Here is a 112,941-nt window from a genome sequence, read left to right on the forward strand (position 1 = left end):
CTCAATCCAATTGAACGTCTTTGGGCGGTCTTGCACCATTATGTCACCCACAATCGCTACTACCGAAGTCAGAAGCAATTCGCCGACGCCATCCTTGCATTCATGCGTGAGACCATCCCGCAGGAATAGAAGAAATTCCGCGACAAGGTGTCAGATAACTTCCGCGTCATAACACACGAGAACTTTCGGGTTTTGGAGTAGAAGAAGTATAAACTGAAATTAATCTTTCGGCGCGACACTGGGGTTGGCAGAAATCGGGGGCAGCGTGAATATCGCAAAAGCAAAAACGGACTGGGCACTGTCAGCCCACCCGCCGGGCAGCAAGCAGGCCAGACCGCTGGCCCCACTGGCTGCGCTCGGCCTTGGGCTTTTTGCGCTCGGCTTTCTGGTCGGGGACGAGCATCCGTCGCTTCTGGCGCTTGCCGCGGTCGGGGCGTCTATGCTGGTTTCAGCGGCTGTTATCTGGGGCACCCGCCGCATTGCAAGGCGCCGACTCGACCGCGACATCTGTATTTTCCGTGATCTCTATGCCAGTTCAGCCACCGGTACGGCACTCGTGCATGACCGAAGCGGCCGTATCCTTTGGATAAACGCTGCGGCGCAGTCACTGTTCGACCCCTCCTTGCACAGCTATACAACCGACATCTTGGCCGGGATCAGCGCCGACCCTGCGACCTTGGCAACGCGGCTGCACGAGCGGGCCAGCGCCGATGGCACCGCGTCCCATACCGTGCCAATGGACCATGGCGACTGGAAGCTCGTTGTCCGCCCGGTGGGGCAAGGGCATATGCTATGGCGGATCAGCGACACACCGCATTCCGACCCGCGCGACGAATTGCCCGTCGATATGATCGACTGCGCGCAAGATGGGCGCCTTCGCTACCTCTCGCCCCGGCTGCGGCCCAAGACGGGCATCGCTCCGCGCCATGTGGCAGACCTACTTGAACTGCCGATGCCAGAATCGGGTACGCTGGCGCATTTTACAAAGCGCGGCAGCGGAACCCATCATATAGGGCTGCGCATGCCCGCAACGCCCGATGGCGAAACCATCATCCTGCTACCGACAAAAACCGCGCCACCGGATACCGGCGACAGTTTCAGCGCATTGCAGGTCTTGCCTGTCGCGCTCGGTTTGATTGACCGCGACGGCAGACTTATCCGTATCAACGACGAAACGCGTCGCCTGTTACGCCTGCGCAAGGATGACACGCCGCGCTTTGCCGACGTGCTGGAAGGGTTGGGCCGTCCCGTGGGCGAATGGCTGGCCGATATTCGCGCCGGCCGCGTCACCAACCCGACCGAAGTCCTGCGCGCGGTCAACCCGGCAGACGATCTGTTTTTGCAAGTCTCGCTCCGGCCTTATGGCGGGGATGGCGAACTGCTGGCGATCATGAATGATGCGACCGAGTTCAAGGCGCTGGAAGCCAAATTCACCCAAAGCCAGAAAATGCAGGCCATCGGGCAATTGGCGGGCGGCGTAGCGCATGATTTCAACAACCTGCTGACCGCAATATCGGGGCATTGCGACCTGATCCTGCTACGCCATGACCGTAGCGACACTGACTACCCAGACCTGATGCAGATCCAGCAAAACACAAACCGGGCCGCCGCACTGGTGCGCCAGCTTCTGGCGTTTTCCCGCAAGCAGACGCTTCAATTCGAAACCCTCGACCTGCATGACCTGCTGGCCGACACTATCCATTTGCTCAACCGTCTGGTCGGCGAACGCGTAACGCTCAGCCTGCGCCATGGCGAGGACATGCCGCTGATCCGGTCTGACAAACGGCAATTCGAACAGGTTTTGATGAATCTTGTCGTCAATGCGCGCGATGCCATGCCGCTGGGCGGCGAAATCGTCATCGAAACCGAACATTGTTCCTTGCCCGGCGGGCTGCGGCGCGACAAGGCGACCTTGCCGCCCGGTGACTATGCTGTGATCCGCGTGCGCGACGAAGGCGTCGGTATGCCACCCGCAACGATGGCCAAAGTCTTCGACCCGTTCTTCAGCACCAAACGGCAAGGGGAAGGAACCGGACTGGGCTTGTCCACGGTCTATGGCATCATCAAACAATCGGGCGGGTTCATCTTTGTCGATAGCGAGGAAGGGCAAGGCACGACCTTTTCGATCTACTTCGCGGCCCAAGCCGCGCCGCTGGTTGCCACGCAAAAGCCCGCCCGGCCCAACGCAACGCCCGCCACCGCAGAACGCAGCACGATCCTGCTGGTAGAGGACGAAGCGCCGGTGCGGTCCTTCGCGGCGCGCGCCCTTCAGCTTCAAGGCCACCGGGTGCTAGAGGCCGATTCCGGTGAGGCCGCGCTGGAGCTTCTGGGCGACCCCACACTGCGCCCCGATGTGTTCGTGACCGATGTGATCATGCCGGGGCTGGACGGGCCGGGCTGGGTCGCAGAAATCCGCGACCGTTTCCCCGATACGCCGATCGTCTTCATGTCGGGCTATGCAGAGGACAGTCGCATCGCCGCGCAAGCCCGCTTTGGCAAAGCGGTGTTCATCGGCAAACCCTTTTCGCTGGCGCAATTTACCGCCATCGTGCACGAGCAGTTGCGCAAAGTGTCGGAAGCCGCGTGAGCCTTGCCGTCAAAAGGCATTGCAACACTGGCATCAGGGGCTACACCTGACGCATCAGTTCCCAAACAGGTGCTTTCATGACCAGCCAGCCCCACCGCCTGTCCGATGCCGAGATCCAGAGCTTCATCGACGCCAAAACCAAGCCGCTCGGAGCCTTGGGGCGCATTGAGACGCTTGCGGCACAAATCGCCCGGTTTCGAAACACCCTGACCCCGCGCGTGGATACCTGCGAACTGGTCATTTTCGCGGCCGATCACGGGATCGCAGCCGAGGGGGTCTCGGCCTTTCCGCAAGCTGTTACGCAGCAGATGGTGCTGAATTTTCTGGCCGGCGGTGCTGCGGCGAATGCGTTTGCCCGCAGTTTGGGCATACCTGTACATGTGGTCGATGCTGGCGTCGCGGGCGAACCACTCGACGCGCCTGCGCTTTGGTCCTACCGGATCGCACCGGGCACAGAAAGCAGCTTGCGCGGCCCTGCCATGAGCAGCGCAGAACTGGCGCAAGCCTGGCAGACCGGCGCCGAAATCGTCGGGCGCACCCAAGCGCAGGCACTGGCTTTTGGCGAGATGGGTATCGGCAACACCGCAAGCGCCAGTCTGCTAGCCCACAAGCTGACCGGTCTGCCGCTGGATACATTGGTCGGTCGCGGCACCGGGGTGGACCCGGCGGGTCTGGCACATAAACGCGCAGTGCTGGGCGATGCCGCCGCGCGCACCGACACGACCCTGTCCGTAGATACGGCACTTGCTGAATACGCCGGGTTTGAAATGGCCATGATGGCCGGCGCCATGCAAGCCGCCGCAGAGGATGGCCGAATGGTTCTGGTTGACGGTTTCATCGCAACCGCATCCGCTGCGGCGGCATTGGCCCGCGCGCCCCATATCCGCCCTGCGATGGTGTTTTGTCACCGCAGCCAAGAGGCCGGCCACCGCGTGCTTTTGGACTGGCTGAATGCCGATCCGCTGTTGGACATGGATATGCGGTTGGGCGAAGGCACCGGTGCCTTGCTCGCCTGGCCTTTGGTCAAAGCGGCCAGCGCCATGCTGTGCGATATGGCCAGCTTTGACAGCGCGGGCGTGTCGCAGGGCTAGACCATGCGCGACACCCTTGCCTCTGCCTTGCTGGCCGCCCAATTCCTGACGCGCCTGCCATTGCCCGCGCGCGGCTATTCACCCGAGCGATGGGCCCGCACGCCGCAGTATTTTGCGGCTGTCGGGCTGGTGCTTGGGCTGGTATTGGCGCTGCTCTTCTGGGCGGCATCGCAGCTCTGGCCGCAGGGTTTGGCCGCCGTTCTGATCTTGGGCGCTGGCCTTGTGATCACAGGGGCCTTGCATGAGGACGGCCTGGCCGATTGTCTGGACGGGTTGGGCGGCGGACGCGACCGCGCACACGCGCTGGAGATCATGCGCGATAGTCAGATCGGCAGCTACGGCGCGCTGGGGCTCGGTGCGGTGCTGGGCGTTCAGGCGACCGCATTGGCAACCGGCCCGCTCGCCACGGGCATGGGCGCGCTTTTGGTCGGACACGCGGTTAGTCGCGCGATGATGGCATGGGCACTTGGCCAAGGGCGCTATCTGCGCGCAAGGGGCGCAGGCACCGGCCTGACGCGTCCGCTGGGCCGCGCCGGTTGGGTAAGGATCTTTGTCACACTGGTGCTGGCATCCTTGATATCATTGCTGTTTCTGGGGATCGAGGGCGTCATGTCCGCCCTTGTAAGCGGTGTTCTGGCGGGCGCCGTCTGGCGCCGCTGGACGCTTCGGAAACTTGGCGGCGACACGGGCGATACCTTGGGCGCCTTGCAAATAATCAGCCTGACCGGGGCATTGCTGGGAGCAATGGCATGGCCGTGATCTTGCTGCGCCACACCAAACCCGATGCGCCAGAAGGGCTGTGCTACGGGCGGCTGGATCTGGCACCGGCAGACGGGTTCGCCCAACAAGCGACCGCGCTGGCGCAAGACCTGCCGAAGATCACGCGCGTCGTGACCTCACCCCTGCAACGCTGCGCACGCCTGGCGAGCACGATCGCAACCGCCCGCAATCTGCCGCTTGCCACCGATCCACGCCTGCGCGAGATGGATTTCGGACGCTGGGAAGGACAGCTTTGGGCCGATCTGCCGCGTACCGAGTTGGACGCATGGGCCGCTGATCTGCTTCACGCCCGCCCCCATGGCGGCGAATCGGTGGCGCAACTCAAAGCCCGCACGTTGGATGCCCTGCGCGACCACGCTGGCCCGAATGTATTGGTGGTCACGCATCACGGCGTCATCAAATCGGCACGCCATGTGACAGAAGGCGACAGCGCTTGGCAGTCGACGCTCGCATTCGGCGGCTGGCTGCGTTTCCCACCAGAGGTGTTTCATGACGCATGACCTGACGCTTATCTTGGGCGGTGCGCGCTCTGGCAAAAGCGCATTCGCAGAGGCCGAGGTCACATCCCACCCCGGCCCATGGCATTACATGGCGACCGCGCAGGCCTTTGACGACGAAATGCGCGAACGGATCGCCCAACACCGTCGGGACCGCGCCGACGGATGGGTTACACATGAAGTGCCGCTTGGCCTGACCGGTGCGCTTCATGACGTGCCCGCGGCGGTGCCGGTTCTGGTCGATTGCCTGACACTTTGGCTGACCAATCAGATCTTGGCGGAGACCGATCTGCACACCGAGATTGCTGCGTTGGAGCGCGCCTTGCGCGCGCGGCGCGGCCCGGTCTGGCTGGTCGCAAACGAGGTTGGTCTGGGCATCGTGCCAGAAAACACGCTCGCCCGTCGCTTTCGCGACGAAGCGGGGCGGCTGAACCAACGGATTGGCCAGATCGCCACGCGGGTCCGGTTCATTGCCGCAGGGTTGCCGTTGGCCTTGAAAGGCTAAGGCTTGCGCGCAAGACCGGCGCGTGCAACTTATTACACATGATAAATACCGCCTCTGACTCGCGCCCTTTGAAGGGCATGTTCTGGATGTTCGTAACAGGGCTGTGCTTTGTGGCGGTGACGGCGCTGGTCAAATACTTGGGCGATGAATTGCCCGCCGCGCAACAAGCGTTCTTGCGCTATCTGCTGGGACTCGTCTTTCTGATACCGATGTGGCCCGCCTTGCGCGCCACCCCGATCACGCGATCGGCCCTTACTCTGTTCGGCGCACGGGGGTTCATTCACGCACTGGGCGTAATGCTCTGGTTCTACGCCATGACGCAGATTCCCTTGGCCGAAGTCACCGCCATGAACTACCTCTCGCCGATCTACGTCACATTAGGCGCGGCGCTGTTCTTGGGTGAAAAGCTGGCCATGCGGCGCATTCTGGCGGTGTTGGTCGCGTTCCTTGGCGCGCTCATCATTCTGCGACCGGGCCTGCGCGAGGTGTCCAGCGGCCATCTTGCGATGATTGGCACGGCGATTTTCTTTGCCGGGTCGTACCTTATGGCCAAACGGATGAGCGGGCAGGTATCCGCCAGCGTGGTCGTCGCCATGCTGTCGTTGATTGTCACAATCTGCCTTGCGCCCTTTGCCTATGCGGTTTGGGTGCCGCCCACGGGCGCGCAATTATTGGGGTTACTGGCGGTCGCAGCTTTTGCCACAGCAGGGCATTTTACCATGACACTTGCCTTCGCTGCCGCACCCGTGACCGTGACCCAGCCAGTCACGTTCCTGCAACTGGTCTGGGCGGTAGCGTTGGGCGCGCTGGTGTTTGGCGAAGGGGTCGACCTGTTCGTGGTGCTGGGCGGCATGGTCATCATGGCATCCGTCCTGTTCATTACATGGCGCGAGGCCGTGCTGCGCAAACAGGAAAAACGCGCCGTGCCAGCGCCCTAGGCCTAAAGCTCGGCCATAACCTCGTCCGAGATTTCGAAATTTGCGGTCACGTTCTGCACGTCGTCATCATCTTCCAACGCGTCGATCAGTTTCATGAGCGAGCGCGCACCGTCCAGATCAAGCTCCGTCGTGGTCTGTGGCTTCCAGAGCAGCTTGGTGCTGTCCGCTTCGCCCAAAGCCGCCTCCAACTCACTGGACACCGCGTTCAGGTCCGTATCGGTGCACCAGATGACATGTTCCTCGTCAGTGCTTTCGACATCCTCGGCACCGGCATCAATCGCAGCCAGCATGACGGTATCGGCATCGCCCACGCTGGCCGGATAGACGATCTGGCCCATACGGTCGAACATGAAGGCCACCGATCCGGTTTCACCCAGATTTCCGCCATTCTTGGAAAAGGTCGACCGCACGTTAGAGGCCGTGCGGTTGCGGTTATCCGTCATCGCCTCGACAAGCACTGCAACCCCGCCAGGGCCGTAGCCCTCGTAGCGGATTTCGTCGTAGCTTTCAGCATCGCCGCCTTGCGACTTCTTGATCGCGCGCTCGATATTGTCCTTGGGCATAGAGACCGCCTTGGCCTCTTTCACCGCAAGACGCAGCCGGGGGTTCTTGTCCGGGTCCGGGTCGCCCATCTTGGCGGCAACGGTGATTTCCTTGGAAAGTTTGGAAAACAGCTTTGCGCGCACCGCGTCCTGACGGCCCTTGCGGTGCTGGATATTGGCCCATTTGGAATGGCCTGCCATTGCGATCTCCGAGAGTTTGACTGTGCTCCGGCGTGTTTAGTCCAGTCGGGCGGGCCAAGACAAGCCCGCGCGACCAAGCAAAACGCCCGCACAGTCGTGTGCGGGCGTCTGAAACGGTATTCCGGCAAGATTAAGCGGCGCGCGACACCAGCACGTCATTGACCTGCTTTTGCGCGATCACCTCGTCGCCACCGGCCACGGCGGCCACTTCGCGAGTCAGACGCTCCAGCGCCGCTTCATACAACTGACGCTCGGAATAGGACTGCTCGCGCTGGTCGTCGCTGCGGTGCAGGTCGCGCACCACTTCTGCGATGGCCAGAAGGTCACCAGAATTGATCTTTTGTTCATACTCCTGCGCGCGACGCGACCACATGGCGCGCTTCACACGGGCTTTGCCCTTCAACGTCGCCATGGCCTTGTCCACAATTTCCGGCGAGGACAGCGAACGCATGCCAACGGTTACGGCCTTGTTGGTCGGAACGCGAAGCGTCATTTTCTCTTTCTCGAAAGAGATCACGAAAAGTTCGAGTTTCAGTCCGGCGATTTCCTGCTCTTCGATCGACACGATCTGACCGACCCCATGGGCCGGATACACCACGTACTCATTCGCACGAAACTCGGATTTTTTCGTTTTGGTCATACTTGTTTTCCCCACTAGGCCCCGGACGCATCGCGCATGGATTTTGCAACAGAAACCGTAGTCCCTGAAGCAATAGAGCGTTGGCGACAAAAAAACGGCAGTTGGCAAGACCACCGCGTACAGAGCGAGTTCATATTACGACGATTCTATATCACAAAATTGCCTGAAAACCAAGCAACTTGGCGACAGAACGGTGACAAACCCAGTCGAAGGACGGGTTAACCGCCCTCGCCCGGCTCCTCGGAGAAGTATTTTTCACGTTTTCCAGCCTCACCGTCACGCGACTCGGCATCCGGCAGCGGGTCTTTCTTGGTGATGATGACCGGCCATTTTTCGGAATATTTTCGGTTGAATTCCACCCAGTCATCCATGTCCGGCTCTGTGTCCGGGCGAATTGCGTCGGCGGGACATTCGGGTTCGCAGACGCCGCAATCAATGCATTCGTCGGGATGGATGACCAGCATGTTCTCGCCCTCGTAGAAACAATCCACCGGGCACACCTCGACGCAATCTGTGTATTTGCAGGCGATGCAATTGTCGATCACCACATAGGTCATGGGGGCGTTACCTCGTGCTTGTCATCCGGGCGAACCTGTCGCGCGAGGTTGACATAAACCCGTGACCCCGATCAATCAAGCCGATCCGGTGCAGGTGCGGCAAAACGGCGGCGGTCGCGTTTATCGGGCCTTGGTCCGGCAGATTTCGGGGCCGACAGATCGGGCGGGGGCGGCGGGGGCGACATGTCGTCATAAAGCGCCTGCGCCTCTGGCGCGGGGCCGCGCCTTGTGCCCAAGCCCAGCACCTTGACCACCCGCACGCGCGCGCCGATGGCAAAGGTCAGAACATCACCGGGGCCAACCTGCGCGGCGGGCTTGGCTATGCGCGTGCCGTTCACGCGCACGCCGTCCTTGACCAGACCGGCAGCGACCGAACGTGTTTTGGCGAATCGGGCATGCCAAAGCCATTTATCCACGCGCATGGTGTCTGGCGCGAGGTCAGACACGGGTCAGTCCTTGGCCTTGAACCCCGCAAGAGCGGCGGCGAACGGGTTGTCGGGATCAATGCGCTGGGGCTTGGCAGCAGGCTTTTTGTGGTCCGCATTGGGCTTGCGGCCATCGCCTTTGCGCCCGTCGTTTTTGCGGCCATCACCCTTCGGCTTGCCACCCTTCGCGCCTTTGCGGGGACCGCGGTTTTCGCCCTCGGGCTTGCGGGCCTGACGGTTGGCGTCGCGACGGGGGCGCGGCGCCCATGTGAAGGTGAAAAACACTTCGAGCGAATCGGCTTCGGCGGGCGCAGCCTCCGTATCCGGAACCTCTGGGCCCTTGGCCTCGTTCTGCATTTCCGCCTCTGGGGCATCCGTCTCGGCGCTTTCCGTTTCCGGGGCCTCTGGCGCAGTGGTGTCCGGTTCCGCCGCTGGATTGGTCGTATCAGATGCCGCATCGGTCGCAGGGCTTGCAGCGGCGTCCTGCACCGGCTTGGCCTTCTCGCGCTCGCCCTTTTCGGCGGCATAGCCCAGACCCTGCATCAGGTCGGCGAATTGCTCCAGCGTGGTGCCGGTTATGGACAACATATCCGGCGTCGCCTCGAAGCCCGCGCGACTGTCGCAAGCACGCAGCAGGTCGGCGAGCCGTTCCAGCATGTCGATCCGAATCGCACGCGCACCGGCGGGATGATACCCGGCCATGGTGTAATGCGCGTCCGGAACCTCGGAAATATGCGGTATCGTGACCAAACCGGGCGGCGGGCTTTCGGGAAACTCGTCCAGTCCTTCGTGCAAGGACCGCAGCACCAGCCGCAATCGGGTGGGCGCGGGCTTCAGAAGCAGCGGCAGGAAGATGGTGAACTGACCGAACCGCACACCATGCTTGCGCAACATGCCGCGGGCATCCTGATCCAGCGCCTTGATGTCGTTTGCAATCTGCGCGCGGGGAATGACGCCCATCGCCTCGACAAGTTGAAACGCCACGCCGCGCGCCAGGCCCGACAGGGTTTCGTCACGCGACATGTTCAGCAAAGGCTCGAACAGGGACGCGATCTTGCGGTCGATGAAATGCTGCAAGCGGCGGCGCACCTTGTCGGCCACATCCGGTCCGGCCTCGTCATCGACGAATGCCTCGACCTGCGGACGCATGGCGTCGTCAGAGCGCACCAACTTGCCAATGGCAGAGGTGCCCCACATCAGCCCGCCTTGTTCGGTGAATTCGAACTCGGTATCGGGCGCGTTATAAACGGTGTCCGCACGCAGATGGAACAACGGCACCAGCGCCGCAATAGAGGCTTGACGCAATGTCTTGGCCTCGTCCGGGCTGGCGGTTTTGTCCTGCCGGAACCGGAACCCTTCAAGACGGCCGATCAGCTCGCCCTCTACCGTTACTTCGCCCTTGTCGTTCACATCGGCCACAAGGCTCTCCTTCTGCTTCAACCGGCGCAGCAAAACGGATGTGCGCCGGTCAACAAATCTTTGCGTCAGACGCGTGTGTAGCGCATCGGACAGGCGGTCTTCTACAGCGCGCGTGGCTTCGCGCCAATGTTTTTCATCATCGACCCACGCCTTGCGCTGGGCGATATAGGTCCATGTGCGGATATACGCCAGCCGTTTCGACAATGCGTCGATGTCGCCTTCGGTGCGGTCAATCCGTTTGATGTTGCGGGCCAGCCAATCCGGGTCGATGCGGCCATCCCCATGCAGAAATTCGAAGACACGCCCCAACAGCCCCGCATGTTCGGTCGGAGAGATGCCGCGAAAATCGGGGATGCGGCAAACATCCCAGAGCAGGCGCAAATCTCGCGGGTCGCGCAGGCGGTCCTGGACCTCGGGTAAAACCAGCAGGTTTTTCAAGGCAACCACATCATCGGCATCACGCGCGCGGGTTAGCCAGTCATCGCTTGTATGATGCTCCAGCGATTCGAGCAGCCGTTTAGGCGACCCGAATTCCAGCTTGGCGTTGCGCCATTGCAGTTTGCGCACCGGCAGGAACTGGTGGTTTTCAATCGCTTCGACCACCTCGTCATCCAGTGGCCGCGCCTCTCCCGTCACGCCAAACGATCCGTCGTTCTGGTAGCGCCCCGCACGGCCGGCGATCTGCGCCAATTCGTCGGGGTTCAGCATCCGCATCCGTCGCCCGTCGAACTTGCGCGTGGCCGAAAACGCCACATGCTTGATATCCAGATTCAGACCCATCCCGATGGCATCTGTCGCCACCAGATAATCGACATCGCCGTTTTGATACAGATCCACCTGCGCATTGCGCGTGCGCGGAGACAGCGCGCCCATGACCACCGCGCAGCCACCTTTCTGGCGGCGGATCAGTTCGGCAATGGCGTAGACGTTTTCAACACTGAACCCAACGATTGCGCTACGCGCGGGCATGCGGCTTAGCTTTTTCGAGCCCGAATAGGTCAGCTTGGACATCCGTTCGCGCCGGTTGAACTGGACGCCGGGCACCAAGGCCGCAATCGCGCTGCGCATCGTATCGGAGCCCATGAACAGGGTTTCGTGCAACCCGCGCGCGTGAAGTAGTCGTTCGGTAAACACATGGCCGCGATCAGGATCGGCGCAAAGCTGGATTTCATCAATCGCTACAAAGTCCGCGCCAATTTCAAGCGGCATCGCTTCCACCGTGCACACCCAGTATTGAGTGCGGTCGGGCACGATCCGTTCTTCGCCCGTGACCAACGCAACGCAATCAGGGCCGCGCAGATCGCGAATCCGGTCGTATACCTCGCGCGCCAACAGCCGCAGCGGTAGACCGATAACGCCGGTGCGATGCGCCAGCATCCGTTCGATGGCGTAGTGGGTTTTGCCGGTGTTGGTCGGCCCCAGAACCGCCACCACCCGCGCATTCGCGCGCATATTCATGGGCCTTGCCCCTTCGCGCTGTCAGAGCGTGACGCCCTGCACAGCCTTGTCCAACCGTTCCAGAGCGGCTTTTACGTCGTCACGATGCGGATGTATAGCGCGGACCCGCAACATCACGTCGCGGGCTTTCTCGGGCTGGCCCAGATCCTCTAGGATACGGCCAAGACCCATCATGGCCAGAAAGTGCTGCGGGTTCAGGGCAAGCGCATATTCAAGATCGGCCATAGCCAGCCCCAAACGCCCTTCCATGAACCATGCAGTTGCGCGTGCGTGCCAGCCTTCTGCGAAATCAGGGGCGTGGTCGATCACCGCAGAGAAATGGTCGATTGCGGCGTCGGCACGCCCCTCTTGCATGGCATCGCGCCCGCGTTGCAACAACAGGTCCACACTGGCGGACCCGGACCGCGACCAGATGCGCGTGATCTGCCGCTCTATCCGTTGCCAGCGGTCTTGGTCAGGTTGTGCCAAACGCTCCAGCAGGATTTGCGGGTCGTCGGTTGGCGTATCTTGCGACGCCGCAGGGGCTGCCGCAAAAAGCGCTGCCGCCACGACAAGATTGAGTATGGATATACGACGCGTCATAGTGAAAGTGTAACGCAATGGCGCTGCGAATCCAGCGCGCATAGATCACAAATCCGGAGCATAGATATGAGCGAGATTCTGACCCACGCCATCAAGGCGCTGAATGAAAAGCTGACCGACGGGTTCGACGGCACAGCCAAGTTCCAGATCGAAGGCGAAGGGTCCATAATGCTGGACACTGACGGCGTGCGCGAAGGGGACGACGATGCCGAAGTGACTATGATCGCGAGCACCGACACGTTTCGCGGCATTCTGGACGGCAGCGTCAACCCGACAATGGCCTTCATGTCTGGTGACCTGAAGATCGAGGGCAGCATGGGCGCCGCAATGAAACTGGGCAGCGCGCTGAGTTGATCGCACCGTTTTACGCAGATGTAGCTGACGCGCCGGCGCCGGCGTGCGTCGATTGGCTGACCGCCAGCGACGGCATCCGCCTGCGCGCTGCACGCTGGGGCAAGGGGACCAACCCGCTTGTCGCGGTTTTCCCCGGCCGGACAGAAATGGTCGAAAAATACGGGCCAACCGTGGGCGATCTGGTGGCCAGCGGGTATGACGTGGCGGTGATAGACTGGCGGGGGCAAGGGCTGTCAGACAGGCTGTGTGACCCGCCCATACGCGGGGACGTGCCGGATTTTGCAGACTACCAAATGGACGTGGCGGCGTTTTGGGCGTGGCTGGATGACTACAGCACCGCTCCGCGCCACATCCTCGCCCACTCGATGGGCGGCTGCATCGCCCTACGCGCGCTTGTGAACCGACTGCCCGCGCGATCGGTGGCGTTCAGTGCGCCCATGTGGGGGCTGACGCTTCCACCCGCAACGCTGGCAGCGGTCGCACCCATCACGTCGCTTTTGCGCTTTGTCCGGAAGGACACAAGCGAAGTGCCCGGCGCGGGCGAGGAGTTCGAACTTTGGAATTTCCCGTTCGAACGCAACGAACTCACCCGCGATCCAGACCGATACGCATGGGCGCAGGCACAGCTTCGCGCGCATCCAGAATTGCGCCTTGGCGCGCCAAGCATGCGCTGGCTGGCAGCGGCATTGCGCGAAATGCAGGCGCTGGATGAACTGCCTGCCCCCGGCGTTCCGGCTCTCTGCGGGGTCGGGACAGGGGACAAGATCATCAGTCAGGACGCGTGCCGCAGCCGCGTCGGCGCGTGGCCGACGGCCACGCTGACCGAATATGACGGCGCGCTGCACGAACTGCTCATCGAGCGGCCCGAAGTGCGCGACGACTTTCTGGCGCGCGTCACAGCACTGTTTCAGTCCGCGTCCTGATCTTCTGCCAGTTGGGTACGAATCACAGCTTGTGCCTGAAGCGTGTGATGCACCGGACATTTATCTGCGATTTCCAGCAGCCGCGCGCGCTGGTCATCGTCCAGAGCGCCGGATAGGTGGATGGTCCGTCTGAATTCGTCTACCTTGCCGCCCTCGCCACAATCGGTGCCGTGGCATTTACCATGGCTTACATCGCAGGCCACATGGTCCAGCGCCAACCCCTTGCGCTTGGCATACATGCGCAGGGTCATTGTGGTGCACGCGCCAAGCGCCGCGGCGAGCAATTGATAGGGCGTTGGCCCCTGGTCACTTCCCCCAAGGCGCGCGGGTTCATCGGCGACCAACACATGCCGCCCCTCGACCGAAATTGTCTGGCGCAGACCGGCGGGGTCATCTTCGGACACGCGGGTAATACCTTCGGGCAAGGACGGGTCCGGCGCGGCGTCTTCAAATGCCAGATACCGGCTTGCCCACGACGCGATCACATCAGCGGCATAGCCAGCGTCGCGTGCATCCGACAGCAGGTGATCGGAATGATCCAGCGACACGAAACTTTTGGGGTGTTTCGCCGCGGTGAAAATCGCCTGCGCGTTTTCGACCCCGACAGTCATGTCGCGCGGCGCATGAAGCACCAGCAAAGCGGCGCCCATCCGGCCCAGCGCCGCATCAAGCGACGCGGCGCTGACATCCTCGACAAAGGCGCGGCGGATGGTGAATTCGCGCCCGGCCAAACTGACCAGTGCGGATCCCTCGGCGCGAATCGTCTCCAGTTCGGTCCCCAGATTGTGCAGCACATGCCCCGGTTCATGCGGCGCGCCGATGGTCGCGATCGCACGCACACCGGGCAGGCGCGGGGCCGCGGAAATGGCAGCGGCGCCGCCCAGCGAATGCCCGATCAACAACTGCACAGGCATCCCCTGCGCGGTCATCCAGCCGGCCGCCAAGGTCAGATCCTCGACGTTCGACGAAAAATCGGTGTTGGCGAATTCGCCGCCGGAATGGCCCAGCCCGGTAAAATCGAACCGCAACACAGCGATGCCATGCGCGGTCAGCCCCTCGGCAATCCGACATGCGGCGGCGATATCCTTGGAGCAGGTAAAGCAATGCGCGAACAGGGCCGCTGCGCGGACCTTGCCGTTCGGCAGGTCCAGCCGTGCTGCAAGCTCTGACCCGTCATGGCCCGGAAAAACGATCTTTCGTGTCGGCATATGGCCCCCCTTGGTAACTCTATTACGTGGCAGACTGCCGTATGTTACGCTTCACACAACGGAAATACTGCGCCAGCCCACCCGAAAAATACATTCTATTATTGCAATATATTCTTCACTTCCTATATCCTGAGCAGACAGCAAATGGAGACGACAGCATGAAACCCGAAGTCACCTCTTTCTTCGACGATGCAACCAATACCATCACATATGTCGTGCGTGACCCTCAGGGCGTGTCCTGCGCGATCGTCGATTCGGTGCTGGATTTCGACTATGCCTCTGGCCGGACCGATACTGCCTCTGCCGATGCGGTGATCGCGTTCGTGCAGGACAAGGGCTACCGTGTGGACTGGTTGCTCGAAACCCATGTCCATGCCGACCACCTGTCCGCCGCGCCCTATCTGCAAGAGCGTCTGGGCGGCAAGATCGGCATAGGCCGCAACATCACCATCGTGCAGGATACCTTCGGCAAGGTCTTTAACGAAGGCACCGAATTCCAGCGCGACGGCAGCCAGTTCGACCAGTTGTTCCAAGAGGGCGACAGCGTCCATATCGGGCAATTGCGGGTAGATGTGCTGCACACGCCCGGCCACACGCCCGCCTGCCTGACCTATGTCATCGGCGACGCGGCTTTCGTGGGCGACACGCTGTTCATGCCAGATTTCGGCACCGCGCGCTGCGATTTCCCTGGCGGATCTGCTGACACCATGTGGGATAGCGTTCAGAAAATTCTGGCCTTGCCAGAAGAGACCCGCATCTTCGTGGGGCATGACTACAAGGCCGAAGGGCGGGACCATTTCGCGTGGGAAACCACGGTCGGAGCGCAAAAGGCGGCCAATATTCACGTTGGTGCCGGAAAATCGCGCGAAGACTTCGTCGGGATGCGCACCACGCGCGATGCCAAGCTTGGCATGCCGAAACTGATCGTGCCGTCGCTGCAAGTTAACATGCGCGCGGGGCAGATGCCCGAGGCAGAGGATAACGGCACAGTTTATCTGAAAGTGCCCGTGAACAAGCTCTGATCCGAAAGGATCACCACCTGGTGTGCGGGCCTTGCCCCGCATGCCCCTGAAGTCGCGAACAGGAACATGAAATGATCGAAACGGATTGGATATGGGGCCTTGTCGGGGGCCTTATGATCGGCACATCTGCCGCCATTTTCCTGCTGGGGAATGGGCGCATCATGGGGGCCAGCGGCATTATCGGCGGGCTGGTCGACCGGAGCGGCCTGTCGAACTGGCAGGAACGCGCGGCCTTTCTGGCGGCGCTGGTGGTGGTGCCCGCGCTGATGCTGCCTTTGTACAATGTCGAGGTGAAGACCAACATCACCGACAACATGGGACTGGTCATTGCTGCGGGCTTGCTTGTGGGCATCGGCACGCGGCTGGCGAATGGCTGCACGTCCGGCCACGGGGTCTGCGGGATCTCGCGCTTCTCGTTGCGCGGCATGGTCGCGACGGTCTTCTACCTGTTGGCGGGCGGCATCGCGATGGTGCTGTTCCGGCATGTTCTGGGGGTTATCTGATGTTGCGCACAATAATTGCCGCAGTTTCTGGCGGGCTATTCGGGGCCGGTTTGCTGGTGTCGGGCATGACCGACACGACCAAGGTGCAAGGCTGGCTGGACGTGTTCGGCGCTTGGGATCCGACGCTGGCTTTCGTGCTGGGCGGGGCCATCCTGCCAATGGCGCTGGCGTGGAACATAACCACCCGGCGCGCGCGTTCGGTCGTCGGCACGCCATTTCCGGCACGACCAGACCCTAAACTTGGCCACAACCTTGTGATCGGGTCGGTGTTGTTCGGGGCCGGGTGGGGGCTCGTGGGGCTTTGCCCCGGACCGGCGATTGCCTCGCTCAGTTGGGGCGGGACCGGCGGGATCGTCTTTATCCTTGCTATGGTTGCGGGTATGCTGGCCGCCAACCCAATCCGAACGCGGATCGACCAAGTCGCCGCCACCTGACCTGTAGGAGAGTATTATGGACATCCGTCCGTTGACTGACGGCTACGCCGTGTCCCCCCAGATCGCAGCCGAGGATGCAGCCGCGATTGCCGCAGAGGGGTTCAAAACCGTCATCTGCAACCGCCCGGATGGCGAGGTGCCGACCGAGTTTCAGGCCGACGCGATCCGCGCGGCGGTCGAAGCCGCCGGGATGAGCTTTGTAGAGAACCCCGTTGTGGGCGGCGCAATCACGCCCGAGAATGTCAGCGGGCAGGCTGCGGTAATTTCAGGCCAGTCCGGTCCGGTGCTTGCCTATTGCGCATCGGGCAACCGGTCTTCGATTGTTTGGGCGATGGCACAGGCGGGCGTGCGCCCGTTGGAAGAGCTGATCGCAACACCCGCGCGCTACGGCTACAATCTGGAACCGTTCCGTCCGGTGCTGGAGCAACTGAGCAAGGGCTGATCTGGCAGCTTGCGGATCCCATCGCAATCGCCAAAGAGGTCGCCCAAGCACACTCTGCAAGGCGTGTCGTAACAAACCCCTAGCCTTCAGCACCTCCATTCTGTGACCAAGAGTCAGGGATATGTGACGGTGTTGCAGTAGCCGGCGCCGGCCGCGACGGGACCGACGGAGCCTTGGCAAAGCGGAGTGTCGGCGGCGCCGGCAAGGCAGCGTTGTGCCCTTTGGTGCCTGGATCGAATGTCAGCCGAACGGCACGAAACCCACGCGCCTGCCCCAAACGCCCACTGCCGATTTGCGCACCGCCCATGGCACTGAGACCCAGCGTTTCCAGTGCCGAATCTGGCACCTGCAACACATCGCCCGGTGCCAGTGCCAACGCTTCGTTCAGGGTCAGCCGGACCCGGCACAAAACCGCGTTCAGGCTGACGGCGCTGTTTTCGACCGCCCCTGCCATCCGGCTTTGCCAGTCCCCGTCATCAGCCGGGGCCGTTTCGGCGGGAGCGGCGGGGTGCGGCAAAACAAGGGTCCATGTTCCCGTGATGTGGCCTTGGGACAGCGCAACCCGCAATGTCACAAGCTCATAGTCAAGATCATCCAGAACGACCCCGATAGGCCGCCGATCATCCAGAAAAGACCCGTAAACATAGCCGCAGACAACTGCGCTCTCGGGCAGTTCGGCGCAGCGTTTGGAAATCTGGTTCAGAAACGAATCCACCATTGGCGCCAGCAATGCGGCGTCGGTCCGGGTCGGCAGTCGCGGCGGGCTGGGGTTGACGGCGCCGGGCAAGACCTGACCCGTGGTCTGCACTTCCACCATCGCCGCCACTGTGACCGGGCAAAGCCAAACCATGCCCATTCCGTCGCCCGGCCCTTCCAACAGCGCCAGAAACATGCCCGGCTCAGTAAGATCGACCAGTTCGGCCATCGAGACGGTCCGCCGCGATACATGCGTGACCGTGCCGTCCAGCCCCGAATACCCCGTACACATCCGGCCAAAAGCCTGCGACAGCGCGGCGTGGAAAATGGAACCTTGCTGCGCCGCTTTCGCACGGTTGCGCTGCGCCATCCGCGTCAGCGGGTCGACCGCGTCCTCGCTCTCTGGTGCCTGTGCCTGTTCCATATCGCCAAGTTCTGCCCTGTTATCTGGCAGCATGGCAAAAAAGAGTTAGCAATCCGTGAACGGATCAGGTCTGGCAGGCAGGCAGACTGCGCGTGAACCCGGCGATGTCGCGGCGTTTGGCTGCGTCGCGCAGGGGTGGCCAATCTGCGGCGACACCGCCCCAATTGCCCGAAGCGCCTGCAACAACCTTGTCACGCTCTACGGCCTGCGCCGCGATTCGGGCAGCACAGCGCAGATTTGTTGCACCATCATAAAGCCCCTTGGGATGCGACAGGTCGCAGCCATAATAGCGCGCCGAGGTGGGCCAGATTTGTAACAAGCCGCGATAGCGCCCGCCCGCGCCCGCAGCTTCGGGCCTCCATGTGCTTTCATAGAATGCCAGCCCGGAAAACAACCCGATCCAGAATGCCTTGCGTCCTCTGTCATCGGCCTGCGCATAGCCCGGACAAAACGCGTCGATATCCGCCGGAACTGTGTCTATCAACGCGCGGCCTTCCTTCCCGAGAGCGGTATATTGCGCAGCGGTCCAGCGCGCAGCCTCTGGCCGGTGGTCCCAGCGCGCGGCGATCTCCGGTGCGGTTTGGGTTGTTGCGGTGGTGCAACCAGCCATAAGGGCAAACGCCACGCATGTGGCAAGAACAGGAAAACGCATGTCAGGGGTCCGAGTGGCGAGGCCGATCATGGGGCCACACTGGCCTATTCGCAGGCCCGCGCTGATTCGACAATCTGCTCGCCGACATGGCGGCGGCGTTCCGCCGATAGCTCGGCAACACGAAAAGCACTTTCCCATTGCCCTGCATTTGCTCTAGAACGCTGCAAACTAGGCCTTACAGGAGCGCAGCCCATGCTTGACCTGACATACGAATCGCCGGCACCCAAGATTATTTCCGGCGCGACGGGCGACTGGGAACTGGTCATCGGGATGGAGATTCATGCGCAGGTCGCAAGTCAGGCCAAGCTGTTTTCCGGCGCGTCGACCCGCTTTGGCGCGGAACCCAATTCCAATGTGGCGTTTGTCGATGCCGCCATGCCGGGCATGCTGCCGGTGGTCAACGAATTCTGCATCGAACAGGCGGTGCGCACCGGGCTGGGGTTGAAAGCGCAGATCAACCTGTGGTCGGCCTTTGACCGCAAGAACTATTTCTACCCCGACCTGCCGCAGGGCTACCAGATCAGCCAGCTTTACCACCCGCTTGTGGGCGAGGGCGAGGTGCTGGTCGACATGGGCGCGGGCGTGGCACGGCTGGTGCGGATAGAACGCATCCATGTCGAGCAGGACGCGGGCAAATCCATCCATGACATGGACCCGAACATGTCTTTCGTGGACCTGAACCGCACGGGTGTGGCGCTGATGGAGATTGTCAGCCGCCCCGACATTCGCGGGCCAGAAGAAGCCGCCGCCTATGTCGGCAAACTTCGCCAGATATTGCGGTATCTGGGCACCTGTGACGGCAATATGCAAAACGGCAACCTGCGCGCGGATGTGAACGTGTCGGTCTGCCGCCCCGGTCAGTATGAGAAATATCAAGAAACGCAGGATTTCGGGCATCTGGGCACACGGTGCGAAATCAAGAACATGAACTCCATGCGGTTCATTCAAGCGGCCATCGACTACGAGGCCCGCCGCCAGATCGCCATTCTGGAGGATGGCGGCAGCATAGTTCAGGAAACGCGCCTGTATGATCCCGACAAGGGGGAAACGCGGTCCATGCGCTCCAAGGAGGAGGCGCATGATTACCGTTATTTCCCATGCCCCGACCTTCTGCCGCTGGAGATTGAACAGGCATGGGTCGATGGCATTGCCGCGACACTGCCCGAACTGCCCGACGCCAAGAAAGCCCGCTTCATGGCCGATTTCGGGCTGACGGATTACGACGCCTCTGTCCTGACCGCCGATCTGGCCGATGCGGCGTATTTCGAGACGGTGGTGGCAGATGCGGGCGATGGCAAACTGGCCGCAAATTGGGTCATCAACGAATTGTTCGGGCGCCTAAAAAAGGACGCGCGCGAGATTGGCGAAAGCCCCGTGTCTGCCAGCCAGTTGGCGGGTGTGATAAAGCTGATAAAATCGGGCGATATTTCCGGCAAGATCGCAAAAGACCTGTTCGAGATTGTCTATACCGAAGGCGGCGACCCCGCAGCGATTGTCGAGGAACGCGGCATGAAGCAGGTGACGGATACCGGCGCGATCGAACAGGCGGTGAATGAGATTATTGCCGCCAACCCCGCGCAGGTGGAAAAGGCCAAGCAGAACCCCAAACTGGCCGGTTGGTTTGTAGGGCAGGTCATGAAGGCCACGGGCGGCAAGGCCAACCCGGCCGCCGTGAACAAAATTGTCACACAAAAGCTATCAAGCTAACGTGAAGCAGGTGCCCGAGGGCGAAATGCTACACGGCGCGCTAGAATTTCACGCCGTCAATTGCGGAGAAGACTCATGCGATACCTGATTTCTGTTTTGTTTGTGTCCCTTTTGTCAGTATCAACCCCGGCGCTTGCCGATGACGCAAGGATCATTGTCGGGGCCGGAAGCCAGCTTGGTGTTGGCAGCGGCGAAGCCTCGTTTCGCTACATCGCGCCCGAACCGGTAGTGTGGGACCTGCATCCTGCCGTCGGCGTCTCTGTCGCGGGCAATGGGTCCGGCTGGGTGGGCGTCGGTGCTGCCCTGACACTCGGGCCCAACGCAGAGGGTCTGTTCCTGCGGATAACGTCGATGGCCGGGGCGTATCGGCAAGGAAATGGCCGCGACCTTGGTGGCGCGATACAGTTTCGCAACGCACTGGATATCGGGTATCGCTGGGATAATGGCGTCGAAGCCGGGATCGGCGCGGACCATCGTTCCAACGCGGGATTGAACACACCCAATAACGGCCTGAACACCGTATATGCGTTCGCATCTATACCGTTGAAGTAAACATCTCTACGAACTTGCCAGACAACCGGCGACGCAGCCCAAGGACACGAAGATGGACAATTATGAGTATCTTGTTGTGCCCGCCCCTCGCAAAGGGGCAAAGGTCAAGGGGCTGAAAACCCCAACTGACCGTTATGCGCATCAGATGACCTTGCTACTGAACGACCTTGCGGCTGAGGGTTGGGAATATTGGCGCGCCGACACCTTGGCCAGCGACGAACGCAAGGGGCTCACCGGGACAACACAGGTCAACCATGACCTGTTGATCTTTCGCCGCCTGTCTGCCGCAGCACTGGCCACACAAATGCCCGCGCAGCACCAGCAAGAGCAGAGCTATGAAGACGGGCATGATCCTCAGCAGGACTATAGCGCGCAGACACGGGCAGAACCTCAACTGGGCAGCCCCGACCGCTATTTTGAGGACCGTAGCCCGCGTCTGACCGAAACACGGCGCGATTAACTGTCAGCGCGACAGGCCCGCAGCCAGTGAGGGCTGGTCCAGCGCGGCAAACCCGTAATGGCGCAACCACCGCAAATCGGATTCGAAGAACGCCCGCAAATCTGGGATGCCATATTTCAGCATGGCGATCCGGTCGATCCCCATGCCGAACGCAAAGCCCTGCCATTGGTCAGGGTCTATGCCACCTGCGCGCAGCACATGCGGATGCACCATACCCGACCCAAGGATTTCCAGCCAGTCATTGCCTTCGCCCAGCTTTAGCTGACCATTGTCCCAAGAACAGCGGATATCCACCTCTGCCGACGGCTCGGTGAACGGAAAATGACTGGCCCGGAAGCGTAGCTCTACCTCGTCCAGCTCGAAAAAGGCGCGGCAGAATTCCTCCAGCGTCCATTTTAGCTGTGCCATCGAAATATCGCGGTCAATCGCCAACCCTTCGACCTGATGGAACATGGGCGTGTGGGTCTGGTCCATGTCCATACGGTAAACGCGCCCCGGCGCGATCACACGGATCGGTGCGCCCTGCGCCTGCATGGCGCGGATCTGGACGGGGCTGGTATGGGTGCGCAACACATGCGGCGGGCGGTCATCGCCCTCGGCGCGATGCATGAAGAAAGTATCATGCTCTTGCCGCGCAGGGTGTTCGGGCGCAATGTTCAGCGCGTCGAAGTTGAACCAATCCGATTCCACCTGCGGGCCTTCGGCGACGGCAAAGCCCATATCGGCGAAAATGGCGGTCAGTTCCTCCATCACCTGGCTGATCGGGTGGATGCTGCCCGTGGGTCGCGGGCGGCCCGGCAGGGTCACATCCAGCCATTCGGTTTTCAGACGGGCATCCAAAGCGGCATCTTCCAAAGCGGATTTGCGCGCTTTCAGCGCCGCATCGATCTCGGACTTCAGGCCGTTCAGCGCAGGGCCTGCCGCTTGGCGCTCTTCCGCGCTCATCTGGCCCAACTCCCGCATTTTAAGCGCGATCTCGCCCTTCTTGCCCAACGCAGCAAGGCGCACGCCCTCCAGCGCGGCGGCATCGGGTGCGGCCCCGATCTGCTCCAGATACTTCGCGCGCAGGTCTGAAATTCCGTCCATGGTCCACCCTTGGATTGGTGTTCTAGCCCCGTGGCAATAGGCAAAGCCGCCACGGGATGCAAGCGCGCTACAGGTCCAGAAGCGCGCGCGCGATGGTGAAATAGGTCAGCACGCCCAGGACATCTGCCAGCGACGCCACCAAGGGGCCCGCCGCCGCGGCCGGATCGCGACCCAACTTGTTAAAGACAAATGGCAGGCACATACCCAAAATCGCGCCCGCCAGAACGATCACGATCATGGCCGTGGCCACCACCAACGCAATTTCCGGCCCGCCGCGCCATATGCCGATGGCAGACACTGCTGCCGCCATCGTCAGGCCCAGGGCCAGTGCGATGATGAATTCGCGCCCCAGCAGGCGCCCGAAATCGGCGGGCCGGACATCGCCCGTGGCAAGGGCGCGCACCATCAGCGTGGCCGATTGCGTCCCCGCATTGCCCCCGGATGCGATCAAGAGCGGCAAAAAGAACAGAAGCGACAGATGCGCGGCAATGGTCGCTTCGAAATACGCTATGCCCGCGCCGGAAAAGATATTGCCGAAGACCAGCAACACCAGCCAGACGATCCGCGCTTTATAGAGCATCATGATCGTCGATTCCGCGACCGAGGTTTCAAGCGGACCGACGGTAGAGCCTTTGTGGAAATCCTCGGTGACTTCTTCTTCCGACACGTCCATCGCGTCATCGGCGGTCACGATGCCGACAAGCCGGTCATTGTTGTCCAGCACCGGCAATGCCAGCAGGTCGTAGCGGCTGACAAGGCGCGCGGCGTCTTCTTGTTCGTCGTCGGCACGAACCCAGACAGGTTCGGTATCCATCAGGTCGGCGACGCGCTGGCGCGGCCGCGCCGTCACGATGTCTTTCAGGCTGACCACGCCCAGCAGATTGCGCGCTTCGTCGACGATGTAGGCCGTGTAGATGGTTTCGGCGTCCAGCGCCTGCGTGCGCAGCGCCTCGATCGCTTGCGCGGCGGTCAATTCGGGGGCAAGCGTGGCATAGTCAGATGTCATGACCGATCCGACCGTCCACTCCTCATAAGACGCAAGCCGTCGCAAGTCCTCGCGCTCTGCCTTGGTCAAGGCGGGCAGAATCGCGTCCTGCGCTTCCTCGTCCAGTTGCTTGAACAGGTCGGCGCGCTCGTCATGGCTCATCGCGGTCATCAGCTTGGCCAGATCGCGCCGCGCGATACGGGTAGCCAGATCAACCTGCGCCCGCGGCCGCAAATAGCCGATGATTTCGGCCTGGTCATGCAGCGGCAACATGCGCATCACATCCAGATCGTCGCCCTCTGCCAGTTCTTCGAGCAGCGCGGCCGCGTCGGCAAGTTCCAGCGAGTCGACGAATTCGCCGACCACCGTCATCTGCCCTTCGCGCAACAGGCGCGTGACCTCAATGGCGATGAACGCCGCGTCAAACCCGCTCTCTGGGTCGGGGTCGAAGCGAAATTCTACAAGTGGTGTTTGGGCTGTCATCCGTGATCCCCTGCCCTGCGGCGAGCGGGGCGGCGTGCCGGGTTCAACCCGGTCAGCAGCCCGCGGCGCGCGCGGTGCGGTCGTGGCCCTGCGGGCCGTCTGCAATGTCGCGGGACAAAGGCTGCACCCGCCTAGAGCTACCGTCCATAATTGCCTTTGATGGTTGCGTCAGCCTGCAAGCATGACAAGGGTTCTGTAGGGTCATGCGGTGTCAGAGTCAAACTGTGTTGAGGTCTGACAACATCTCTCAGGTCAAGGATTTTCAGCTGTATTTGCGCGTATGCGGGGGCGGTCTACGCGCCGTCGTCATCCACCAGAGCAGCACTCGTCATTGTCCGGTTGCGACCGGACTGTTTAGCTTTGTAAAGCGCCCTGTCGCTCACTTTCATCAGCAGATCGAGCGTTCGTCCGTCTTGGGCAAAGCTGGCCACCCCGCAAGAGATGGTGACGGTGGGCAACGGCGCCCCCCCGGCCGAAAGTTGCAAGCCAGCAACCCGTTTGCGCAGGGTTTCAGCAATCTCCACCGCGGGGGCTACCGGTGTCTGGGTGCATAGCAGCGTGAATTCCTCGCCCCCCAAACGGCAGGGAAAGACCTGTTCGTTGCCAAGGGTTTGCATAAGCCCCGCCACCTCACGCAGGACCAGATCCCCCGCATCATGGCCAAACTGATCGTTGAACTGTTTGAAATGGTCGACATCAATCGCGATAAGCGACATATCGGTGCCTTCACGCTCTGCAATGGTCAATTCGCGCGTCGCCTGCTCGCCGAACCAGCGGCGGTTCCACAAACCCGTCAGCGGATCGCGCACCGAGCGTTCCTGCAATTCGTGTCGCAAACGCACATTCGCCACGGCAAGGCTGATTTGTTCAGCACAGATCAGCGAAATATCCCAGCGGTTGCTAAGAACCTCTGCACGCATATGGCGCATCATCCCGTCCTCTTCGAACCCGTCGAAAATGATGTGCATTAACCCTATGGTTTCGCCATGTGCGATGATCGGCAGGCAGAAATACGGCGTGTCCTTCTTGTGGACATGGTCACACGGAAACTGGATGGGTTTCAGCCCGAACGCATAGGCCCGCCCCCGACGCAGCGCCCAGCAATCATCGGGCAGGATATGTTCGGGAAATTCGGGGATTGTGCCCCAACTCGCCACCAGATCCAGCGTGGCACGTTGGGGTCCGTAAATATACAAGGCACCATCCGCTTCAGGGATCAGCGTGTGCATGGCGCGGCGGACCACCATCAGCAGTTCTTCAAAGGATTTTGCGGAATATAACCATTCGCTAGTCAGCGCCAGAAGCTGGCGTTCGGACTGGCGCATCGCCTCTGAGTGGCGCATCTCTTCATTCTGATCTTCCAGCGCCTTGCGCTCTGATATGTCGCGCATGGTCGAGATGAAATGCGTGTGCAGCCCCGCCGCGTCATAAACCGGCGTCACTTTCAGATCGACCCAGAACGGCGTCCCGTCGCGCATGTAGTTCAGGATATCCAGACGCACCTCGCGCCGCTGACTACAGGCAAGCGCAATAGCGCGCGCGGCGTCCGGGTCGGTATCCGGCCCCTGCAGCAGGCTGCCCGGTTCCTTGCCCTGAATATCGGCCAGCGCATACCCTGTTTGCGCCGAAAAGGCGGTATTGACCCAAAGTGCGGTCCGATCCGGCCCGCTGATGACAACCCCATCGGACGAATGCCGCGCCACCAGGGCCGCATAGAACCCCTCATCAAGGTCGTCACCACCCAAGCAATCTTTGGCACACATTCCCAACCTCATATCACGCGGGGGACAGCATCGCGCAGGCGGGTTAAGAATTCGTGAGCGCCGCGACAGGGCCACAAGCCGTGACATTATCGCCGCGGGGCGTTAGCTTGGACAAAAATCTGGGCACTGCCCGATTTGCCCCCGATACCCCGATGATTGGAGAGACTATGCGCGATTCCGTGACCGATTTGAAATCCCTGTTGAACGACCCCGGCCTGCTGGAAACCCGCGCCTTTGTCGCGGGCGACTGGATCGATGCGGATGATGCAGCAACTTTCGAGGTGACGAACCCTGCGCGCGGGGATGTGATTGCACAAGTCGCGGACCTGTCGCGTGTGGAAGTCGCGCGCGCCATCGACGCGGCAGAATCCGCACGCCACGCATGGTCTGCACGCACGGGCAAGGACCGCGCGGGCGTGTTGCGCAAAATGCATGATCTGATGATGCAACATGCCGATGATCTTGGCACGATCCTGACCGCTGAAATGGGCAAACCCTTTGCCGAAGCGCGCGGCGAGATCGGATACGGGGCCAGCTATTTCGAATGGTTCGCCGAAGAGGCCAAGCGCATTTACGGCGAAACCATCCCCGGCCACCAGCCCGACAAGCGGCTGACCGTGTTGAAGCAGCCTATCGGGGTGGCCGCTGCCATCACACCTTGGAACTTTCCCAACGCCATGATCGCGCGCAAGATCGCGCCCGCGCTTGCGGCGGGTTGCGGCTTTGTGGGGCGGCCGGCCTCGGAAACGCCGCTGTCGGCCCTGGCCATTGGCGTCATTGCAGAGCGCGCGGGCCTGCCCAAGGGGTTGATGTCAATCCTGCCTTCGTCACGCGCATCGGACATTGGCAAAGAGTTTTGCGAGAACCCCAAAGTGCGCAAGCTAAGCTTTACTGGCTCCACAGAGGTTGGGCGCATCCTGATGCGTCAAGCCGCCGATCAGGTCATGAAATGTTCGATGGAACTGGGCGGCAATGCCCCCTTCATCGTGTTCGATGATGCCGATCTGGAGGCCGCCGTCGCGGGTGCGGTGGCCTGCAAATTCCGCAATAACGGCCAGACCTGCGTTTGCGCGAACCGGTTCTATGTGCAGGATGGAATTTACGACGCTTTTGCAGAGAAGCTGGCAAACGCCGTGGCCGAATTGCGCGTTGGCGACGGGTTGGCCGATGATGTTCAACTTGGCCCGCTGATCCATGATGACGCGGTGGCCAAGGTCGAAACCCATGTCGATGATGTGCTGGCCAAGGGCGGCGCGGTGCTGACCGGCGGCGCGCGTCACAACATGGGCAGCAACTTCTACCAGCCCACGGTGTTGGCAGGCGTCACACAAGAGATGCGGATTGCAAAAGAGGAAACCTTCGGACCCGTCGCGCCATTGTTCCGCTTCAAGACCGAAGAAGAGGCGATTACCATGGCCAATGATACCATTTTCGGGCTGGCCAGCTATTTCTACAGCCGCGACATCGGTCGTGTGACGCGCGTGCAGGAGGCGCTGGAATATGGCGTGGTGGGTGTGAACACGGGCATTTTCTCGACCGAGGTGGCCCCGTTCGGCGGCGTCAAGCAATCGGGCATCGGGCGCGAAGGATCGCGCCACGGGATCGAGGATTACATGGAAATGAAATATGTGTGTCTGAGCGTCTAGTATCGCTTCCGGATACCAAAAAAGCCCCCGCAAATGCGGGGGCTTTCTTTTCGTCGAACCGCTTAGCAGCTGTAATACATCGTGTATTCAACCGGGTGCGGGGTGTGTTCGTAGGCGTAGACCTCTTCCCATTTCAGGTCCATGTAGGCCATGATCTGGTCCTTGGTGAATACGTCACCGGCCAGAAGGAAGTCGTGATCGGCAGCCAGGCTGTCCAGCGCCTCACGCAAGGATGCGCAAACCGTGGGAATGCCTTCCAGCTCTTCAGGCGGCAGATCATACAGGTCTTTGTCCGACGCGGGGCCCGGGTCGATCTTGTTCTTGATACCGTCAAGACCGGCCATCAACAGTGCCGCAAAGCACAGATACGGGTTCGACGACGGGTCGGGGAAGCGGGCCTCGACACGCTTTGCCTTGGGGCTTTCCGTCCACGGAATACGCACACAGCCCGACCGGTTACGGGCGGAATAGGCGCGCAACACCGGAGCTTCAAAACCCGGAATCAGGCGCTTGTAGCTGTTGGTCGACGGGTTGGTGAAGGCATTGAGCGTTTTGGCGTGCTTCAGGATACCACCGATGAAATACAGCGCTTCCTGGCTCAGGTCGGCGTATTTGTCGCCTGCGAACAGCGGCTTGCCATCTTTCCAGATCGACATGTTCACATGCATGCCGGTGCCGTTGTCGCCTTTGACGGGCTTGGGCATAAAGGTCGCGGTCTTGCCATAGGCATCGGCCACGTTCTTGATGACATACTTGTATTTCATCAATTCGTCGGCCTGCTTGGTCAGCGAACCAAAAATCAAGCCAAGCTCATGCTGCGCTGACGCCACCTCTGTGTGGTGCTTGTCGACCTTCATTCCCATGTCTTTCATGGTGGTCAGCATCTCAGACCGCATGTCCTGATTGGCATCGGTGGGGTTCATCGCAAAGTAATGACCCTTCACGCCCGGACGGTGGCCGCTATTGCCGTGCTCGTAGTCGGTGTCGGTGTTCCAGGCGGCTTCCTCGGCATCCACCTCATAGCCGACCTTGCTGATCGAATCCGAGAATTTGACACTGTCGAAAACAAAGAACTCGGCTTCCGGCCCGAAATAGGACGCATCGCCAATACCAGAGGCTTTCAGATATGCTTCAGCTTTCTGCGCCGTACCACGCGGGTCGCGCTCATAGGGCTCATTGGTGTCGGGCTCTACGATAGAGGCGTGAATTGCCAGCGTTTTCTCAGCGTAGAATGGATCAATATAGATGCTGTCGGTATCCAGAACCAGTTTCATGTCCGATGCCTCGATCCCCTTCCAGCCGGGAACCGAAGAGCCGTCAAACATGAAGCCCTCTTCCAGAAAATCCTCGTCAACCATATCGTTGATGATGGTGACATGCAGCATACGACCACGGGGGTCTACAAAACGGATGTCCAGATAGGCGACATCTTCGTCTTTCATCATCTTGAGAACGTCAGCAGCACTCATGTGTTTTCCCTTTGCTCTTGAACCGTGTGTTGGGGCTGTTGCAGGGGCGCCTTACAGCGCGTCGTCCCCGCTTTCGCCGGTGCGGATGCGGATCGCTTGCTCCACCGGCGAGACGAATATTTTGCCGTCACCGATCTTGTCAGTGCGCGCAGCGGCGATGATCGCCTCTACCGCGCTTTCGACCTGATCGTCGGGCAACACGACCTCTACTTTCACCTTTGGCAGAAAATCGACGACATACTCGGCACCCCGATATAACTCGGTGTGCCCTTTCTGACGGCCAAATCCCTTGACCTCCAGCACGGAAAGCCCCTGCACGCCAATGTCTTGCAGCGCCTCCTTTACCTCATCCAGCTTGAACGGCTTGATGACGGCTTCGATCTTTTTCATGCGGTTGGCCTCCTCAAGTGTCGCAGTTGCCCGCGATGGCTTGCCCCTGACAGATCATGTTCAGATATGGGCCACAATCTGATAAGGGTTTGAACGCGGTCAGGGCAATGCCAAAACAAGCGCCTGCGCACTTTTAATGTGCAGGCCGCTTATTATTTAGGCGTATTGATAATTCACGGTGCAGAAAAGTGACTGAAATTCTGACATCTGCCCAAATGCGCGCCGTTGAGATGGCGGCAATTGATTCTGGCACCGTTACAGGGCTGGCATTGATGGAACGGGCAGGCGCGGGTGTCGTCGCATCATTCCATACGAACTGGCCCGCGCTGAGAAGCGGAAGCGCCCGTATTTTATGCGGGCCGGGAAATAATGGCGGCGATGGCTTTGTCATTGCCCGCCTGCTGCACGCAAATGGCTGGCAGGTTCAGGTCGTGACCTTCGGGCACCCTGACCAGCTACCGCAGGATGCCCGTCACAATTTCAACCGGCTGGCGATGCCGGTGGCCGACGGTGCGACGACACCCCCGACACAGTTTGACGGTGACCTTTCAGTCGACGCCATGTTCGGCACGGGGCTGACACGCCCGATTTCTGACCCGGCCATGGCAAGCTGGCTGCACTGTCACGACCGCTTCTGCGCAGCGGGCGGCGCGGCGATTGCGGTCGATATTCCGTCGGGACTGGACGCAGATAGCGGGCGGGTGCTGCAAGGCTCCGCCTGCGCACGCTCGGGCCTGACGGTGACGTTTCACCGGGCCAAACCGGGGCACTATCTGGCAGATGGGCCGGAATTCTGCGGCACGCTTCATATTGTGGGGATCGGGCTTTGACCGCGCGGCTGATTGACCCGGATTGGCTGCCCGACCTGCGCAAACCACGGATTGCGCATAAGTATTCGCATGGTCACGCCCTGATACTTTCGGGCGGGCCGGGCAAGGGCGGAGCGGCGCGACTGGCCGCGCGTGCCGCGCTGCGCATCGGCGCGGGCGCGGTGACGCTGCTATGCCCACCCGCGGCCTTGGCCGAAAACGCGGCGCGGCTGGATGCGATCATGTTGGACACCTGCGCGCATGCCGCGGCGTTGCGCGAGCAACTGGCGGACAAGCGAGTTCGCGTGGTGCTGTTGGGGCCCGCGCTTGGGTTGGCCCAAGATCAGGCCGATCTGGTCGGCGCGGCGCTGGCTGGCGCATCGGAATGCGGCGTCGTGCTGGATGCCGATGCGATCACCCATCTGGCCCGCGACCCAATCCTGAAAGCCGCTTTGCACACGGGCTGCGTGCTGACCCCCCATGCGGGTGAATTCGCACGGCTCTGCCCCGACATCGCTGCGCGCTTGGACGCTCCGGCCCAAGCCGGCCCGGCGTATTCAAAGCTGGATGCCACGCGCGACGCGGCACGCGCGCTGGGTTGCACAATTGTCTTCAAGGGCCCCGATACCGTCATTGCCACCCCCGACGGACAGGTTGCGCTGCACGCCGCCTGCTACGACCGCGCGGCGCCCTGGCTGGCCACAGCAGGGTCTGGCGATGTGCTGGCGGGGATGATTTGCGGATTGCTCGCGCGCGGGTACACACCGTTCGATGCGGCCTGCTGGGGGGCGTGGCTCCATGCGGACTGTGCCCTGGCCTTCGGGCCGGGACTGACCGCTGACGATTTGCCGGACATGCTGCCGCGCGTTCTGGCGCAGCTTATTGCGCGGCTGGAATGATGGCCGTCGCGCCATCGACATCCAGACAGACGGTTGTGTCGAACTGCAAATGATACAACATCGCGCCGCGTGGCTGGCCGCGCCGGATTGCGGTACCATCGACCATGCGCGCGGCGGGGCATGCGGCGGCTTGTCCAAAGATGACCTGTGCGCGCCAGTCATCGCTGCCCAAAACCTGAGCGGCGCCGACCACCAGTGGCGCGCGACCCTTGCGGCGTATCCGAATGACGAATGCCCCATCAACCCGGCTTTGGCGCACGCCCCGCAATTCATGCAGGTTGCCTGCTTTGTCCAACACCAGATCGCCCGCCATCAGGCGTTCGACCGGCTGCCAGCCCATCAGCGTTCGCACGCGCACCGCGCGGCCAAACCCTGTCGGTTCCAGTGCGCCCGGTCGAGGGGCGGATGTGCGAAGGGCGCGCAACGGGGGCGCAAGCGAAATGGTTGTCATGTCTCAATCCTCTGATCGTAGCCTAGCGCCAAAATATGACGGAAGGGTAAACACCTACGAAACGCTTCACTGTTTCACTATCAGCGACAATCATCAGGAATTAAGGCAGAAATCGGGCGGGGGCATGTCGGTTCTTTGGCGAAACGCAATTTTCCACTCGCACCCGCCGCGCGGCTTTGCTAAATCGCGCTTAATGCGGGTGTGGCGAAATTGGTAGACGCACCAGATTTAGGTTCTGGCGCCGCAAGGCGTGGGGGTTCAAGTCCCTCCACCCGCACCAAACTTATACGGCTTGGAACATCGGAAAGCTGACGCCAAGCGACCACGCCAGCACCAGCCCCAAGCCTATTCCCGCAGCGGCAGGCAGCCTGGTACGGCGACCGACCCAGCCGCCCATCGTGCCGAATAGCAAAAAGAACAGCACGATAACCGGCATGATGATGACGAGGAAAAACAGCCCCTCGAAGTCGAGCGCGACCGCCAGTGCGAGCGAGGCCAGAAACGCGATACGCGCCGCCAAAACACGCCAGAGCGCAGCGCGCCCGCCCTCGCATAGCAGTGCATCACCCAGCATGAACGGCACCGCGCCCAGCGCAAGCCCCGCGATCACAGGCACCCGCCCGGCATGCGGCACGAAGGACGCGACATAGCGGTCAAGAACCCCACCGAACAAAGCAATCCCGAACAGCGCAACCGCGCCCGCAATCCAGAAGGCGCGCGCGGGGAACTGGCCGCGCACCAGTCCGGAACGCCAGCAAAACCCCAAGGTCAGCAGCCCGTACACACCAAGATGCACGGCAAGATAATCGGCCACCAATACGGGCAGGAAGCTCAACTCGAACGGGGCCAGCACAAGCGGCGTCGCCAAGGCCGGAAGTATCACGGCCGCCCAAAAGGCGCGCCTGCCCATGACAGCTTTCGGCGGCGTGGACTGTGGCAGACTGCGCGCCAACGGCCAGCCAAGTGCGACCGTTGCCACCAGCAAAAATGCGATCCACCCACCACGTTGCGGCACAGGACTGTCCGTCGCGCGCATGAAAGCGGCGTCGAGCCAGTCGCGCGCCTCTCTTTGCGCGGTTGCGGAATACAGCACGCCGACATGTTCGACATGCGGCGCGACGACTGCCCTGCGCCCGGTGCCTGCGGCGGGGTCGCCCGTGGTCTGGCCCAGCGCCGCATCGGGGTCTGTCAGACGCAGGGTGCGCAAGGCTTCTTGCGCCAGCCGTGTTTCCCACGCACCCGCAATGGCCAACAGGTTGCGCGGCTCGGTCGGGCTGACCGCTTGGCTGAACATGGACACGGCGACGACAGCGTCAGCCGGCGGGCTTTCCAGCGCCTGCCGGATCACGACATCTGACGCCATGGAATGCCCAAGATAGGCCAGCCGTCCATCGGCGCGCGGATGGTCCAGCGCGGCGCGGGCCACGCGCGCGGTCTCTTCCATCAGCAGCCGTGTGGTCCCGTCAATGGAGTTTACATCGCCCGACATCGGCACGGGGTTGCGGCCATGACCTTTGAAATCAAAGCTGGCGACGACATATCCCGCCTGCGCAAGGGTCAGGGCGTAGGATTCCATCAACTGCCGCGACCCGGCAAAGCCATGCGCGACCACGACCACAGGCGCAGCCCCGCCCCCGTCACGCAGGTATAACGTGGCGGGTGTAGACCCTGTGCCGTCCAACGGGGCAATCGTCAGCCCGGCGCGGTCTTGCTCTAGCTGCAAGACGCAAGTTGCGATGACAAACACGGCAAGACCGGCAAACAGAAGACGCATGTGACGCTGACCCATGGCTTGGCTTTGGCTGAAACTGAGCGCTTCGCTGGAAAAAGGAAAGGGCTGATCGGTTCACGGCGGCTTGCAGGCCGGCCGGGATAGAAACAGGCTTGATCCTGCGCCATGCGACCCTTAGTAAGACGCAAATTTCCTCAGGCCGCCCATCCGGCGGCCTGTCACCCATACGAGGATGCCCATGCAAGTCACCGAAACGCTTAACGAAGGCCTGAAGCGCGGCTACACCATCACCGTCACGGCGGATGAACTGGCCGCGAAGGTCGATGAAAAGCTGGTCGAAGCCCAGCCTGAAATCGAGATGAAGGGTTTTCGCAAGGGCAAGGTGCCCATGGCCCTGCTGAAAAAGCAGTTCGGACAGCGTCTGTTGGGCGAATCCATGCAAGATGCCGTGGACGGCGCGATGGAGCAGCATTTCAAGGACAGCGGCGACCGTCCTGCCATGCAGCCAGAGGTCAAGATGACCAATGACGAGTGGAAAGAGGGCGACGATGTCGTCGTCTCACTCAACTACGAAGCGCTGCCCGTGATCGAACTGCCCGCGCTGGATGGCGTGACGCTGGAGAAATTGGTTGTGAAGGCCGAAGATTCCGCCGTGCAGGAAGCGCTGGAGAACCTTGCGAAGTCCGCGCAGAACTTTGACGACAAGGACGGGGCCGCCGAAGATGGCGATCAGGTCACGATGGATTTCGTTGGCACGATCGACGGAGAAGCGTTCGAGGGCGGCGCGGCAGAGGATTTCCCTTTGGTGCTGGGGTCCGGCCAGTTCATCCCCGGTTTCGAAGAGCAGCTTGTCGGCGTCAAGGCGGGCGACAGCAAAGACGCGACCGTCAGCTTCCCCGACGATTACGGTGCAGAGCATCTGGCTGGCAAGGAAGCCGTATTCGCCTGCACCATCAAAGCTGTGAAAGCACCTGCTGAAGCTGCGATCGACGACGACTTGGCCAAGCAATTCGGCGCAGAGGATCTGGACGCTCTGAAAGCGCAGATCGCAGAGCGGCTTGAGGCGGAATATGGTCAGGCATCGCGCGCGGTGCTGAAGCGCGGATTGCTGGATGCGCTGGACGAAGCAGTCAGTTTTGATCTGCCGCCGTCGTTGGTGGATGCCGAGAGCAAGCAGATTGCCCACCAACTGTGGCATGACGCAAACAAGGAAGACACCGCAGAAACCGACCACTCACACGGCGAGATTGAACGCAGCGAGGAAAGCGACAAGCTGGCAGTGCGGCGCGTGAAGCTGGGTCTGCTGCTGGCCGAGGTCGGGCAGAAAGCGGAAATCGAAGTCAGCGACCAGGAGATGACCCAAGCGGTCATCGCACAGGCGCGCCAGTATCCGGGACAAGAGCGCGAGTTCTTTGAGTTTATTCAGAAGAACCAACAGATGCAGCAGCAACTGCGCGCACCGCTTTTCGAGGATAAGGTGGTTGACCACATCCTTGAGCAAGTCACGGTGACCGAGAAAGAAGTCAGCAAGGACGAGCTGCAAAAGGCCGTCGAAACGCTGGAAGACGACGCAAGTTAAGCGCCGCGCGGCTCAAGATAAATGCACGCGCTCGAAAGCCTCCGCCATTGGCGGGGGCTTTTTCATAGGCTGTGGGGCTGCGGCGTGATTGTAGCACCCCGGCTATAGATAGGCAGCGGGTGCAAGCTTCGAGAACGCTACGAGGTCGGGCCGGTCTGCGCGACCAGAGCAATATCGCTCGGGCTAAGGGTTCCGGCATTTGCAACAGTCGCCATAACATTCCCGTCTATGCGGATTTCGGCAAGTCCGGGCGTGTCGGCGGCGAAGGTGATAGACAATTCTGGCAGCCCTTGTGCTGGATCGTAGCTGAGTTGGATCTGATCCTCATCCGCTGCGTAGTCGAGGATATGCGCGGGACCGTCCGCCCCAGGCATCGCGCCAGGCAGCAGGAAAATATCGTCGCCCGCGCCACCGTGAAGCTGGTTTCCGGCGCCCGCTTGCAACAGGTCACTGCCATTGCCACCGTTCAAAAAGCTGCTTCCGGCCTGCCCAAGCAAAGTATCATCCCCGTCGCCCGCCATAACAGTGTTGTCGCCCGATCCGGCGATCATCAGATCATGGCCAAGGCCACCAATCAGGGTGTCATTGCCCGCGCCCCCCAATAGGGTGTCGTCGCCGTCGCCGCCGATCAGGCTGTCATCCCCCGCGCCGCCGTCAAGCCAGTCATTGCCGCCATGGCCGGCCAAACTGTCATGGCCCCCATTGCCGGCGATCACATCATCCAGTGCAGCGCCACGCAGCGTGTTGTCGTTTTCGTCACCAGCCAGCGTTTGGAATGTGTCCGGTTCCGGGTCGGGAAACACGTCAGAGCTGTGCACGCGCAGGCCAAGCCCGTCGAACAATCCCATTGCCGGATCATCCGAGGGCGGGTCGGCGGCGCCCACATCACTGCTCGGGGGTGTCGCGCCCTGGCCACCATCTGCCACCTCGCCTGGGTCATCATCCGGGAACCCTGTTGCGATGCCGGAAAACCCGTTCGGCGCGCCGCTGTCATCATCTTCGTCTTGCGGGTCATCATCCGTGTCATCCGCATTTCCGGCACCGAATCCCTGTGCCGTAAACAGGTCACTGGCCGACAGCGCCGTCATGCTTCCCAGCAATCCCAAGAGTAACCACATAGAGGCACGCCTTTCTTTTCTACCCCCATACTCTCATATTCCGGTTATGTTCCGAAGGCTTATTGCAAGATTACCCTATGCTATCTGTATATTTGGTTAACGGTCGCGGCCGTCTATTTCCCCTTTCCTTCGCGACCGTGATCAGCTATTGCCTCGCCCTGCGGTGCCCTGTGTGCCGCGCCTAGCTGGCCTTGCTGGACGACATCCCGGCATGCGCCGTATCCGACCACTTTTTGAAGGAGTTCCCGATGTCGATCACAGCCGAAGACAAAGACGCAACCATCAAGCAATTCGCCCGCGCCGAGGGTGACACCGGTTCGCCCGAAGTGCAGGTTGCCGTGCTGACCAAGCGCATCACCAACCTGACCGAGCATTTCAAGACGCACAAGAAAGACAACCATTCCCGCCGCGGCCTGCTGAAGCTGGTCGCCACGCGCCGGAAGCTGTTGGACTACCTGCGCGGCAAGGATGAAGCGCGCTACCGTGTTCTGATCGCAAAGCTTGGCATTCGCCGCTAAGCAATCGAAACACACTGCTTGCAGCGCCCGCCCTTTGGCGGGCGTTTTGCGTGCGGGGTTATTGCAGGCGCTCGAACCCTCCAAGGAAAATATCCGTGGCAATGTCGGCATAATCGGTGCGGGTGACAGGCCCACCGTCGCGGAACCACATATAGGCCCAGTTCATCATCCCGAACAGCGACATGGTCACCGCAGTCAGGATGGGGCGTTCATGGTCGATCTGGGGATGGATGGCACGAATTACCGTCGAGAATCTTCGCACGATGCCGCGTTCCAACATGACGATCACCTGACGCTGGTCAGCCGCCAAAGCGCGTGTGCCGTTCAACTGAACCATATGGTAATCATCGGCGTCGCGATACTGTTCCAGCACCGCATGGACCAGCGCGCGCAACCTGTCGCGCGGTGGCAGCTTGGTATCTTCGGCAGCCGCGATAGCGGCGTCGAGTTCGGTCAGATGCGTGCGGATGATGTCAAAGATCAGTGCATCCTTGCCCGGATAATAGTGGTAGAGCAGCGCCTTGGACATATCGGCACGGGTTGCGATCTGCGCCATGGACGCCTTGTCCATCCCCGCCTCGGCAAACACCGCCGCCGCCGCGCGCAGGATGGCACGTTGCTTTGCTTCGAAATCGCGGGCGCGCGAGCGGGCCATGTCAATTCGCCTTGGGGCGGTTGTCGAGCACGCGCTTCGCCTTACCCTCGGACCGGGGCGCGCCGCCGGGGGCATGGACAACCACCCTTGCGGTGACGCCAAGGGTTGATTTGACATGATGCGCCAATTCGCGTGTGCTGGCAGACAGCGCATCCTCGGTTGCTGCGTTGGGCCCGGCCTCTGCATGGATGATCATCTCGTCCATCCGGCCCGCGCGGGTCAGCTCGATCTGGAAATGGGGCGCAAGGCCGGCGCATTTCAGGATCTGCTCTTCCACCTGCGTCGGGAAAATGTTCACCCCACGCAAGATAATCATGTCGTCGCTGCGCCCGGTGATCTTCTCTATCCGCCGCATGGACCGCGCGGTGCCGGGCAGCAGCCGTGTCAGGTCGCGTGTGCGGTAGCGGATGATCGGCAGCCCTTCCTTGGTCAGGGTGGTAAACACCAACTCGCCCATTTCACCATCGGGCAAGACTTCGCCCGTCGCGGGGTCAATGATCTCTGGGTAGAAATGATCCTCCCACAGGTGCAGCCCGTCCTTGGTTTCCACGCATTCCTGCGCTACGCCCGGACCCATCACTTCGGACAGGCCGTAGATGTCCACCGCATGCATGTCGAACGCCTGTTCGATTTCGGCGCGCATGGCATTGGTCCACGGCTCTGCGCCAAAAATGCCCACCGCTAGCGAACTGTCTCGCGGGTCAAGCCCCGCCTTGTGGAAGGCATCGAGGATGGACAGCATGTAGCTGGGCGTCACCATGATGACGCGCGGTTTGAAATCCGTAATCAGCGTGACCTGCCGTTCGGTCATACCGCCCGACACCGGCACCACCGTGCAGCCCAGCCGCTCCGCCCCGTAATGCGCGCCAAGCCCGCCGGTGAACAGCCCGTATCCATAGGCCACATGCACGATGTCGCCTTTGCGGCCACCGGCCGCGCGGATGGAGCGCGCGACCAGGTCGGCCCAACGGTCGATATCGCCTTGGGTATATCCAACCACCGTGGGCTTACCCGTCGTGCCAGAGGAGGCGTGCAACCGGACAAGCTGCTCGCGCGGGGTGGCAAACATGCCGAACGGATAGGTGTCGCGCAGGTCGGTTTTCACCGTGAAGGGGAATTTCGCAAGGTCCGCCAAGCTGTGCAGATCATCGGGGTGGACACCTGCCGCATCAAACTTGGCGCGGTAGAAGGCCGACCCGTTATAGGCGTGGTTCAGCGACCATTTGAGCCGTTCCAGTTGCAGCGCGGCGATCTCATCGCGCGAGGCGGTTTCAATCGGGTCCAGATCGCCCGGTTTGGGGGACAGGTCTTCCATGGCTAAGCCTCCTCGCCCAGATGAGTGCCTTTGATGCTGCGGCTATGGCCGCGAAACTCTGCAACGATGGTGCCGTCCGCATCGGTCACGCGCACATCGTAAATGCCGGATCGGCCACGACGGCTAATCTCTTGCGCCGTGGCGGTCAGCTTTGTGCCGCGCGAAACGGGGTTCAGGAAACTGACCGCGCAATGCTGCGCCACAACGCGCTGATTGTAGCTGTTGCAGGCAAAGGCAAAAGCGCTATCGGCCAGCGTGAAGATATAGCCGCCATGGCACATGCCGTGGCCATTGGTCATGTCGCCAGTGATGGTCATCGACAGGGTCGCGGTGCCCGGGCCAACGGCGTCCAGCACCATGCCCAACCGCTGGCTGGCGCTGTCATCATTCCACATGGCGCGCGCGCAGGCCTCGGCCATCTCTTGCGGGGTCATACTCATTGGCCCATGAACCTTGCTTCGCGTTTTTCAAGAAAAGCGGTGACGCCTTCGGCATAGTCATCCGACGCGCCCGCGCGGCGCTGGTAGTCCTGTTCAAGGTCAAGCTGCGCATCAAGACTGTTTGTAGCGGCGGCCTGCATGGCCTGCTTGGTCAGGCCAAAGCCATAGGTCGGCCCCTCGGCCAGTTTCAACGCCAGCGCGCGGGCTTCTGCCATCAGGTCAGCATCCGGCACCGCGCGCCAGATCATCCCCCACTCGGCGGCCTGTGTGGCGGAAAGCGGTTCCCCCGTCAGCGCCAACGCCTTCGCGCGCGCCTCGCCCAGCAAGCGTGGCAAGGACCAAGAGCCGCCCGCATCGGGCACCAACCCCAGCTTTGCAAAGGACTGGACAAAGCGCGCTTTGTCCGACGCCAGAACAATGTCGCAGGCCAGCGCGATATTCGCCCCTGCCCCAGCCGCAACGCCGTTGACAGCCGCAACGACCGGCTTGGGCAGTGCGCGGAGCGCACGGATCAGCGGGTTGTAATAGGTGCCGATGGTCGCGCCCAGATCAGGCCTTGGCCCGCCCTTGCGCGGGTCGCGGTCGCCCAGGTCCTGCCCTGCGCAAAACGCGCGCCCGGCCCCGGTTAGCAGCACGGCGCGGACAGCAGAATCCTGCGACGCGCGATCGATCTGCGCACGCAACGCCATATGCATATAGGGTGTGAAGGCGTTCAGCTTGTCGGGCCGGTTCAGAACCAGCTCCAACACACCGGCATCCAACCGGTGCAGCACCAACTCGTCAGTCATGGGCCACTCTCCTCCCAGAGATATGTGAGATTTGCATAGGCTGACCGATCGGTCAATTCTGTTTATGGAGGAGCACATCGACCACGCACCAGCCTGTTGACGGCACGCTCTGGACATTTGGGGCGACGCCAAGGCACAACATTCCAGCACGCCGCGAAAGGGATGCAGGATGGAGATTTCAACACTGGCGAAGGCTGTCTTGCGCGGCGAACGACGCGCGCTGGCGCGAGCGATCACGCTGGCCGAAAGCGGGCGGGCGGATCATCGCGCGCAGGCCACCGAACTGCTGGAGGCGTTGGGCCAGAGCGGGCGGCAGGCCATCCGCATCGGGTTGTCGGGCACACCGGGCGTCGGCAAATCCACTTTCATCGAGTCGTTCGGGCTGATGCTGATAGATCAGGGCTTGCGCGTGGCGGTGTTGGCGGTGGACCCGTCCAGCAAACGCACCGGCGGGTCGATCCTTGGTGACAAAACCCGCATGGACCACCTGTCGCGCGCACCCGAGGCGTTCATCCGCCCCAGCCCCAGCCAGTCGCATCTGGGCGGCGTGGCGCGCCGCACGCGCGACGCAGTGGCGCTGTGCGAAGCGGCAGGCTTTGACGTGGTGCTGGTGGAAACCGTGGGAGTTGGCCAGTCGGAAACCGTGGTTGCGGACCTGTCGGACGTGTTTTTGCTGCTGCTGGCCCCGGCAGGCGGCGATGAATTGCAGGGCGTGAAACGCGGGATCATGGAAGCTGCCGACATGATCGTGGTCAACAAGGCCGATGGCGATCTGAAAGCGACGGCCACCCGCACCTGTGCCGATTATTCGGGCGCCTTGCGCCTGCTGCGCAAAAGGCCCGAAGACCCGGAAGGCTTTCCAAAGGCGATGACGGTTTCCGCGCTGGAAAACAACGGGCTGCCGGGCGTGTGGGACGAAATTATGGCGCTGGTGGACTGGCGGCGCGCGCATGGGCACTGGGACCGCCGCCGCGCCGAACAGGCCCGCCGCTGGTTCGAGGAAGAGCTGCGCGAAACCGTGCTGGCCCGCCTGCAAACGCCCGAAGCGCGCCAGATGGGTGCCAATCTGGGCGCACAGGTTGAAGCGGGACAGATCGCACCTGCGCGCGCGGCGCAAACCATGCTGGCCGCAATCTGGCCAGAGATCGCAGACACACCGGAATCGCTTGACGCGCCACAGGATAGCGCCTAAGAGCAGCCATCGAGTTTCAGGCCCTCGCTTCGCGGGGCCGGTTTTATTTGTGCAGGCCCGCTGGCCAGCCCGAGACAACGAGGAAAAACCCATGTCGCGCCGTTGCGAACTGACCGGAAAAGGCCCGATCACGGGCAACAATGTAAGCCACGCCAACAACAAGACGAAGCGACGCTTCTTGCCGAACCTGCAAGACGTGTCTTTGCAGTCCGAGGCTCTGGGCCGTAGTTTCAAGCTGCGCGTGTCCTCTGCCGCGCTGCGCTCGGTCGATCACCGTGGCGGTCTGGATGCCTATCTGGCCCGCGCAAAGGACGAAGAACTGTCGTCCAGCGCGCTGAAAATCAAGCGCGATCTGGTAAAAGCAGCAACCGCTGCCTAAGCGCCAAGGCGTGACACGACCGATTGCCCCCGGCCCGACCGGGGCTTTTGCGTTGCAAAGGGTTGCTTGCCCCGTTGCAATCTGACGCGATCCGCCGTTAAAGGGCGTCGCGGGTCCCGTAGCTCAACTGGATAGAGCAGCCGACTTCTAATCGGCAGGTTGAGGGTTCAAGTCCTTCCGGGATCGCCACCTGCCCCATTTGCCCCCAAGGAACAGCCCGACCATGTTAACCCCGATCTCCGAGGCGCTTGCAGAGCGTGGCTATGATACGCTTACCCCTGTGCAACAGGAGGTCAGCGCGCCCGAGCTGGCGGGGCAAGATCTGCTTGTGTCGGCGCAGACCGGGTCGGGCAAAACCGTGGGATTCGGGCTCGCCATTGCCCCCACGCTGCTGGACGATACGGGCCAATTCGGCCCCGCCGCGGCCCCTCTGGCCCTGATCATTGCCCCGACGCGTGAATTGGCTAGCCAGGTCATGCGCGAATTGACATGGCTTTATTCCCGCACGGGCGCGGTTGTCACATCCTGCGTCGGCGGCATGGACATGCGCACCGAGCGCCGCGCGCTGGAGCGGGGCGCGCATATTGTCGTCGGCACTCCGGGCCGGTTGCGCGATCATATTGAGCGCAACGCACTGGACCTCGGCGAATTGCGTGCCGTGGTGCTGGACGAGGCCGACGAGATGCTGGACATGGGCTTCCGCGAGGATCTGGAATTCATGCTGGGTGAAGCGCCGGAAACGCGCCGCACGCTGCTATTCTCGGCCACGGTCCCGCCGACCATTGCGAAACTTGCGCAGCAATACCAGCGCGACGCGCAGCGCATCAGCACGCTGGGCGGCACCAAGCAACACAGCGATATTGAATATCAGGCCGTGCGCGTGGCGCAGTCGGACGTGGACAACGCCATCTTCAACCTGCTGCGCTTTCACCATGACGAAAGCGCGTTGGTCTTTGCCAACACGCGCGCCATGGTCAGCCATCTGACTGCGCGACTGGCCAATCGCGGCTTGCAGGTGGTCAGCCTGTCGGGCGAGCTAAGCCAGACCGAACGCACCCACGCGCTGCAAGCCATGCGCGATGGGCGCGCGCGGGTCTGCGTGGCCACCGATGTCGCGGCGCGTGGCATCGATCTGCCCAAGCTGAACCTGGTCATCCATGCCGAATTGCCGACCAATACCGAAAGCCTGCTGCACCGCTCTGGCCGGACCGGGCGCGCAGGTCGCAAGGGCATTTCGGCGCTTATCGTGCCGCCCAAGGGCCGCGCGCGCGCAGAACGCATTCTGAAATGGGCCAAGATCAGTGCCGAATGGGTAGAGGCCCCTTCGGTCGAGGATATTTTGGCGCGTGACGAGGAGCGGCTGCTATCAGATCCCGTCTGGTCCGAGGATGCCACCGAGATCGAGGCCGCTTTCGCCGAGAAACTGCTGGCCCGCTACACACCCGCACAGATCGCGGCGGCCTATCTGCGGCTGTCGCAGTCGCGCCACGCTGCACCCGAAGACCTGCTGCCGGCCGACACCAAGCCCATGCGCCGCGAAAAAGCGCCCTTTGGTCCCAGCCGTTGGGTTGCGCTGTCGGTGGGCCGCGCAGAGCGGGCAGAGGCGCGTTGGCTGTTGCCGCTTCTGTGCCGCACCGGGGGGCTGGACAAGGACGCCATTGGCGCAATCCGTGTTCAGGATTCGGAAACCTATGTCGAGATCGCCGCGCCGAGTTTGGAAAGCTTCATCGCCGGTCTGGGCGATGGTGGAACGCTGGAGGACGGCGTCACCGCACGGCTGATGGACAGCGCGCCCGACCTGCAATCAGGCCCGCGACCTGCCCGACCGGACCGGCCAGAGCGCCCGGCCGGGCAGGCACGCCCCGAACGGCCCGCACCCCGACCACGGGATGAGCGGTCGGACAAGCCATCCGGCGCGAAGCCGAAATGGGACAAGCACAAGGCCGACCGCCCCTATGGCGACAAGCCCAAGCCGCGCGATAACGGCGCTGTAAAGCCATATGAAAAACGGCCCGCCCCTGCCGCGCGCGACGACCGCCCCAAGCGGGCCGACGCACCCGCCAAGTATGAGCGCGCGGCGCCCCGCAAATCACGCGATGACGCGCCCAAATCCAAGGGATACAAGGGCAAACCCGAAAGCACGTCTTTTGCAAAGCCCTCGGGCAAACCGAAAGCCAACGCATCGGACGCGCGCGACACGTCGAAGCGGTTTGTCGCACCGGGCAAGGGCGGGGCGGCAGCGCCCCGCAAACCCCGCGCGAAGCCAAGCGCAAAGCCGGGCCACAAGCCCAAAGGCTGAGATACACGACCAGAGGCTGCCATTTCGGCGGCTTCTTTTTTGGCGGGTTGCCAGTTGAACGGTTGTTCAAGACCACGCTGATCCAATGTAAAAAGGCGACCAAAGGCCGCCATTTACATCGTTTTCCGGTTTGAATTGCCGCCAGATAAACGAGTGACCCGGTGGGGTAATGATCACTCTTTGGCGGAAATTGGAGCGGGCGAGGCGATTCGAACGCCCGACCCTAACCTTGGCAAGGTTATGCTCTACCCCTGAGCTACGCCCGCTCTCTATGTGGTGCGATTTAGAGAATTGCGCGCGGGGCTGCAAGGGGGAAACGCGCAGAGTTTGCAGTTTTCGTGACATTTTTTCGCTGCGCTACACGCTCTGAAAACCCGTGGCTGGCAGGAGAGTTCAAAGGCTGTCGAAGGGGGTGGGCATGACTGAAACGGGCACGGTTCGCAGGATACGCGCACTGCAAGAACAGGCTTCCGCCTGTCTGCGCTGCGATTTGAACGGGGTGGAGCGGACTGATCCAGCCTTACAGGCTCTTGCGCGCCACAAGCGGATCGAGCCTTGGCAACCGCCCCACAGACCCGACCCGCCTAGTCGCGGAAATAGCGACTGTCCTTGATCTGATCCCAAGCCCAGACGACCTCTTGCAACCGGTCTTCATCGTGGCGGGCGCCCGAATTGCGGTCGGGATGCAAGTCTTTGACAAGGCTTTTGTATTGCTTGCGAATCTCTGTCCGGCTCCAGCTGTCGCGCGCATCCAGAATTTCCAGCGCCTTGCGCTCTGGTGCAGGCAATTTGCGGGTGCCGCCGCCGGGACTGTTCTTGCCGGGATTGCGTGTGGCATTGTCGCCCAGCACTTGGTGCGGGTCTTCGATACCCAGACGCTGCCATGCCAACCGCTCGTCCTTGGACCCAAGCGGTTGTGTGGCTTTCCCCCAGACGCGGTCACGCTCCATCGCGTCCATCATCTCTGCCTCGGTCTGCCCTTCGAAATAGTTCCATTTCAGGTTGTATTCGCGGGCATGATCCTTGCAGAACCAAAGGTATTCGTTCAGCAGGTCGGGTGACTTGGGGCAACGGTACTTTCCATCCTCGGTGCAACCGGGATGTTCACACTGCCGGACAGAGGTTTCCCAGGCCCCGGACATACCGCGCCGCCCACGGGCACGCTTTTTCTTGTCGCTCGAAGCTCTGATATCAAAATCGAAAGGGGCTTTGCGGTCCATGACTTGCTCGGCTTTGCGCGTTAAGTGTCAGATAATCTAGGCCCCGACCGGGGCTTTTCGACTCGGAGCGGCGATACTAGTTATCTTTCAAGCAGGATTGAAGAGGAACGGCGCACACAATGCTGATTCGTGATGAAATAGAACAAAAGCTTCATGCCGCCTTCGCCCCGCGCGAACTGACGGTCGAGGATGACAGCGAAAGCCACCGCGGTCATGGCGGCTGGCGAGAGGGTGGCGAGACCCATTTCAACGTCCGCATCCGCGCGGCGGCCTTGGGTGACATGGGCCGGTTGGCGCGCCATCGCGCGGTGCACGGGGCGCTGGGTGCCGATCTGGTCGGGCGGATTCATGCCCTTGCCCTGGACATTGATGGATAGCATAAGCGTTTGCGTTAGGTTTGTCGGTAATGCATAAACATTTCTGATGAAGATAACGCTCCGCCAACTCTCTTATTTTCGCGCCTTGGCCGAAACACGCAGTTTCGGGCGGGCTGCCGCAATGGTCAATGTCAGCCAGCCCGCCCTGTCCATGCAGATCAAAGAGCTGGAAGCCATACTTGGCACCACCTTGGTGGAACGCAGCCCGCGTGACCTGCGGCTAACACGCGAAGGGCGCAGCGTGCTGGACCGCGCGAACCGTATTCTGGCAGAGGCGATGGAGCTAGAGGCCGACGCCCGCAATGCGCGCGGCTTGGGCGAATTGAATATCGGGATGATCCCGACCGTCGCACCCTATTTGTTGCCCGGCACGCTGGCAGCACTGCGCGCGGCCGACATCACCCGTGACCTGCGCTTGCGTGAAGCGCAAACCGCCGATCTGCTGGACGGATTGCGCGAAGGGCGTCTGGACGCTGTAATCATCGCAGACCCAGCGCCCGCGCCAGACCTGATTGCGCAGCCGCTCTTTACCGATCATTTCGTGCTGGCGGGCAGCCGCTCTCGACTGAACGCACTTAGCACCAGCCCAGAGGCCTTGCGCCCGGTCGGCCTGCCGCCCGACCAACTTTTGCTGCTGGATGAGGGGCATTGCCTGGCAGATCAGGCGCTGGAGGTCTGCGCGCTCGACCGGCGCCAGACACGGCTGGATTTGGGCGCGTCGTCGCTATCCACGCTGTGCGGGCTGGTCGCGCAGGGTTTCGGGCTGACATTCTTGCCGGAAATCGCGCTGGCCACGGAAACGCGCGGCTCCCCGTCGCTGGCGTTGCGACGGTTCGACGCGCCTGAACCGGCCCGACAGATCACGCTGGTGCGACGCGCGGGCACCGCGCAGGCTGGCTGGTGCTCCGAACTGGCCGGACATATTGAACAGGCCGCGGCCCTGCTGGTGGCCCAAGCTGCGAAAATCGCACCTCCGGCATGACCGCGATGCATGGCAGACATGCCAGCCCTGCGTTGTTTTCGGCACGCGATCGGGTTATGTCATGTGACAGTTCTGAGGAGGACCATCCGTGCGCGATCTGAAACTGCCCGACCAACGCCACCCGGAAAAGGCCCATCGCCCCGAACAGGCGCAGCCGAAAAAGCCCGACTGGATCAGGGTCAAGGCCCCCGGCGGCGCGGCCTATGCCGAAACCCACAAGATCATGCGCGAGCACAAGCTAACCACGGTCTGCGAAGAAGCGGGCTGCCCCAATGTCGGCGAATGTTGGTCGCAAGGCCACGCAACCATGATGATCATGGGCGAGATCTGCACGCGCGGCTGCACGTTCTGCAACGTCGCCACGGGCCGCCCCGACACGCTGGACGCGTTTGAGCCGGGGCGCGTGGCCCATGCGGTCGAAAAACTGGGACTGAACCATGTGGTTATCACGTCGGTGGACCGCGACGACCTGGACGATGGCGGGGCCGAGCATTTCGCCCAGACCATCCGCGCCGTGCGTCACCGCAGCCCCGACACGACCATCGAAATCCTGACCCCCGATTTTCTGAAATGCGCGCCCGAAGCGCTGGAAACCGTGGTCGAGGCGCGGCCCGATGTGTTCAACCACAATCTGGAAACCGTCCCCGGCCTATACCCGACCGTGCGCCCCGGCGCGCGCTATTTCCACAGCCTGCGCCTGTTGCAGCGGGTCAAGGAACTGGACCCGACGATGTTCACCAAATCGGGCATCATGGTCGGCTTGGGTGAGGAACGCCAAGGCGTGTTGCAGGTGATGGACGATATGCGCAGCGCCGATGTGGATTTCATGACCATCGGGCAATACCTGCAACCCACATCGCGCCACCACCGTGTGGACCGCTTTGTGACCCCCGACGAGTTCAAGAGCTACAAGAAAGCGGCGCTTGGCAAAGGCTTTCTGATGGTGTCGGCCACGCCGCTGACGCGGTCCAGCTACCACGCGGGCGACGATTTCGCACGGTTGCGGGCTGCGCGTCTGGCGAAATTCGCGGTATAATCCAGCGCGGTCGCCTGTGGTGGCGCGGCGGATGCCTCCGGCGGGAGTATTTGTCGCAAGATGAAACCGGCAGCGGGGGTGCATTTGCCAGAGCGTGGCAGTATGAGGATCGGGTAACCGCGACTCGAACCCAAGGCCTGCCACAATGAGCTTTTCCCGCGCCATCAAGATTGCCCCGTCCATACTGGCCGCCGATTTCGCCAATTTCGGGGCGGAATGCCGCGCGGTCGAAGATCAGGGGGCGGACTGGATTCATGTCGATGTGATGGACGGGCATTTCGTGACCAACATTACCTTCGGCCCTGCCACCTGTGCCGCGATCCGCCCGCATGTTCGCGGCGTCATGGATGTGCATCTGATGATCGCGCCAGTGGACCCGTATATCGAAGGTTTCGCCAAGGCGGGCGCGGATATCATCACCGCGCATATGGAAGCGGGGCCGCATGTTCACCGCACGCTACAGGCCATCCGCGCGACCGGTGCCAAGGCCGGGCTGGCGCTGAACCCCGGTACCGGCCTTGACGGCGTGGAAAACCTGCTGGACCTGCTGGATCTGGTCTGCGTGATGACGGTGAACCCCGGTTTCGGCGGGCAGGCGTTTATCGACATGTCCGACAAAGTGCGTCGTTTGCGCGCGCTGATCGGGCCACGCCCCATCCATATCGAGATTGACGGCGGCATGACGCCGGACACCGCGCCGCTGATGGCGCGCGCGGGCGCGGATGTGCTGGTCGCAGGGTCCGCCGTATTCAAGGGCGGGTCGGTCGTGGACCCGACGCCATATGGCACCAATATCCGCGCCATTCGCACCGCCGCAGAGGCTGCGACAGGGACCGTAGTATGAATCGCGCGATCATCTTCGATCTGGACGGCACGCTGATCGACAGCGCACCCGACATTCACGCCGCCGCGAACGCCGTGCTGAGCGGCGAGGATCTGCCGCTTGTGACATTCGAGCAATCGCGCAGCTTCGTTGGCCGTGGCGCGAGGATCTTTGTGGAGCGGATGGAGCGGGCGGTGACGGGGCGCAACACCCCGACGCTGACCGACCATCTGCACACGCGGTTCCTGCATTTCTACGAGCGCGCGCATGAGAACACCCGGATTTACCCCGGCGTGGTGGAGGTTTTGGAGGGGCTACGCAGTGACGGCTATGCGCTTGGCCTGTGCACCAACAAGCCGATGGGGCCGACACGGGCGGTTCTGGCGCATTTGGGGTGGGAGCGTCTGTTTTCGGTGGTCATCGGCGGCGACAGCCTGCCCGTGGCCAAGCCCGACCCGGCGCCATTGATGGCGGTCATAGAAGGGCTTGGCCTGACGCTGCCGCAGATCACCTATATCGGCGACAGCGAAACGGATGCAGCGACTGCCGAACGCGCAGGCGCGCGCTTCGGGCTGTTCACCGAGGGCTATAGGCATACTGCGCCCGAAGACATGTACCATCAGTTCCGCTTTGATGATTACCGCCACCTGCCCACCCATCTGAAAGACCCTGCCGCATGAGCACACGCCGACCGATGCCCCCGCCCTTGGAGATGCCGAAACCCGGTTTCGGGCGGCGGACACCGCCCGCGCTGTTTCCGCCGATCATGGGCCTGTTCGGCGTGGGGCTGGGCTGGCGCGCGGCGTCAGAGGCGTTTGGCATCGCGCCCGCGATTGCCGACCTGATTCTTGGCGCGACCTCTGTGCTGTTTCTGTTCACGCTGGCCGCTTATCTGGCCAAGCCTTTGCGCCGCCCCGCCGCCTTTATGGAAGACCTGCGCGTGTTGCCGGGCCGGGCCGGGCTGTCGGCGGCCAGCTTGTGCGTGATGCTGTTTGCAGCCGTTGTTGCGCCCTATGCCAGCGGTCTGGCAACGGGGCTGGCTTTGCTGGCCTTTGGCATACATGTTGCGCTGGTGGTGGCTATTGTCATGACCCTGATAGGCGGGCCCGAAGAGGGGCGCGTGGTCACGCCTGTTTTTCACCTGAGCTTTGTGGGCTTTATCATCGGTGGCGTGGCCGCGAATGCGCTCGGGCATCCAGAAATCGCACGCTGGCTGCTATGGTCCATGTTGGTGCCCGCTGGCCTGATCTGGGGGTTCAGCGCGCGGCAGTTGCTGACCCGTGTGCCCCCGGCACCGCTGCGCCCGTTGCTGGCGATCCATTTGGCCCCGGCCAGCCTGTTCACGATTGTCGCCGCAGGCGCGGGGCTGACCCGCACCGGCCTATGCGTTCAGCGCGTTGGCGGCCGCGATCCTTGTGGCCCTGCTGGTCGCGGCCAGATGGCTTATGGTTGCGGGGTTCTCTCCGCTTTGGGGGGCGTTCACCTTTCCGCTGGCCGCGTTCGCCGCAGCACTTGTGACCTTGTCGCAGGGGCAAGGGGTGCTGGGCATCGCGGGCGGCGCGGTGCTGGTTGCCGCCACCCTGATCGTGCCCGCTATTGCACTGCGCATTTTCAAGCTGTGGCCGGGCGGAAAACTGGCGGCAAAGACCAACGCTGCAGAGGCTTAGGGCTTTTATTTTCGCCCAAGGCATGAAAAGGAGCGGTGCCAAGCGTGACACCAATATCAGGAGAGTGGTGATGAAGATTCGCGAGGCATATACATTCGACGACGTGCTTCTGGTGCCCGCCGCCTCCAAGGTGATGCCGACCACGGCGGATACCGCCACCATGGTCACGCAGAGCATCCGTCTGAATATTCCGCTTCTGTCCTCTGCCATGGATACCGTGACCGAAGGGCCAATGGCGATTGCCATGGCACAAGCGGGCGGTATGGGTGTGATACACCGCAACCTGACCGTGGAAGAGCAGGCAGAAGCCGTGCGCCGCGTGAAGCGTTTCGAATCGGGGATTGTCTACAACCCGATCACGCTGACGCCCGAGCAAACCCTGCGGGACGCCAAGGCGCTGCAAGCGCGCTACAACGTGACCGGTTTTCCGGTTGTTGATGAACAGGGTCGCGTGCTGGGTATAGTGACCAATCGCGACATGCGCTTTGCCAGCGACGATGCGACCCCGGTGAAGGCGATGATGAGTGCCGACAATCTGGCCATCCTGCGTGAACCCGCCGACCGCGAGGAAGCGCGCAGCCTGATGCAGGCGCGCCGCATTGAAAAGCTGCTTGTTACCGATGCCGAAGGGCGTCTGACCGGCCTGCTGACGCTGCGCGACATTGACCGCGCGGTGCTGAACCCGTCTGCCTGCAAAGATGATCTGGGCCGCCTGCGCGTGGCCGCCGCAAGCACCGTAGGTGATGCGGGCTACGAGCGGTCGATGGCGCTGATCGACGCGGGCGTGGATCTGGTCGTGATCGACACCGCGCATGGGCATTCCGAAGGGGTGGCCACAGCGGTTGCGCGGATCAAGGCAGAGGCCCCGAACGCACAGGTCGTTGCGGGCAATGTGGCGACCGCCGCCGCCACGCGCGCGTTAATCGACGCGGGCGCCGATGCGGTCAAGGTCGGGATCGGGCCGGGGTCCATCTGCACCACACGAGTCGTTGCGGGTGTCGGCATGCCGCAATTGACCGCGATCATGGATTGCGCCGAAGCGGCGGGGGATGTGCCCGTCATCGCCGATGGCGGCATCAAGATGTCGGGCGATTTCGCCAAGGCGATCGCGGCGGGTGCGAGCTGCGCAATGGTCGGCTCTGCGATCGCAGGAACCGATGAAGCGCCGGGCGAGGTGATCCTCTATCAGGGCCGAAGCTTCAAATCCTATCGCGGGATGGGCAGCTTGGGGGCCATGGCGCGCGGCTCCGCCGACCGCTACTTCCAGAAAGACGCAGCCAGCGACAAACTGGTGCCCGAGGGGATAGAGGGCCAGGTGCCCTACAAAGGCGCCGTCGGCACGGTTCTGCACCAGATGGTCGGCGGCTTGCGTGCCGCCATGGGCTATACCGGCAACGCCACTGTTGCCGAAATGCGGGGCGGCTGCGAGTTCGTCCGCATCACCAATGCAGGGCTGAAGGAAAGCCATGTGCATGATGTGCAGATCACCCGCGAAAGCCCGAATTACCGGGTTGGCTGATGCAGGCTTTGGCCGATCTGACGCTCTTTCATGACCTTCCAAGTCTGGCCGCGGCAATCGTCGCGGTCTTTCTTGTTGGCTTGTCCAAGGGCGGGCTTGGCGGGGCCTTCGCGCTGATGGGCGTGCCGATCCTGTCGCTGGTCATGTCGCCGGTGCAGGCAGCGGCGCTCTTGCTTCCGGTGCTGCTGATGATGGACGCGGTCAGCCTGTGGACATGGCGCGGCTGGCTGGACCGCGCGACCTTGTGGCACGCGCTGCCCGGCGCAGCATTGGGCATTGGGGTCGGGGGCCTGACCGCCGCCTATACCCCAGAGGCCATGGTCCGACTGCTGGTCGGCTTGGTGGCCTTGGGATTTGTCGCGCGCATGGCGCTGGCACGCCGCGCGGGACGGGTGCCCGCAACGGGCCAGCACCGCCTACGGGGCACGGTGTGGGGCGGCGTTGCCGGGTTCACAAGCTTCGTGGCCCATGCCGGTGGCCCACCGTTTCAGGTCTATGCGCTGCCCTTGCGGCTGGACCCGCGGGTTTATACCGGTACTACGGTGGTGTTTTTTTCCGTCGTCAACGTCATCAAACTGGTGCCTTATACGGCGCTTGGCCAGTTTACAGCGCCGGTGCTGACAAGCGCGTTGGTGCTTGTGCCGCTGACCGTTGGTTCAACCCTGCTGGGCGCGAAGATCGTGAAACATATGCGCGCAGATGCGTTTTACCCGCTGATGTATGGGATGATAACGCTTGCAGGTGGGAAGCTGGTCTGGGATGGCATGACCGCGCTGGTGGCCGGATAGGGGGAGCCGATGACAACCGCCGAAGATCTGATCGCCCGTTTCGGGCTGGAACCCCACCCCGAAGGCGGATGGTATCGCCAGACATGGATCGCCAGTGCCCAAGAGGGCACTCGCCCCGTTGGCACAGCCATTCTGTTCCTGCTGCCGGTGGGCGAGCGCAGCCATTGGCACAAGGTCGATGCAACAGAGATCTGGCATTTCCACGCGGGCGCGCCACTGGCGCTGCACATGGCCGAAACCGATGCCGGACCAGCCACCCGCACCCTGCTTGGCGCGGTGACGGACGGTCATGCGCCGCAAGCCATCGTGCCGCCGCATCATTGGCAGGCGGCCGAAAGCACCGGGGGCTGGTCGCTGGTCGGCTGCACCGTTTCGCCCGCGTTCCGCTTTGACGGTTTTACCCTTGCACCAAAGGGGTTCGACATACCGTCAGACGCTTGACGGGCAGACCCCAAGCGCCTATACGCCGCGCTGTCATACCCGGAATCGGGTCATGGCCTGTTTGGCGTGTGCAACCCCTCAGCTTCGGTCGGGGTAATCCGGGCCTGCGGTAGATATAAATACGTTGGGGCATTCTCTGGCGGGCACTTCGGTGGACCCGGTCGAAGACCAGAGCTCTGGCCAGCATCATCAAGACGTGGGCAAACCACGACACATGAAAGGACATGCGATGAACCTGATCGCACAGCTAGAGGCCGAGCAAATCGCTGAACTCGGCAAGACCATCCCGGATTTCAAGGCCGGCGACACTGTTCGCGTCGGCTACAAAGTGACCGAAGGCACCCGCTCGCGCGTGCAGAATTTTGAAGGCGTGTGCATCAGCCGCCGCCATGGCACCGGCATTGCAGCCTCGTTCACCGTGCGCAAAATTTCGTTTGGCGAGGGCGTGGAACGTATCTTCCCGCTTTATTCCACCAATATCGACAGCATCGAAGTGGTGCGCCGTGGCCGCGTGCGCCGCGCGAAACTGTATTACCTGCGTGATCGTCGTGGTAAGTCGGCGCGTATTGCCGAAAAGACCAACTATCGTCCGCTAAAAGACAAAGCCTGAGGAGCGCGACAATGAAAGCTGATACGCATCCCGATTACCACTTGATCAATGTCAAGATGACCGACGGAACGGTCGTGCAAATGAAATCGACTTGGGGCACAGAGGGCGAAACTCTGTCGCTCGACATTGACCCCTCGGTGCATCCGGCATGGACCGGCGGCAACACCCGGCTTATGGATGCCGGTGGCCGCGTGTCGAAGTTCAAGAACAAATACGCCGGGCTGGGCTTCTAAGCTACACCGCCGTCACGTGTTTCGGGCGCAAGGGCATCTGCCTTTGCGCCCTCTTGCGTTGCGCTGTCAGCTTGCACCCGCCGCCGGTGCGGCATAGAAATGCCGTCCGAACACACGGGGAACACACGTGACGCACATCATCACTGTTGGGAATGAAAAGGGCGGCTCTGGCAAATCGACCATGTCGATGCATGTCTCTGTCGCTCTGGCGCGCATGGGCTGGCGTGTCGCGGCGATGGACCTTGACCTGCGCCAGCTCAGCTTTGGCCGCTATATCGAGAACCGGCGCAATTTCATCTCCAAGGGCGGGTATGACCTGCCCTGCCCGAGCTTCATGGCCCTGCCAGAGATTGATCCGGCCAACCTGCCCGAAGGCGCGCAGCTGGCCGACGCCCGCATGAGCGCGGCGCTGGAGCGCGCACAAGCAGAGGTCGATTTCCTGCTAATCGACTGCCCCGGCTCGCATACGCGCTACAGCCAGTTTGCCCATTCGGTGGCCGACACGCTGATCACGCCGATCAATGACAGTTTCATCGACTTTGACCTGCTGGCACGAACAGACCCCGACACGGGCCGTGTGCTGGCCCCGTCGATCTATTCGGAAATGGTCTGGAAAGCGCGGCAAACGCGCGCCGAAGCGGGCATGCGCCCGCTAGACTGGATCGTGCTGCGCAATCGGCTGGGCACCACCGCCATGCACAACAAGCGCAAGGTCGGCGCCGCGCTGGAACAACTCTCGAAACGGATCGGGTTCCGCCTTGCGCCGGGGTTCAGCGAGCGGGTGATTTTCCGCGAGCTATTCCCCAAGGGCCTGACGCTGCTGGACCTGAAAGACACCGGGGGCGAGACGATGACAATGTCCCATATCGCCGCCCGTCAGGAAGTGCGCGACCTGTTGGCCGCGCTGGATTTGCCCGGTGTCGATATCAGTGTCTGATGCCGCGCTTGGGAAGCGCCTCGTCGCGTTCCATCTCCAGGGCATCATAGCGCGCGCTTAGACGACGCGGCATGCCTTTGATCGACAGGATCGCATCTAGTGCGAGGTTGGATCGAGAAGTTTGCGGAGTTGGTTTCATGGTGCTGCCTCGTTGTTTTTGGTGCGTTAACCATGACCCTACGTCAGGGCCGAAATGGGGCACAGTTTGGATAGTTGCGGCCTACTTTCGGGTGATTTTATGACCAACTACACAACTCAAGGGTAGTGGATTGGCCCGTCACACGGCGATCAGGAAATAGGTAATCGCCGGAAATGCCACCAAAATCCCCACGCGGATCAGGTCGGACGCAACAAAAGGCAGCACCGCGCGATACGTGTCGGTAATTCGGGTTTTCGGGTCCATCGCGTTGATGACGAACAGGTTCATGCCCACTGGCGGCGTGATCAGCCCGACCTCGACCACAATCAGCACCAGAATTCCGAACCAGATTGCGGTCAGTTCCAGATTCGCGCGCTCCAACGCCAGCGCATTCACACGGCGCAGACCCAGCGCACGGGTCTGCTCGCGGGTCAGTTCAGCGCCGGCGGCCAACGCCTCTTCGATACTTCGCAGCATCTCTGGTGCCAGATCGACGCCCTGGCGAAATGCCTCTGCCGCGCGGGCCGCGTGCAACTCGGCCATGGAGATGAAGTTGAAATCCAGCTCCATCATGACCGGCCAGAAAATGGGAATGGTCAGCAGGATCATCGACAGGCTGTCCATGACGCAGCCCAGAAGCAGGTAGAAACACAGGATGATCAGCAGCACGACGAAGGGTGCGTAGCCTTGTGATCCGACAAATTCGGCAATGCTCTGGGGCACCTGCGTCAGCGCCAGAAACCCGTTGTAAAATGCCGCGCCGAAGATGATGAAGAAGATCATCGCGCTGGACCGCGCTGTTACGACAAAGCTTTCGGCCAGCGTTGCCCGTGTCAGCCCACCATTGACCCACGCGATCAACCCGGTGCCCAGCGCGCCCACGGCGGCGCCTTCGGTGGGCGTGAACCAGCCTGCATAAATCCCGCCCACCACAAGGCCAAAGACCAGCAACACGGGCCAAATCTTGACCAGCGCGGACATACGCTCTGCCCAAGGCATGGGCGGGCGCAGGCCAGCGGCGTCCGGGTTTACCCGCACATAGATCGAGATGACGATCACATAGCCGATCGCCGCCATGATGCCGGGAATAAACGCGGCCAGAAACAGTTTCGCGATGTTCTGCTCTGTCAGGATGGCATAGATCACCAGCACCACCGATGGCGGGATCAATATGCCAAGCGTGCCGCCCGCCGCCAGCGTTGCGGTGGAAAACCCGCCCGCGTAGCCGTAGCGTTTCAACTCTGGCAGGGCCACGCGGCTCATGGTGGCGGCGGTTGCCAGCGAGCTACCGCAGATCGCCCCGAACCCCGCGCTGGACCCGATGGCGGCCATGGCGACACCGCCCTTGCGGTGGCCCAGAAATCCGGCGGCCGCTTGAAACAACGCCTGACTCATCCCGCCCAAAGTGGCGAAATGCCCCATCAGCAGGAACATGGGAATAATGCTCAGCGAATAGCTGGCGAAGGTGGTGAAGGTTTCGGTTTCCAGCCGCGCCAATGGCACCAGCGTGCCGCCCGTGACCCAGACCAAGCCAATCAACCCGGTCAGGAACATGGCAAGCCCGATGGGCACCCGCAGGAAGATCAGCGCCAGAAGGGCGGGAAAAGACAGGATGCCGATGGCGATGTCGCTCAATGCTCGGCCTCCCCGCCGTCACCGATAATGTCTTGGCCGCGCGCCACTTCGACCGTGCGGACCCAGACCATGTAGACCGCGACCACGACCCCTGCCCAAGCGGCCACGCTGGAGGCCGCATAAGCCCACCAAACCGGCCATTCCAGCAGGTAGGTGGTCTGTCCGGTGCTCATCCGCGCCTCTGTTGCCACCTGCAAGCGCCATGCGATCAGAACCAGCGCAACGGCGAGCGCAATCTCTGTCAGGAAGCGCAAGATGCGGTTGCTGCGCGCGCTCAGGAACGACGTGAACACATCCACCCGGGCGTGGCCAACGGTCAACTGACACAGCGGCAGGAAGCAGAACAGCGCAAAGGCCATGCCCATTTCGGTAATCTCATAGTCGCCGAAAATCGGGCCAAGGCCGGTGCCCAACGCCCATTCCGCAAATCCCGGTGCCAGTGATTGCACCAGATCCATATGCATCAGCGTGTTGGCCTGCCGGCCCAGAATGGACAGGCAGGTCATGATGACCAACGCCGCCAAAACCGTGCCGCCCAAAAGCGCCATACCGCGTGCGAGTGTGGAAATGAAACGGTGCATGACCTTCATCTATTGCAAGCGCAGGCACAGGAAAGGGCGCACTTGCGCGCGCCCCCGCCCGATGCCAGCCCGATCAGTTGCTGGCCGCATACTCGTCCATCAACGCGCGTGCGCGCTCTATCAACGCTTGCCCGTCCTTGCCGCGCTCTGCCATATCGGCCACCCAACGCTCGTAGATGGGAGCTGACAGGTCGGCCCATTCGGACACGGCATCGGCACCGATGGTGATGATGTTGTTGCCCATCTCATCAGCCATCTCGCGGCCCGGAGCGTCGTAATCCTGCTGTGTGCCACCGGCGAAAACCGAAAATTCCAACCCGGAATTCGCGTCGATCACTGCCTTCAGGTCATCGGGCATGCCATCATAGCGCGCTTGGTTCATGGCCAGCACGAAGGTCACTGTATACAGCATGTTGCCTTCGAACTCGGTGTGGTTTTCGACCAGCTCGGGAATGCGCAACGCAGGGGCCACTTCCCACGGCATCACCGCACCGTCGATAACACCTTTGGAAATCGCCTCTGGCGATTGCGCGATGGGCATCCCCACGGGCGTTGCCCCAAGGCTTTCCAGCAACTGCACTGTCAGGCGCGAGGGGCCGCGCAGCTTCATGCCTTCCAGGTCCGAAGGTTGTTCGACCGGGTCGGCGGAGTGGATCACGCCTGGGCCATGCACCCATGTTCCGATCATTTTGACATCGGAAAATTCGTCCTGCATTTCCTCTTCATACAAGTTCCAATACGCGTAGCTGGCCGCGCGCGCATCGCTGACCATGAAGGGCAATTCAAAGACTTCGGTGCTGGGGAAACGGCCCGGCGTCAGGCCGACCACCGTCCAGATCACATCGGCGGTGCCGGATGCGGCTTGGTCATACAACTCGCCCGGTGTTCCGCCCAGTTGCATGCTGGGAAAGCGGTCCACCTTGATGCGGCCATTGCTGTCGGCTTCGACATTGTCGGCCCAGACATCAAGGATGTGCATCGGCACATTCGCTTGCGCCGACAGGAAATGATGCAGCCTGAGCGTGACGTCCTGTGCCATTGCAGGCGCAGCGCCAAACGTAACGGCCCCGGCCAAAGCACCGCCCACCAGCCCAAGCAGGGTTCTGCGATAGGTCATGAATTTCTCCTCCCGTGTATAAAGTTGCATTAGCAACTATCAATTTGAAAGCACAAGACAGCCATTTGCGCCAGTGTTTTTTCGACCGAGCGGTTGATTTTACCTCAGCGCCGCTCCTCCCCTTGCGCAGTCTGCCATGGGGCGGCACTCTGTCCAAACAGTAAAACAGGGGGTGCGCGTGCAAGATCAACTCAGCGGTTTCGACGAGATCCTTGCCCTTTGTCCCCTGCGGTCGGGCGGGTTTATCGTGACAGTGTTCGGCGATGTGGCCTTTCCTGCCGACGAAGCGTTGTGGATCGGACATTTGATAGACTTATGCGCCGATCTCGGAATCAGCGAGACCCTTGTGCGGACATCGGTCTCTCGGCTTGTGGCGGCGGGGCAATTGGTTGGCACACGGCACGGTCGGCGCAGCTACTACGCCTTGGCACCCGGCGCACGGGCCGAATTCGAACGCGCGGCCCAGGTGATTTACACTGCACCCCAAGAACGGCCTTGGCGCTTTTTGTTTTTCCCCGACGGGCATGCGCCCGATGGGTTGGAGCGTCTGGGAATGGCCGCGCTGTCGCCGCAGCTTGGGTTCGGCCCTGCGCGCGGAGCGGTGCCTGAGGGCGCTGTTGCCTTCACCGCTCATGCCGATGGTGCGCAGGCCGACCTGACCGCAATGCTGGCAAGGGTCTTTCCGCTAGAGACTTTGGCGCAAGAGTATCGCGCGTTCTGTGAATTGGCGCGCACCGTGTCCGCCCTGCCGGACCCGTCCTCCAAAGCGGCCTTGCAGGCCCGTCTGGTACTGACCCATGCATGGCGAAAGGTCGCCCTTCGCGATCCGCGCCTGCCAGCCAACCTGCTGCCAACCGGACACCCGGAACCCAAGGCGCGTGCCGTGTTCGCCCGAAGCTATCTGGCGCTGTGTGCGCAAGCTGAAAGCCACGAACGCAGCCTTTTGGCGCTGAAAGACGCGCAAAACACCATGCGAGATTCGGTCATCGCAGCACGGCGCGCGGCCTTGCAGTCCAGCCTTTTGGACAGCACCTGACAAAAGCAGCACAAAATACTAATATTTTTTCTTCTTTTTGTGACGCTTTTGCTGTAGTGTGTAGTTCCGCAGCCGTCGCGCCTTGGGAGGGGCCGGATGACACAGGCATATATCTGCGATGCGCAACGCACGCCCATCGGGCGATATGGGGGGGCACTATCCTCTGTCCGGGCTGACGATCTGGCCGCAATTCCATTGCGCGCGCTGGTCGCGCGCAACCCGCAGGTCGATTGGGCCGCCGTTGATGACGTTGTCATGGGCTGCGCCAATCAGGCCGGCGAAGATAATCGCAACATCGCGCGTATGGCCGCCTTGCTGGCCGATCTGCCGGTCGAGGTTCCGGGGATCACCGTGAACCGGCTGTGCGCCTCGGGCCTCGATGCCGTGGGCATGGCCGCCCGCGCCATCCGCGCCGGGGATTGCAGCCTTATGCTGGCGGGCGGTGCTGAGTCCATGAGCCGCGCGCCATTTGTGATGCCCAAAGCCACGTCGGCCTTTTCGCGTGCGACTGCCGTCTATGACACAACCATCGGCTGGCGGTTTGTAAACCCCAAAATGGACGCGGCACATGGCACGCATTCGATGCCAGAGACTGCCGATAACGTGGCCGCCGATTGGAATGTCGCGCGCGCTGACCAAGACGCCTTCGCGTTAAGGTCTCAGGCACGTTGGGCGGCGGCGCAAGATGCAGGGCGCTTTGTGGACGAGCTTTGCCCGGTCGAGGTGGCGCAGCGCAAAGGGGCCGCGCTGGTGATCGACCGCGACGAACACCCGCGCCCCGACACAAGCGCCGAAGGTCTGGCCAAGCTGCGCGGCATCAACGGACCTGACCTAACCGTGACTGCAGGCAATGCGAGCGGCGTGAATGACGGCGCGGCGGGACTGCTGCTGGCCTCTGAGGCGTCGGCCTCGGCCAACGGCCTGACCCCCCGCGCCCGCATCATCGCCTGCGCAGCGGCAGGTGTCGCCCCGCGCGTCATGGGCATTGGCCCGGTCCCGGCGGTGCGCAAGGTGCTGGCGCTTGCGGGGCTGGGTATTGGCGACATGGACGTGATCGAGTTGAACGAAGCCTTTGCTGCCCAAGCCCTCGCCAGCTTGCGCGAGTTGGGCCTGCCCGACGATGCCGCGCATGTGAACCCAAATGGCGGCGCAATCGCGATGGGCCACCCGCTCGGCGCAAGCGGCGCGCGAATGGTGGCCACCGCAGTTTGGGAATTGCAGCGCCGCCAAGTGCGCTACGCGCTGTGCACAATGTGCGTCGGCGTCGGCCAAGGCGTAGCCCTTATTCTGGAACGTGTCTGAGAGAGGAATGCCAAAATGTACGCACAAATGGTGAAATCCGAAGCGACGCAGGACGACCCCGAAAAGCTGGCCGCGTTTCAAGCGCGGATCGATGCGGGCGAAAAGATCGAGCCGAAGGAATGGATGCCCGAGGGCTACCGCAAGACGCTGATCCGCCAGATCGGCCAGCACGCGCATTCCGAGATTGTCGGCCAACTGCCCGAAGGCAACTGGATCACCCGCGCGCCATCGCTGGAGCGCAAGGCAATCTTGCTGGCCAAGGTGCAGGACGAGGCGGGGCACGGGCTGTATCTGTATTGCGCCGCCGAAACGCTGGGCGTGTCGCGCGACGAGCTGACAGAGGCGCTGCTGGCGGGGAAGATGAAATATTCGTCCATCTTCAACTACCCGACGCTGACATGGGCCGATATCGGCGCAGTCGGCTGGCTGGTCGATGGTGCGGCAATCATGAACCAGGTGCCGCTGCAACGCACCAGTTTTGGCCCCTATAGCCGCGCCATGATCCGCATCTGCAAGGAAGAAAGCTTCCACCAGCGGCAGGGCTTTGACATCATGCGCAAGATGGCGACCGGCACCAAGGCGCAACGCCACATGGCGCAGGATGCGCTGAACCGCTTCTGGTATCCCAGCCTGATGATGTTCGGCCCGTCCGATGCCGACAGCGTGCATTCCGCGCAGTCGATACGGTGGAAGATCAAGATGAACACCAATGACGAGCTGCGCCAGAAATTCGTCGACCAGACGGTGCCGCAAGCCGAATATCTGGGCCTGACCGTGCCCGACCCCGACCTGCGCTGGAACGCAGACAAGGGCGGCTATGATTTCAGCGAACCCGATTGGGACGAGTTTTTCGAGGTGCTGAAAGGCAACGGCCCCTGCAATACTGAGCGCCTGGCCGCGCGGCAAAAGGCCTGGGACGACGGCGCATGGGTGCGCGACGGGTTAATGGCACACGCTGCCAAACAGCATTCGGCGCCGGTAGCTGCCGAATGAACAGGGGGCTTTGCCCCCTACGGCCTGCGGCCTACCCTCAGGATATTTTTGCAAAGATGAAAGGGTAAAGCGATGTCTGCGGAATGGCCCCTTTGGGAGATTTTTATTCGCGGTCAGCATGGCCTGAACCACCGGCATGTAGGCAGCCTACACGCGCCCGATGCAGAACTGGCGATGCGCCATGCGCGCGATGTTTACACCCGGCGCAATGAAGGGGTGAGCATTTGGGTTGTACCGTCGGCGGCGATTTCGGCCTCTAGCCCGTCGGATAAAGGCCCGATGTTCGAGCCGTCGCAGGACAAGGTGTATCGCCACCCCAGCTTTTTCGACATCCCCGATGAGATTGGGCATATGTGATGGGTGCTGTGGTGGATCTGGATGCGGCCTTGTTCGAGGGCTTATGCCGTTTGGGCGACAGCACGCTGGTTCTGGGGCACCGGGTGTCGGAATGGTGCGGGCAAGCGCCAGTTCTGGAAGAGGATATCGCGCTGGCCAATGTGGCGCTGGACCTGATTGGCCAGACGCAGATGTGGCTGGGGTTGGCGGGCGAGGTTGAGGGCCGCGAGCGCACTTCCGATACGCTGGCCTACCACCGCGACGTCTGGGACTTTCGAAACCTGCTGCTGGTCGAACGTCCGAATGGCGATTTCGGCCACACCCTGATGCGGCAATTCCTGTTCGATGCGTGGCACCAGCCGATGCTGGCGGGACTGGCGCAGTCGCGCGATACGCGGGTGGCAGAGATTGCGGTCAAGGCCGGGAAAGAGGTGGCCTATCATCTGGAACGCTCTGCCGATCTGGTGATCCGGCTGGGCGATGGGTCCGGTGAAAGCCACGCGCGCATGCAGGCGGCGCTGGACACGCTTTGGCCCTACACGGGCGAGATGATGGTGCCGGATGCGACCGATGCCGCCTTGGCAGAGGCCGGGATCATGCCCGACCTGAACGGTCTGCGCACCACATGGGACGCGTTGGTGCAAGATGTTCTGGCCGAGGCGACGCTGACCATTCCCGAAAGCGGCTTCATGCATAAGGGCGGCAAGCAGGGCCAGCATTCCGAGCATCTGGGCCATATGCTGGCGACCATGCAATTCCTGCCACGCGCCTACCCGGATGCAACATGGTAAACACGGCGCAAATCTGGGAGTGGCTGGCAGAAGTGCCTGACCCGGAAATCCCGGTGATCTCTGTCACCGAACTGGGCATCGTACGCGATGTGGCGCTGGAGGGGGATGCGGTTGTCGTGACCGTCACGCCGACCTATTCGGGCTGCCCGGCCACCGCGGCCATCAATTTCGAGATTGAGCGTGCCTTGCGGGAAAAGGGCGTGGCGAATGTGCGGATGCAGCAGCGACTGTCGCCGCCATGGACCACCGACTGGCTGACCGATGCCGCGCGCGACAAGCTGCGCGCTTACGGGATCGCTCCACCGGTGGATGGCACCGGGGCTACCGGCGTGGTCGCAGGCCGCGTGAAGCGGCTGACCGGCGCGGCCCTGATTGTCGCCTGCCCGCGCTGCGGGTCCGAGCACACACAGAAGGTCAGCCAACACGGCTCCACCCCCTGCAAAGCGGCCTATCAATGCCGCGATTGCTTAGAGCCGTTCGACTATTTCAAATGTATCTGAGGGCGCGCGCATGAGTCGTTTCCACCCCCTGACCGTGACCGATGTGGCGCGCGATACGCGCGACAGCGTGGTTGTGACGTTGCAGCCCCAAGACAATGACGCCTTTCGCTTCATCCAAGGGCAATACCTGACGTTTCGGCGCGGCTTCGACGGGCAGGAAGTGCGGCGGTCCTATTCCATCTGCGCGGGGCTGGATGATGGCGCGCTGCGGGTGGGCATAAAGCGGGTCGAGGGCGGCGCGTTCAGCACTTGGGCCAATACCGAATTGCAGGCTGGCGATGTGCTGGAGGCCATGCCGCCCCAAGGCAAGTTCCACATCCCGCTCGTGCCTGAGGAGCGGCGGCACTACCTGATGTTTGCCGCAGGCTCCGGGATCACGCCCATCCTGTCTATCATCCGCACCGTGCTGATGCGCGAACCGCAATCGCGCGTGACGCTGGTTTACGCCAATCGCAAGATCGCCTCGATCATGTTCCGGGGCGAGTTGGACGACCTGAAGGACCAGTATCTGAGCCGCCTGTCGGTGCTGCATGTGCTGGGACAAGACGCGCAGGAGATTGACCTGTTTACCGGGCGACTGGACGCAGCCAAGTTGGACAAACTGTTCACGCAATGGATTGACCTGAAGTCGGTGCATGCAGCCTTCATCTGCGGGCCAGAGGCGTTGATGCAGACCATTGCAGGATCACTGCGCGACCACGGGCTGACCGACGATCAGATCAGGTATGAACTGTTTGGGGCCGCGCAGCCGGGCCGCGCGGCACAGCGCGCGGTGGCCATATCAGATACCAAGGGCAAGACTTGCGCACTCTCGATCACGCTGGATGGCACAACGCGCAACTTGGACATGCCGATGGATGGCACCACCGTGTTGCAGGCGGCGCTGGGGGCCGATCTGGACGCGCCGTTTTCCTGCACGGCTGGCGTGTGTTCCACCTGCCGCGCCAAGGTGATCGACGGCGCGGCCGAGATGGCCGTCAACCATGCGCTGGAAGATTACGAGGTCCGCGCCGGCTATGTGCTGACCTGCCAATGCACGCCGACCAGTGACCGGCTGGTGCTGAGCTACGACACCTGAAAGGAACGGCCATGCTGGACGCAAGCCAACCGATGCGGCTGCAAAGCTACCTGTGCGGCGCGTGGCGCGACGGGCGCGGCGCGTATAAGCCGCTGCTGGATGCCGCGACGGGGGCAGTGGTCGCCGAAATTGACGCGACCGGTTTGGACATGGCCGAGGCGTTAGAGCATGGCCGCCGCGCGGGTGCCGCGTTGCGCGCCATGACCGTGCATGAGCGCGCCCTGATGCTGAAAGCGATCGGGCTGGCGCTGCTGGATCAGAAGGACGATTTTCACGCCCTGTCGCTGGCCACCGGGGCCACGCCAAAGGATGGCTGGATAGACATTGACGGCGGCATCGGCACGCTTTTGAACTACGCGTCGAAGGCGCGACGCGAATTGCCCAATAGCCGTGTTTTGACCGATGGCGGGGTCGAGGCGTTGTCGGCGGATCACAGCTTTTCCGCGCGCCATATCCTGACGCCCTTGCGCGGGGTCGCGGTGCATATCAACGCGTTCAACTTTCCGGTTTGGGGGATGCTGGAAAAGCTTGCGCCGAACCTTCTGGCCGGTATGCCCGCCATGGTGAAACCCGCCAGCCAGACCGCGTATCTGACCGAACTGGTCGTGCGGCGCATTCTGGCAACGGGGCTTTTGCCCGAAGGGGCGCTGCAACTGGTCTGCGGCGGCGTGGGCGACATGCTGGACCATGTGACGGGGCAGGATGTTGTCACTTTCACCGGGTCCGCCGCGACCGGGCAGATGCTGAAATCGCACCCCGCGATCATCTGCAATTCTACCCGTTTCACGATGGAGGCCGACAGCCTGAACGCCTGCATCCTTGGCCCCGATGCCACGCCGGATACCCCCGAATTCGACCTGTTCATCCGCGAGGTGATGCGCGAGATTACTGCCAAAGCCGGGCAGAAATGTACCGCCATCCGCCGCGTGATCGTGCCGCGCGCGGCAGCGGGTGCGGTGCGCGATGCTTTGGCCGCGCGCATGGCAGAGGTTGCCGTTGGCTTGCCGGGCGATCAGACAACACGCATGGGCGCGCTGGCCAGCCTTGCCCAGCGCGACGATGTGCGTGCGGCGATTGCGCGGCTGCAAGCGGGGGCAGAGATCGTTGCGGGCAACCCCGATGACGTGCATGTTGCCTCTGGCGATGCGGCGCATGGGGCTTTCCTGAACCCCGTGCTGCTGTATGCCGACCAGCCGATGCAGGCCCATGCGGTGCACGAGGTCGAAGCCTTCGGCCCCGTTGCAACGCTGCTGCCCTATGACAGCGCAGATCAGGCCGTCGAGCTTGCAGCACTTGGCAAAGGCTCGCTTGTGTCGTCGCTCTTCACCAACGCGCCGGATGTCGCGGAAGAGATCGTGCTGGGCCTTGCGCCCTTTCATGGCCGGGTAATGATCGGCAATCGTGACAGCGCCAAATCGTCGACTGGCCACGGCTCTCCTCTGCCGATGCTGGTGCATGGCGGTCCCGGTCGCGCAGGCGGGGGCGAAGAACTGGGCGGCATGCGCGGCTTGCATCATTACATGCAGCGCAGTGCGGTGCAGGGCACCCCGCGCTTGTTGGCGGCGGTCACGGGCGAGTGGACCAAAGGAGCCGATAGCCATGACGGCACGCACCCGTTCCGCAAATCCTTGGCCGAATTGCGGCTGGGCGACCGCGTTGTGACCGAGCGGCGCGAGATGACGTTGGCCGATATCGAACATTTCGCCAGCTTCACGGGCGACACGTTTTACGCTCATATGGACGCGGACGCCGCCCGCGCCAACCCGTTCTTCGAGGGGCGCGTGGCGCATGGCTACCTGATCGTGTCTTTCGCGGCGGGGCTATTCGTGCAGCCGGACCCCGGCCCGGTTCTGGCCAATTACGGCGTCGACAATCTGCGCTTCCTGACGCCGGTCTATCCGGGCGACAGCTTGGGCGTGGACCTGACCTGCAAAGCCATCAACCCGCGCGCCGACGCCGACTACGGCGAAGTGCGCTGGGATTGCGAAGTGACCAAGCAGGATGGCAGCGTGGTCGCGCAATATGACGTGCTGACAATGGTAGCAAAGACCTGGCCCTAACGCCAAAGCGCTACGCTACACTGGCTTCGGGCAAATCCAGCCAGAGCTTGCCGCCGTCATAGCCACCGCGGACGCGGAAATCGGGTCGGCGCAGTTCGGGAAAATCCCCTTCCCAGTCGCGGAAGCGGTCTTGCGACACCACACGCCCACCATAGTCGCGCGCGGCGCGCAGGATCATCGGGTCGGCGGGTTCGCCCTTGGGCACAACCATGACCTGTTCATGTGGCAGCCCGATCCGTCTGGCCAGCTTGTAGTGATTGCGGTAGCGCCCTTCCAACTTGTAGCCTGCATTGGCATCGAACACGACGCCGGGTGTATAGCCTTGCGCCCGCAAACTGACGACGACCTCGCGGACGGAGTCGATATCCGGGGTGTTGTCCCGCCAATGCATGACATTTGACCCGTCAATCATGATAAATCGCGGTCTCTTTTCCGATCCGTCGCCATCCGTGCGCGCCGGTTTGCGGTGGAACGGGCGCACCATGAGGATGAGCGAAATGAGCGCCAAGGCACCCAGAAACGCGCTCTCGATTGGGAATTGGAAAATCAGGGCGGAAAAATCTGTCAGTGTCATTATCAGTCCGGAGCATTTCTACCTAGGATTGATCCAAGGCTAAGCCCGAATTGTGGCGGGATTATGCCCGACCGGACGTGGAAGACAAAAGTCGCGGGTCGACCCCGATCCGGTCCAACGTCGCAGACCAGAGTTCGCCCGGCGCAGTGCCGTAAAGCAATCCGGCATCGGCGGCGCATGTCAACCAGCCACCGGCGCGCAATTCTGCGTCCAACTGGTCCGGTCCCCATCCGGCATAGCCCAACGCCAGCCGAACCTCTGTCGGCCCCTGGCCGCGCGCGATCTGCGCCAATATGTCCAGCGATGTGCTGAGCGCGGCAAACTCGGTTACGCTCAAGCTGGCATCGGCGGCCATCACATCAGGCGTATGCAGAACGAATCCGCGCGACGTTTCTACCGGCCCACCAAAATAAACCGCGTCATCGGCTTGCGCCGGTGCATCGCCCAGACCGCTATTCTGACCTTGCAATGGAATATCGAGCGTCTGCAACAACATCCCGAAATTCAGGTCGGGCAACGGCTTGTTGACGATCAAGCCCATCGCCCCTTCGGCAGAATGGGCGCAGAGAAACACCACCGAATGCGCAAAGCGTGGATCGGGCATGCCCGGCATGGCAATCAACAAGTGTCCCGCAAGGCCCGTGTCGTCGGTCATGCGCCAATCATGCCCCAGCAACAGGGCACATGCAAAGCCTGTGTTGCAAGCGAACAGCCACGACATGACGCTCTCGCCGTTTTGTGACTTCCAATCTCACGCCAGACAACGGATGACAGAGGCATGAGCATTTTCAGATCCCTCGCCAGCGTTGCTATTTGCGCAAGCGTCTGGGCCGTCAGCCCGGCCACCGCACAGGTGCCGCGCCCGTCCGACATTGTTGCGGCAGAGGTGTTGCCGGGCTGGCGCACCGAGCATGGCACGATCATGGCGGCGCTGCATCTGCGTCTGGCGCGTGACTGGATTACCTATTGGCGCCATCCGGGGGAAAGCGGCATCCCGCCACGGCTGGACCTGTCCGGGTCTGGCAATCTGGCAGGGGCAAGGCTGCATTGGCCTGCCCCGCGCCTGTTCACCAAGGCGGGGTATCTCAGCATAGGCTACGCCAACGAGTTGGTCCTGCCGCTAGAGTTGACGCCGACAAGTGCAGGCATGCCGATCGACCTGCGCGCCGCCTTTAGCATCGGGGTGTGCGACGATGTCTGCATTCCCGTGGATATGCAGTTCGCAACCGTTCTGGACGGGCGGGGCGGCCCTGACCGCGCAATCCGCAGCGCATTGGCACGGCAACCCGAATCCGGGCGTTCGGCGGGCCTGTCGGACCTGCGCTGCGAGGTGCAGCCCGCCGCAAAGGGGATGCATCTGTCTGCGCACTGGACAATCCCGCAGCGCGCCGGACAGGAATATATCTTGCTGGAACTGCCGGGCAGCGCTTGGCGTGTGCAATCCCTGCCGTCACAGCGCGTTGGCGGTCAATTGACCGGACAGGCGATGTTGCGTGGCAAAAAGGGCCAAGCCGCCGGAATTGATCGCAGCGCCATCCGCATGACGCTGATAACGCCTGACGGGACGTTCGAGCATCAGGGCTGCTCGCTGACCCGCTGAGCCGCGCGCCGCTGGCCCAGCCAGACCGCGACTGCGCCCAAAAGCCATAGCAGCACAAGCAAAACCGCCGTGCCAGCGACCGCCACTAGCAACGCAAGTTGCAGCGGCGCGACGGTGGCGCCGTCTGCCAGACCGGCCAGCGCGCCGGGCAGCGCCCCTTGCCAGAGGGTCCACCCGAGTGTCAGCGAGATCCACACCGCCACGGCCAGCGTCGCCAGCCGGGGCAGTTGCGCGATACCGGTTTGCGGCTGGGTCAGCGCGCGCGACAAAGATGTGAACAATCGCCGCAAGTCATGCCCGATGGCCAGAAGTGCGGGCACCAGAAGCAGCACGATCACCATGCCAAAACCAAGACCATAGACAAGCGTGATGACCGTGGGTTTCAGAAACTGGGCCTCGCTCGATTTTTCAAACAGAAGCGGCATCAGCCCCAGAACCGTCGTCAACGTGGTCAGGATGACGGGGCGCAGGCGGTCGCACGCAGCGTCGACAATGGACGGAATCAACCCGCGGTCGCGGGCGTATTGGTCTACCGTCGTCACCAGAACGATCGAGTCGTTGATGATGATCCCCACCATTCCCATGATGCCGACGATCGAGAACATCGACATCGCCACGTCCCAGCTCAGATGCCCGTAGATCACACCGATCAGGCCGAAGGGGATAACCGCCATGACCACGAAGGGGCGCAGCCAGCTTGAGAACACCCAAGCCAGCGTCAGGTAGATCAGGATCAGGCACAGCCCCAGACCGATGGCCGCGTCGGACAGGAATTCGCGTTCCTGCTCGGCCTGACCGGACAGGCGGGTGGTGATGCCGAAATCGGCTTCCAGCGCAGGCAGGATCTGGTTTTGCAGCGCGAGCGTGACCTCACGGGCGCGGGCAGCGTCGTCTTCGGACAGATCGCCAGAGACCGTGACCACGCGCGCCCCGTTCTCGCGCAGAACTCGGCTGAACCCTTGCCGTTCGTGCACCGACACGATGTCGCCCAGCAATACATAATTGCCGGTGGGCGAGCGCATCTGCATGCTGTCGAGAAAATCGGCGGCGCGTTCTGTCTCTGGCAGTTCCACTCGCACACGGCCCGTGCGCAGACCGTCAGGGAACGTCGCGGCCTCTATGCCCGTCAGGCGGTGGCGCAGATCACGCGCCAGGCTGTCGATGGTAAAGCCCAGCGCCTGCCCTTGCGGGGTCAGCTGCAAGATCAGTTCGGGTTTGTCATACGGCAGGTTATCATCCAGCCCGGTCACTTCGGGATAAGGCGCAAGCGCCGCGCGGAGGGATTCGGCGGCGGCTTTCAGCGTTTCCGAGTCTCCGCCGGTCAGATCTACCGACACACCGTCCCCGCCGGGTCCGGACCCCCAGGACCGGAAGCTGAATTCTTCCAGTTGCGGGTGGCGCGTGACCGCATCTTGCAACTGGGACGAAAACGCGAACGAAGAGACGGGTCGCAGATCGGCATCCACCAACTCTATCGAAATGCCGCCCAGCAGGTCGCCGTCCTTGTTCTCGGCAGATGCAAGCGGGCGCCCGGCATGGCCGCCGATCTCTACCATGGCGAAGGTGATCGGGTTCACCCCGTTTTCCGCTTCGACCTGCGCCGCCACGTCCTGCGCCGCGCGCTGCAATTCGCGCAACATATTAACGGTGTCAGCCCGTGTCGCCGCGTCGCTCATGACAATATTGCCTGTGATAGAGCCTTGCTCGGGCGGGTTGAAAAACCGGAACGGCAGATCGCCGCGCACAAGGTTTGCGGTTTGCACCGCCAACAGCGCAATGAGCCCGGCAAGAACCGGATAGCGTGCGGCAATGACCAGCTGCATGAGGGGCCGAAAGCCGTTGTGGCGTAACCAGCGAAACACGCGATTCGTCTGCCGCGACGGCCAGTCATACCAGTTCTCGCGCAACCCCGCCGCGATGGAATGCGCCATGTGGTTGGGCAGGATCAGGAAACACTCGACAAGGGACGCGATCAGCACTGCGATGACGGTCAGCGGTATGTCAGCAATCAATGTGCCGAACCGCCCGCCGACAAGGACCAATGCGCCAAAGGCCAGAATGGTCGTGACCGTGGCGGCGAATACCGGGTGCGCCATCCGGGTTGCGGCGTTCTCTGCTGCCTGCGCAGGGGTCTCTCCCAATTCGCGGGCGCGGTAGTCGGCGTGTTCGCCCACAACAATCGCGTCATCGACCACAATTCCAAGCGTAATGATCAAGGCAAACAGCGATATCATATTCAGGCTGAGGCCCATGACATACATGACCGCAATCGCCGCCATCATCGCGGCCGGTATGCCCGCCGCGACCCAGAAAGCGGTGCGCGCGTTCAGGAACAGGAACAGCAGCACCACGACCAACCCCAATCCCATCAAGGCATTGCTGACCAGCAGGTTGATCCGGCTGGAAATATAGTCCGCACGGGTCGAAACCAGCTCGATCCGGGTGCCCTCTGGAAGAGTCAGGTTCATCTCCGCCGCGATCTCGGCCACTTGTTCCTGAATGGCAATCGCATCGCCTTGTTGCGAGCGACTGACTTGCAGGCTGATCGCCGGATCAGCGCCCACGAAGAACGCGCGGTCGCGGCTGATATCGCTTTTTTCGACCAGCGCCACATCGCCCACGGTCAGAATAGAGCCGTCTGGCCGGGTGCGCAGGGCCACCTGCGCGATTTCAGTGGCAGAGCGCCGCTCGACACCTGTGCGCACGCGTGCCGCGCCAGAGGCCACATCGCCGGTGGGGTCGGTGCTGACAGTCTGCGCAATGGCCTGCGCGATCTCGGACATGGTCACGTCATGCTCGATCAGATTGCGGCTTGGCACCTCGACCATCACTTCGGCGCTGGCAACACCGCGCACGGTGGTACGGGTGATCCCCGCATCATACAGCCGCGCCGCGAATTCGTCGGCAAAGCGGGCAAGCTGTTCAATCGCAACGGGGCCGCTGACCACCACGTTGGTCACGCGGTCTGCCCAAGTAGAGCGCCTTGTTTGCGGGTCTTCCACGTCATCGGGCAGGTTGGACACCGCATCAATGGCGTCCTGCACATCGTTGTTGGCGCGGGACATGTCCCAGCCGGTCTCAAACTCCAACTCGAAACGTGCGCGGCCTTCGCGTGACTCGGTGCTGATTTCTGTGACACCCTCTACGGCTTGCAACGCAGGGCCCACCAATTCGACCACAGCGCGGTCAATGTCTTCGGCACCCGCTGCGGGCCACGGGATATCCACGCTGATGTTGTCGACCACCACATCGGGAAAGAACTGCGTGCGCATCTGTGGCATGGCCGCAAGCCCCATCACCACCATGATGACCAGCAACAAGTTCGCCGCGGTCTTGTGGCGGGTGAAATAGCGGAAGATGCCCACCGCCTGAACCGACAGCCCCTTGCGGCGGGTCGTTTGCTCTGCACTCATCGCTTATCCCCCCTGACGCGGGGCGGCGCCGTCTTCCAACCGCTCCAGCGTGCTGGCCGGAATGCTGTCTTGCGAAAGCTGGGCGATCAGGCGGGCGCGCACAGGTTCGGGCATGCGGGTATTGCCCTCAACCTGGGCGATCAGGCGGGCGCGGCGCTCGGGGTCCAGCATGACCATTTCGGGTGCCTCGGCTTGCAATTGGCCATCAGCGGTCTGCCGCAGCGGGCGGACCAGAATGCCCGCACCCAGCATCGGACCCACCTCGCGCACGATTTCCAGCCCGGCCAGCGCCCCTGCCTCGACGATCACGTTGTCGCCTTGGCGGCGCAAAACATTGGCCGGCCGCGCGCTCAACCGGTCATCTTCGCCGATGACCAGCACCTCGCCACCGACGGTGATGGCGCTTGCCGGCAAAAGCGCGACATCGTCCAAGGCGGGCTCCGACAGGCGAACCGTCACAAAATCGCCGGGACGAAACCCACGCGGGTTGGCCAGTTCCACAAACACCTCACGCCCGCTTTGGCCTGTTGCCACGGTGGCAGAGGCACGGACCAAGCGACCGGGCGAGGCAATCTCGTATCCGGCCACTTCCAGCGCCACTTCGGCACCCGCATCGCGCAGGCGACCATTTTCGTCAATCAGCCGCAGGTATTGCGCGGTCGACACGCGCACCGATACTTCCAGCGAGGATGGGTCGATGATCCGCGCAAGCTGCTCGCTCGTGTTGACCAGCCGCCCCTCGACCAGTGCGACATCGGCCAAGCTGCCGGAAATGCCTGCACGCACGGTGGTATCGGCCAAGCGGCGTTCGGCTTCGGCCACCGTGATATTCTGGCGCTCCAGCGCGGTCCGGGCCTGATCGGCGCGCGCCTCTGCGCTGGCTTGGGCCTGCTTGCGGCCCACGACGGCTTGGCGCGCAGAGGCCACGGCCAGTTCCGCCTCCTCCAGCGCGGCTTCTGTGGTGACGCCGCGCTCTGTCAGCCCGACGCGACGGTCCAGCGCGCGGGCCCGCAGGTCGAATTGCGCCTCTGCTGCTGCGACATCTTCGGCAGCCAAGGTCAGCGCACGTTCTGCTTCGCGCAGTTCGGCTTCGGCGCGCGTCAGATCGCTTTGGGCGAGGGCCAGCGCGGCCTCCGCGTCCGCGGGATCAACTCGGAACAGCACCTGCCCTGCAGAAACTTCGGCCCCGTCCTCGACCCCGTCGCCAAGTTCGATGATCCGGCCACCAACAGGTGCGCGCAGTTCCAGCGTCCGCTGGCTGCGCACCTCTCCAAAGGCCGACAGCACGGGTTCAACCTGCCCTGTCGTCACCGGCAGCGCCTGCACCGTGAAAACACGTTCGCGCGCCTCGCCGCGCGGGCCGTTCGCATTTTCCGCACGGCTCTGGATCGCGCTCACAAGCGTTGCCCCCGCATACACGAGCCCGGAAACTGAGACGGCGGCCAGAAACAGGCCAAGAAGGCTGCGGGTCAGAAAACGCATGACTACTCCAAGTTACACACCCTTTACGCGCCGCGCGCGCGGATGGTTCAACCCGCTATAACGCCGCAGCCCGTTATTTCCGTCGCAAATGTTCGTCAAGACGGGGGAGAATCTCGACAAAGTTACACGGCCGGTGGCGGAAATCGAATTGTAGCGACAGGATTTCGTCCCACGCATCCTTGCAGGCTCCGGGTGATCCGGGCAGTGCGAACAGATATGTTCCCTGCGCCACGCCCGCACAGGCCCGCGACTGGACGGCGGATGTCCCGATCTTCTGCATGGACACGATGGTGAACACCGTGCCGAATGCCTCGATCTCTTTTTCATATACGTCGCGATGCGCTTCTACGGTAACATCGCGCCCGGTCAGGCCGGTGCCACCGGTGGTCAGGATCGCGTCGATTCCGTCATCGGCACACCAGTCGCGCAATTTTGCGGCGATCCCATCACGCTCGTCGCGCACGATGTCGCGCGCGGCCAGAACGTGGCCCGCACCCTCTAGTCGCGCGACCAGCGTGTCACCCGACCGATCATCGGCCAGCGCGCGGGTGTCGGACACCGTCAGCACGCCAAAACGTACGGGCACAAAGGGCTTGTCGGGGTCGATGCGGCTCATGTCACCTCTCTCAGCTTGGCTTTTAGCGACAGCAGGTCGGCCCATGCGTCGCGCTTGGCGGCAGGGTTGCGCAACAGATAGGCCGGGTGCAGCATCGGGATGACAGGGCGGCCCAGCGCCTGTTGCCACTGCCCCCGCTCTTGCGTGATGCGGATGTCGCGCGCCAGCATGGTGCTGGCGGAAATCCGACCCATCAGGATCAGAATATCCGGGTCAGCCAGTTCGATATGGCGCAACGCAAAAGGCCGCATCATTGCGCGTTCTTCGGTAGAGGGATCGCGGTTTTGCGGCGGACGCCACGGCAGCACATTCGTGATATAAAGCGCGCAGGCCGGATCGGGCGTATCGCGCGCCATGCCAATGGCCGCGAACATCCGGTCCAGCATCTGGCCCGCCTCGCCCACAAACGGTTTGCCCGCACGGTCCTCTTCGCGACCGGGGGCCTCGCCCACGATCATCACGCGGGCACCCCGCACGCCATCGCTGAACACAAGGTTGCGCGCACCGCGTTTCAACTCGCAATGATCATAGGTGGACATGGCCGCTTGCAACGCGTCCAGATCACCCGCCGCCTGCGCCATCGCCTGCGCCTGCGCGACCGGGTCCACCTGCGGGGCATCCGCAACGGGCGCGGCGGCGGCGGGCGCAGGGTGCGCCGGTTTTTCCAGCTTGGCGGGCAGGTCGTAGCGGTTGACGGGCGCATCGCAGATCGCATCCGTCGCGCCAAGCTCTGCCTGCCACGCCAGATAGGCGCGGGCCAAGTGCCAGTCGTCTTGCCAAGCCGATTCCATATGCAACAGGTAGCGTGCCCGCGCCCCAAGGGAAAGCGCGCGGTTTACCCTTGCCGCAAGGGGGCAGGGTTTCTATACCCGTGGCGCTGTCCCATCGCGCGAGTGTCCCATGACCTTCACCCAAGACCACCTGCTGGGGATCGAACACCTGCATCCGGTCGAGATTACGACGATCCTTGATCTGGCGCAGGACTATGTGGGCCTGAACCGCAGTGCTGAAAAGCACGGTCGCGCGCTGGAAGGCATGACACAGATCAACATGTTTTTCGAGAATTCGACCCGCACGCAAGCCAGTTTCGAGCTGGCAGGAAAGCGGCTGGGCGCGGATGTGATGAACATGGCGATGGCCCATTCCAGCCTGAAAAAGGGCGAGACGCTGATCGATACGGCGCTGACGCTGAATGCAATGCACCCCGATCTGCTGGTGGTGCGGCATGGCAATTCGGGCGCGGTCGACCTGCTGGCGCAAAAGGTGAATTGCGCGGTGCTGAACGCGGGCGACGGCAAGCACGAACACCCCACGCAGGCGCTGCTGGATGCGCTGACAATTCGCCGCGCCAAGGGACGGCTGCACCGGCTGACCGTGGCGATCTGCGGCGACATTGCCCATAGCCGTGTCGCGCGGTCGAACCTGATCCTGCTGGGCAAAATGGAAAATCGTGTCCGGCTTGTCGGCCCCGGCACGCTGATGCCCAAAGGGGTCGAAGACTTTGGCGTCGAGGTATTCGACGACATGAAAGCGGGGCTGGAAGGCGCCGATGTGGTCATGATGCTGCGCCTGCAACGCGAGCGGATGGACGGCGGGTTTGTCCCGTCAGAGCGCGAATATTTCCATCGTTTCGGGTTGGATGCAGAGAAGTTGGCCTATGCCAAACCCGACGCCATCGTCATGCACCCCGGCCCGATGAACCGGGGCGTGGAAATTGACGGCGCGATTGCCGATGACATCAACCGCTCGGTCATTCAGGAACAGGTGGAAATGGGAGTCGCGGTGCGCATGGCGGCCATGGACCTGCTGGCCCAAAACCTGCGTCGCCGCCGCGAACGCGACAGATTGCGGAGCATTTCAGATGAATGAGCAGATCGAAACACGCCCTGATACAGACGACATCCCGCTGGAACCGGGCGAGAAGCTGTTGCGCGAAATCCGTTCGGACAAGGGCCGATACTGGCGCGACCACGGCGTTCTGGGCGTGTTGGGCATGGTCGGCGCGGGCGTCGTGCTCTGGGCCATAGGCTCGCCCTATGCCGCGATCGGGGCTTTGGGCGCGGTGCTGGCGCTGGCCGTGCGCGGCCTGTGGCTGTATCGCGAACAGATGAAGTTTCGCTGGCGGCTGACCGATATGCGGTTGATCGGCCCCGGCGGGCGCAGCGTGTATCTGCTGGAACTGGCCACCGTGCGCCGCCTGATGGGCGATATTCAGGTCATCACCAAAGCGGGTGACAAATACCTTATCAAGCATATCGACGCCGCAGAGGCCGTTGTCGCCGAGATAGAGGCCGCGCGCGCCAAACGTGCCAAGCGCAAGGGGGACTGAGTCGTGCCGCAGATCAGCCTGCACCCCGAAGAGCAGCTTGTCGCGCGCGTGGCCCAAGACCGCGAGATCGCCATCTTGTTCGAAGCACTGTTGGGCGTTCTAGGGGTGCTGGCCCTGACGGCCGGCTTGCTTGTGTTCAACGGCGCGCAAGACGAGGCAAAGCCGGACACGTCCCTCGGCACGCTGGTCACGTTGAGCTTTTTGCTGGGCCCCATTGCCGCGCAAAGGCTGATGCGGCCCATGCCGGTCTATTGGCTGACCAATCGCCGCCTTGTGCTTGCACCCGAAACAGAGATTGCGCTGTCGGATATTCGCCGTATCCGCGTCTGGCTGACCGGGTTGACCGTGCGCACCGACACCGGGCGCTATGCGATCAACCTGCTGGCCAACCCCTCTGCCGTAGCGGCCCTGCTGCGCGACACGATTGCTGGATAAGGAAAGCTGCTGATGATGTGGTTTCACAATGCCCGCCTGATCGACCCAGAGGCCGGGACCGACGCGCTCGGCACGCTGCTGGTGCGGGACGGTGCGATCTTGGAACGCGATGGCCCCTTCCCCAAGGGCGCGCGGGCGGTCGATTGCGCCGGCAAATGCCTTGCACCGGGCATTGTCGATATGGGCGTGCAGGTGGGCGAGCCGGGTGCGCAGCACAAGGAATCCTTGCGCACAGCCGGGCTGGCCGCCGCGCGCGGGGGTGTGACCACTATTGTCATGCGCCCCGACACCGACCCCGCCATCGACACACCCGAAGTGCTGGAATACGTCACCCGCCGCGCCGAGGCGCGTACGCCCGTGAACATCCGCGCCATGGCCGCGCTGACCCGTGGCCGCGAAGGGCGCGAGATGGCGGAAATCAGCTTTCTGCTGGATGCCGGTGCCGTAGCCTTTACCGATGGCGACCATGTCAGCACAGACACCAAGGTTCTTTCGCGCTGCATGGCCTATGCGCGCGGGCTTGGGGCACTGGTCATAGCACACCCGCAAGATCCCGGCCTGTCGCATGGCACATGCGCGACATCGGGGAAATTTGCGTCCTTGCGCGGTCTGCCCGCCGTGTCGCCCATGGCCGAACGCATGGGGTTTGACCGCGACATGGGCTTGGTCGAGATGACAGGCGTGCGTTACCATGCCGACCAGATCACGAGCGCGCGCACCTTGCCCGCGTTGGAGCGCGCCAAGGCCAACGGGCTGGACGTGACCGCAGGCATCTCCATCCATCATCTGACGCTGAACGAGTTGGATGTGGGTGGATATCGCAGCTTTTTCAAGTTCACGCCGCCCTTGCGGTCCGAGGACGACCGCCGCGCCATGGTGCAGGCGGTGGCAGAGGGGTTGATCGACGTGATCTGTTCCATGCACACGCCGCAGGATGAGGAATCCAAACGCCTGCCATTCGAGGAAGCGGCGGCGGGCGCGGTCGGGTTGGAAACGCTTTTGCCTGCTGCAATGCGGCTTTACCATTCCGAAGGGCTGGACCTGCCGACCATCTGGCGCGCGCTGTCGCTGAACCCTGCGAAACGGCTGGGGCTTGCGGGCGGACGGCTGACCCCCGACGCTCCCGCCGACCTGGTGCTGTTCGACCCCGATGCGCCTTTCGTGCTCGACCGCGCCACGCTCGCGTCGAAATCCAAGAACACGCCTTATGACGGCGCCCGGATGGAGGGGCGCGTGCTGGCCACCTATGTCGCCGCCGTTTGCGTGTTCGACGCGGCAGAGGTGACGGCATGATCCCCGATCTCGTCACACCGCTGTGGTTGCTGGGTCTGGTCGGGCTGGCCGCGTATGCGCTTGGGTCCATTCCGTTCGGCGTGGTCATCGCCCGCGTCATGGGTCTGGGCGACCTGCGCGCCGTTGGATCGGGCAATATCGGCGCCACCAATGTCATGCGCACGGGCAACAAAGCGGCTGGCGTGGCCACCTTCGCGCTGGATGCGGCGAAGGGGGCAATCGCTGCGCTGCTCGCCGGTTGGCTGATCGGGCCAGATGCCGCGCAAACCGCCGCGCTCGCCGCGTTTATCGGCCATTTGTATCCGGTTTACATCGGGTTCAAGGGCGGCAAGGGCGTGGCCACCTTCATCGGAATCACCCTGGCGCTGGTATGGCCCGTGGGGCTGGCCACCTGCGCGACATGGGTCGTGACCTTCAAAGCCAGTCGCTATTCGTCGCTGGCAGGGCTGACGGCCTGCGGGATGTCGTCAATCTATGCTGGGGTCATGGGCTACCTGCCGGTCGTGGTCGTGCTGGTGGTGGCGAAACTGCTGGTCTTCTACAAACACCGCGAGAACATCAAGCGCCTGTGGAACCGGACCGAGCCGCGTTTCAAGAAGAAAGCCCGCTAGGCGCCGCAAACGCTTTGCACGCTTAGAATAACGACCCTTGTTCCGACTTGGGCTTTGCGGTCTTGCCGGGCTTGGGCCGTTTGCCCGCCATCACGTCCAGCGTGCCGTCCTTGAATTCCACCTGAAGCGCTGTCGCCTGCCCGGCAGGTTTGACGCTGGTCAAGACCTGCCCCGTGTCGTCCCGGACCACGGCATAGCCGCGTTGCAAGGTGGCAGGATAACCCAGCGAAAGGCGCAGGCGCTCCAACGATGCCAGCCGTGTGGCCAAGCTGTCGAGCCGCGCCAGCGCGGCGCGGTCTGCCCGGGCAGATTGCCCGTCCAACCGTTCGCGCCCCCGCGCGATCTGGCTGTTGAGCGTGGTGGGCCGCAATGCCGCCACAGCCCCGCGCAGCTCAAGACCCTTGCTTTGCAGCGCCGCGCGCAAGCTGCCCGGCACACGTTCCGCCCATTGGTCAAACCGTTGCATGGCCGGCGCAAGCAGGTTTTCGGGCCTTGGTAACGCGCGCCCCAGATCGCGCAAACGCTGACGCCGCAGGGCCACGCTCTGCGCGCCCCCGCGCACAAGCCGGGCATCCAGATTGGCGATATGCGCGACCAGATCGGCATGGACTGGCACGGCGATTTCCGCCGCTGCCGTGGGCGTCGGCGCGCGCTGGTCCGACGCATGGTCAATCAGCGTGGTATCGGTTTCGTGGCCCACGGCCGAGATCAGGGGAATGTCGCTGGCCGCCGCCGCCCGCACAACGATTTCCTCGTTAAAGCCCCACAGGTCTTCGATAGAGCCGCCCCCACGGGCCACGATCAGCACATCGGGACGGGGGATGGGGCCACCCTTGGGAAGCGCATTGAAACCTTCGATCGCGCGGGCCACCTGCGGCGCACAGGCTTGCCCCTGCACCGCCACGGGCCAGACCAGCACATGCACCCCGAAACGGTCGCGCAACCGGTGCAGGATATCACGGATCACCGCCCCTTGGGGCGAGGTCACAACGCCGACCACACGCGGCAGATACGGCAAGCGGCGCTTATGCGCGGCATCGAACAGCCCTTCGGCGGCCAGTGCCTTGCGGCGTTGCTCGAGCATGGCCATCAGCGCGCCAGCGCCCGCGGGCTCGATGCTTTCAACCTGCAACTGATATTTCGACTGTGGCGCAAAAGTCGTCAGGCGGCCGGTGGCGATGACCTCCATCCCCTCTTCCGGGCGGACCTTCATGCGGGCAACCTGCCCTTTCCAGCTTACCCCAGCGATCACCGCGCGGTCGTCTTTCAGGTCGAAATACATGTGGCCGGTGCGCGCGATCACCACGCGCCCGACCTCCCCGCGCACCCGCACGCGCCCGAATTCCCCTTCCAGCGTGCGTTTGACCGCGCCGGACAGGTCGGACACGGTAAATTCCGGGGTGTTGCCGGGGGGCTCGTCAATCAGATCCATGCGCGCGGGTCATCCTTGTCACTGTCGCACCATCAGCCTAGAACGCGCGCAGGCAAAGGCCAAGAGAGGGCGGTCGATGAATATCCTTGTTCTGGGCAGCGGCGGGCGCGAACATGCGCTGGCATGGGCAATCCTGCAAAACCCCAAATGCGACCGTCTGATCTGCGCGCCCGGCAATGCGGGCATGGACCAGATTGCAGATTGCGCCGATATCGACATTTGCGACGGCTCTGCCGTGGTAGCGTTCTGCGAGGCGGAAGCGATTGATTTCGTCGTCATCGGACCCGAAGCGCCCTTGGCCGCCGGGGTTGCCGACCGCTTGCGCGGCGCGGGGATCACGTGTTTCGGGCCATCGGCGACCGCAGCGCGGCTGGAGGCGTCAAAAGCATTTACCAAGGAAATATGCGCCGCTGTCGATGCCCCCACCGCCGCCTATGCCCATTTCACCGACGCCGCGTCGGCGCGCGCCTATGTGCAAGCGCAGGGCGTGCCTATCGTGGTCAAAGCCGACGGTTTGGCTGCGGGCAAGGGCGTGGTCGTGGCGATGACATTGGACGAAGCACTAGACGCCATCGACACCATGTTCAGCGGCGAATTCGGCGCGGCCGGAGCCGAGGTCGTGATCGAGGAATTCATGGAGGGCGAGGAAGCGTCCTTCTTCATTCTGGTCGATGGCGAGATATGTTTGCCCATAGGCACTGCCCAGGACCACAAGCGGGTGGGCGAGGGCGATACCGGCCCCAACACCGGCGGCATGGGCGCCTATAGCCCCGCGCCAGTGCTGACGGATGCCATTGCTCTGGCCGCGATGGAGCAGATAATCCGCCCCACCATGGCCGAAATGGCGCGACGGGGAATGCCCTATCAGGGGGTTCTGTATGCCGGGTTGATGATTCAGGACGGCGCGCCACGACTGGTCGAATACAACGCCCGTTTCGGCGATCCCGAATGTCAGGTTCTGATGATGCGACTGGGCGCGCAGGCGCTCGACCTGATGCTTGCCTGCGCCGAAGGGCGGCTGGACCAAGCGCAGGTGCATTGGGCCGATGACCACGCGCTGACGGTGGTCATGGCCGCGCAGGGCTATCCGGGGCCGTATGCAAAAGGATCGGTGATCGGCGGGCTGGAGACATGCGCCGAAGACAGCGCGCATATGGTTTTTCACGCGGGCACCCGCGCGACCGGCGGACAGGTGCTGGCCAATGGCGGGCGGGTTCTGAACGTGACCGCGCGCGGCGCAACGCTGGCAGAGGCACAGGCAAGGGCCTATGCGACGGTTGAAAGCATCGACTGGCCGGACGGGTTCTACCGCCGCGACATCGGCTGGCGGGCGCTGTAGGGCGACGCCCTGCCCGAGAGGAACGTCGCGACGTGGACCATGAGCCACAAATCGCCGTTTTGCGCAGTGCGCCGCAGCGCGCGCCGCTATTCCACAACCAGCATATACCCTGCGCCGCGCACGGTTTGCAGGTGGCGAGGCGATTTCGGATCAACCTCAAGCTTGCGGCGCAGGCGGGTGATCTGCACGTCAACAGCGCGTTCCTGCCCGACCTCTCCACCATGTCCGGCACGGTCACGCCCCAGGTGTTCGACCAATGCCTCGCGGGTCAACACCTCGCCGGGATGCTGGGCAAAAAGCCGCATCAGCGCGGCTTCGGTCTGGGTCAGCCGGACCGGGTCTTCGCCGCGCTTCAACTCGCCTTTTTCCAGATCGTAGCGTAATGCCCCGATGAACAGCAGTTGCGGGCGCAAAGGTTCGACCGCCTCATTCGGGCTGCGGCGCAGGATCGCGTTTATGCGCAGCACCAGTTCACGCGGCTCGAACGGTTTTGGCAGGTAATCATCCGCGCCCGCTTCCAGCCCGTCGATCCGGTCCTCGGACGCGCCGCGCGCGGTCAGCAGCAAAACCGGAACCTGGCTGTCCTGCCGAATCGCGCGCGTCAGCGCCATGCCGTCCTCGCCCGGCATCATCACGTCCAGCACGATCATGTCAAAGGCCAGCCCCGCAAGAACCCGCCGCGCATGCGCGGCGTCGCGCGCGGTTGTGACCCAAAAGCCGTTTCGCACAAGGTATTTCTGCAACAACGTTCGGATGCGGGCATCGTCATCGACAACCAGCAAATGCGGCGCGGTGTCCTGCGGCATCATCGGTTATCCTTCAAAGACTGGTAGGTCCGGCGGATGTCGTCATCCATCATCGCTTCCAGCACCTGCCGGAACCCGGCCACCGCCTGCGGCCCCGCTGCGCGATACGCCGCGCGCATCCGCACGCGCTGCGCTTCTGCCAGCTTGCGTTCAAGGTCCTGTCCGGCTTCTGTCAGGAACAGATTGCGCTCGCGTCGGTCGGTGCGGCCCACCCGCGCTTCGACCAGCCCGTCCGCGATCAGGCCGCGCAACACCCGGTTCAGCGATTGCTTGGTGACACCAAGCGTGGTCAGCAAGTTGTTCACGGTCGTGCCATAGCTGCGGTTGATGAAATGCAACGCGCGATGATGCGCGCGGCCATAGCCGTATTCTTCCAGAATGCGGTCAGGGTCGGCGGTAAACCCGCGATAGGCGAAGAACATTGCTTCAATGCCCTTGCGAAGCTGCTCATCCGTCAGAAAAAGCAGATTCTCGCCGCTGCTATGGTTTGGCCCACTTTGCGCCATGCTCTGCACACCCGCGTTACCGTTTCGATCACTCTTTAGGCAATCTTATGTCAGCCTTGTTGACATTCCAAGTCCGAATCGGTAGCAATCCCACGAAATCGCGTAACTTTATGTCCGAAGCGGACCTAATCTGCGCAATATTCGTAAATTAGGCATGGAGGCACCGATGGGCGGCGCGTATGACGACAGGGACGGGTTTATCTGGATGGACGGCAAGCTGGTGCCGTGGCGCTATGCCAATGTGCACATCCTGAGCCATGCAATGCATTATGCATCTTCCGTGTTCGAGGGTGAGCGCTGCTATGACGGCAATATCTTTAAGGGCCACGAGCATTCGGAACGGCTGATCGAATCCGGTCGCCTGCTGGACATGCCCATTCCCTACAGCGCCGACCAGATCGACGCCGCCAAGGCAGAGGTGCTGGCCGCCAACAATCTGACCAACGCCTATGTGCGCGCGGTCGCGTGGCGCGGCGCGGGCGAAGATATGGGTGTCGCAGCGCGGCGCAACCCGGTGCGTCTGGCCGTGGCGGCTTGGGAATGGGGCGCTTATTATGGCGATGCCAAGATGCAGGGCGCGAAGTTGGATATCGCCAAATGGCGCCGCCCCTCGCCCGACACGATCCCGACCGCCGCCAAAGCCGCAGGCCTGTATATGATCTGCACCATGTCGAAGCATGCGGCAGAGGAAAAAGGCTGCTCGGACGCGCTGTTCTACGATTATCGTGGTTACGTGGCCGAGGCGACCGGGGCGAACGTGTTCTTTGTCAAGGATGGCGAGGTGCATACCCCCATCCCTGACGCGATCCTGAACGGCATCACCCGCCAGACCGTTATCGCCATGCTGCGCGACAAGGGGCTGGTCGTGCATGAACGCCATATCCTGCCGGAAGAATTGGACAGTTTCAGCGAATGTTGGCTGACCGGCACGGCGGCAGAAGTGACGCCCGTGGGCCAGATCGGGGAGTATCACTTCCAAGTCGGCCAGATCACCCGCGACGTGGCGCAAAGCTACGAGGCGCTGGTCCGCGCCTGACCCGTGATGCGCCTGCTCAGATAATGCGCGGGCGCAACTCGGATTCTGGCATGTCGGGCACATCCCAGAATGCGCGCGCATCGGGTGGCAGGGCCGCCAGCGCGCGCGCCCAGTCATCCGGCAATATCTGGCGTTGCAGGGCTATGGCGGTGGCTTCTATGGCCGTGTCCGGTGTCAGGTTGTGATGGGGGCGTAGGGCTTTGACCTCTGCCACCAACTCGGCGCGCGACGGAAATTCCGGCAGCGGGTCGGTTGGCTGCCATCCGGCCACAAAGATCGCGCGCGGCACGCAGGGCAGGACGCTGGCAAAGCCAAGCCCCTGCGCCGCCGTCAGGCGTCTGCGATAGCACTGGAACACACCGTCCACCGCCGTATAGGCCATGTTGTCGGATGACAGGTTCATGCCGTCCTTCACATCGTCCAGAAAGGCGCGCCATTCGCGGCTGGCATGGCGATAGGTCCATGGCATGGGCATGGCAAAAGCTCCGTAACGCACACAGGAAACCTAGCCAGACCATCGCGCACTATGCAAGATCATGCGTTAGGGTTTGCGCGCCACGATGAAGGCGCGCGCGTCGTTTGCCTTTGCCCCATGATGCGCGGTCGGGTCGCATTCGAACCCCGCCTGCGCCAGCGCCTGTTCCAGATCCGCCGCCGACAAGAGCCGCACAAACGGCGCTTTGCCCACCGCCTGCAACACCGACACCAACCACCGGATGAAAAACGGCATCTCTGCCAGACACGGGGTTTTCGAGATGAAGACCCCGCCCTTGGGCAGCATCGCGTGAATGCCAGACAGTGTCGCAGGTAAGTCGCGCAAAAGATGCAGGTAGTTCAGGCCCAGCACCACATCGGCGCGCTTGTCTTCTGGCGCGAGAGTTTCAACGGTGCCCACCTTGAAAGACAGGCCAGTGATGCCCTGATCGGGCAGCTTGCCGCGCGCGATCTCGATCATGCCCGGCGCGATATCGGTCCCGAGGTAGCTTTGCGCCTGCGGCGCAAGTTTCAGCGCGGTGGTCCCCGTGCCGCATCCAAGCTCCAGCACATGCGCGCCGGACAAGAACGGTTCTATCGCCGACAGGCTGCGCGCGTAGCCGTCGATATCGCTGATCTTGGCGCGTGCATAGCGCGGTGCCATCTTGCTCCAGAATTGTGCGTCTTGCATCGCTGGTCCTTTCCAGTGTTCGGGACAGCCTGTAGCAACATACGCAAAATAACAGAATTGGCTTTATGTCTATCCATGATATGCACATACGCATGAACTTGATGGATTGGACCTTGTTGCGGGCCTTTCACGCCACGGCCACGACCGGCTCGCTTTCGGCTGCGGCGCGGCAGTTGCGGCTGACGCAGCCCACCTTGTCGCGCCAGATCGCACTGCTGGAATCGCGGCTGGGGATCGTGCTGTTCCAACGCAGCAAAAAACGCCTTGTGCTAAGCGCCGAGGGGCAGGCGCTGTTGCCCCATGCCAGCGCGATGGCCGCCCATGCAGAGGAATTCGCACTGGCCGCCACCGGGCATGGTGCGGATACGCAGGCACCCATTACCCTGTCGGTCACGCAAGGGTATGCGGCCTACCTGATGCCCGCCATGATCGCCGCTTGGCAGGCTGAATGGCCCGATCTGCGCCTGACACTGCTGGCGCAGGATACCCTGTCCGACCTGCACCGCCGCGAGGCCGATCTTGCTCTGCGCCACGCGCCCCCGGCAGAAGCAGGGCTGGTCGGCGACCGCCTGCCCGACCGGCGCATACATTTCTACGCGAGTGCGGGTTGGGTCGCCCGGCATGGACATCCGCGTCGCCTGTCCGACATTCCGATGGACCAGATTATCGGGATGGATGATCCCGACGCTTTCGCAGCTTACATGACAGAGCGCGGGCATGTGCTGTCCAAGGGGCATCACCGTCTGGTCACGATCAACTGCATGGCCAACTGGGAAATGGCGCGGCTGGGTCTGGGCGTGGTGCCCATGCTTGATGATATCGCGCTGCGATTCCCCGAAATGCAACCGCTGATGCCCGATACCACGCGGCTAAGCGCGCCCTTGTGGATCGTGGCGCACCGTCAGGTCTATGCCTCTGCCCGCGTGGCACGGCTGCGGGCATTGTTGCTGGCGGCGTTTTCCGACTTGGACGACCCCAAGGCACAAGGCGCGGCATGACACCCATTCTCTATTCCTTTCGCCGCTGTCCCTATGCAATCCGCGCGCGGCTGGCGCTTGCGGCAAGCGGCGTGCAGGTGGAACTGCGCGAGATCAAACTGCGCGACAAACCGGATGCATTTCTGACCGTGTCGCCGTCAGCCACCGTGCCGTGCCTTGTTGCCGCGGGCGGCGTGGTCGACGAAAGCCTCGACATCATGCTTTGGGCGCTGCGCCAAAACGATCCCGATGGCTGGCTCGACATTCCAGAGACCGGCCACGCGTGGATCGCGCGCAATGACGGGCCGTTCAAACACGCGCTGGACCGGGTGAAATACGCCAGCCGCTACCCGGCCGAGGACCGCGACACCCATCTGGCGCAGGCGATCGCACATCTGACCGCGCTGGATACCGCCCTTGGTGATTGGCTGTTCGGCCAGCCCACGCTGGCGGATTTCGCCATGCTGCCCTTCATCCGTCAATTCGCCTTCATCGACAAAGCGTGGTTCGACCGGCAGCCTTGGCCGCACCTTCATGCGTGGCTGGAGCGGTTCCTGATATCGGACCGCTTTGCCGCTGTCATGGACAAGCACGCCCCATGGGCCGAAGGCGATGCGCCGCGCCTCTTCCCCTGACGCGCCCTGCCCCCTATCTAGGGACAAGGCAAGGAATGTGGGGCTTATGGGTATCGGTCGGTTTGCAGGGGACGTTTTGCGCGGGGTCGAGGAGACGACCACGCAGATCGGGCACGCGGTCACAGGCGGCATGTTTCAGGATTCGCTCCGCCTTGGCGTGACGGGCCTGTCGCAGGCGGGCAAGACCGTGTTCATCACCTCGCTGGTTGCGAACCTTCTGGACCGCGGGCGTATGGGAGGCTTGCAGGCCGTCAGCGACGGCCGGATCGAGGCCGCGTATCTGCAACCCCAGCCCGATGATACCCTGCCGCGCTTCGAGTATGAGCGCCATCTCGCCGCGCTGACAGGCCCGAACCCGCATTGGCCCGACAGCACGCGGCATGTGTCGCAGTTGCGGCTGTCGTTCCGGGTGCGCTCGGGCGGGGTTCTGGGCGGCTTGCGCGGGGCGCGGGTGCAACATCTGGACATCATCGACTATCCGGGCGAGTGGCTCCTGGACCTGACGCTGCTGGACAAAAGCTTTGCCGAGTGGAGCCGCGATCTGCTGGCCGCCATGGAACGGCGCGACTATGCCGCCGGGTATCTGGCCCGGTTGGCCGACACAGACCCCGACGCACCGCATGACGAAGCCCGCGCCCAAGATCTGGCCGCCAGTTTCACCGACTACCTTGGTGCCGCGCGCAACGCGGGGTTGCCAGATATCTCTCCGGGGCGGTTTTTGCTGCCGGGCGATCTGGCGGGCAGTCCCGTCCTGACGTTTGCCCCGATGACGGGCAGCATGGCGCGTGGCAGCTTGGGCCGCGAAATGGCACGCCGCTATGACGCCTACAAGGCGCAGGTCGTGCGCCCGTTTTTCCGCGATCATTTTGCCCGTATCGACCGGCAGATCGTTCTGGCAGATGTGCTGGGCGCGGTCCATGCCGGACCGGATGCCGTGGCCGAGCTGGGCCGCACCATGACCGAACTTCTGTCGGCCTTTCGCCCCGGTCGCAACGCGTGGCTGACACGGCTTGTGGGCGGCAAACGGGTCGAACGGCTTCTATTCGCCGCGACCAAGGCCGACCACCTGCACCACAGCCAGCACGCAAAGCTGACGGGGCTGATGGCTGCGCTTCTGCGTCAGGCCCGTGACCGCGCCGATTTTGCAGGGGCCCGGACAGAGGCCATGGCCATCGCAGCCGTCCGCGCAACGGTGGAAGAGCAGCGCACGCGCGGGGGCGACACGCTCGATTGTGTGCGCGGCACACAGATAGACAGCGGCAAACAGGCCGCGTTTTTCGCGGGCGACCTGCCCGAAGACCCGATGGCGCTGATCGGGCCCGCGCGCGATGGTGCGGCTAAATGGCTGGATGCCGATTTCGGCGTGATGCAATTCGCGCCCGTGGGTTTGACCCGCCGCCCCGGCGACGGGCTGGCACATATCCGGCTGGACCGCGCCGCGCAATTCCTGATCGGAGACATCCTATGAGCCGTGGACCCACCGTGTTCGAGTTGGACGATACCGCAGCAGACACACCCGCCACAGCGCCGCAACCGCCCGAAGACGCGCCGACCGGCGCCGCGATGCAAGCCACGCTTGCCATCGGTCGCAGGCGCATGTCTTGGCTTGGCCGCATGGGCTGGGGCGCAGCGGCAGCGCTTTTGGGGATGGCCCTGTCGCTGGCGGCATGGGATTTCGTCACCGGGCTGCTGGCCCGCAACCCGACCCTTGGTTGGGTCGCAAGCGCGCTGCTTGTCTTGGTCGTGCTGGCCTGTCTTGGGGTGGCGCTGCGCGAATGGGCCGGGTTCCGGCGCTTGCGGCGTTTGGATGACCTGCGCCAACTGGCCGACAGCGCACGGGCCGATGACAACCGCGACACGGCGCTGCGGCTGGTGCACCGCCTGTCCGCGCTCTATGCCAGCCGCCCCGAAATGCGCTGGCACCGTGACCGGCTGGCGGAACTTGCGCCTGACCAGTCCGATGCCCAAGGGTTGCTGCATCTGGCGGAAACCACGCTTCTGGTGCCGCTGGACAAAGCCGCCCGCGCCGAGGTCGAGGCAACTGCGCGGCAGGTCGCGCTATTGACCGCCATGCTGCCCATGGCGCTGGTGGATGTCGCGGTCGCAATGGCCGCGAACCTGCGGATGATCCGCCGCATTGCCGAAATCTACGGCGGGCGCGCGGGTGCATTGGGCAGTATCCGGCTGTTGCGCGGCGTTGTGGCGCACCTGCTGGCCACGGGTGCCGTCGCGGTGGGAGAGGATATGCTGGGATCGGTCGCCTCTGGCGGTGTGGTGTCGAAAGTGTCGCGCCGCTTCGGCGAAGGCCTTGTGAATGGCGCATTGACCGCGCGGCTGGGCATTGCCGCGATGAGCGTCTGTCGCCCCCTGCCCTTCGAGGCCGCACAAAAACCCCGGACCGGGTCTATCGTGTCTACTGCTGTCAGCGGATTGTTTGATCGGGGATAACACAGGCGACAAGGCGACGGGTTGCGCCGCGTGGCCTGCGGGCAAAGACCCGATACCCGTGTTAGCCGCGTTCGGGCAAGACCCGTTCCAGCATCCCCCGGAGTGTGCCCTCATCTTCCCAGTCCAGCCGGACCGGCAAGGTCATGACCTTTTGGCGGAAGCTGCGCGGCAGGCGGACGGCGTCTTTTTCGGTTGTGACCATCTGCGCCCCCAGCGCCTTGGCCTCTAGCTCCAGCCGGGCCATCAACGCGTCGCTTAGCGGCTGGTGGTCCGACAGCGCTTCGGCGCGCAGCAGCTCAGCGCCCTCGGCGCGCAATGTGGCAAAGAACTTCTCTGGCCGTCCGATACCTGCGAAGGCAAGCACGCGCTGGCCTTGCCATGACAGGCCCATCTGCAAGGGCTTTAGCTGCGCTGCCAGCACCGGGACCGGCGCGCGGTTTGAGGCGCGGAACGCCGCGACCTGATCTGAGGTGCCAATCGCAAGCACCCCATCGGCCCGCGACAATCCCGCTGCGACGGGTTCACGCAACGGACCGGCGGGCAGGACACGCCCATTGCCAAAGCCAAGGGCGGCATCGACCACAACCAAGGACAGATCTTTGCGCAAGGCAGGGTCTTGGAAGCCGTCATCCAGAATCAGCGCCTGCGCCCCGGCGGCCAAGGCCGCGCGCGCGGTCGCGACACGGTCGCGGCCCACCCAGACAGGGGCAAATGCGGACATCAGAAGCGGCTCGTCCCCGACATCGGCGGCGCTGTGCTGGCGTTCGACCACCTGCAACGGTCCCTGCAACCGCCCACCATACCCGCGCGACAACACATGCACTGTCACACCCATAGCTTGCAAAATTTGCAACAGCGCGATGACCGTCGGTGTCTTGCCGGTGCCACCGATATTGATATTGCCAACGCAAATTACCGGAACATCGGGATCAAAGCCGACAGGGCGGGCCACGCGCCGCGCGGTCGCGGCCGCATAGACCGACCCCAACGGGGCCAACAGGCTGGCCAGGACAGACCTTTCGCGAAACCAGAAGCCGGGCGGTTGCATCCGCATCACTCCCGACACGCGGCCAGAAGGGCCGTGACAAGCGTTTCCGTCGCCTCTGACCCTTCTGACACGATCTGCCAACCACGATGCGCCATCTCTGCCGCCTGCTCGGGGCGCAGGACCGCGCGCATCATGGCGCCAAGGGCCGGCGGGCGTGTCAGACGCCGGGTCGCGCGCCGCTCGGCCAACAGATCGAACGCCGCAGCAAACTGCCCTTTTTCCGGCCCGTGAACGATCGCGCAGCCAAGGCCAGCGGCCTCCATCGGGGAAAAGCTGCTGCCTTTCGAAAAGCTGCCGCCCATGTAGCAAGCCACAGCCAGACGATACCACAGACCCCGCTCACCTTCGGTATCGGCGATATAGACCTGCGTTTCGGGCGTGATCGGATCATCGCGCGACCGCAGTGCCATGGTAAACTGATGCGCGAAACGGGCGTAAAGCTCCGGACCGCGCATCGGGTCGGCGGGGTGCAGTATCAGGGCCAGACGGTGCGATTCGCGCAGCGCTTCCTGCTGAACCGCAATAACGCGTTCCTCTTCCTCTGGCGGCACACCGGCGGCCAGCCACACGGTCCGGTGGCGCAACGACTCTGCCAGAGTCTCGCGCTCTGTCTCATTGCATTTCAGCGCCAAGGGCACTTGCGACAGGGTGCCGATCACCGACAGCCGCTCATCCGCAAATCCGGCCTCGCGCCACAGCGCACGGGCCCGCTCGGTCGCCAGAAAGACATGCGACACACGGCTGAACGCACGCCGCTTGTAGCCGGGGGTCATGGACCAGAACCCCTCTGCGCGCGGCACAGCCATCTCTGCCAGCAGAACCCGTGTCCCCTGTTTCGCAAGCGGCGCCACCACCCCGGCAGGCAAGCTGCGCGCGGCGATCAGCGCGGCACCAATGCGGGTTTTCGCCGCCAGTTTGCGCCCCAGCGCAGCGCCGTCATCAGCACATGGCAGACACAAACGGCGTGGGATTTCGGCGGGTGGGGGGCACGCCTGCGGGTAGATGAGCAAGACCCCGACTTCCTCATCCGCCTGCAAGACCGCCTCTGACAAAGCGGTCAGTTTTTCCAACCGCGAAGGGCTGTCGCAATGCAGCCAGACAAGCGGGCTGCCAAGCCCCGCGACCAGCGACATCCCGTCTTCACTCACCCTGTGATCTAGCCTGCCGGTCAAACGCGCCGCGCCTCTACTTTGCCAATCCGCCCAGCCTGCGCGCCATCAGGGCCATGTGCAAGGCCGGGTTGGCCGCGATCACACCATTTGCGCGCGGGTCTGCGGTGTTGAACACAAGCGGGTCGCCCTGTCCATCTGTGGCTGTGCCGCCAGCTTCCGCAAGAATAAGCGCGCCCGCGGCAATATCCCAATGCCACGCGGGCTTGAGGGTTAGCATAGCATCGAACGCGCCTTCTGCCGTCAATGCCATGCGCCAAGCCAGCGCGGGGCGGAAATGCTGGCTGACACCGGGAACCCCGCCGGGCCAAAGCGCCGGGTCAAGCTGGCTGCGCGCAGTCAGAACGCGCGCGCCCGCAACGGTATCGGACACGACAATCGGCGCGCCATTGCAAAACGCACCCTGCCCGCGCGCCGCCGTATAGGTCTGGCCCAGCCGGGGCAGGTGGATGGCGGCGGCCAGGGTCTGGCCGTTTTCGACCACGCAGACAGGGTGCGCAAACCCGTCTTTTCCATCCAGATAGGCCCGCGTTCCATCCAGCGGGTCCACGATGAATACGCGGTCACGGCGCAGGCGGTCGGGGCTGTCGGGCGACTCCTCCGAGAGCCAGCCATAATCGGGCCGCGCGCCCAGCAGCAGCGCGCGCAACGCCGCGTCAATCTCCAGATCGACCTCTGACACAGGGCCTTGCCCCTGCCCTTTGTCCCAGACGCGCGGCGCACGACCGAAATGGCGCAAGGCGATCTCGCCTGCCGCCATCGCGGCCTGCGTGACCAAACCCAGATCGTCAGTCGCCGGCAAGGGTCATCCCCTCGACCAGCAGCGACGGCACCACATGGCTGACATGCGCGCGCGCGTCGTTGGCCGGGATGATGCGGCCCAGCATATCGCGCAGATTGCCAGCAATCGTGCATTCATTGACCGGATAGGCGATTTCGCCGTTTTCCACCCAGAACCCGCTTGCCCCGCGCGAATAATCGCCGGTGTTGGGGTTTATGGTGGACCCGATCAGCGACGTTACCAGCAGCCCCGTGCCCATCTGCGCGATCAGATCCTCGCGGCTGGCGTCGCCTTGCGTCAGAGCCCAGTTGGTTGTGCCGGGGCTGGGTGGCGCAGAGGTGCCGCGCATCGCACTTGCCGTGCTTTCCAGTCCCAGTTTGCGCGCCGAGGACAGGTCCAGAACCCATCCCTGCAAGATCCCGTCGGCCACCAGATCGCGCATACGCGTTTGCAGGCCTTCAGCATCGAACGGGCGCGAGGCGCTGGCGCGCGGGCGGTGCGGGTCTTCGTGAAGCGACAGCCCCTTGGGCAGCACCTGTTCGCCCATCGCATCGCGCAGCCAGCTAGAACCGCGCACGACTGACGCGCCGTTGATGGCCGCAACCAGATGACCGATCAAGCCGCTGGCAATGCGCTCGTCATACAGAACCGGATAGGCGCCGGTTTTCGGGCGGCGCGCCCCGTGGCGGGCGACGGCGCGTTCGGCGGCAAGGTGCCCGACATCCTCGGGCGCGGGCAGATCGGTTTGAAAGACACGCCCCTCGCCGCACCAGTCCCGTTCCATCCCAGAGCCTTCGCCACTGATGGCGACACAGCTGATATGCCGTGAACTGCGCGCATAGCCGCCGCTGAACCCGTTGGTCGCGGCCAGCCAGATCGCCTGCTGGCCATACGCGGCAGAGGCCGATTGAACCTGTGTCACGCCACCGACCGCAAGCGCAGCAGCCTCTGCCCGGCGCGCATCCTCTTGCAACGTCGCGGGGTCCGGTTCGGGCGCGGGGTCCAGCATTTCCAACCCATCGGCGCTGCGCAGCATGGCAAGCTGATGGCTTTCGGCCAGCCCTGCATAGGCATCTTCCGGGGCTTCGCGGGCCATGGCCACAGCGCGGGCAGCCATTGCGGCCAAGGTCTCTGGCCGCGTGTCCGACGCGGAAATACACGCCTGCCGTTGCCCGACAAATACACGAAGACCGATCTCCAGCCCTTCGGACCGTTCGGCCTGTTCCAGCCCGCCCTTGCGCACGTCAATCGACACCGAGCGCCCATCCACGGCAATGGCATCGGCGGTATCGGCTCCGGCCTTCTTTGCGGCGCTCAGCAGGGACTGTGTCAGGGGCGCAAGCTGGGCTGTCATATCGGGCTTGGGCATAAAAGCTTCCTTTTCGGGCAGAACTTGCCTTGATCTAGTGCCACAGGGCGCGAATTGGAATGCCGCTGGACGGTCTTTTGCGCAGCTTTCGGGTCGGCTCGGTGCCGTGGCTCGCTTTATAGCGCGCAAGACCCTGACAAAAGGCCGCCCCGATGTCTCTTTTCGCGCTCTTGCTGTTTTTGCTGCCGCTGGCCTACAGCCCCGGCCCCGGCAACCTGTTCTTTGCCGCACATGGCGCGCGCTTTGGCTGGCGTCGGACTATCCCCGCCTATCTGGGCTACCATATGGCGACCCTATTGGCCGCGCTGGCCGTCGGGGCCGGTTTGCTGCTGTTGACTGGGCCAGTGCTGGGGCGAGTTCTGTTATGGGTCGGCACCGGCTACGTGCTCTGGCTGGCGCTCAAACTCTGGCGGTCCAGTGCCGTGACCCGATTGGACAACACCCATCAGGCCACATTGTGGGACGGGGCGGCGCTGCTTGCCCTGAACCCCAAGGCATGGGCGATCATGGCGGCCCTCTTCGCGCAATTTCCGTCGGCGGATACCATGACCGTGCTGGCGGTCGCGTTGGTCTTCACGCTCAACAACGCATTGGCCTTCGCCCTATGGGCAGGGCTGGGCCAGTCGATCCTCGCGCACATGACCTCTGAAACGCAGGTCCGCGCCGTAAACCGCGGCTTTGCGCTTATGTTGGCTGTTGTAGCGCTTGCGATGGCGGCGGGCTAGCCCGCTACCACCATCCCGAACGACAATTGCGCAACTGCTGGTCATACATCACGGACCGCGTGGCAACCCGGTCGGCCACCTCCAGCAACCACGGTTTCGAATTGTACGTCCCTCTGGAGAAGCCTGTATGCCCGTCGTGATAGGCCAGATACAGATTGCGCGCATCGTTCAGCGCAATACCATTGCGCTCGCGCGACTTGTTCGAATACCAGCCAACAAAGTCCGTGGCATCGCGGATATCGGTGCGGTCGGCACGGCGGTTTCCGGTTTCGCGGCGGTATTCATCCCATGTGCCGTCAAGCGCCTGTGAATACCCCATCGCAGAGCTTTGCCGCCCCAGCGGGATCACGCCAAGTGCATAGCGCACAGGGGTTTGGGCATCGCCGATGAACCGGCTTTCTGCATGGATAATCGCCGCCTGAACCGCGACCGGTACGCCCCACCTGCGCTCTGTAGCGCGCATGGCTGCGAAATACTTGGGACGCTCGGACGACATAGCGCAGGCATCGTCCAGATTGCGCGGCGCGGAAAAATCTTTGCCGCCACATGCGGACAACAACACCGCAAGCGCGATGAAAAGGGGAAATCTGCTCATGTTTGCCTCGGTATTTTTTTAGTAGTTTAACCGGTTGGCGAAAAAAAGTAAGCCCCCGCGCCCGTGCGGCGTGGCGACATTGTCGAAAACGTGACCAGCGCGGCGGCTTTCACCGCTCTTAACACTCTCTTCAGACCCGCCTGATAGGCTTGCGATTGGGTAGAATAGGTGGGTGGCTATGGAACGTTCTGACAATGTCAGGCCGATTATCATCAAGCGCAAGAAAGTCGTGGTTGGTGGCGGGCATCACGGCGGGGCATGGAAAGTGGCCTACGCCGATTTCGTGACGGCAATGATGGCATTTTTCCTTATGCTGTGGTTGCTCGGCTCAGTGTCGGATGACGAACGCAAGGGCATCGCGGATTACTTCTCCCCGACGTTCGCGATCGACAGCCAGTCATCGGGTGGCGACGGTGCGTTGGGCGGCACATCCATTTCAACTGTCTCCTCTGTAACCGACAAAATCGCAACGGCAGAGGCCTTTCAATCCGAATCTCAGGCGCTGCAAGACGTGTCCGACGCATTTGCAGCTCTGGCCGGCGAAAGCGCCCATGCCGAACAATTGCTGAAACACGTTAACATAAGATTGACGGATGAGGGCCTCGTCTTCGTTCTCGCCGACATTCCCGACTCCCCGCTGTTCAACCCGGACACTGCCACGCCGCGCCCGGTGTTGGAGGAGTTGACGCGCCTGATGGCGGACGCCATGCGCGTTGTGCAAAACCCCTTGGCAATCGGGGCGCATTCACAGTCATTTCCGGCGGTGCTGCGCAGCAACCCGGTCTGGCCCCTGACCCTCCAGCGGGCGGACGCCATGCGCGAGTTGCTGCTTGATCGCGAATTCGCCCCTGCCCGCCTGCAACGGTTGATTGGCCATGCGGACCGAACGCCTGCGAACCCCGACAACACAATGGCACCGGAAAACAACCGGTTAGAGCTGACATTGCTTCGGACGATAAAGCTCTGATCCGCAGTTAGGGGGAAATTAACACGCCGTGTGGATAGTCGGAGGAAGAATCAACCACACGACGGAGCGGCTATGAGTATCACGTCTTCCCTCAATGCGGGCATTTCGGGCCTGCGTGCCAATGCGACGCGCCTATCGACCATCTCGGACAATATCGCGAATTCGGCAACCTATGGCTACAGGCGGGCACAGACGTCGTTCCACTCCATGGTCATCGGCAGCGGGTTGGCAAATCAGGGCGCCTACAGCGCGGGTGGCGTGCGCAGTTCGACCCTGCGGCTTGCCGACCAGGGCGGTGCGTTAATCGGCACCCAGAACGCCACAGACATTGCAGTCAACGGGCGCGGTTTCTTGCCGGTCACTTCCGAACTGGGCGCGCAGCTCCAGGATGGCACGGCCCCGATGCTACTGACGACAACGGGGTCTTTCCGGCAGGATGCGAATGGCTATTTGCGCAATCCGTCGGGCATGGTCCTGCTCGGTTGGCCCGCGGCCGAAAACGGCACCGTGCCACCAAATGTGCGCGACAACACCAGCGGGTTGCGGCCAATTCAGGTGGCCATGAACCAACAGGCATCTTTCCCGACCAGCCGCATAAACATGTCCGTAAACCTGCCCGCCAGCGAAACCCTGCCAACAGGGGCGGGCGACCCGTCCTTCCTGTCTGTGGCCTATTTCGACACACTCGGCCTGCCCGGCACATTAGAAGTGACCTTTCAACCAGACGGTGCCGCAAATTCCTGGACCATGAGCATTGTGGACCAGACCAGCGGCGCCGCGGTGGGCGAATACCAGCTTGTGTTTGACGATACGTCCGGCAGCGGCGGAACGCTGGCCTCTGTCACGCCGCTTGGCGGTGCCTCGGCCTACGATCCCGTTTCAGGAAGTGTCGATCTGACCATTGGCACACAACAAATCAACCTACAGCTAGGCCGTTTGGGCGAAGCTGGCGGCTTGACGCAACGCGGTGCAACCTTTTCCCCTGCCGGCGTTGCGCAGGACGGGTTTGGCGCTGGCAACCTGATCGGGCTGACAATAGATGCCAGCGGCAATCTGGACGCAGTCTACGATCAAGGCTTCCGGCGTACGCTCTACCGGGTTCCGTTGGTGGACGTGCCAAACCCAAATGGTTTGACCGCAGCCAACGACCAATCCTTCCAGATATCCCGCGACAGCGGCGCCTTTTTCCTGTGGGACGCGGGCGACGGCCCGGTCGGGGAATTCGTGGGGTTTGCCCTTCAGGAATCGGCAACCGACGTCGCAGAGGAACTCACCAACCTAATTCAGACCCAGCGCGCGTATTCGTCAAACGCCAAGGTCATCCAGACCGTCGATGAAATGTTCCAGGAAACCAACAACATCAAACGGTAGTTTGATGCGCAGATAGAATCGAGGGGGCCATGAGCCTTGGACTAGCAAGCAATTCCGCGATGGGCGGGCTACGGCTTTCAGCATTGGGCACGCGTCTGGTTGCCGAAAACCTTGCCAACGCCGAAACCGAGGGCTTCGGCCAGCGCAATCTGGTGCCATCCAGCACGCTGGTAAATGGACACAACACGCCCATCCAGAGGGTGGCAGACCCGGTGCTGCTTGGGGCCACACGCCGCGCCGAAAGCACACACATTCATGCAGATGTGCTGAACACTGGTCTTGCTGGACTGGAGCATGCATTCGGCCTTCCGGGAGAGGCCGATTCGCTCAACGGCCTTGTCACCTCCCTCGCCTCCAGCCTCCAACAAGCCGCAACAACGCCCGACTCCACGGCCGGCTTGCAAACCGTCGCGCAGGATGCCACGCGCCTCGCGGCGAAATTCAACCGGACCGAACTGCAGATACAGTCCATCCGTCAGCAGGCCGACGACTCAATCGCCAAGGATGTCGGCACGTTGAACGACGCTCTTGCCCGGGTGGCCGCTCTGAACAAGGACATCCAGCGACAGATGCTCTTGGGCGGCGACCCGAATGGCTTGATGGATGAACGTCAACGCGTCGTGTCAGGCATCGCCCAGATCATTCCGGTCACAGAGATTCCGCGCGAAAACGGTCGCATCATGCTGCTGGCCGCCAATGGTCAGGTTCTTGCAGAGAATGACCACGCGCAATTCGGCTTTGCACCAACCATCGGCATTGGCGCGACCGACAGTTTGGCGAACGGTGCACTTGCTGCGGTCACGCTGGACGGGCGCGCCCTTGGCCCGGACAGTGCAATTACGCAATCCGGACGCCTTGGTGCAAATCTGGAGCTGCGCGACACAATCGCACCCGGCGCTCAGACCCGGCTGGACGCACTCGCCCAAGACCTGCTGGCCCGCTTTTCAGGCCCCCAGGCTGACACCACCTTGTCTCATGGTGAGTTTGGGCTGTTCACACTGCCCGTGGCGACAACCTCCCCCGCCGACGCCACGGGGCTGGCAGGAAAGCTAAGCCTGTCGACCCGGTTTGATCCGGTAACGGACACTGGCCTCTGGCGGTTGCGAACCGGGTTGAATGCCGTGGCGCCGGGTCCAACGTCGGACCCCGCGAATTTGACCCGGATGGCCGAAGCGCTCGACAAATCGACGACACTGTTTTCCGGCACTCCGGCTCACGACCTGACAACACATGTCGCGGCACAGGTCTCCGCGCTTGCGACGGCCAGGCTGCAGGCCGAAAACGACCTCTCCTTTGCGCAGGCCCATCACACAGCCTTGCAAGAGGATTTTGCCCGAAGCGGGGTCGATACCGACACTCAAATGCAACGTCTTCTGACGCTCGAACGCGCCTATGCCGCCAACGCGCGGGTGCTTTCGGCGGTCGATGGCATGATGCGCAACCTGCTGGAGATATGATATGTTTCAGATTGGAACCGGCGATCACGCCCAAAGCCTGATGCTCCGGCGCACAGGCAGCTCCCTGCGCCAGACAGTGTCGCGGCTGACGGCAGAGCTTGCCTCGGGCCAAAACTCCGACAAACCGCGTGCGCTGGGTGGCAATCTACTTGAGCTTGCCAATGTGGAACATGGTCTTGCGCTATCTGCGCAACACGCGACATCAGCGCGGTTGGCTGTAACCTTTCTTGAGGCGCAACAAAATGTGGCCGATCAGATCGGCCAGATCACCGAGCGCGTGTCGCTGGACTTACGGACGAGCGCACAGGCATCGGGCAAGCTTGCAATGGCGGATGCGGGCGAACGCGCCAAAGCCGGGTTCGAAGATGCGATCGGGTTGTTGGGGACCAAAATCGCCGGTCGCCATGTTTTTTCCGGCGTCGCCGGGGATCAACGCCCATTTGCCACGCCTGACGACATCCTTGGTGCCGTCGCTGCAAGCGTGCCACCCAATGCATCACCCACCGACATCAAGGACCATGTGACCGCATGGTTCGCCGAAGGCGGGCCCTTCGAGAGTGTTGCCTATACAGGTGCCGACGCCGCTGCCAACGCGACCGCTCTCGGGGACGGGCATTCCGTTCGTTTCGACGTGACAGGCGCGGACAAGGGTATACGCGACAGCCTCGCAGGCTTGGCGTTGGGCGCGCTCGCCCATACGCTGGAACCCGGCTTGGACCTTTCTGATATGCGAAATCTGCTAAGCGCGGGGGCAAATTCGCTGAGCGCATCAGCAGATCAGCGGATTGCGATGCAAGCACGGATCGGCGCCCAAGAGGCGCGGGCGGCAGACGGCTTGGCCCGAGCCGAAGCGCGGGCTGCCTCGTTGCAGATCATCCGGACCGAACTGCTGGAGGCCGACCCTTATGAGACCGCTACGGCGCTGGAAAGTGCAACCCAGAGACTGGATGCGTTGTACCTTGTGACCGCCCGTTTGTCGCGCCTCTCGCTGACAGAGTATCTGAGATGAATAAGGCATTCTGTATTCTTCTGGTTGCCGCGTTTACCTTCGTTTGCCAGCCCGCAACGGCGACGGTTCGCCTGAAGGACATGGTGGAATTCGACGGTGTCCGCGCCAATGACCTGCTCGGCTATGGTTTGGTGGTCGGTCTGAATGGCACCGGTGACGGTTTGCGCAACGCGCCCTTCACCGAAGATACGATGTCAAACATTCTGGAACGGCTCGGCGTGAACGTAACCGGGGAACAGTTTCGCCCCAAGAACGTCGCCGCCGTGATCGTGACCGCCAGCCTACCGCCTTTTGCAAGGGCAGGCGGCACTGTGGATGTTACCGTCTCGGCAATTGGTGATGCCACAAGCCTGCTGGGCGGCACGCTTGTCATGACGCCCCTGAACGGGGCGGATGGCACGATTTACGCGGTGGCGCAGGGCAGTATTCTAGCCGGTGGCGCGGTCGCAGAAGGCGCAGCAGCGCGCGAGGTGCGCGGCGTGCCGACCTCTGGCGTTATCCCCGGAGGCGCGCGGGTCGAGCGCGAGATAGACTTCTCACTGGCGAGCCTGACAGAAGTGCGGCTGGCGCTGAAAGTGCCGGATTTCTCGACGGCATTGCAGATAGAACACGCCATAAATCTGGAGTTCGCCGCACGGGCAGCACGGATGATGGATTCCGGAACGGTGGTTCTGGAAGTGCCTGCAACGGGCGCAAGGTCGACTGCGCATGCTCTGGCACGCATTGAAAACCTGCGCATTGCGCCCGCAAGCCGGGCCCGCGTGGTTGTGGACCAGCGGTCGGGCACCATTGTCATGGGCGAGGATGTTCGCATCAGCCGTGTCGCGGTGGCACAGGGCGGGCTAACCCTGCGGGTCGAGGAACGCCCATTGGTGGTTCAGCCCAACCCATTTGCCGATGGCGAGACGGTGGTCGTTCCCAGAACCGCCGCCGAATTGGAAGATGCGCCACCGGTGTCGCTTGCCGAAGTCGACGGCGGCACATCGCTCTCGGAAATTGTCGCCGGCTTGAATGCACTTGGCGTCGCGCCCCGCGACATGATCGACATTCTGAGCAGTATCAACGCTGCGGGCGCGCTGCATGCCGAACTGATTGTGCGATAATCCCGCAACGCGGCCCCGGCGGCTTGGGCATGTGGTGTCATCCTGAACCAAGATCAGAGCACGGCCATCAGGACCATTGCGCGGCCCGCCGTCAACGGGCTATCCCTTGGCAGGTTACTTGGGACAGAATTCCACCATGGCACATAAACGCGGACCAACGAACGGCCCGAAAGTCAGCGTGATCCTGCCATTCTACAATGTCGAACGGTATATCGGCGCCGCGATTCAAAGCCTTTTGGCGCAAGATTTTACAGATTTCGAGGCGGTCTTGGTGGATGACGGGTCGACCGACGCTTCGGCGCCGTTTGCGCTGGCCGCAATCGGTCGCGACCCGCGCTTTCGAGTGATCTCGCAAAGCAATCAAGGCCTATCGGTCGCACGCAACACAGGGCTGGACTTGGCGCGCGGCATCTATATTGCCTTTCTGGACGGCGATGACAGCTATGCCCCCGGTTTTCTGTCCGAAATGACCCGAACGCTGGACGGGTCGGGCGCGAATTGGGTCGCCTGTGCGATCCGGCTGGACTATCCCGACCAACCCGGCATTCCGCATTCCGCCATTCATGGCACACCGCAGATCGAAACAGGCGCGCGCAGTGTCGATCTTGCTGACGCCCGCACGATCGCGCGGCATCTGCCATCTGCCTGGAACAAGCTGTACCGCCGCGATTTCATAGGGTCGCTGCGGTTTCCGCCGGGCGCCTTGTACGAGGATCATCCGTTCTACTGGGCGCTTGCCTGTCGCGCCACACAGATGGGCTACCTGCCGCAACCGCTTTACCATCACCGGCGCGGACGCGCGGGCCAGATCACCACGCAGGCCAATCCACAGATATTTCAGCAATTCGACAGGATTGAGGAGGTGCGCACCATTCTTGCGGGTGCGGACAAACACTACAAGCAAGCCGCCCTCTCGCGTCTGGCGACCCGGCTTGTGCACGAGCGGCTGGAACCGGTCACGGACCCTGAATTACGATGCGCCTTTCTGGAACATGCCCGCGGCTATTTCAGCGCGCACGGCCTGCAATGGGACTGGGACGCGGCCGATGATATCGACCTTGGGCTCGCGACGGCCGTTCGCCCGGACTTGCGCTTTACCGCCCTGGTGCAGCGCGGCGCGGGCGAAGATTTGACGCGGGCGGCGCTTGACGCACAACGGCTGTCGGCGGAGCAGATTGTGCCGGTGCCGGACGGTGCACCATTGCAGGTGCTACATGCAATCTTGCCGCAGATCGGCACCCCTTGGGTCGCGATTTTTCAGGCGGGGGACATTCCGGCACCGAATTGGTCCGCCGAAATGCTGCGCACCTTGCAGGGCGACGCGGGCGCCCAATGGGCGGTCTGCGCCACGGTGCACAGCGCCGGCGCACGGGCCGATACGGGTTGGGCGCAGCCCGGGCTACCTTGCGCCGAACCAGCGGCCCTGATGCTGGCAACGGACCGACCGCCGCCCAGCGCGCGCGATGCCGCTTGGACTGCGGTTCTGCGCCACGCGGTCGCTTTCCCGCCTGCGCAAGTTACGGAATCGCTTGTCACACTCACCGCGCGGCCCGTTGACACGCCCATGGCGACATTGCGCCGGTTGCAGGTGTTGCGGGCTGACGGGGTGCTGGAACCCATGCACATGACCGCAGCTTTCCTACATCGCGCCCAACTGGCCGTTCTGGCGCAACCCGGTCGTTTACGACGGCTGGTCGAGGCCCTCAAATGGGGGCTCGTGCGCCGGATCGGGGGCTTGCCGCGCACCAAGCGAGCGGCGCATATCGGACCAAGATTCTGGCGGATGCTTTAGGTCCGATGTCAGAAAAGGTCTGGCCGCTCGGGGAAAAACCTGTGTCTCAACCGTTCGTTATGCGGGGCGTTGAGCGCGCGGATTTCGTCCTGCTGAGCGTCGGTCAATCCCTGCCGTGTCTGACCCGCAAAAACCGGCAGCAGCAGGGTCATTGCAGTTCTATAGGCGACATGCATTTTGCCTTTTTTGTTTTGCCGCGGCAAAACCTTGTTCAGCAGACGCCGCAGTCTGATTTCTTCAACCGATAGCGCGGCATTCTCGCGCTCCGGGCGCTGCAAACCCGCAAGCCCTATCCCCGCAAGATCGCAAAAATCCGCCAGCAAGTCGCCATCGCGCAAGTGGTCGGCGGCCAGGATGCGTACATCAAGGCGGTCCTTCCCGACGGCGTTGACCCACCAGTTCAGCGTCTTCAGATGGTTGATCGTGGCACTTTTGCGCAGATGCTCATCCAAGCTGTGGGTATGCCCGCGACGGATCGCTTCAGAATAGCTGCTCAGGACAAGTTCCTGCTGGCTCCGCAGATATACCAGATAGCGCACGTTGGAAAACCGCGCGGTCAGGAAGCGGTCAAGCGCACAGATCGGCTCGGCGGTTTTCAGCCATGGGTAAATGTGTTCGCTCGACCCGACAAAAACCCGATGCCCGCCCTGTTGCGCAAGCGTGGTATCCAGATGGCGTTCAAAACGCTGCACATAGGCGCGTTGATCCGCATGCGTGTGCAACCCCAGTTCATTCCGTTCATAAGCGGGCGGCACCAGTTTTCCGACCGCGTCCAGGGCCGTGATCGGAAACTCATACTGGCTGCCTGACCACGGAACGAACCGATCATACAGCACACCTTGCTCGGACAAGGCCGCGCGGTTGATTTGCAAAAACGCCTGTATGGTCGATGTGCCGGATTTCGGCATCCCGATATGAATGACTGCCTTCATGTTGCGCCCGCGTAGAAGCTGTCGAGTTGTTCCGCGTGGGCGGAAAGGTCGGTTGGCGCGCGCGCACCGCTCCAATATGCCGTCCAGTCAACGCTACCCGACAGAACGAGGTCCAGAACGCGGGCGAAGTCCGCGGCGTCGCCCGCACGAAAGACAAGCTGCCGGGTGCCCGGCAATTCCTGCGCGCCGCCGCGGTCAGAGGTGATCAGCGGGATATGACGGGCATGCATCTCTAGCGCGACCTGGGGCAGATTGTCTTCCCAAAGGGGCGGCACAATGCCGATATCGGCTTGCGCCAAGATCCCGTCCATCTCGGCGGCGGTGTAGCCGTCATGTCTTTGCAGCCCCGCCAGACGCGGGATCAACGCCTGCAAGCGGGTCATCATTTGCTGCGGCCCTTTGCGGGCGGCAACGGTCAGGTGCAGGCGCGCCAGCACATCGGCGGGCATAACGTGCAGCGCGTCAAGCAAGAACCCAAAGCCCTTATCCGCCCGCATATAGCCCAGATACACCAAACGAAGCGGTGCTTGCCGCACGTCGCGCGGTTTTGTACGCGCCCATTCACTTGCATGACGGGTGCCGATATAGCAGGTCTGAGCCTTGCCGATGCCAAAACCCTTGGCAATGTCGCGCACGCGGTCAGACACGGCCAAAACCGTATCGCAATGGGTGTTGATCAGGCGCACCATCTCGGCCCGGCGCTGCGCAAAATGCCTGCCTGCAGCCGCGTGCGTGTCAGTGTCTGCGGTGGGTGTAGTGGGGGCCGGCGTGTTCCGGCCTCGCAGTGCCTTGAGCATGCGCCACCCCCCAACAAGCGCGGGGCGCAACAGACGATCATATCCCCAGCTACCGGGTGGCGCGCCCAGCTTCGCAAAGGCCCCCTCCACTGCATAGGCCCGCCGGATCGCCATCGGGTTTGGCTCCAGCGGCAGGCATGTGGCACAGCGCCGACCCTGTTCGAAATCCGCACAATGTGCGCGCTCTTGCCACCACAGGTTCACCTGCGGGCAAAACGGGTAATAGTTGTGCAGCGACAACACAAACCGTGTCTCCGGCAGTTCCCTGCGCATTTCCAGAACACGGGCCGGCAACCCTTCCAGCCCGTGGAAATGTATGACGTCATACGGTCCGGTCCGGTGCAGGAACGCGCGAAACAGCGCCTCTGTGGCCGGGTCGCTCAACTGCGCAGGACTGGCGAAATCTGCATGCGACGGGGCGATTGGCCGCGTGTTGACGAATTCATACCGGTCAGGCCCGACAGCCCGCCATTTTGGGGGCGCGGTGGGCGAAATGTCATGGGCGAGCCCCGCGCTTAGCGCGGTGCAGTGGTGCCCGTTCGTCGCGCGTTGCTCGGCCATAAGCGATTGCGCATAGCCCCGGACGCCACCGCCCCGCGCAGCGCGATCCTCTGGGTCCACCCAGTAAAAATGCAGAATTCGCAAATGATCGCCTCTCAGCGCGGTCTTGATATTGCGAGTGTCTCTAGCCCAGCGCCGCACATGCGCGCAAGGGCAAGGCCGGACAGCCAACAAAACGAACCGGTCAAATCGTCTGCAAATGACAAGCTCTTGCCCGAATTGGACCCAACCCGCGCACCGCGAACAACAGAGGATTATCGCGGGTGAATATATGGGTGGTGGGATGTCGTTGCATCTTGAGGGCGTCTATCAGACGGGCGCCGACGCGTTGGACATTGGGCTGTCCGACAGTCTGGTCGTGGCCAATGGTGCCGGAACCTTTGTCATCATGACAAGCGGCATTGCCGGCGGGTTGAGCGTCTACCGTCTGGAGGCCGATGGGCGGCTTTCCCCACATGACACACAAGTCTTTCCGTCGGCGCTGCAAACGGGGTTGGGTGGAACCATCACATTTGCAGAAATCGACGGCGCGCCCGTTGTGTTTATCGGCGGCGACGACAACGAGGCTTGGGGCTATGCATTCGAACCGGACGGACAGATCGGGCCGTTGCACTCCTATGACTGGGCGACGGTGCAGGCCGCCGCCGCGACCGACGCGCCGGGGGCGTTGCAAGCATGGGGCCAATTCTCGGGCGTGACCGGGCTGGCGGCCCAAATGCCCGTTCCAGCCGACAATCTTGTGGCGGTCCACAATCTCGGGGCAGCGCAAACAGGTTATATGCTGTCCCTTGACAGGGCTGCGGGGCAGGTGTTCAGCCACAGCTTCGGGTCGGATGGTGGCTATGTGCAGATCGCGGTCCTTGGCGCGGCAGAAGGGTTGGCGATCAGCAATCCGACCGCGATGGAAATCGCTAATTTCGGCACGAACAGTTTCGCGATTATAGCATCGGCAACCGGCTCTTCGATAAGCGTGGTGGAAGTGGGCCTAGATGGTAGCCTGACGCCGGTCCAGCAACTGATCGACACTGCCAGCACCCGCTTTGCCAACGTGCAGGATCTGACGCTGGTGCAAGACGGCGACCATGTCTTTGTCATGGCAATCGGGGCCGATCACGGCGTTACCGTGTTTCGGCTTTTGCCCGACGGACATCTGGTCTTTCTCGAAACATTCGAAGACGATCTCGGCGGCGCGCTCGACACCCCCACCACCATAAATGCACAGTTTCAGAACGGCATCCTGCATGCGTTCATCGGCACCCAAGACACGGCGGCATTGCTGCACCTGCAATCGGATCAGAGCAATCTTGGGCAGGTTCTAAGCAGTTCGTTACAGGGGGCGGACCTGCTCAGCGGCAGCAATGGCGATGACATACTGCTGGCAGGGTCGGACGCCGACACCCTGACCGGCGGGGCGGGCCATGACATTTTGTCATCAGGCCCCGGCCATAGCACGCTGACGGGGGGCACGGGCAACGATATCTTCGTTATCCGCGCGGAGAGCACACGGGTCGAGATCACCGATTTCCGGCCCGGCCAAGACCGGCTGGACCTGACGGATCTGCCGATGCTGCGCAATCTGGGACAGGTTGAGGTTGCCACGACCACCACGGGCGCGGTCATCCGGTTTCGCGACATGGAAATCGTGATTACTGCACATAATAGCGCCATGCTGTCCCTTGCTGACCTGTTTCCCGACGGATTGTTTGGGGCGGACAGCATGCTCATTATCGCGGGCGAAACCGACCCTGTGCCACCGCCAGATCCACCACCAGATCCGCCGCCGCCCCCCGGCCCGCCGGGTGTGCAGATGGACGGCACCAACACCCATGACAGCCTGCTGGGTGGCGAGGGCGACGATACGTTGAACGGCGCGCGCGGCAATGACACGATTCGCGGTTGGGACGGAAATGACCTGATCGACGGTGGAAATGGCCATGACCGGCTGTGGGGTGGCGCGGGCCAAGACACGATCTATGGCGGGGCACGAAATGACATGATCGGCGGCGGATCAGGAAATGATCTGCTGTATGGCGGCACGGGAAACGATTCGATCTATGGCGGTGCGGGCAATGACACCATTTATGGCGAACAGGATGACACACGGCTGTGGGGCATGAGTGGACATGACCTGATCCACGGCAGCACACTTGGCGGGCGCATTGGCGGCGGCGGCGGGGACGATACCGTCATCGGCGGATCAGGAAATGACACGATCTATGGCGGTGCGGTCATCGGAAACGATAGCATCGACGGCGGCTCCGGCGACGACATGCTCTGGGGCATGGAAGGCGATGACACCCTGATCGGCGGGCTGGGCGACGATTTCCTTGGCGGGGCGCTTGGCAATGACAGGCTGCATGGCGGACCCGGTGACGACACGGTCCGCGGGGCCGAAGGTGCGGATACATTCGTGTTCCTTGACGGCGATGAGACGCTGTTGATCGAGGATTTTTCGTTCGCTGACGGCGACCAACTGGAACTGGACAACACCCTGTGGCAGGCTGGGTTGACGCTGGACCAGATGCTCGGCATCCACGGCACTGTTGCGAATGGCGACATTGTGCTCGATTTCGGCGATGGCGATGTGATCACATTGGCCGGGCTGGCCAATATCGGGCTGTTGGCGGATTACATCACGATCATCTAGCGCCCCGCCATTGACAGCCACGGCGCTTGGCCATAAAGCACCGGCTGCGCAAACCATCCGGTCTGCGCGACTATTGGTGTTGGTGGCTCCCGCAAGGGAAGGCCTGTCACCCGCAACGCGGGGAAGGACAACGCCCTTCATCGCCCGTCAACGGGCACCAAAGAAGGAGATCAGACGGTGACCAAACGCACCTCTGCCAAGTATAAAATTGACCGCCGTATGGGCGAAAACATCTGGGGCCGTGCCAAAAGCCCTGTCAATCGCCGTGATTACGGCCCCGGCCAGCACGGCCAGCGCCGCAAGACCAAGCTGAGCGATTTCGGCATCCAGCTTCGCGCGAAGCAGAAGCTGAAAGGCTATTACGGCGATCTGACCGAAAAGCAGTTCCGCCGCATCTACGGCGAAGCCGAGCGTATCAAGGGCGATACCGGTGAAAACCTTGTCGGCCTGCTGGAACGCCGTCTGGACGCGGTGATCTACCGTGCGAAATTCGTGCCGACCATTTTCGCGGCACGCCAGTTCGTGAACCACGGCCACATCACCGTGAACGGTCAGCGCGTCAACATCCCCAGCTATCGCGTGAAAGAAGGCGACGTTGTTGCCGTGCGCGACAAGTCCAAGCAACTGGCCATCGTGCTGGAAGCTGTCGGGCTGGCAGAGCGCGATGTGCCCGACTATCTGGAAGTGGATCACTCCAAGCTGACGGCGTCGTTCACCCGCACCCCGTCGCTGGCTGATGTGCCCTATGCGGTTCAGATGGAACCGAACCTTGTGGTCGAATTCTACGCGAAGAACTGATCTTCGCCGCACCCGATTTGCGAGAGCCCTGCCCCCGTGGCGGGGCTTTTTGCTATGCAGCCAATCCGGCGGCCCCGGCCAACCCCGCGCCTAACACCACCGCCCATGCGGGCAAGCGCCAGATCTGCAAGGCGACAAAACAGGCCAACGCGAAGCCGAATTGCGCCATCGTATCCACTGCGCTCGTAAAGACAGGGTCATAGAGCGCCGCACCCAGAATCCCGACGACCGCAGCATTCGCCCCCGCCATGCCAGCGCGCACCGCTTTTGCGCCGCGCACCGCCTGCCAGAAGGGCAAGACGCCCACCAACAGCAAAAAACCGGGCGCGAAAACCGCCAGCGTGGCAATCAGGGCTCCTGTCAGCCCGCTCAAACCACCCAGATAGGTCGCAAAGGTGAACAGCGGGCCCGGAATGGCTTGGGCTGCGGCATAGCCCGTCAGAAACGCGCTCTCGGTTATGTGTCCGGGCGCGACCAATTCCGCCTGTAACAGCGGCAAAACAACATGCCCGCCGCCGAACACCAATGCCCCCGCGCGGAACATGCTGTCGGCCAGCGCCAGACCCGCGCCATGGCCCGCCAGCAGCGGCAGACCCAGCAAACCCAGCGCAACCAAGATCAGCGCCGCCCAAGCGACCGGGCGCGCCACCGGGATGTGCAACGCCCCCGCGCTTGTGCCGGTCTCAAGCCGCAGGGCAGCCCCCACCAAACCGCCCACAAGTATAACCGCGACCATCACCCACGGCCCGGACAGCACCGCCAAGGCGACCACCGCAAAAACGGCGACAGTCGCGCGCGACCTGTCAGGGCAGAGCGTGCGGGCCATGCCCAGAACCGCTTGCGCGACCACGGCGACCGCCACAAGCTTCAGGCCCGCAATCACGCCTGACAGCCCTGCCAGCCCCGCGCCCAGCGCAACGGCCAGCATAATCAGCGCAGAGGGCAAGGTGAACCCGACAAAGGCCGCGAGCGCCCCCAACCAGCCCGCGCGCATCAGGCCCAATGCGAACCCGACCTGGCTGGATGCCGGACCGGGCAGGAACTGGCACAGCGCGACCAGTTCCGCATAATCATCGTCGCTTAGCCAGTTGCGCCGCGTGACGAATTCCGCGCGGAAATACCCGATATGCGCGACCGGCCCCCCGAACGAAGTCAGGCCAAGCCGCAAGAATGCGCCGAATACCTCTGCCAGTCGTGTCAAATCCTTGGCCCTTTCCCGACGCAACTGCGCAAGCCGCACGCATATTTGCAAAATATCCAAGAAACAGCTTATCGTGCACGCCGCTTGCATGGAATGCTGCTTTGGCGCAGGCTATCTGTTGTGCATGACATTTCCTTGACTGCAAAAAGGACGTAGCGTGGCCCGCGACCATATCCGCTTTCTGTTGAACGACCGGGAGGTCACGCTGCATGGCGTGGGCGCGACCGATACGCTCTTGGACCATCTGCGGCTAGGCCAGCGCCTGCGCGGCACCAAGGAAGGCTGCGCCGAAGGCGACTGCGGCGCCTGCACGGTGCTTGTCGGGAGGCTGGAGGGTGGCGCGTTGCGCTATCAGCCCGTGAATGCCTGCATCAGGTTTCTGGCGTCTTGCGATGGCTGCCATGTGGTCACGGTGGAACATCTGCGCGGGGCAGATGGCGGCCTGCACCCGGTGCAACGCGCTATGGTGGAGCATCATGGCAGCCAATGCGGGTTCTGCACGCCCGGTTTCGTCATGGCGCTCTATGCGCTGTGGATGGAAACGCCGCATCCGACCGAAGCTCAGGTCGAACGCGCGCTGCAAGGAAATCTGTGCCGTTGCACGGGCTATGCGCCAATCATCCGCGCCGCACTTGCGATGGGCGCGCATGGCACGACCGACCCGCTTTTGGATGAACGCGCACAAGTCGCCGCGCGTCTGGCCGATTGGGCCGACGCCACGCGAGTCGATATGACCAATGGCCAAAGCCGCGCGATCCTGCCTGCTTCGGTGGATGATCTGGCAGATGTGCTGGATCAGCACCTCGACGCGCGCATCGTCGCAGGGGCGACCGATGTCGGCCTGTGGGTCACGAAATTCCTGCGCGATCTGCCGGTGGCGGTGTTCATCGGCCATCTGGACGGCTTACGCTCGGTCACGCAAACCGACGAAGCGCTGCATCTGGGCGCGATTGTCAGCTACGAGGATGCGCGCGCGCCGCTTCTGGCGCATTTCCCGCACATGGCCCGCTACTGGGACCGTATCGCCGGCTGGCAGGTGCGCGCCATGGGCACACTGGGGGGCAACATCGCCAATGGCTCGCCCATCGGGGACACACCGCCGCCGTTTATCGCTTTGGGCGCGCGTTTGGTGCTGCGCAAGGGCCCGACGCGGCGCGAGATTCCGCTAGAGGATTTCTTTCTGGATTACGGCAAGCAGGACCGCACGGCAGGCGAATTTGTCGAAACCATCATCCTGCCCAAACCCACGCAAGGCACGCTGCACGCCACCTATAAGCTGTCGAAACGCCGCGACGAGGATATTTCCGCCGTTGCATTTGGCATGTCTCTGACCGTGGCGGATGGCACCATTACCGATGCGCGTCTGGCCTTCGGCGGCATGGCCGCGACGCCCAAGCGCGCGGCCCACGCAGAAGCGGCGCTGATCGGGCAGGCGTTTACCTTGGATACGCTGCAAGCCGCCGCCCGCGCGTTGCCACAAGACTTCACACCGCTCTCGGACATGCGGGCGAGCGCCGGTTACCGCATGACCGCCGCGCAAAACCTGCTGACGCGCTTCTGGCTGGAACAGTCGGGCGAAGCGGCGGCGTTGGAGGATGTGCAATGAAGGACTCTGATCGCATCACCGGCGCCGCGCATGACAGCGTGATCCACGATTCGGCCATCAAACATGTGACGGGGCGGGCTGAGTACACCGATGACATCACCGAACCCATGGGCTGCCTGCATGCCTATATCGGGACCGCGACCGTGGCCAAGGGGCAGGTAACAGGGCTGGATCTGTCTGCCGTGCGCACGGCCCCCGGCGTGGTTGCGGTGCTGACAGAGGATGACATTCCGGGGCGCAACGACATTTCGCCCACCGGTCTGAACGACGAACCGATCTTTAGCCATAACGTGCAATTCCACGGCCAACCCTTGTTCGCCGTAGTGGCAGAATCCCGCGATCTGGCGCGGCGGGCCTGCACCTTGGCGCGCATCGACTATGACCAAGTGCCCCATGCCACCGACATAGACACCGCCGAAGCCGCCGGATACCCGGACGTGACAGCACCCCTGACGCTGGCGCGCGGCGATGCGGCAAGCGCGTTGGCCAATGCGCCGCACCGCATTCAGGGCCGGATGCGCGTGGGCGGTCAGGACCACATGTATCTGGAAGGGCAGATCGCGCTGGCCATTCCCGGCGAGGATGACGAGATGACCGTCTTCGCCTCGACCCAGCACCCGTCAGAGGCGCAGCACATGGTCGCCCACGCTTTGGGTGTGCCCTTCAATGCCGTGGTGATGAATGTGCGCCGCATGGGGGGCGGGTTTGGCGGCAAGGAAACCCAAATGAACCTGTTTTGCGCGGTAGCCGCTTTGGCCGCGCGCGCAACAGGCCGCGCCGTCAAACTGCGCCCTGACCGCGATCAGGACATGGAGATCACCGGCAAACGCCATGATTTCCGCATCGACTACGATCTGGGGTTTGATGCGGATGGCCGCTTTCTGGCGGTCGATGGCGTGTTCGCCGCGCGCTGCGGCTGGTCGGCGGACCTGTCCGGCCCCGTGACCGACCGCGCGCTGTTTCATGCCGACAACGCCTATTACTACCCCGATGTGCGCCTGCGCTCGCGCCCGATCCAGACCAACACGGTCAGCAATACGGCATTCCGCGGCTTTGGCGGCCCGCAAGGGCTGATCGCGGCAGAGCGGATGATCGAAGAAATCGCCTATGCTTTGGGCCGCGACCCGCTAGAGGTGCGGCGCGCGAATTTCTACCGCGACGGCGCGGATGTGACGCCCTATCACCAGCAGGTGACGGATAATATCCTTACCCGGCTGGTGGATGAGTTGGAGGCGTCTTCGGACTACCAGAACAGACGCCAAAAGGTGCTGGATTTCAACGCACAAGGCGGGGTCATTCGCAAGGGCATTGCGCTGACGCCGGTGAAGTTCGGCATCAGCTTTACCGCCACATGGTATAATCAGGCGGGCGCGTTGGTGCATATCTATTCCGACGGGTCGGTTCACCTGAACCATGGCGGCACGGAAATGGGCCAAGGACTGTTCACCAAGGTCGCGCAAGTGGTGGCAGAGGCGTTTCAGGTGGACCTGTCGCGCATCAAAATCACCAAAACGACCACGGAAAAGGTGCCCAACACATCCGCCACCGCCGCCAGCAGCGGGTCGGACCTGAATGGCATGGCGGCGCTGAACGCGGCAGAGCAGATCAAAGCGCGGTTGGTCGCGTTTGCGGCCGAGAAATGGGGCGTGGCAGAGGACGCGGTGCAATTCCTGCCCGGTCGCGTGGCGGTGGGCGCGGAAATCATGCCGTGGGAGGACTTCATCAAGGCCGCCTATATGGCGCGGGTGCAGCTTTCGGCGGCGGGGTTCTACAAGACCCCGGACATCCATTGGGACCGCACCAAGGGGCAAGGCCGCCCGTTCTATTACTACGCCTATGGCGCGGCGTGCTCCGAGGTCAGCGTGGACACCCTGACGGGAGAGTCCCGAGTCGACCGGGTGGACGTGCTGCACGATGTGGGCCGCTCGTTGAACCCCGCTTTGGACCTTGGACAGGTCGAAGGCGCCTTCGTGCAGGGTATGGGGTGGCTGACGTCAGAGGAACTCGTGTGGGACGACGCGGGACGCCTGCGCACCCACGCGCCCAGCACCTACAAAATCCCGCTCGCCAGCGACCGCCCGCGCGTTTTCAATGTGGCATTGGCCGAATGGTCGGTGAACCCCGAGCGCACGATCAAACGCTCGAAAGCGGTGGGAGAGCCGCCGTTCATGCTGCCCGTGTCGGTGTTCGAAGCGATCGGGATGGCCGTGGCATCGGTGGCTGGCTACCGCGAATGCCCAAGGCTGGACGCACCCGCCACGCCCGAATGCGTGCTGATGGCGGTGGAGCGGTTGCGCGGATGACCATGCGCGACCTGTTGGCAAGCGATGCGCCCTTGGTGCATCTGCGGTTGAGCGCGGTCGATGGGTCTGCCCCGCGCGAAGTTGGGGCGGAAATGCTGGTCGCAGCCCACGCTCAGGCGGGCACCATTGGCGGCGGACAGGTAGAATACCGGGCCATGGCGCGGGCGCGGGACATGCTGGCCCAAGGCATTGCAGAAGACAGCCTGATCATGGCGCT

Annotated in this window: 112 protein-coding genes and 3 tRNA genes (1 of these 115 only partly in view); 69 read left to right on the forward strand and 46 right to left on the reverse strand. The window is 62.7% G+C overall.

The genetic code is table 11. From position 1 onward, the window contains the following. Positions 1-265: 265 nt before the first annotated feature. The 6 genes from ROE7235_RS06115 (at position 266) to ROE7235_RS06140 (ending at position 6,398) form a co-directional block, all read left to right on the forward strand. Positions 266-2,587, forward strand: a complete 2,322-nt coding sequence (locus ROE7235_RS06115; RefSeq protein WP_147434174.1) for an ATP-binding protein — start codon at positions 266-268, stop codon at positions 2,585-2,587. 77 nt (positions 2,588-2,664) lie between these two features. Continuing rightward, positions 2,665-3,678: a nicotinate-nucleotide--dimethylbenzimidazole phosphoribosyltransferase gene (gene cobT, locus ROE7235_RS06120; protein WP_121093795.1), complete on the forward strand. Its 1,014-nt coding sequence runs from the start codon at positions 2,665-2,667 to the stop codon at positions 3,676-3,678. Between the two features lie 3 nt (positions 3,679-3,681). Further along, positions 3,682-4,437 carry an adenosylcobinamide-GDP ribazoletransferase gene (gene cobS / locus ROE7235_RS06125; protein WP_121093796.1) on the forward strand — a complete coding sequence of 252 codons (756 nt, stop codon included), beginning with the start codon at positions 3,682-3,684 and terminating at the stop codon, positions 4,435-4,437. Beyond that, on the forward strand, positions 4,428-4,958 hold the full coding sequence (gene cobC, locus ROE7235_RS06130; RefSeq protein ID WP_121093797.1) for an alpha-ribazole phosphatase family protein: 531 nt from the start codon (positions 4,428-4,430) through the stop codon (positions 4,956-4,958). Before cobS ends, cobC begins: the two co-directional genes overlap by 10 nt. Then, positions 4,948-5,460, forward strand: coding sequence for a bifunctional adenosylcobinamide kinase/adenosylcobinamide-phosphate guanylyltransferase (cobU, locus tag ROE7235_RS06135; protein WP_121093798.1), 513 nt, complete (start codon positions 4,948-4,950; stop codon positions 5,458-5,460). The genes cobC and cobU overlap by 11 nt, the downstream gene beginning before the upstream one ends. A gap of 77 nt (positions 5,461-5,537) precedes the next feature. Continuing rightward, on the forward strand, positions 5,538-6,398 hold the full coding sequence (locus ROE7235_RS06140) for a DMT family transporter (RefSeq protein ID WP_306418855.1): 861 nt from the start codon (positions 5,538-5,540) through the stop codon (positions 6,396-6,398). A 2-nt stretch (positions 6,399-6,400) separates the two neighbouring features. Here ROE7235_RS06140 and ROE7235_RS06145 read toward each other — a convergent pair whose 3' ends face one another. The 6 genes from ROE7235_RS06145 to ROE7235_RS06170 form a co-directional block, all read right to left on the reverse strand. After that, on the reverse strand, positions 6,401-7,141 hold the full coding sequence (locus tag ROE7235_RS06145) for a YebC/PmpR family DNA-binding transcriptional regulator (RefSeq protein WP_121093800.1): 741 nt from the start codon (positions 7,139-7,141) through the stop codon (positions 6,401-6,403). Between the two features lie 130 nt (positions 7,142-7,271). Continuing rightward, positions 7,272-7,781, reverse strand: coding sequence for a CarD family transcriptional regulator (locus ROE7235_RS06150; RefSeq protein WP_121093801.1), 510 nt, complete (start codon positions 7,779-7,781; stop codon positions 7,272-7,274). A 218-nt stretch (positions 7,782-7,999) separates the two neighbouring features. Further along, entirely contained in the window at positions 8,000-8,338 is a 339-nt protein-coding gene (gene fdxA / locus ROE7235_RS06155; RefSeq protein WP_121093802.1) for a ferredoxin FdxA, read from the reverse strand. A gap of 71 nt (positions 8,339-8,409) precedes the next feature. Next, positions 8,410-8,760: an RNA-binding S4 domain-containing protein gene (locus ROE7235_RS06160; RefSeq protein WP_121093887.1), complete on the reverse strand. Its 351-nt coding sequence runs from the start codon at positions 8,758-8,760 to the stop codon at positions 8,410-8,412. A 27-nt stretch (positions 8,761-8,787) separates the two neighbouring features. Continuing rightward, positions 8,788-11,634, reverse strand: coding sequence for a helicase-related protein (locus ROE7235_RS06165; protein ID WP_121093888.1), 2,847 nt, complete (start codon positions 11,632-11,634; stop codon positions 8,788-8,790). Between the two features lie 27 nt (positions 11,635-11,661). Beyond that, positions 11,662-12,222: a tetratricopeptide repeat protein gene (locus tag ROE7235_RS06170; RefSeq protein ID WP_121093803.1), complete on the reverse strand. Its 561-nt coding sequence runs from the start codon at positions 12,220-12,222 to the stop codon at positions 11,662-11,664. 66 nt (positions 12,223-12,288) lie between these two features. On the opposite strand from ROE7235_RS06170, the gene ROE7235_RS06175 reads away from it, so the two are divergent. Then, the gene (locus ROE7235_RS06175; RefSeq protein WP_121093804.1) at positions 12,289-12,576 is read left to right on the forward strand and encodes an SCP2 sterol-binding domain-containing protein; all 288 of its coding nucleotides are present in this window, start codon (positions 12,289-12,291) and stop codon (positions 12,574-12,576) included. Then, a complete protein-coding gene (locus tag ROE7235_RS06180) occupies positions 12,573-13,499 on the forward strand; it encodes an alpha/beta fold hydrolase (RefSeq protein WP_121093805.1) in 927 nt (308 codons plus the stop codon). Before ROE7235_RS06175 ends, ROE7235_RS06180 begins: the two co-directional genes overlap by 4 nt. Here ROE7235_RS06180 and ROE7235_RS06185 read toward each other — a convergent pair. Continuing rightward, positions 13,484-14,707 (reverse strand): bifunctional alpha/beta hydrolase/OsmC family protein, encoded by a 1,224-nt coding sequence (locus tag ROE7235_RS06185; RefSeq protein ID WP_121093806.1) that lies wholly within the window; start codon positions 14,705-14,707, stop codon positions 13,484-13,486. The genes ROE7235_RS06180 and ROE7235_RS06185 overlap by 16 nt on opposite strands. A 158-nt stretch (positions 14,708-14,865) precedes the next feature. Here ROE7235_RS06185 and ROE7235_RS06190 point away from each other — a divergent pair, with 158 nt between their 5' ends. From ROE7235_RS06190 to ROE7235_RS06205, 4 genes are all read left to right on the forward strand, one after another. Beyond that, positions 14,866-15,729 (forward strand): MBL fold metallo-hydrolase, encoded by an 864-nt coding sequence (locus tag ROE7235_RS06190; RefSeq protein WP_121093807.1) that lies wholly within the window; start codon positions 14,866-14,868, stop codon positions 15,727-15,729. 74 nt (positions 15,730-15,803) lie between these two features. After that, a complete protein-coding gene (locus ROE7235_RS06195) occupies positions 15,804-16,232 on the forward strand; it encodes a YeeE/YedE family protein (protein WP_121093889.1) in 429 nt (142 codons plus the stop codon). Positions 16,233-16,234: 2 nt separating this feature from the next. Beyond that, a complete protein-coding gene (locus ROE7235_RS06200) occupies positions 16,235-16,666 on the forward strand; it encodes a DUF6691 family protein (protein ID WP_121093890.1) in 432 nt (143 codons plus the stop codon). Positions 16,667-16,682: 16 nt separating this feature from the next. After that, entirely contained in the window at positions 16,683-17,108 is a 426-nt protein-coding gene (locus ROE7235_RS06205) for a protein tyrosine phosphatase family protein (protein ID WP_121093808.1), read from the forward strand. A 79-nt stretch (positions 17,109-17,187) separates the two neighbouring features. On the opposite strand, the gene ROE7235_RS06210 is transcribed toward ROE7235_RS06205, so the two are convergent. Both ROE7235_RS06210 and ROE7235_RS06215 read right to left on the reverse strand, forming a co-directional pair. After that, positions 17,188-18,261: a FliM/FliN family flagellar motor switch protein gene (locus ROE7235_RS06210; RefSeq protein WP_121093809.1), complete on the reverse strand. Its 1,074-nt coding sequence runs from the start codon at positions 18,259-18,261 to the stop codon at positions 17,188-17,190. A gap of 31 nt (positions 18,262-18,292) precedes the next feature. Further along, on the reverse strand, positions 18,293-18,880 hold the full coding sequence (locus ROE7235_RS06215) for a lytic transglycosylase domain-containing protein (RefSeq protein ID WP_147434175.1): 588 nt from the start codon (positions 18,878-18,880) through the stop codon (positions 18,293-18,295). 192 nt (positions 18,881-19,072) lie between these two features. Between ROE7235_RS06215 and gatB the strand changes: the two genes are divergently transcribed. From gatB to ROE7235_RS06230, 3 genes are all read left to right on the forward strand, one after another. After that, positions 19,073-20,587 carry an Asp-tRNA(Asn)/Glu-tRNA(Gln) amidotransferase subunit GatB gene (gene gatB / locus ROE7235_RS06220; protein WP_121093811.1) on the forward strand — a complete coding sequence of 505 codons (1,515 nt, stop codon included), beginning with the start codon at positions 19,073-19,075 and terminating at the stop codon, positions 20,585-20,587. A 75-nt stretch (positions 20,588-20,662) separates the two neighbouring features. After that, positions 20,663-21,139: an acyloxyacyl hydrolase gene (locus ROE7235_RS06225; RefSeq protein ID WP_121093812.1), complete on the forward strand. Its 477-nt coding sequence runs from the start codon at positions 20,663-20,665 to the stop codon at positions 21,137-21,139. 52 nt (positions 21,140-21,191) lie between these two features. Then, positions 21,192-21,599 carry a DUF4177 domain-containing protein gene (locus ROE7235_RS06230; protein ID WP_183073348.1) on the forward strand — a complete coding sequence of 136 codons (408 nt, stop codon included), beginning with the start codon at positions 21,192-21,194 and terminating at the stop codon, positions 21,597-21,599. A 3-nt stretch (positions 21,600-21,602) separates the two neighbouring features. Here ROE7235_RS06230 and pheS read toward each other — a convergent pair whose 3' ends face one another. The 3 genes from pheS to ROE7235_RS06245 all read right to left on the reverse strand — a co-directional run bounded on the left by pheS (position 21,603) and on the right by ROE7235_RS06245 (position 25,916). Continuing rightward, positions 21,603-22,676 carry a phenylalanine--tRNA ligase subunit alpha gene (pheS, locus tag ROE7235_RS06235; protein WP_442476004.1) on the reverse strand — a complete coding sequence of 358 codons (1,074 nt, stop codon included), beginning with the start codon at positions 22,674-22,676 and terminating at the stop codon, positions 21,603-21,605. A gap of 76 nt (positions 22,677-22,752) precedes the next feature. Continuing rightward, positions 22,753-24,153, reverse strand: coding sequence for a magnesium transporter (gene mgtE, locus ROE7235_RS06240; RefSeq protein WP_121093814.1), 1,401 nt, complete (start codon positions 24,151-24,153; stop codon positions 22,753-22,755). Positions 24,154-24,446: 293 nt separating this feature from the next. Next, on the reverse strand, positions 24,447-25,916 hold the full coding sequence (locus ROE7235_RS06245) for a sensor domain-containing diguanylate cyclase (RefSeq protein ID WP_183073350.1): 1,470 nt from the start codon (positions 25,914-25,916) through the stop codon (positions 24,447-24,449). Between the two features lie 167 nt (positions 25,917-26,083). On the opposite strand from ROE7235_RS06245, the gene ROE7235_RS06250 reads away from it, so the two are divergent. Further along, a complete protein-coding gene (locus tag ROE7235_RS06250; protein WP_121093816.1) occupies positions 26,084-27,562 on the forward strand; it encodes an NAD-dependent succinate-semialdehyde dehydrogenase in 1,479 nt (492 codons plus the stop codon). Positions 27,563-27,624: 62 nt separating this feature from the next. Here the strand turns inward: ROE7235_RS06250 and glnA are convergent, their stop codons facing one another. After that, positions 27,625-29,031, reverse strand: a complete 1,407-nt coding sequence (gene glnA, locus ROE7235_RS06255) for a type I glutamate--ammonia ligase (RefSeq protein WP_121093817.1) — start codon at positions 29,029-29,031, stop codon at positions 27,625-27,627. 51 nt (positions 29,032-29,082) lie between these two features. Beyond that, positions 29,083-29,421, reverse strand: coding sequence for a P-II family nitrogen regulator (locus tag ROE7235_RS06260; protein ID WP_121093818.1), 339 nt, complete (start codon positions 29,419-29,421; stop codon positions 29,083-29,085). A gap of 230 nt (positions 29,422-29,651) precedes the next feature. Here ROE7235_RS06260 and ROE7235_RS20865 point away from each other — a divergent pair, with 230 nt between their 5' ends. Further along, positions 29,652-30,251, forward strand: a complete 600-nt coding sequence (locus ROE7235_RS20865; RefSeq protein ID WP_306418857.1) for an NAD(P)H-hydrate epimerase — start codon at positions 29,652-29,654, stop codon at positions 30,249-30,251. After that, positions 30,248-31,129: an NAD(P)H-hydrate dehydratase gene (locus tag ROE7235_RS20870; protein ID WP_306418858.1), complete on the forward strand. Its 882-nt coding sequence runs from the start codon at positions 30,248-30,250 to the stop codon at positions 31,127-31,129. Before ROE7235_RS20865 ends, ROE7235_RS20870 begins: the two co-directional genes overlap by 4 nt. Here the strand turns inward: ROE7235_RS20870 and ROE7235_RS06270 are convergent. Continuing rightward, positions 31,110-31,580, reverse strand: a complete 471-nt coding sequence (locus ROE7235_RS06270) for a Hint domain-containing protein (RefSeq protein ID WP_121093819.1) — start codon at positions 31,578-31,580, stop codon at positions 31,110-31,112. The genes ROE7235_RS20870 and ROE7235_RS06270 overlap by 20 nt on opposite strands. A gap of 195 nt (positions 31,581-31,775) precedes the next feature. On the opposite strand from ROE7235_RS06270, the gene ROE7235_RS06275 reads away from it, so the two are divergent. After that, a tRNA-Leu gene (locus tag ROE7235_RS06275) sits at positions 31,776-31,860 on the forward strand. A 3-nt stretch (positions 31,861-31,863) separates the two neighbouring features. On the opposite strand, the gene ROE7235_RS06280 is transcribed toward ROE7235_RS06275, so the two are convergent. After that, complete coding sequence (locus tag ROE7235_RS06280; protein WP_121093891.1) at positions 31,864-33,354, reverse strand: alpha/beta hydrolase; 1,491 nt, start codon at positions 33,352-33,354, stop codon at positions 31,864-31,866. A 196-nt stretch (positions 33,355-33,550) separates the two neighbouring features. Between ROE7235_RS06280 and tig the strand changes: the two genes are divergently transcribed. After that, positions 33,551-34,891, forward strand: coding sequence for a trigger factor (tig, locus tag ROE7235_RS06285; protein WP_121093820.1), 1,341 nt, complete (start codon positions 33,551-33,553; stop codon positions 34,889-34,891). A gap of 137 nt (positions 34,892-35,028) precedes the next feature. On the opposite strand, the gene ROE7235_RS06290 is transcribed toward tig, so the two are convergent. Then, positions 35,029-36,009: a calcium-binding protein gene (locus ROE7235_RS06290; protein ID WP_121093821.1), complete on the reverse strand. Its 981-nt coding sequence runs from the start codon at positions 36,007-36,009 to the stop codon at positions 35,029-35,031. A gap of 248 nt (positions 36,010-36,257) precedes the next feature. On the opposite strand from ROE7235_RS06290, the gene rpsO reads away from it, so the two are divergent. Further along, on the forward strand, positions 36,258-36,527 hold the full coding sequence (gene rpsO, locus ROE7235_RS06295) for a 30S ribosomal protein S15 (RefSeq protein WP_121093822.1): 270 nt from the start codon (positions 36,258-36,260) through the stop codon (positions 36,525-36,527). 58 nt (positions 36,528-36,585) lie between these two features. Here the strand turns inward: rpsO and ROE7235_RS06300 are convergent, their stop codons facing one another. From ROE7235_RS06300 to paaG, 4 genes are read right to left on the reverse strand one after another with little or no spacing between them, the layout of a single operon-like run. Beyond that, a complete protein-coding gene (locus ROE7235_RS06300) occupies positions 36,586-37,182 on the reverse strand; it encodes a TetR-type transcription factor C-terminal domain-containing protein (protein WP_121093823.1) in 597 nt (198 codons plus the stop codon). Between the two features lies 1 nt (position 37,183). Further along, positions 37,184-38,497, reverse strand: a complete 1,314-nt coding sequence (paaK, locus tag ROE7235_RS06305) for a phenylacetate--CoA ligase PaaK (protein ID WP_121093824.1) — start codon at positions 38,495-38,497, stop codon at positions 37,184-37,186. A 2-nt stretch (positions 38,498-38,499) separates the two neighbouring features. Then, a complete protein-coding gene (gene paaI, locus ROE7235_RS06310) occupies positions 38,500-38,931 on the reverse strand; it encodes a hydroxyphenylacetyl-CoA thioesterase PaaI (protein WP_121093892.1) in 432 nt (143 codons plus the stop codon). A 2-nt stretch (positions 38,932-38,933) separates the two neighbouring features. Beyond that, positions 38,934-39,725, reverse strand: a complete 792-nt coding sequence (gene paaG, locus ROE7235_RS06315) for a 2-(1,2-epoxy-1,2-dihydrophenyl)acetyl-CoA isomerase PaaG (RefSeq protein WP_121093825.1) — start codon at positions 39,723-39,725, stop codon at positions 38,934-38,936. A gap of 169 nt (positions 39,726-39,894) precedes the next feature. On the opposite strand from paaG, the gene meaB reads away from it, so the two are divergent. From meaB to ROE7235_RS06335, 4 genes are all read left to right on the forward strand, one after another. Next, a complete protein-coding gene (meaB, locus tag ROE7235_RS06320) occupies positions 39,895-40,917 on the forward strand; it encodes a methylmalonyl Co-A mutase-associated GTPase MeaB (protein WP_121093826.1) in 1,023 nt (340 codons plus the stop codon). A gap of 91 nt (positions 40,918-41,008) precedes the next feature. Then, positions 41,009-41,296 carry a 50S ribosomal protein L28 gene (gene rpmB, locus ROE7235_RS06325; protein ID WP_121093893.1) on the forward strand — a complete coding sequence of 96 codons (288 nt, stop codon included), beginning with the start codon at positions 41,009-41,011 and terminating at the stop codon, positions 41,294-41,296. Positions 41,297-41,408: 112 nt separating this feature from the next. Next, positions 41,409-41,485: transfer RNA gene (locus ROE7235_RS06330), tRNA-Arg, on the forward strand. Between the two features lie 34 nt (positions 41,486-41,519). Then, complete coding sequence (locus ROE7235_RS06335; RefSeq protein WP_121093827.1) at positions 41,520-43,595, forward strand: DEAD/DEAH box helicase; 2,076 nt, start codon at positions 41,520-41,522, stop codon at positions 43,593-43,595. A gap of 191 nt (positions 43,596-43,786) precedes the next feature. On the opposite strand, the gene ROE7235_RS06340 is transcribed toward ROE7235_RS06335, so the two are convergent. Further along, positions 43,787-43,861, reverse strand: a tRNA-Gly gene (locus ROE7235_RS06340). Positions 43,862-44,179: 318 nt separating this feature from the next. Continuing rightward, a complete protein-coding gene (locus ROE7235_RS06345) occupies positions 44,180-44,815 on the reverse strand; it encodes a J domain-containing protein (RefSeq protein WP_121093828.1) in 636 nt (211 codons plus the stop codon). Positions 44,816-44,934: 119 nt separating this feature from the next. On the opposite strand from ROE7235_RS06345, the gene ROE7235_RS06350 reads away from it, so the two are divergent. The 12 genes from ROE7235_RS06350 (at position 44,935) to ROE7235_RS06405 (ending at position 54,228) form a co-directional block, all read left to right on the forward strand. After that, on the forward strand, positions 44,935-45,192 hold the full coding sequence (locus ROE7235_RS06350; protein WP_121093829.1) for a BolA family protein: 258 nt from the start codon (positions 44,935-44,937) through the stop codon (positions 45,190-45,192). Between the two features lie 46 nt (positions 45,193-45,238). Continuing rightward, positions 45,239-46,174, forward strand: coding sequence for a hydrogen peroxide-inducible genes activator (locus ROE7235_RS06355; protein WP_121093830.1), 936 nt, complete (start codon positions 45,239-45,241; stop codon positions 46,172-46,174). A gap of 88 nt (positions 46,175-46,262) precedes the next feature. After that, positions 46,263-47,210, forward strand: coding sequence for a lipoyl synthase (lipA, locus tag ROE7235_RS06360; RefSeq protein WP_121093831.1), 948 nt, complete (start codon positions 46,263-46,265; stop codon positions 47,208-47,210). Positions 47,211-47,355: 145 nt separating this feature from the next. After that, positions 47,356-48,054 (forward strand): ribulose-phosphate 3-epimerase, encoded by a 699-nt coding sequence (rpe, locus tag ROE7235_RS06365; protein ID WP_121093832.1) that lies wholly within the window; start codon positions 47,356-47,358, stop codon positions 48,052-48,054. After that, a complete protein-coding gene (gene gph / locus ROE7235_RS06370) occupies positions 48,051-48,713 on the forward strand; it encodes a phosphoglycolate phosphatase (RefSeq protein WP_121093833.1) in 663 nt (220 codons plus the stop codon). Before rpe ends, gph begins: the two co-directional genes overlap by 4 nt. Continuing rightward, positions 48,710-49,726: a TDT family transporter gene (locus ROE7235_RS06375; protein ID WP_183073352.1), complete on the forward strand. Its 1,017-nt coding sequence runs from the start codon at positions 48,710-48,712 to the stop codon at positions 49,724-49,726. The genes gph and ROE7235_RS06375 overlap by 4 nt, the downstream gene beginning before the upstream one ends. Before the next feature lie 44 nt (positions 49,727-49,770). After that, complete coding sequence (guaB, locus tag ROE7235_RS06380; RefSeq protein ID WP_121093834.1) at positions 49,771-51,219, forward strand: IMP dehydrogenase; 1,449 nt, start codon at positions 49,771-49,773, stop codon at positions 51,217-51,219. Continuing rightward, positions 51,219-52,007, forward strand: coding sequence for a sulfite exporter TauE/SafE family protein (locus ROE7235_RS06385; RefSeq protein ID WP_121093835.1), 789 nt, complete (start codon positions 51,219-51,221; stop codon positions 52,005-52,007). Before guaB ends, ROE7235_RS06385 begins: the two co-directional genes overlap by 1 nt. A gap of 9 nt (positions 52,008-52,016) precedes the next feature. Continuing rightward, entirely contained in the window at positions 52,017-52,448 is a 432-nt protein-coding gene (locus ROE7235_RS06390; protein WP_121093836.1) for a cupin domain-containing protein, read from the forward strand. Positions 52,449-52,677: 229 nt separating this feature from the next. After that, positions 52,678-53,058 carry a 50S ribosomal protein L19 gene (rplS, locus tag ROE7235_RS06395; protein WP_121093894.1) on the forward strand — a complete coding sequence of 127 codons (381 nt, stop codon included), beginning with the start codon at positions 52,678-52,680 and terminating at the stop codon, positions 53,056-53,058. 11 nt (positions 53,059-53,069) lie between these two features. Further along, positions 53,070-53,291, forward strand: a complete 222-nt coding sequence (gene rpmE / locus ROE7235_RS06400) for a 50S ribosomal protein L31 (RefSeq protein WP_121093837.1) — start codon at positions 53,070-53,072, stop codon at positions 53,289-53,291. Positions 53,292-53,418: 127 nt separating this feature from the next. After that, complete coding sequence (locus ROE7235_RS06405; protein ID WP_121093838.1) at positions 53,419-54,228, forward strand: division plane positioning ATPase MipZ; 810 nt, start codon at positions 53,419-53,421, stop codon at positions 54,226-54,228. On the opposite strand, the gene ROE7235_RS20105 is transcribed toward ROE7235_RS06405, so the two are convergent. The 4 genes from ROE7235_RS20105 to ROE7235_RS06420 all read right to left on the reverse strand — a co-directional run bounded on the left by ROE7235_RS20105 (position 54,218) and on the right by ROE7235_RS06420 (position 57,700). Next, positions 54,218-54,367 (reverse strand): hypothetical protein, encoded by a 150-nt coding sequence (locus ROE7235_RS20105; protein ID WP_183073354.1) that lies wholly within the window; start codon positions 54,365-54,367, stop codon positions 54,218-54,220. The two genes, ROE7235_RS06405 and ROE7235_RS20105, sit on opposite strands and share 11 nt — an antisense overlap. A gap of 138 nt (positions 54,368-54,505) precedes the next feature. Next, positions 54,506-56,002, reverse strand: a complete 1,497-nt coding sequence (locus ROE7235_RS06410; RefSeq protein WP_121093839.1) for a TRAP transporter large permease — start codon at positions 56,000-56,002, stop codon at positions 54,506-54,508. After that, entirely contained in the window at positions 55,999-56,583 is a 585-nt protein-coding gene (locus tag ROE7235_RS06415; protein WP_121093896.1) for a TRAP transporter small permease, read from the reverse strand. Before ROE7235_RS06415 ends, ROE7235_RS06410 begins: the two co-directional genes overlap by 4 nt. 73 nt (positions 56,584-56,656) lie before the next feature. Continuing rightward, positions 56,657-57,700, reverse strand: coding sequence for a TRAP transporter substrate-binding protein (locus ROE7235_RS06420; protein ID WP_121093898.1), 1,044 nt, complete (start codon positions 57,698-57,700; stop codon positions 56,657-56,659). 178 nt (positions 57,701-57,878) lie between these two features. On the opposite strand from ROE7235_RS06420, the gene ROE7235_RS06425 reads away from it, so the two are divergent. The 8 genes from ROE7235_RS06425 to paaZ all read left to right on the forward strand — a co-directional run bounded on the left by ROE7235_RS06425 (position 57,879) and on the right by paaZ (position 65,796). Next, the gene (locus tag ROE7235_RS06425; protein WP_183073356.1) at positions 57,879-58,736 is read left to right on the forward strand and encodes a PaaX family transcriptional regulator; all 858 of its coding nucleotides are present in this window, start codon (positions 57,879-57,881) and stop codon (positions 58,734-58,736) included. Positions 58,737-58,832: 96 nt separating this feature from the next. Then, positions 58,833-60,038 carry a 3-oxoadipyl-CoA thiolase gene (gene pcaF / locus ROE7235_RS06430; protein WP_121093841.1) on the forward strand — a complete coding sequence of 402 codons (1,206 nt, stop codon included), beginning with the start codon at positions 58,833-58,835 and terminating at the stop codon, positions 60,036-60,038. A 15-nt stretch (positions 60,039-60,053) separates the two neighbouring features. Beyond that, positions 60,054-61,031: a 1,2-phenylacetyl-CoA epoxidase subunit PaaA gene (paaA, locus tag ROE7235_RS06435; protein WP_121093842.1), complete on the forward strand. Its 978-nt coding sequence runs from the start codon at positions 60,054-60,056 to the stop codon at positions 61,029-61,031. Positions 61,032-61,103: 72 nt separating this feature from the next. Then, positions 61,104-61,388: a 1,2-phenylacetyl-CoA epoxidase subunit PaaB gene (gene paaB / locus ROE7235_RS06440; protein WP_121093843.1), complete on the forward strand. Its 285-nt coding sequence runs from the start codon at positions 61,104-61,106 to the stop codon at positions 61,386-61,388. Then, on the forward strand, positions 61,388-62,158 hold the full coding sequence (gene paaC / locus ROE7235_RS06445; protein ID WP_121093844.1) for a 1,2-phenylacetyl-CoA epoxidase subunit PaaC: 771 nt from the start codon (positions 61,388-61,390) through the stop codon (positions 62,156-62,158). Before paaB ends, paaC begins: the two co-directional genes overlap by 1 nt. Then, a complete protein-coding gene (gene paaD / locus ROE7235_RS06450) occupies positions 62,152-62,658 on the forward strand; it encodes a 1,2-phenylacetyl-CoA epoxidase subunit PaaD (protein WP_121093845.1) in 507 nt (168 codons plus the stop codon). Before paaC ends, paaD begins: the two co-directional genes overlap by 7 nt. Before the next feature lie 10 nt (positions 62,659-62,668). Further along, positions 62,669-63,736: a 1,2-phenylacetyl-CoA epoxidase subunit PaaE gene (paaE, locus tag ROE7235_RS06455; RefSeq protein ID WP_121093846.1), complete on the forward strand. Its 1,068-nt coding sequence runs from the start codon at positions 62,669-62,671 to the stop codon at positions 63,734-63,736. A gap of 11 nt (positions 63,737-63,747) precedes the next feature. Then, entirely contained in the window at positions 63,748-65,796 is a 2,049-nt protein-coding gene (gene paaZ, locus ROE7235_RS06460) for a phenylacetic acid degradation bifunctional protein PaaZ (protein ID WP_121093847.1), read from the forward strand. 10 nt (positions 65,797-65,806) lie between these two features. On the opposite strand, the gene ROE7235_RS06465 is transcribed toward paaZ, so the two are convergent. Both ROE7235_RS06465 and ROE7235_RS06470 read right to left on the reverse strand, forming a co-directional pair. Next, positions 65,807-66,370 carry an NYN domain-containing protein gene (locus ROE7235_RS06465; protein WP_121093848.1) on the reverse strand — a complete coding sequence of 188 codons (564 nt, stop codon included), beginning with the start codon at positions 66,368-66,370 and terminating at the stop codon, positions 65,807-65,809. Positions 66,371-66,431: 61 nt separating this feature from the next. Then, entirely contained in the window at positions 66,432-67,025 is a 594-nt protein-coding gene (locus ROE7235_RS06470; protein ID WP_121093900.1) for a YqgE/AlgH family protein, read from the reverse strand. Between the two features lie 123 nt (positions 67,026-67,148). Here ROE7235_RS06470 and ROE7235_RS06475 point away from each other — a divergent pair, with 123 nt between their 5' ends. After that, the gene (locus tag ROE7235_RS06475; RefSeq protein ID WP_121093849.1) at positions 67,149-67,970 is read left to right on the forward strand and encodes a protein-disulfide reductase DsbD domain-containing protein; all 822 of its coding nucleotides are present in this window, start codon (positions 67,149-67,151) and stop codon (positions 67,968-67,970) included. Here the strand turns inward: ROE7235_RS06475 and ROE7235_RS06480 are convergent. The 4 genes from ROE7235_RS06480 to ROE7235_RS06495 all read right to left on the reverse strand — a co-directional run bounded on the left by ROE7235_RS06480 (position 67,946) and on the right by ROE7235_RS06495 (position 74,272). Further along, on the reverse strand, positions 67,946-71,383 hold the full coding sequence (locus tag ROE7235_RS06480; protein ID WP_121093850.1) for an efflux RND transporter permease subunit: 3,438 nt from the start codon (positions 71,381-71,383) through the stop codon (positions 67,946-67,948). The two genes, ROE7235_RS06475 and ROE7235_RS06480, sit on opposite strands and share 25 nt — an antisense overlap. A gap of 3 nt (positions 71,384-71,386) precedes the next feature. Continuing rightward, the gene (locus tag ROE7235_RS06485; protein WP_121093851.1) at positions 71,387-72,865 is read right to left on the reverse strand and encodes an efflux RND transporter periplasmic adaptor subunit; all 1,479 of its coding nucleotides are present in this window, start codon (positions 72,863-72,865) and stop codon (positions 71,387-71,389) included. Between the two features lie 73 nt (positions 72,866-72,938). Continuing rightward, on the reverse strand, positions 72,939-73,481 hold the full coding sequence (gene moaB, locus ROE7235_RS06490; protein ID WP_121093852.1) for a molybdenum cofactor biosynthesis protein B: 543 nt from the start codon (positions 73,479-73,481) through the stop codon (positions 72,939-72,941). Beyond that, positions 73,478-74,272 (reverse strand): uracil-DNA glycosylase, encoded by a 795-nt coding sequence (locus tag ROE7235_RS06495; protein ID WP_121093853.1) that lies wholly within the window; start codon positions 74,270-74,272, stop codon positions 73,478-73,480. Before ROE7235_RS06495 ends, moaB begins: the two co-directional genes overlap by 4 nt. 109 nt (positions 74,273-74,381) lie before the next feature. Here ROE7235_RS06495 and ROE7235_RS06500 point away from each other — a divergent pair, with 109 nt between their 5' ends. From ROE7235_RS06500 to plsY, 5 genes are read left to right on the forward strand one after another with little or no spacing between them, the layout of a single operon-like run. Further along, positions 74,382-75,350 (forward strand): aspartate carbamoyltransferase catalytic subunit, encoded by a 969-nt coding sequence (locus ROE7235_RS06500; protein ID WP_121093854.1) that lies wholly within the window; start codon positions 74,382-74,384, stop codon positions 75,348-75,350. Beyond that, positions 75,343-75,810 (forward strand): hypothetical protein, encoded by a 468-nt coding sequence (locus tag ROE7235_RS06505; RefSeq protein WP_121093855.1) that lies wholly within the window; start codon positions 75,343-75,345, stop codon positions 75,808-75,810. The genes ROE7235_RS06500 and ROE7235_RS06505 overlap by 8 nt, the downstream gene beginning before the upstream one ends. 3 nt (positions 75,811-75,813) lie before the next feature. Further along, the gene (locus ROE7235_RS06510) at positions 75,814-76,245 is read left to right on the forward strand and encodes a hypothetical protein (protein WP_121093856.1); all 432 of its coding nucleotides are present in this window, start codon (positions 75,814-75,816) and stop codon (positions 76,243-76,245) included. A 9-nt stretch (positions 76,246-76,254) separates the two neighbouring features. Then, a complete protein-coding gene (gene pyrC, locus ROE7235_RS06515; protein WP_370743510.1) occupies positions 76,255-77,538 on the forward strand; it encodes a dihydroorotase in 1,284 nt (427 codons plus the stop codon). Continuing rightward, positions 77,538-78,149 (forward strand): glycerol-3-phosphate 1-O-acyltransferase PlsY, encoded by a 612-nt coding sequence (gene plsY / locus ROE7235_RS06520; protein ID WP_183073364.1) that lies wholly within the window; start codon positions 77,538-77,540, stop codon positions 78,147-78,149. The genes pyrC and plsY overlap by 1 nt, the downstream gene beginning before the upstream one ends. A 22-nt stretch (positions 78,150-78,171) precedes the next feature. Here the strand turns inward: plsY and xseA are convergent, their stop codons facing one another. Next, entirely contained in the window at positions 78,172-79,581 is a 1,410-nt protein-coding gene (gene xseA / locus ROE7235_RS06525) for an exodeoxyribonuclease VII large subunit (protein WP_121093859.1), read from the reverse strand. Positions 79,582-79,657: 76 nt separating this feature from the next. On the opposite strand from xseA, the gene purD reads away from it, so the two are divergent. Next, positions 79,658-80,920 carry a phosphoribosylamine--glycine ligase gene (gene purD, locus ROE7235_RS06530; RefSeq protein ID WP_121093860.1) on the forward strand — a complete coding sequence of 421 codons (1,263 nt, stop codon included), beginning with the start codon at positions 79,658-79,660 and terminating at the stop codon, positions 80,918-80,920. Between the two features lie 86 nt (positions 80,921-81,006). On the opposite strand, the gene ROE7235_RS06535 is transcribed toward purD, so the two are convergent. Both ROE7235_RS06535 and ROE7235_RS06540 read right to left on the reverse strand, forming a co-directional pair. Next, positions 81,007-81,726, reverse strand: coding sequence for a response regulator (locus tag ROE7235_RS06535; protein WP_121093861.1), 720 nt, complete (start codon positions 81,724-81,726; stop codon positions 81,007-81,009). After that, positions 81,726-82,232 carry a MarR family winged helix-turn-helix transcriptional regulator gene (locus ROE7235_RS06540; protein WP_121093902.1) on the reverse strand — a complete coding sequence of 169 codons (507 nt, stop codon included), beginning with the start codon at positions 82,230-82,232 and terminating at the stop codon, positions 81,726-81,728. The genes ROE7235_RS06535 and ROE7235_RS06540 overlap by 1 nt, the downstream gene beginning before the upstream one ends. Before the next feature lie 166 nt (positions 82,233-82,398). Here ROE7235_RS06540 and ROE7235_RS06545 point away from each other — a divergent pair, with 166 nt between their 5' ends. Next, positions 82,399-83,268 carry a branched-chain amino acid aminotransferase gene (locus ROE7235_RS06545; RefSeq protein WP_121093904.1) on the forward strand — a complete coding sequence of 290 codons (870 nt, stop codon included), beginning with the start codon at positions 82,399-82,401 and terminating at the stop codon, positions 83,266-83,268. A 16-nt stretch (positions 83,269-83,284) separates the two neighbouring features. On the opposite strand, the gene ROE7235_RS06550 is transcribed toward ROE7235_RS06545, so the two are convergent. Together ROE7235_RS06550 and ROE7235_RS06555 are read right to left on the reverse strand one after the other, a co-directional pair. After that, positions 83,285-83,743: a DUF2267 domain-containing protein gene (locus ROE7235_RS06550; protein WP_121093862.1), complete on the reverse strand. Its 459-nt coding sequence runs from the start codon at positions 83,741-83,743 to the stop codon at positions 83,285-83,287. 66 nt (positions 83,744-83,809) lie between these two features. Next, positions 83,810-84,433: a class I SAM-dependent methyltransferase gene (locus ROE7235_RS06555; protein ID WP_121093863.1), complete on the reverse strand. Its 624-nt coding sequence runs from the start codon at positions 84,431-84,433 to the stop codon at positions 83,810-83,812. 92 nt (positions 84,434-84,525) lie between these two features. On the opposite strand from ROE7235_RS06555, the gene ROE7235_RS06560 reads away from it, so the two are divergent. The 4 genes from ROE7235_RS06560 to ROE7235_RS06575 are packed head-to-tail and all read left to right on the forward strand — an operon-like array spanning position 84,526 to position 88,493. After that, positions 84,526-85,431, forward strand: coding sequence for a LysR family transcriptional regulator (locus ROE7235_RS06560; RefSeq protein ID WP_183073358.1), 906 nt, complete (start codon positions 84,526-84,528; stop codon positions 85,429-85,431). Beyond that, positions 85,428-86,045, forward strand: a complete 618-nt coding sequence (locus tag ROE7235_RS06565) for a glutathione S-transferase (protein ID WP_121093865.1) — start codon at positions 85,428-85,430, stop codon at positions 86,043-86,045. Before ROE7235_RS06560 ends, ROE7235_RS06565 begins: the two co-directional genes overlap by 4 nt. A 46-nt stretch (positions 86,046-86,091) precedes the next feature. Next, positions 86,092-87,513 carry a YcjX family GTP-binding protein gene (locus ROE7235_RS06570; protein WP_121093866.1) on the forward strand — a complete coding sequence of 474 codons (1,422 nt, stop codon included), beginning with the start codon at positions 86,092-86,094 and terminating at the stop codon, positions 87,511-87,513. Beyond that, a complete protein-coding gene (locus ROE7235_RS06575) occupies positions 87,510-88,493 on the forward strand; it encodes a YcjF family protein (protein WP_121093867.1) in 984 nt (327 codons plus the stop codon). The genes ROE7235_RS06570 and ROE7235_RS06575 overlap by 4 nt, the downstream gene beginning before the upstream one ends. A gap of 61 nt (positions 88,494-88,554) precedes the next feature. Here the strand turns inward: ROE7235_RS06575 and lpxK are convergent, their stop codons facing one another. The 4 genes from lpxK to ROE7235_RS06595 are packed head-to-tail and all read right to left on the reverse strand — an operon-like array spanning position 88,555 to position 92,845. After that, the gene (gene lpxK, locus ROE7235_RS06580; RefSeq protein WP_121093906.1) at positions 88,555-89,541 is read right to left on the reverse strand and encodes a tetraacyldisaccharide 4'-kinase; all 987 of its coding nucleotides are present in this window, start codon (positions 89,539-89,541) and stop codon (positions 88,555-88,557) included. A 5-nt stretch (positions 89,542-89,546) separates the two neighbouring features. Next, positions 89,547-90,689, reverse strand: a complete 1,143-nt coding sequence (locus tag ROE7235_RS06585; protein WP_121093868.1) for a 3-deoxy-D-manno-octulosonic acid transferase — start codon at positions 90,687-90,689, stop codon at positions 89,547-89,549. Positions 90,690-90,726: 37 nt separating this feature from the next. Further along, positions 90,727-91,512, reverse strand: coding sequence for a 3'(2'),5'-bisphosphate nucleotidase CysQ (locus ROE7235_RS06590; RefSeq protein ID WP_121093869.1), 786 nt, complete (start codon positions 91,510-91,512; stop codon positions 90,727-90,729). Then, positions 91,499-92,845, reverse strand: coding sequence for a TldD/PmbA family protein (locus ROE7235_RS06595; RefSeq protein WP_121093908.1), 1,347 nt, complete (start codon positions 92,843-92,845; stop codon positions 91,499-91,501). Before ROE7235_RS06595 ends, ROE7235_RS06590 begins: the two co-directional genes overlap by 14 nt. Positions 92,846-93,012: 167 nt before the next feature. Here ROE7235_RS06595 and ROE7235_RS06600 point away from each other — a divergent pair, with 167 nt between their 5' ends. After that, positions 93,013-93,585: a LysE family translocator gene (locus tag ROE7235_RS06600; RefSeq protein WP_121093870.1), complete on the forward strand. Its 573-nt coding sequence runs from the start codon at positions 93,013-93,015 to the stop codon at positions 93,583-93,585. A 4-nt stretch (positions 93,586-93,589) separates the two neighbouring features. On the opposite strand, the gene ROE7235_RS06605 is transcribed toward ROE7235_RS06600, so the two are convergent. Next, the gene (locus ROE7235_RS06605; RefSeq protein ID WP_121093871.1) at positions 93,590-94,180 is read right to left on the reverse strand and encodes a transglycosylase SLT domain-containing protein; all 591 of its coding nucleotides are present in this window, start codon (positions 94,178-94,180) and stop codon (positions 93,590-93,592) included. A gap of 178 nt (positions 94,181-94,358) precedes the next feature. Between ROE7235_RS06605 and ROE7235_RS06610 the strand changes: the two genes are divergently transcribed. The 6 genes from ROE7235_RS06610 to ROE7235_RS06635 all read left to right on the forward strand — a co-directional run bounded on the left by ROE7235_RS06610 (position 94,359) and on the right by ROE7235_RS06635 (position 101,879). Beyond that, a complete protein-coding gene (locus ROE7235_RS06610) occupies positions 94,359-95,147 on the forward strand; it encodes a flagellar motor protein MotB (protein ID WP_121093872.1) in 789 nt (262 codons plus the stop codon). A 72-nt stretch (positions 95,148-95,219) separates the two neighbouring features. Beyond that, complete coding sequence (locus ROE7235_RS06615) at positions 95,220-96,518, forward strand: flagellar hook protein FlgE (protein ID WP_121093873.1); 1,299 nt, start codon at positions 95,220-95,222, stop codon at positions 96,516-96,518. A 29-nt stretch (positions 96,519-96,547) separates the two neighbouring features. After that, positions 96,548-97,975 carry a flagellar hook-associated protein FlgK gene (gene flgK, locus ROE7235_RS06620; protein WP_121093874.1) on the forward strand — a complete coding sequence of 476 codons (1,428 nt, stop codon included), beginning with the start codon at positions 96,548-96,550 and terminating at the stop codon, positions 97,973-97,975. 1 nt (position 97,976) lies between these two features. Continuing rightward, a complete protein-coding gene (locus ROE7235_RS06625; protein ID WP_121093875.1) occupies positions 97,977-98,984 on the forward strand; it encodes a flagellin family protein in 1,008 nt (335 codons plus the stop codon). Beyond that, entirely contained in the window at positions 98,981-100,087 is a 1,107-nt protein-coding gene (locus ROE7235_RS06630; protein ID WP_121093876.1) for a flagellar basal body P-ring protein FlgI, read from the forward strand. Before ROE7235_RS06625 ends, ROE7235_RS06630 begins: the two co-directional genes overlap by 4 nt. Positions 100,088-100,223: 136 nt before the next feature. Then, on the forward strand, positions 100,224-101,879 hold the full coding sequence (locus ROE7235_RS06635; RefSeq protein ID WP_121093877.1) for a glycosyltransferase: 1,656 nt from the start codon (positions 100,224-100,226) through the stop codon (positions 101,877-101,879). Between the two features lie 8 nt (positions 101,880-101,887). Here ROE7235_RS06635 and ROE7235_RS06640 read toward each other — a convergent pair whose 3' ends face one another. Both ROE7235_RS06640 and ROE7235_RS06645 read right to left on the reverse strand, forming a co-directional pair. Further along, positions 101,888-102,811: a hypothetical protein gene (locus ROE7235_RS06640; RefSeq protein WP_121093878.1), complete on the reverse strand. Its 924-nt coding sequence runs from the start codon at positions 102,809-102,811 to the stop codon at positions 101,888-101,890. After that, positions 102,808-104,253: a glycosyltransferase gene (locus ROE7235_RS06645; RefSeq protein ID WP_121093879.1), complete on the reverse strand. Its 1,446-nt coding sequence runs from the start codon at positions 104,251-104,253 to the stop codon at positions 102,808-102,810. Before ROE7235_RS06645 ends, ROE7235_RS06640 begins: the two co-directional genes overlap by 4 nt. Positions 104,254-104,452: 199 nt before the next feature. Between ROE7235_RS06645 and ROE7235_RS06650 the strand changes: the two genes are divergently transcribed. After that, entirely contained in the window at positions 104,453-106,816 is a 2,364-nt protein-coding gene (locus tag ROE7235_RS06650; protein WP_183073360.1) for a calcium-binding protein, read from the forward strand. A gap of 177 nt (positions 106,817-106,993) precedes the next feature. Then, positions 106,994-107,614, forward strand: a complete 621-nt coding sequence (gene rpsD / locus ROE7235_RS06655; protein WP_121093881.1) for a 30S ribosomal protein S4 — start codon at positions 106,994-106,996, stop codon at positions 107,612-107,614. A gap of 52 nt (positions 107,615-107,666) precedes the next feature. Here the strand turns inward: rpsD and chrA are convergent, their stop codons facing one another. Beyond that, positions 107,667-108,815 carry a chromate efflux transporter gene (gene chrA / locus ROE7235_RS06660; RefSeq protein ID WP_245963892.1) on the reverse strand — a complete coding sequence of 383 codons (1,149 nt, stop codon included), beginning with the start codon at positions 108,813-108,815 and terminating at the stop codon, positions 107,667-107,669. 157 nt (positions 108,816-108,972) lie between these two features. Between chrA and xdhA the strand changes: the two genes are divergently transcribed. The 3 genes in view from xdhA to xdhC are tightly spaced (each overlapping or abutting the next) and all read left to right on the forward strand, a layout consistent with a single transcriptional unit that may run on beyond the window. Continuing rightward, positions 108,973-110,421: a xanthine dehydrogenase small subunit gene (gene xdhA, locus ROE7235_RS06665; RefSeq protein ID WP_121093883.1), complete on the forward strand. Its 1,449-nt coding sequence runs from the start codon at positions 108,973-108,975 to the stop codon at positions 110,419-110,421. Further along, positions 110,418-112,724: a xanthine dehydrogenase molybdopterin binding subunit gene (gene xdhB / locus ROE7235_RS06670; protein ID WP_121093884.1), complete on the forward strand. Its 2,307-nt coding sequence runs from the start codon at positions 110,418-110,420 to the stop codon at positions 112,722-112,724. Before xdhA ends, xdhB begins: the two co-directional genes overlap by 4 nt. Further along, on the forward strand, positions 112,721-112,941 hold the start of the coding sequence (gene xdhC / locus ROE7235_RS06675; protein ID WP_245963893.1) for a xanthine dehydrogenase accessory protein XdhC. 577 nt of this gene lie beyond the right edge of the window; 221 of the gene's 798 nt are visible here — the first part of the coding sequence; the start codon lies at positions 112,721-112,723; its stop codon lies off the right edge, out of view. The genes xdhB and xdhC overlap by 4 nt, the downstream gene beginning before the upstream one ends.

The sequence above is a fragment of the Roseinatronobacter ekhonensis genome (assembly GCF_900499075.1).
In the GTDB taxonomy this organism is placed as follows: Bacteria; Pseudomonadota; Alphaproteobacteria; order Rhodobacterales; family Rhodobacteraceae; genus Roseinatronobacter; species Roseinatronobacter ekhonensis.

Coding starts and splice junctions, on each gene's coding strand:
- ROE7235_RS06170 (WP_121093803.1), bottom strand. CDS start 12,222: ATGACGCGTCGTATATCCATACTCAATCTTGTCGTGGCGGCAGCGCTT.
- purD (WP_121093860.1), top strand. CDS start 79,658: ATGAATATCCTTGTTCTGGGCAGCGGCGGGCGCGAACATGCGCTGGCA.
- ROE7235_RS06160 (WP_121093887.1), bottom strand. CDS start 8,760: ATGCGCGTGGATAAATGGCTTTGGCATGCCCGATTCGCCAAAACACGT.
- ROE7235_RS06635 (WP_121093877.1), top strand. CDS start 100,224: ATGGCACATAAACGCGGACCAACGAACGGCCCGAAAGTCAGCGTGATC.
- ROE7235_RS06570 (WP_121093866.1), top strand. CDS start 86,092: ATGGGTATCGGTCGGTTTGCAGGGGACGTTTTGCGCGGGGTCGAGGAG.
- gph (WP_121093833.1), top strand. CDS start 48,051: ATGAATCGCGCGATCATCTTCGATCTGGACGGCACGCTGATCGACAGC.
- ROE7235_RS06300 (WP_121093823.1), bottom strand. CDS start 37,182: ATGGCCCGCTCGCGCGCCCGCGATTTCGAAGCAAAGCAACGTGCCATC.
- ROE7235_RS06185 (WP_121093806.1), bottom strand. CDS start 14,707: ATGCCGACACGAAAGATCGTTTTTCCGGGCCATGACGGGTCAGAGCTT.
- paaB (WP_121093843.1), top strand. CDS start 61,104: ATGTCTGCGGAATGGCCCCTTTGGGAGATTTTTATTCGCGGTCAGCAT.
- ROE7235_RS06245 (WP_183073350.1), bottom strand. CDS start 25,916: ATGTGTGCCAAAGATTGCTTGGGTGGTGACGACCTTGATGAGGGGTTC.
- ROE7235_RS06465 (WP_121093848.1), bottom strand. CDS start 66,370: ATGACACTGACAGATTTTTCCGCCCTGATTTTCCAATTCCCAATCGAG.
- meaB (WP_121093826.1), top strand. CDS start 39,895: ATGGAGATTTCAACACTGGCGAAGGCTGTCTTGCGCGGCGAACGACGC.
- rpmE (WP_121093837.1), top strand. CDS start 53,070: ATGAAAGCTGATACGCATCCCGATTACCACTTGATCAATGTCAAGATG.
- paaG (WP_121093825.1), bottom strand. CDS start 39,725: ATGACTGACGAGTTGGTGCTGCACCGGTTGGATGCCGGTGTGTTGGAG.
- mgtE (WP_121093814.1), bottom strand. CDS start 24,153: ATGACAGCCCAAACACCACTTGTAGAATTTCGCTTCGACCCCGACCCA.
- xseA (WP_121093859.1), bottom strand. CDS start 79,581: ATGGATCTGATTGACGAGCCCCCCGGCAACACCCCGGAATTTACCGTG.
- ROE7235_RS06600 (WP_121093870.1), top strand. CDS start 93,013: ATGTCTCTTTTCGCGCTCTTGCTGTTTTTGCTGCCGCTGGCCTACAGC.
- ROE7235_RS06555 (WP_121093863.1), bottom strand. CDS start 84,433: ATGCAAGACGCACAATTCTGGAGCAAGATGGCACCGCGCTATGCACGC.
- ROE7235_RS06640 (WP_121093878.1), bottom strand. CDS start 102,811: ATGAAGGCAGTCATTCATATCGGGATGCCGAAATCCGGCACATCGACC.
- rpe (WP_121093832.1), top strand. CDS start 47,356: ATGAGCTTTTCCCGCGCCATCAAGATTGCCCCGTCCATACTGGCCGCC.
- ROE7235_RS06625 (WP_121093875.1), top strand. CDS start 97,977: ATGTTTCAGATTGGAACCGGCGATCACGCCCAAAGCCTGATGCTCCGG.
- ROE7235_RS06615 (WP_121093873.1), top strand. CDS start 95,220: ATGAGTATCACGTCTTCCCTCAATGCGGGCATTTCGGGCCTGCGTGCC.
- ROE7235_RS06230 (WP_183073348.1), top strand. CDS start 21,192: ATGGACAATTATGAGTATCTTGTTGTGCCCGCCCCTCGCAAAGGGGCA.
- ROE7235_RS06290 (WP_121093821.1), bottom strand. CDS start 36,009: ATGTGGTTACTCTTGGGATTGCTGGGAAGCATGACGGCGCTGTCGGCC.
- paaE (WP_121093846.1), top strand. CDS start 62,669: ATGAGTCGTTTCCACCCCCTGACCGTGACCGATGTGGCGCGCGATACG.
- ROE7235_RS06375 (WP_183073352.1), top strand. CDS start 48,710: ATGAGCACACGCCGACCGATGCCCCCGCCCTTGGAGATGCCGAAACCC.
- cobC (WP_121093797.1), top strand. CDS start 4,428: ATGGCCGTGATCTTGCTGCGCCACACCAAACCCGATGCGCCAGAAGGG.
- ROE7235_RS06205 (WP_121093808.1), top strand. CDS start 16,683: ATGGACATCCGTCCGTTGACTGACGGCTACGCCGTGTCCCCCCAGATC.
- ROE7235_RS06345 (WP_121093828.1), bottom strand. CDS start 44,815: ATGGACCGCAAAGCCCCTTTCGATTTTGATATCAGAGCTTCGAGCGAC.
- cobS (WP_121093796.1), top strand. CDS start 3,682: ATGCGCGACACCCTTGCCTCTGCCTTGCTGGCCGCCCAATTCCTGACG.
- cobT (WP_121093795.1), top strand. CDS start 2,665: ATGACCAGCCAGCCCCACCGCCTGTCCGATGCCGAGATCCAGAGCTTC.
- ROE7235_RS06535 (WP_121093861.1), bottom strand. CDS start 81,726: ATGCCGCAGGACACCGCGCCGCATTTGCTGGTTGTCGATGACGATGCC.
- ROE7235_RS06355 (WP_121093830.1), top strand. CDS start 45,239: ATGAAGATAACGCTCCGCCAACTCTCTTATTTTCGCGCCTTGGCCGAA.
- ROE7235_RS06505 (WP_121093855.1), top strand. CDS start 75,343: ATGAATGAGCAGATCGAAACACGCCCTGATACAGACGACATCCCGCTG.
- ROE7235_RS06350 (WP_121093829.1), top strand. CDS start 44,935: ATGCTGATTCGTGATGAAATAGAACAAAAGCTTCATGCCGCCTTCGCC.
- paaC (WP_121093844.1), top strand. CDS start 61,388: ATGGGTGCTGTGGTGGATCTGGATGCGGCCTTGTTCGAGGGCTTATGC.
- ROE7235_RS06415 (WP_121093896.1), bottom strand. CDS start 56,583: ATGCACCGTTTCATTTCCACACTCGCACGCGGTATGGCGCTTTTGGGC.
- ROE7235_RS06280 (WP_121093891.1), bottom strand. CDS start 33,354: ATGCGTCTTCTGTTTGCCGGTCTTGCCGTGTTTGTCATCGCAACTTGC.
- rplS (WP_121093894.1), top strand. CDS start 52,678: ATGAACCTGATCGCACAGCTAGAGGCCGAGCAAATCGCTGAACTCGGC.
- ROE7235_RS06650 (WP_183073360.1), top strand. CDS start 104,453: ATGTCGTTGCATCTTGAGGGCGTCTATCAGACGGGCGCCGACGCGTTG.
- lpxK (WP_121093906.1), bottom strand. CDS start 89,541: ATGCAACCGCCCGGCTTCTGGTTTCGCGAAAGGTCTGTCCTGGCCAGC.
- moaB (WP_121093852.1), bottom strand. CDS start 73,481: ATGAGCCGCATCGACCCCGACAAGCCCTTTGTGCCCGTACGTTTTGGC.
- gatB (WP_121093811.1), top strand. CDS start 19,073: ATGCTTGACCTGACATACGAATCGCCGGCACCCAAGATTATTTCCGGC.
- fdxA (WP_121093802.1), bottom strand. CDS start 8,338: ATGACCTATGTGGTGATCGACAATTGCATCGCCTGCAAATACACAGAT.
- guaB (WP_121093834.1), top strand. CDS start 49,771: ATGAAGATTCGCGAGGCATATACATTCGACGACGTGCTTCTGGTGCCC.
- ROE7235_RS06250 (WP_121093816.1), top strand. CDS start 26,084: ATGCGCGATTCCGTGACCGATTTGAAATCCCTGTTGAACGACCCCGGC.
- ROE7235_RS06165 (WP_121093888.1), bottom strand. CDS start 11,634: ATGCGCGCGAATGCGCGGGTGGTGGCGGTTCTGGGGCCGACCAACACC.
- ROE7235_RS06140 (WP_306418855.1), top strand. CDS start 5,538: ATGTTCTGGATGTTCGTAACAGGGCTGTGCTTTGTGGCGGTGACGGCG.
- ROE7235_RS06575 (WP_121093867.1), top strand. CDS start 87,510: ATGAGCCGTGGACCCACCGTGTTCGAGTTGGACGATACCGCAGCAGAC.
- ROE7235_RS06500 (WP_121093854.1), top strand. CDS start 74,382: ATGACCTTCACCCAAGACCACCTGCTGGGGATCGAACACCTGCATCCG.
- ROE7235_RS06560 (WP_183073358.1), top strand. CDS start 84,526: ATGAACTTGATGGATTGGACCTTGTTGCGGGCCTTTCACGCCACGGCC.
- rpmB (WP_121093893.1), top strand. CDS start 41,009: ATGTCGCGCCGTTGCGAACTGACCGGAAAAGGCCCGATCACGGGCAAC.
- paaI (WP_121093892.1), bottom strand. CDS start 38,931: ATGACCCCGCAAGAGATGGCCGAGGCCTGCGCGCGCGCCATGTGGAAT.
- ROE7235_RS20865 (WP_306418857.1), top strand. CDS start 29,652: ATGGCGGCAATTGATTCTGGCACCGTTACAGGGCTGGCATTGATGGAA.
- ROE7235_RS06540 (WP_121093902.1), bottom strand. CDS start 82,232: ATGGCGCAAAGTGGGCCAAACCATAGCAGCGGCGAGAATCTGCTTTTT.
- ROE7235_RS06605 (WP_121093871.1), bottom strand. CDS start 94,180: ATGAGCAGATTTCCCCTTTTCATCGCGCTTGCGGTGTTGTTGTCCGCA.
- ROE7235_RS20105 (WP_183073354.1), bottom strand. CDS start 54,367: ATGAAACCAACTCCGCAAACTTCTCGATCCAACCTCGCACTAGATGCG.
- ROE7235_RS06480 (WP_121093850.1), bottom strand. CDS start 71,383: ATGAGTGCAGAGCAAACGACCCGCCGCAAGGGGCTGTCGGTTCAGGCG.
- paaK (WP_121093824.1), bottom strand. CDS start 38,497: ATGGAAGACCTGTCCCCCAAACCGGGCGATCTGGACCCGATTGAAACC.
- ROE7235_RS06175 (WP_121093804.1), top strand. CDS start 12,289: ATGAGCGAGATTCTGACCCACGCCATCAAGGCGCTGAATGAAAAGCTG.
- ROE7235_RS06335 (WP_121093827.1), top strand. CDS start 41,520: ATGTTAACCCCGATCTCCGAGGCGCTTGCAGAGCGTGGCTATGATACG.
- ROE7235_RS06270 (WP_121093819.1), bottom strand. CDS start 31,580: ATGACAACCATTTCGCTTGCGCCCCCGTTGCGCGCCCTTCGCACATCC.
- ROE7235_RS06390 (WP_121093836.1), top strand. CDS start 52,017: ATGACAACCGCCGAAGATCTGATCGCCCGTTTCGGGCTGGAACCCCAC.
- rpsO (WP_121093822.1), top strand. CDS start 36,258: ATGTCGATCACAGCCGAAGACAAAGACGCAACCATCAAGCAATTCGCC.
- ROE7235_RS06210 (WP_121093809.1), bottom strand. CDS start 18,261: ATGCTGCCAGATAACAGGGCAGAACTTGGCGATATGGAACAGGCACAG.
- ROE7235_RS06420 (WP_121093898.1), bottom strand. CDS start 57,700: ATGACCTATCGCAGAACCCTGCTTGGGCTGGTGGGCGGTGCTTTGGCC.
- cobU (WP_121093798.1), top strand. CDS start 4,948: ATGACGCATGACCTGACGCTTATCTTGGGCGGTGCGCGCTCTGGCAAA.
- ROE7235_RS06485 (WP_121093851.1), bottom strand. CDS start 72,865: ATGCGTTTTCTGACCCGCAGCCTTCTTGGCCTGTTTCTGGCCGCCGTC.
- paaZ (WP_121093847.1), top strand. CDS start 63,748: ATGCTGGACGCAAGCCAACCGATGCGGCTGCAAAGCTACCTGTGCGGC.
- flgK (WP_121093874.1), top strand. CDS start 96,548: ATGAGCCTTGGACTAGCAAGCAATTCCGCGATGGGCGGGCTACGGCTT.
- ROE7235_RS06260 (WP_121093818.1), bottom strand. CDS start 29,421: ATGAAAAAGATCGAAGCCGTCATCAAGCCGTTCAAGCTGGATGAGGTA.
- ROE7235_RS06630 (WP_121093876.1), top strand. CDS start 98,981: ATGAATAAGGCATTCTGTATTCTTCTGGTTGCCGCGTTTACCTTCGTT.
- ROE7235_RS06145 (WP_121093800.1), bottom strand. CDS start 7,141: ATGGCAGGCCATTCCAAATGGGCCAATATCCAGCACCGCAAGGGCCGT.
- ROE7235_RS06595 (WP_121093908.1), bottom strand. CDS start 92,845: ATGACAGCCCAGCTTGCGCCCCTGACACAGTCCCTGCTGAGCGCCGCA.
- ROE7235_RS06495 (WP_121093853.1), bottom strand. CDS start 74,272: ATGGAATCGGCTTGGCAAGACGACTGGCACTTGGCCCGCGCCTATCTG.
- xdhB (WP_121093884.1), top strand. CDS start 110,418: ATGAAGGACTCTGATCGCATCACCGGCGCCGCGCATGACAGCGTGATC.
- pcaF (WP_121093841.1), top strand. CDS start 58,833: ATGACACAGGCATATATCTGCGATGCGCAACGCACGCCCATCGGGCGA.
- ROE7235_RS06545 (WP_121093904.1), top strand. CDS start 82,399: ATGGGCGGCGCGTATGACGACAGGGACGGGTTTATCTGGATGGACGGC.
- ROE7235_RS06475 (WP_121093849.1), top strand. CDS start 67,149: ATGAGCATTTTCAGATCCCTCGCCAGCGTTGCTATTTGCGCAAGCGTC.
- ROE7235_RS06470 (WP_121093900.1), bottom strand. CDS start 67,025: ATGACCGACGACACGGGCCTTGCGGGACACTTGTTGATTGCCATGCCG.
- ROE7235_RS06385 (WP_121093835.1), top strand. CDS start 51,219: ATGCAGGCTTTGGCCGATCTGACGCTCTTTCATGACCTTCCAAGTCTG.
- ROE7235_RS06225 (WP_121093812.1), top strand. CDS start 20,663: ATGCGATACCTGATTTCTGTTTTGTTTGTGTCCCTTTTGTCAGTATCA.
- ROE7235_RS06215 (WP_147434175.1), bottom strand. CDS start 18,880: ATGCGTTTTCCTGTTCTTGCCACATGCGTGGCGTTTGCCCTTATGGCT.
- ROE7235_RS06190 (WP_121093807.1), top strand. CDS start 14,866: ATGAAACCCGAAGTCACCTCTTTCTTCGACGATGCAACCAATACCATC.
- ROE7235_RS06610 (WP_121093872.1), top strand. CDS start 94,359: ATGGAACGTTCTGACAATGTCAGGCCGATTATCATCAAGCGCAAGAAA.
- ROE7235_RS06550 (WP_121093862.1), bottom strand. CDS start 83,743: ATGCCCATGCCATGGACCTATCGCCATGCCAGCCGCGAATGGCGCGCC.
- paaD (WP_121093845.1), top strand. CDS start 62,152: ATGGTAAACACGGCGCAAATCTGGGAGTGGCTGGCAGAAGTGCCTGAC.
- paaA (WP_121093842.1), top strand. CDS start 60,054: ATGTACGCACAAATGGTGAAATCCGAAGCGACGCAGGACGACCCCGAA.
- ROE7235_RS06150 (WP_121093801.1), bottom strand. CDS start 7,781: ATGACCAAAACGAAAAAATCCGAGTTTCGTGCGAATGAGTACGTGGTG.
- glnA (WP_121093817.1), bottom strand. CDS start 29,031: ATGAGTGCTGCTGACGTTCTCAAGATGATGAAAGACGAAGATGTCGCC.
- ROE7235_RS06565 (WP_121093865.1), top strand. CDS start 85,428: ATGACACCCATTCTCTATTCCTTTCGCCGCTGTCCCTATGCAATCCGC.
- tig (WP_121093820.1), top strand. CDS start 33,551: ATGCAAGTCACCGAAACGCTTAACGAAGGCCTGAAGCGCGGCTACACC.